The sequence below is a fragment of the Sphingomonas sp. BL-S-28 genome (assembly GCF_055521515.1).
The window spans coordinates 1,989,516-2,082,338 of record NZ_CM145483.1 but is presented as its reverse complement, the minus strand read 5'-3'; the positions used below and the strand labels follow the sequence as shown (position 1 = coordinate 2,082,338).

Sequence of the window (92,823 nt, the reverse complement as noted above, 5' to 3'; positions counted from 1 at the left end):
GGAAGCACTAGCTCCAACCTCTCTGACTTGCGTTTCGCTGCAAGTTTCAACGCCCTCGCCCAATTGTCGCGACAACTTTGCCAGAGAAATTGGCGGGTTAAGACTTTTGCCCACTTGTCCGGGTGAACTGACGGGGGGATGCTGCCCGGGAGCAATTCATCGAAATTGAACATCTCACTGTGGCCAAGGTCGAAAAGTGCGCTCAGCACTTGAGAAAAAGTGGGCGAGCACGAGCCGTGCTACGGGCACTGCAAATGAAAGCGTCAAAAATATGCAAAAGCGGCTTTGAAGTATTTGCGGCGCCGTCTTGGGGTGAAGTATGCTCGTCCTCGAAGGAACCGGGGAGTCTGACGCGCCGTTCGCGGGTCACGGTAACCTTCCCGACTTTGCAGAACATCAACGTGTGGCTCTGCTTCGACTAATTCTCGTACGACGGAAGCTCTTCGGCCGCGACGCTGTGACTTTCTTTCTCGCAGGGTGCGAGACCGAATGGATGAATAGATCTCGTCTCGGAAGGACTCGTCGGCTTCGCGCCCCCATCGCGACGCTCGGCCAGATGGCGAGCAGCTTCTTCGACCATCGTGATCCCGCGATGGTCAAATGGGTGGGTACTCGTAAGCTCTAACCCCTAACATTGGGCGAGGTCGGTGGAATGTGCCGGTTTCGCCAGTCCTCTGTCGATTGCAGATCCGGCCCGCATGGCGGCTTTGCTAGGTGCTCTCCCCGAAACCGGACAGGCTCCTTACGGGCCGCGCCGGCGAAATGCTTTCCCTTCCGCAGCTTGCCGCAAAGGCAGAAGCGCTGTGGCAGGGTGGGCATGTCGGCGGCCTGTCGATCGACCATCCCGGCGATGCTGACGCGACGGTATCGGTCTATGCCCTGCGCGACCAGTGGGGTACGCCCTCGCCGCGCTTGATCCTGTCCGCCCATGATGGTCTCCTGCTCTACCGCGCGCCGGCACCAGGCGGCGCACGCGTGACGCAGGAGGTGATGATCCAGCTCCATCTCGGCACTTTCGCGGAGACGGGCTTGCGCTGGCTCTACTTCGTTTCGGGAACGCTAGGCACCGCTATGGTCGGCACCGGTCTCGTCCTGTGGACCGTCAAACGCCGACCGCGCCTCCCCGACCCCACGTGCCCCCATTTCGGCGTTCGTCTGGTGGAGCGGCTCAACATAGGCATGCTGGTCGGCCCCATCGCCGGGATCGCCGGCTACTTCCTCGCCAATCGCCTGCTGCCATTGGATCTCGCTTCGCGCGGCGAATGGGAGATCGATTGCCTGTTTCTGGTATGGGCCAGCGTCCTCGCATGGACGCTGGCGCGGCCGGCAGCACGGGCCTGGATCGAGACACTGGCAGCGTCTGCCGCGCTTTACGCGCTGGTTCCCCTCGTCAATGAGCTCACCACGTCACGCGGACTGATGCCGAGCCTGATCGCGGGCGACCCGGTCTTTGCCGGCTTCGATCTGATGATGCTGGCTTCCTCAGGTCTGCTGGCCTTTGCGGCATGGCGCCTCGCAAACCGTAAGGCGAAGGGTTCCCCACGCCAATCGCGCGCTGGCACGGAGAGCATGACATGATCCATCACTTTGCCGTCTTCATCCTCTGTCTCGGCGGCTTTGTTCTGCTGCTGATGGCCATGGCTCGTCACCAGCAGGACTGGCTACGACGCAAATTGAAACTGCCTTTCTCCCGCCGTCTGCGCTGGAGCGGCTTTGGCCTGCTCGCTTTCGCCTTCCTGCACGCCGGATCACGGTTGGGCTGGGGCTACGGCGCTGTCGTCTGGTTCGGCTGGCTGACGCTTGCGAGCCTTGTTGTCGTCACCGGGCAGACCAATCGCGAGTGGATCATGCGTAAGGTGCGGCCATGAAAACGCTCGCATCCATGCGCTGGTCTACGACCGCCAGAGTGCTGGCGGGGACGCTGGGCGCCTACGCGCTGACATCGTTGCTGACCGTTGCCGCCGCACGTCTGATGGTGCGCCTTGGCGTCGATGCAGTAGAGGCCGTCACCGGAGCGACACTGGCCAGTTTCGCCATTTTCGCTGCAGTTTCGATGGCGGTGTTCCATGTCCCCAGCGCTGCGCGAGCATGGTTCTGGCTGTTCGTTTTCGGCGGGCTGTGTGGTCTCGCAATTCTTGCCCTACCCGCCGGACGACTGCCATGACCACTTCTCTCGCCGCACGTCAGCGTCCGATTATCCATCCCGAGCCATTGGTGCCCGAACCGGCCGTTTCGTCCCTTCGCTATGCCGACCAACCCGCGTCGCTCGGCACGCGGCTGATCGGGCTTGGCGGAACGGGTGGGGTTGGCCTCGCGATCCTCGCCGGACTGCTCCTGACGTGGCAGACCTACACTGCCCCGCCGCCGCAGGCGACACTCACGGCCTTCAACGTCGCCCCGCCTGCCGCGCCGCCGGAACCGTTCCGGGAGGTCCCGCCGGGTCCGGAACAGATGAAAAAGGAAAAGCCCGTTTCGCAGCCGGATCGGCCCGAGATCGAAACGCCGAAGATCGTCCTGCCAAGCGCGAACATCGTGACGGCAGCACCGCCTGCGCCAGTCGCCCCGCCCGATCCCGGCCCCCCAATCAAGGAGACCACCGCGCCCGTCAGCAAACCCGCGCCACCGGCCCCGCAGATGTCGAGTGGCAAGCCGACTTGGCAGGGCTTGGTCCTTGCCGCGCTCGACAAAGTGAAGCGCTATCCGCGCGATGCCCATTTTGCTCGCCAGCAGGGCGTGCCCTATATTCGCTTCACGATGGACCGACTGGGCAAGGTGCTGACCGTCACCTTGGAGCGCTCGTCCGGTTTCCGCTCGCTCGATCAGGAAGCGCTCTCCCTACCCAAACGCGCACAACCCCTGCCCAGGCCTCCTGAGGACGTGAAGGGTGAGGCCATCGAACTGGTGGTGCCGGTCGAGTTTTTCATGCGTTAACAGCCGCGCCATGCCGCAGCCAGACGGTTTGATCTGCTTCCCCGAAGCGTGCCTCTCGCCTCGCGACAGGGTCAAACTATTCAGGTTATACTAAAGTGATCGACATCATCCTGCTGCCGGCGTTTTCACGAATTGTATTTTCGCAACAACGCTTCCCAATCCACATGGAACGGAAAGTCACCAATCTCCATAGCAATCTCGCGGCGCTCTCAAGCCGATCTACGAGGGCTAACTAGCGAAGATCAGTCGCGCTCTCCACTCGCCTCGACGGACGCATTGCCATCTGATCGCCCTGCGTCTGCGAGCATCCGGGCGAAAAGTTGGATTTCTTCCAGCGAGTAGGCGGCGAGGTTAGCCCTGACGATCCGTTCAAGGCTGCTTCGAACCTCCTCGCTCGCGTTTCGGCCCAAGTCCGTCAAACTAAGCTCCGCTCGCCGGCGGTCCGTCTTTCCGGGGGTACTCACAACCAAGCCAGCCGATGTAAGCCGGTTCAGTTCGAAAGTTACCAGACTGCGGCCGATACGAATAAGCGAGGCCAGGTCCTGGGGATAGGTGATGCCGCGATCGATTGCGCTCAGAATGTAGTACCCCCTTGGGCCCAGATCATATCGAGCTGTAACCTCGGCATTCGCGTCGCCGATCGGGCGCCCGGCAAATACCAGTCCTTCGATGATCGGCGCGATTTCGGCCCACCCAATGGTGTCGCCGGACCGTGGCCTACGCCGGGTATCGGCCTCCTGCGGAGAAAACGCGCGCTTTAGAAGCTCTTCGCGTGGCGTACCTTTCACAAACCGAAACCCTTGCTGACCGACCAGGCCAGCAAGGTAGCAAGTGCAGCGGCAATGACAAAGGCAACCGGGTGCCCCGGCTTCATGTGCGGCTGCGAATTGTCGATCGATGGGTCTCGTCCGCTGACCATCGGACCGACCAGGTTGCGGCGGCGAACGACGAGATAGAAGGCTATGGCAACGACATGCAACGCTACGAGCGCCAGCAGCAGATTGAAGCTGAAAGCGTGAACTTCCGCCGCCAGACGACCTTGATCAAAGGTGACGAGAAAAGACAGTGGGCCCGATTCCAGGCCATCGACATCGGTCGCGAAAAGGCCGGTGCCGATCTGAACCGCCAGCAACAGCAGCATGACGATCACGCTGTACCCGCCAAGCGGATTGTGGCCCGGGCGTGCACTTCCCGTCCCCTGCACATAGGCGACTGCCGAGCGCGGTGAGGCGAAAAGCGCTGGCAGGCGCGCCGTGCTGGCACCGACGAAGCCCCATATCAGCCGGAACGCCAGCAGACCAAGCAAAGTCAGGCCGGACAGATAGTGCCAGTCCATGTGCCGGTTTTCCGCGCTCCACCAGGAGAACGCGAACAACAGTACCAGCAGCCAGTGAAACAGCCGCGTGGGCAGATCCCAGACGCGGACGCCTGTTCCGGCGCTCATTTCGCCGCCCTTTTCGCAAAGGAATTGCAGACACCGCCGCCATTGACCGGCCCGCCGGACAGCATCTGGCAGGTACCGCAGCCGCTCGCAGTCGCCGTGAAGAACGCGCAGTCTCCGCAATGCCGCGCAGGATCGGTCGAAGCCTCAACATAACCGAGCGACTTGCGGCGGCTCTTTTGCGTGAAGGGCAGCGAAGCCGGATCGTAGCAAGCCGGTGCGGCACTCTGGGCAAAAGCATCGCAGCCAAGGAACAAGCCCACGGATGCCGCGCCGGCCGCCGCGACGGCCTGCCCAAGTAGCTGTCTGCGAGACGCGATCATTGCGCGTGCTCCTTGGCCGCGCTCTGGATCACTTCGATGGGATAGCCCTCTGGATCCTGAAGCTGGAGGACAGAGTACCCTTGCGCAACCCGGCGCACCGCTTCGTGCGGGAAGCCCCCGGCATCGAGGCGGGCAACCAGCGCATCCATGTCGCTGACACGCAGCACGATGCGGTCAAAGGCATTGCCATGCGTCAGTTGGGCGGAACTGGCCGGAGCGCTGTCGTGGACCAGTATCAGCCCGGCTTCCATCGGGTCCTTCGAGAAGCGAAGCATGTATTCGCGCCGCGTGCCGTGATCGAGCGTCATGCCCACCTCAAGACCGAAAGCCGCCTTGTAGAAGGCAAGCTCCTTGTCGATGGCGGCGGCATTGAGAACCGTGCCCACCATTCGGGCCGAAGCCGGCGCTTGCTGGGCATAGGAAGCCTCAGCCCCGAACGCCGAAAGGAGCGCGGCGGCGACAATCGCGATGGACAAACAGCGCCTCATGCGACCAGCTCCCCGATCGATTTCGAGGTTTCCATGCTCTTCGCGCCCCATTTGTCGACGGGCACACCCATGACTTGCTGCAGGGTAAGGCCCACGCGGCTGACCGGGGTGCCAAGGCCATCGACGTAGATGCCGGTCTTGATCCGCCCGCCGCCGCTGCCCGCCGTCATCATCGGAATGTTGTCGATCGTGTGGAACTTGGCGAATTCGGTTTCCGAATGGGCAAAGACCAGCGTGTTATCGAGCAGGGTGCGCGATCCTTCCTGCACTTTGTCGAGCGCGCCGACGAAGTAGGTCCACGCCTCGAAAATGCGGTTCAGGAAATAGGTCGCTTCAGGCTGATAGCCGAGGCGGTTGTCCAGCGCTTCCTCGTGCGTCAGTTGGTGGTGCGTGATGGTGCTGCCGATCCGCGTGAGCGAAGACGCACCGTTGTTGAACATCATGTTGAACACCCGCGTCTGGTCGCAGGCGAGTGCCATGACCAGAAGGTCGGTCATCAGGGCATGGTTCGTCACCACGTTCTCGATCTCTGCGTTGACCGCGCGGTCGGCAACGGGCTTCGGCACCAAACAGGCCTGCAGCGGCTCAGGCTTGGTCAGTTCCACTTCCAACTGGTTCTCAAGCTGGCGTACCGAGGTGAAATACTGATCGAGCTTCTGCCGATCCGCCGCCCCGACTGCGCCTTCCAGCGACTGGCGCTGTTCGGTTACGGCCGAAAGCACGCTGCGGCGCGCCATCACTTCGGGATCGGGCGTGAACTCTCCGCTGTTGGGGTCCTTGAAGCCGGTACCGAACAGGCGCTTGTAAAGCCCGGCCGCCGATCCCTCCGATGGGTTGAGATTGCCGCCGCCCCGCCCGCTCAGCGAATTGCGCGGATCGCCCGAGGCCGACGTTTCCAGGCTGCGAAAGCGAGTGCGCGAACCGATCCGGTCGCCGATGGTGACATCGAAACTTTCGCCGGGCAGCCCGCCCTCTGCCGTGATCGCACGCCCGGTGCGGATCGCCGGACCGCCCGAAACGTGCGGAAGGTTCGGTGCCCCGTCCAGCATCACATTGAAGTTGCCCAGAATATTGATCTTGCTCGCATGCGGCTTGATCACTTCCAGTTCGGGCTTCAGGTCGTATCCCGTGCCGGCATTGTCCGGGAACCAGCGGGTGGGATTGACGCCCAGCCCCCAGAACCACGTGCCGAAGCGAACCGGCATCGGTGCGCCGGTTGCGGCAAGCGCTTCTCCATTGCCATCGAGGAAGATGTCGAGAAGCGGAACGCCCACGGTAATGGCGGCGCCGTTCAGCATGCCCTTCAGGGCGAAGCGGCGGGACATGTCGAATGCCATGATGGTCCTCCTGTCGTTAGCGCCGCGTCGCCACTTGCGTGGCCCCGGCTTTCAGGTCTTCGCGGGGAATTTCGTAGGTCTGGGGCAAAGTCGCGACCGCCTCGACCAGCTTGCGCAGCCGGTAGCCGTCGCCGGCGAAGCGGCCTTCCAACTTCTCAACCAGTTCGCCGTCCTCACTGGGTCTGCCCGTCGCGTATTCCAGCACGCGCGAGGTTACGCACATCGTCGCGTCCTGGCTGGCAGCGATCGTCTTTCCAAGGCCGTCCGCACCTGTGAAGCGCGCATCGTCCATCGCCCCGGAGACGTCGATCGGCGCGTCGTTCTCGCTCGCCCGGAATGAGCCGATGCCGTCGAAGCGTTCGAGCGGCAGCCCGATCGGATCGGTAATCTTGTGGCATCCGGCGCAGACCGGATCGGTCGTATGGGCATCCAGGCGAATGCGGGCCGTGGGCATCGCCTTGTTGGCGGTGTCCTGAACCGCGGTGAAGTTCACGTTGCCCGGCGGATTGGGCACCGGCTGGCACAGCAGCAGTTCGCGTATCGCCCGCCCGCGCAGGGTGGGCGAACTGCGCCCCGAATGGGAATACATCGCCAGGAAACCGGCAAGCCCCAGCAGCCCCGAACGATCCGAATCCGCCGAAAACTCGTAAGGCACCCACCCTTGGGATCGGCCGACAGGCACTCTGTACAGCGCACCAAGCGGCCGGTTCATCCAGGTCTTGCGGGTGGTGAAAAGCTCCCGGTAATCGCCGTCCCCGTCCAGCAATTGGGTGCTGATCGTGCGCAGCATCTGTTCGGGCAGCGCCTGCAACACGTCCTGATTGAAGTAGGGATAGATCACCGGGTCCTTGGCAAGCTCGTCGAACTTCTCGAACAGCAGCATGTCCGAGAAGAATGCCCTCAGCCCCTGCTCGAAGCGCGGAGAGGCGACCATGTGCTGGACGATTGCCGTCAGGCCCGCCTGATCGGTCAGCTTGCCTGCCGCAGCGGCGTCCAGAAGGCTCGCACTGGGCGTCGAATTCCAGAGCATGAAGCTGAGCCGGGCCGCGCGTGACGTGTTATCCAGACGCAACATGGCGGGCCTGATCGGATCGGCCTCTGCGGTCTCCACCACGTAGAGGAACCAGGGCGAAACCAGCATGGAACTCAGCGCCAGTTCCAGACCCTTCGCGAAGGACTTTGTCGGACCGGCTCCCTCTCCCGCGATGCGAACGTAGAGCGAGAGTTCCTGCTCGGTCAGCGAGCGGCGGAAAAGCAGGCGTCCAAGCGGCGCCAGCGTCCGCCGCGCACAATCGGCGTCCGCACGCGCCGGATCGGTCGGCGTGCACGCCACGAACTGGGCGCGGTGATGCTCATCGAAGACCTGCCGCGCAATGTCGCGCGCCATCGCATCGAACTGCTCCAGCCCCGATGGCGAGATCGCCGCGCTGCGTGCACCGGACGCGATCAATTGATGCGCCGGACGAACGATAGGCTCGAACCGCCCCGCCACGCGGATATCGGTTCCGAAGATATCGGCGACGGAATTGCGGTACTGCGCTTCGGTCAACCGGCGCATACCGACGACTTGCGGGCCTTCCAGCAATGTCTGCGAAGCGTTCGCTTCGGCATGAACGCGCGGCACCGGCGATCCCGCCCCGCCGAACCACAAAACACCGGCAAGCGTAGCCGCGGCCATGCCAAGCGGCACGAAGCGAGAGGGTCTCATAGGGCCTGGTTCCTGACGGGACGGGCCGCCGCGGGCACGTCGTTGACGAAGGCCGGCACCGCGCGCAGTTCCATCGCGCTGGAAACGCCCGTGCACTTGCCGGTCTTGGGATCGCGGATGCCGTCCGCATACTTGCGCAGCGTCGCCAGCGTTCCCGCGCAGTCGATCCCGGCCGCCAGCGCCGCGCCCACACCGCCGATCGACGGGCTCTGGATCACATCGAAAACCGGCCGATACCCGCCGACTAGGCCGCGCAGCGATCCGTCCGACTGGAACGTCAGACGCAGCTTCGCATGGCGCAGATCGTAAGCGGTGCGTGTGCCGCGAATGTCGCGGGCCCCGCCCTGCCCCCAAGTCTGCGTCAGCTTGATGTCCTGCGCGTCGGTCGTCAGCACCCCGCCCACGATCCGCCCATGCAGCACGTTGCGATGCCGCGGCGCCTTGTCGGAAATCGTGAAGCTATAGCCGGGCAGGAAATTGCCGTGATTGTCGAGACCGGGCCGATCAGGCGTGTTGCCGTAGATCACCTCGACATCGTCGTCGTTCTCAAGGCTGTCCACACCGCGCAGCAGGATCACCTGCGTCCATTCGCCGGAAGCATGGAACTGGCGCATGCCCGTGAGCAGATCCCCGCCGATGCCGTCCTTGCCGCGCCATTCCAGCGTGCAGCCCATCACCCGGTATTCCTGATTGTCGATCCCGGTCCGGCCGTCGGGCGCCGTGAACGCCTCATGGCTGCAACTTTGGCTGGGGTCATCGCCGTCGAGATCGAGCCCGCCCGCATTCGCGCTCTGCACCGTTTTCAACAGTGGCCGATCGAACTGGTCGGGCTGCGAACAGATGTTGGTGCCGTTCGGCCCGAACACGGTCGCCTGCCAGCGCTTGGTCAATTCGGGTTCGTTTTCCTTGCGTTCCAGCCGCGCGCGCTCGTCAGGCGACAACGACGCGAGATAGGTTTCGCGGATCTTCGGGCTGGTTCCGGTCGGGCAGGCAGCCTTATCCTGAAGCACCGGCGGCACGAAATCCTGAACGACGAAGCCCATCACTCCATTCGCCGGAGCGGCTGGCAGTTTACCGCCCACGGCATCGGCCTGCGCCGGGGCCTGCAGCGACAGCACGGCGCTGCCGCCGGCCAATGCGATGGCCATGCAGCCCACGCCCCCTAAAAGCAGGCCTCGGCGCGTTTTTCGTTTATTCACCTTGCCTCTCCCTCATTATCTTAGGGCCGTAGGATCTTGCCTCCCGGCGGCACGGCATGGGGATCGCTGTCCTCCGCCACGAACACGCGCTTTCCCTGCAATGTCCATTCCGGGCGATCACCAGCGAGAGCCACTTTCCAATCCCTGGATCCGCTGCTCGCCATCGGCGCAGGCAGCGGGTGCCATCGGCAATCGCGCTCACACTTTCCTGTGAACAGGACGCGGCCGTCCTTGTCCGTCAGCGCGTAGGCACCATCGATGAAAGCGGTGGTGACACTGCCCGGCGCATCGACTTTCGGAACCGCCGGCACGTATTTAAGGGTGTTCCAGGTCATGCCGACCGTGCCGTCGAACGCTGTCGACGCCCGGTTTCCCGACTTCCGCGTAAAGACGAGGTGCCAGCCCTTGTAGACCCACTGCGGCCCCTGCGCGCCTTCGATGACAGTCCAGTCGGGAGCCTTGCGAGGATCAATGAAACCATCATCGGCATTCATTCGGGAGCCATCGGGAAATCGGATGTTCGGCGCCATGCCAGCCGGAGCGAGCAACGGTTGCCAATCCTGTTCGCAAGCCTCTGTGCAATACTTGCTCGGATCCGGTGCCCAGCGCAGGACCGTGCGCATGTCCATTCCATAGAGCACTTCGCCCCGGGTATCGGCATAGACGCTGCCCTCATCCGTCCGCTTGGTACGGACCCCTGCCGGCAAGGGCGATCCATCCGCCGCTGCGATCGCAAAATCGGAAGGCTGCGCGGATGCGTTGCTTGGCGCGCCAGCAAGAACGGCACAGAAGGCGGCAAGGATCGCCGCAGATTCCCGTCGCACCTCAACCCTCCGGCGTGCGAAAAGTGTCGTGGCAGCTCTTGCAGGCGCCGCCCAGGTTTCGGGCGCTGATCCTGACGGCGGCGGCATCCTTGGCAGCCACCGCCTTTTGCAAATCATCGGCGGCCTTGGCGAAGGCGTCCTGATTGGCTTTGAATTTTGCCGGCTGCGCCCAGATGTCCGCTTTGGCGCGCGTCTTCACGCCTGGCTGAGGCCCGGAACCTTGCGGGAACCACTCATATTGGCCGCGCGATGCATTGCGGATCTGGCGTACGGACTGGCTGAGCAGCACCCATTGCACGTCGCCGCGCAGGCCATCGTTCACGGCTTTGAAGGCGGCACCGAGTTCCCGGTAATTGTCCACCCGCGATCGGATCGTGTCGGCTGGCGCCGCAATCAGGGGCGCGGCAACCGCAAGCGCCGCCATTGCAGCGCCCATCGGCCAAATGGCTCTCATGGCATTCTCCCGTCCGACTGTTTTGTCGTTGGGAGAAATATTGATTCAATTTTTGAACTAGTCAATCGCTACGCGTCGTATTTTTTTAGAAAGCGGAATTCCCTAGGAGCGCTGTCCCTGGTTGAGCGTGATACCCTGCGGAACCAAACATTGCCTGACGGCCCAGTGAAACCGGCGTTTCAGTGACCGGCGCGAACGCGGCCAGCATATGCTCAGAAATAGTAGCCCATGAGAATGATCAGCGAGGCCTTGATCCTGTCGTCACCGCCCTGACCGGCGCCGGACAAAAATTGCCCCGCCCCCACGTATGGATCGTTCCGACCTATCATCAGATCTGACCAGACACGTATCCGGCTTGTCGCCTTGTCAGACCAGAACGCCCCTAACGTCAGCCGTTCGGTATCCGCGAAACCGGCACCATCCTTCATGAACCGGCCATAGTTCGCGTAAAGGCTGAGGCTGAACGGAAGGCTCCCGGTCTCGATCTTGCGGCCGATTTCACCAAACGCCAACGTGCCCTTCGCCGCGATATTGTACGACGAATCGTAATCGCCCACGGTAATCAGGTCGCTTCGCCCGCCGTTGCGCGGCTCGATGACCTGGCGGGCGGCAAGGACTTTCGCATGCCAAGGACCGCTATCGCCACTCGCGCTTAGCGCATAGGAGCGACGATACCCGTTCTCGCGCGTATCGAAGTTGTGGATCGTCGAGAGCCAGGCAGACCCCGTTAAAGTGAGCGTGCTCTTTCCCGGCAAGTCGAAATGGTACTGCGCGCGCCCAACGAACATGTCCCTTTCGGCATTTCTGGATCCATCAGGAACGTAGCTATCGCCTTTGACGAAGTTGACCGAAAATCGGGCGCTATCATCACTGATGCCGAATGCGCTGGGCGCGGTCGTCGGGAAATAACCGGCATCGAGAGAAAGGTGCGCATCCTTGTGGCTGAAGGTAACGCCGGCGTTGTAGACCTCCTCCATGCCGTAGACGAACCCGAGGCTGTTGAAGAAGGCCGATCCCCACCAGCGCTCGTCGAACGGAACCGATTGAACGCCGACGGTCACTTTCTGCTTATCGTTCAATTTCGCGCCGACATAGGCATAGACGGGGAAACTCACCTCGCCCGGATAATTGTCGTAGCCGTTGGCGCGTCCGTAAATGAAACTGCCTCCATAGAAACGGTACTGTGCCGCCCCGAACACGACGGAGGAATCATAGTCCGCCGTCAGCAGCAGCGTGTCGAAAGACAAATGGCTGGAGGTGCGCCGGGCACCGGTCGCGTCCGTGTCGTTGAAACGCAGATCGTAGCGCGCCCGGATTGCACCGCCGAGTTTGAGCCTCCCCGGTTTCCCTGCCGGTTCGGCAACTGGCAAAACCGCTTCTCCGGTAGCATCCGAGGATGCTTCGGCCGCCACCGGCAGCGCATCGCTGCTTTCGCCGGCGCTGGAGGCAGGGAATTCAAACACCGTGCTGGTGTCGGAGCCCGTCAAACCGGCCGCCTCTGCCGATGGCGTCGCAGCAATGACGGGCGCAAGAGCCACGACTGCTGCGGCGCTTAACATGCGAAATGCTCACGCTGACCGCTGCAGTGGCGGTGTCGCGCAGCGAAGCAACGGCGCGGCGGAATGGCGCCACGCGCGGTCGGGTTCGAGACCATGGGGGATCCTCTCACGTGAACCGGCGATCTTTCCCGATCGCTCTGGCCTGTTTTGCTTTTAACGTTGCGCTTGCGGTGCCGCGCGTTCGCTCGGTTGGGGAGCGATGTGGGAGGCAGGCGGTACTGCCCTCCTCGGTCTGGGACTCGTCATAGGTCGAGCTTCAACCTCCCCGATTTCGCACGGGACACGCAGATGCACATGTAGTCGTTCTGATCGCGCTCATCGTCCGCAAGAACGCTGTCGCGGTGGTCGATCTCACCTTCGAGAACGTTGACCATGCAGGCGCCGCAGATGCCTTCCGAGCAGCCGAACTCGATATTGAAATCGGCTTCCTGAAGAACAGTCAGGATCGATTGGTCCGGCGATATCGTGAAGACCTGACCGGTCGAGCCGACTTCGACCTCGAAACCTTCCGCGGGTTGCGCTGCGCGGTCCGGCGCGGCCGCGAATCGCTCGAAATGGATGTTCAGGCGGGCGCTTCGCGCACCTGCCGATAGAACGGCCTGAAGCATCGGCTCGGGCCCGCAGACATAGACATCGCCGTCGCTGGGGTGTTCCGAAAGCACACTGTCGAAGTCGCAGAACCCGTCGGTATCGTCGCAGTGCAGCCGGTAGGCATCGCCCAGCGCAAGGGATTCGAAAGTCTCGTGCAACGCCGCATCCTTGAGAGAGCGCGTCAGGTAGACGATCCGGACCTTTGCACCGCCTGCCGCGAGGTGACGGCCCATCGCCAGAATTGGCGTAGCGCCGATCCCGCCGCCGAGCAGAAGTATGGGCGCCTGCTCATTTCGGAGCGCAAAGTGATTGCGCGGGCCACCGATCTGCAACTCGGCACCTTCTTCGAGCGCGTGGACCGCCCTCGACCCACCCCGCCCCTCGTCTTCGCGTTTCACGGCGACTGCTACCCAGGTGCCCTCGGGATCCCAATCGCATAGTGAATACTGGCGGATCAGGCCGTCGCCCAAGTGAATGTCGATATGCGCACCGGGCGTCAGGTCGGTGAAACGCTCTCCCAGTGTCTGGAAACGAAATTCGGCGATATCTGGGCTAAGCTGGGTCTTGCGGCTCAGCCTTGCGGTGATGGACATGGTCAGATTTCCTTGCGGCTGCGCCAGGCTTCGAAGCGAAGGCGCGCTTTGACGCCGATCCCGACGAACGGGCGCGGCGGGTTCTGGACGGGAATGCCGGACACGGCCTGCATGTCGTCCAGCAGGTCGCTCTCGATACCGCTGGCCATCTCAGCGAGCAGGCGGCCGGAGATGGTTCCGCGTGCAACCCCTACGCCATTGTCGGTGTTGGAACTCCAAACGCGCGGCGCCATTTCGCCGAAGTAGCTCACCCGATTGCGGGCCAGAGCCGTGACTCCGCCCCAGGTGCTTTCAAACGGGATTTCAGCCAGCTGGGGCCAACGCCGCGCAAGCGCGATACGATGGCTTGCGCGCACTCGGTCGAGCGCGGCATCCGTCGCGGCATAAGAACCGACGTAGTCGTACTGGTTGCGAACGAAAAGGCGGCGATCCTGCGTCATGCGGATCGTCGTGCCGCCGATGTCGGCGGGGGTCAGGCCCCAGTCGAGACGCCCACCGAAAGCCCGAAGCTGCGCATCGTCGAGGGGACGGGTGATGGACGCAAAAGTTGCGACCGGAACTATCCGGCGGCGCATCCAGCCCAGTTCGGAGGTATAGGCGCTGGTCCCTGCTATGATCCCGCCGACCTGAACGGTCATCGGGATGCCCTGACGGCGGATCGACAGTTCGAACCCGTCACCTCGGCGTTGATGGCGCTGTACCGGGCAGCCGTCGAGCAGCACGACATTGCTTGGCAGCGTTCGTGCCAATCCCCGCACGAGACGGGCCGGATTCATGAGAATGCAACCCGGCGTGAAGATCGCTCCCTGATAGTGGCTGGTGCCTGCGATTTCGGCAACATCCTTACGATCCAGCATGCGATAGGGCTGGCCGATGCTGTCGAGAATGCGCGCAAAATTCTCCATCCCGGCCATGCCGGTCTCGCCGATTGCAGCTTGCAGCTTGCCGGCCTTGGACCAATTGCACGCGATCCCGTGCTCCGTGACCAGCCTATCAAGATCCGCGATGGCGGCCGTGTTCAGCCGCACAACCCTGTTCATGCGGGTGGTGTCCTGGCCGTCCAGATCGAACTTGTGCGGCAGATCGATGACGAAACCGGCATTGCGTCCCGAACTACCCCATCCAACGGGCTTGGCATCCAGGAGCAGGATGGTCTGATCGGGATGAAGTTCCGCAAGCCGGCGCGCCGCGGCAAGACCGGTGAGGCCCGCTCCGATCACCGCCCATTCCGCTGTCGGCGGCGGCGGCAAAGTGCCCATCACCGACAGTTCGGAGGGCGATACCCACCCGCCGGGCGTGTCCGGAAGCGGCAAGCGCCGCACGGTGACTGCTGAAGACATCGGATTCTCTCACGAAATTTCCTGTCAAAAGAGGCCGTTCGGACAAGTCGTTCAATGCGGCAAAAACTCACACTTGATTGAGCTCAGCTCATGTGTATTTGCCGCGAAAAATAGAAGATCCCGGAGAGATGCCATGTCACGTCGGACTTACGACATGCCGACCTTGACCACGCTGACGACGTTCGAGGCTGCAGCCCGCCTGCTGAGTTTCAAGAATGCCGCAGTCGAACTCAACGTCACCCCAGGCGCTGTCAGCCATCAGGTGAAGCAGCTCGAGAGCGAACTCGGCATGGCGTTGTTCAATCGCAGACACCGGGGGGTCGAGCTGACCCGGGAAGGCGGGCGGCTCTTCGCGACATTGGCAGAAAGCTTCGGCGCGATCTCTCGCCAATTGCGGGAACTTCGGCAGCTGCAGGGGGAACGCAGGGTGAGGATCGGCACGACGTCGGCGGTTGCCAGCCTGTGGACGTCGTCCAGTCTCGCGGCCTTCTGGCACGCCCACCCCGACATCACCATCGATCAGATGGTCTCGGATGAAGGGTTCGGGATCGCCCCTGATCTCGACATGTACATCCGATACGGCCGTGATCACCGCAGCGATTGGCACCAGCAGCCGCTTTATCGCGACGAGCTCGTACCCGTTGCAACGCCCGAGGTGGCCGCGCGCCTTCATGACGCTTCGCTCGAAACACTGGCCGAACAGCGACTGATCTACCTCGAATCGAATGATCCCAGTTGGACGAGCTGGGACGATTGGTTCGCAGCGCAGGAACATGTCGGCCCCCACTCCAACGGCTTCCGCGTGAACAGCTACCTGATCGGTTTGCACACGGCGATGGATGGCGTGGGCCTGATCCTTGGATGGAAGCGGCTGATCGCACCGTTCCTGAGCAGCGGCCGCCTGCAAGTGATCCGCGGGCACAGCATTCCTGCCCCTCGCCGCTTCCATCTGATCACCCGGCCCGACGATGAATTGTCCGAACCCGCTCGTGAACTGAGGGCCTGGCTTCTCGACACCATGGATGAAATGATCTCATCCGAAGATTAGATTTTCCGACATTGAGCGTTTGACGGCCTGCCTCGATCCTGAACGAGAACTTGGAGAGGCAAGGCAAATACCATGAACGTTATGACCCAACTCAGCGGCGTGCATACCGACATTGCGCGCGCTCAGGGGCTTCCCAACGCGCATTATGTCGACCAGACCGTCTTTGACGAAGAAAAGCGCGCGGTGCTTTTCGGAAACTGGGCTGGTGTCGGCTTCGGCAAGGACGTGCCTGAAGTGGGTGACGCCAAGCCTGTCGATTTTCTGGGAATGCCGCTGCTGCTGGTCCGCGATCGTTCCGGTGCGGTGAACGTTTTCCAGAACACATGCCGTCACCGCGGCATGATCCTGGTGGACGAACCGACCAAGATCCGCGGTGCGATCCGTTGTCCTTATCATTCGTGGTGTTACGGCCTCGACGGCGCCTTGCGCACGACCCCGCACATCGGGGGGCCCGGCCAGAACACGCACGATGAAATCGACGCCAGCGAACTCGGGCTGGTGAAGGTCCCGAGCCATGTCTGGCGCGATGTCGTTTTCGTGAACATCAACGGCAACATGCCCCCCTTCGAGGAAGTTCACGCGGATCTGCTTCAGCGCTGGAGCGCCTTCGAGCAGCCACAGTATCACGGCGGGGAATCTTCGAGTTTCAAGCTTGAGGTGAACACGAACTGGAAGCTGGCGGTCGAAAACTATTGCGAAAGCTATCACCTTCCGTGGGTGCATCCAGCGCTGAACACCTATTCCCGCCTCGAAGACCACCGGAACATCGAGCACCGCCCTGAATACTCCGGCCAGATCACGCTGGTCTATCGTCAGCTCGAAAATGAAAACGGATCCAGGCTCCCCGATTTCCAGGGGCTTCCCGAGTACTGGAACGAGGGTGCGGAATACGTTTCGCTGTTTCCCAACGTGCTGCTCGGTGTGCAGCGCGATCACGTTTTCGCGCTCGTTCTCCAGCCCATCAGCCTCGAAAAGACAGTCGAACACGTCGAACTCTACTACGCGGAAAAGCCGGGTGGCAGCGAAGAACAGGATGAGCTTCGCGCCGAAAACGCGCGGCGCTGGAAGGTCGTCTTCCAGGAGGACATCTTCGTTGTCGAAGGCATGCAGCGCGGGCGTCACGGCCAGCTCTTTGACGGCGGAAGGTTCTCGCCGGCCATGGATGGGCCTACGCACATCTTCCACAAGTGGGTTGCAACGCAGGTCCACAACCAGCGCGTCGCCGAAGGCCGTCTCGAAAGTCGCGTCGAAGGTCAGGACGCATGAGCTACCGCAATTTCCTCGCGGGGCGCTGGGTAGACGGCGATGCTGTGCTGGATGTCGAAGATCCCGCAACCGGTGAGACCATAGCAGAAGCGCCGATCGCCGCCGAAAAGACGCTCACACGCGCTCTGGAAGCCGCGCGCAAAAGTGCCGATCGCGGCGATCTGTCTCAGATGGTTCCGCAAAAGCGAGCGGACCTGATGCGCCGCATCGCCGGTGAAATCCGCAAGATCGCCGATCAAGGCGCCGAGATACTGACCCGAGAAAGCGGCAAGCGCCTTTCGGACGCGAAGGCCGAGTTCGACGAGGCGGCGGCCTATTTCGACTACTACGGCGGCATGGCGGACAAGATGGAGGGCAAGCACATCCCTCTTGGCCCGAACTACGTCGATTACACCGTGCTGGAGCCGGTGGGCGTTTCGGCGCAAATCGTGCCGTGGAACTTCCCGGTTTCGCTTGCTGCCCGCTCGCTGGCGCCAGCACTGGCAACCGGCAATTCGGTGATCGTCAAATCGCCTGAACTCGATCCGCTCGCGTTGACCGTACTCGGGCGTGCGCTAGAAGCTGCAGAAGTGCCGGAAGGCGCCGTTTCCATTCTCAACGGCACCGGTATCGATCTGGGCGCGAAGCTCGTCGCCAGCCCGCAAATCGATCAGATAGTCTTCACCGGCTCAGTGCCGACCGGGCAGGCCATTTTGCGCGCAGCCGCAGACAACGTCACCCCTTCACTCATGGAGTTGGGCGGCAAGTCGGCGGCAATCGCATTCGAGGATACCGATCTCGATACCCTGCTCGAAAGCGTTCGCTGGGGAATCTTTTTCAACGCCGGACAGGTCTGTTCCGCCATGTCCCGTTTGCTGGTGCAGCGCCGTCTTTACGATCGTGCGGTGGAAGCGTGCGCGGCCTTGGCGAACGGCCTTCGGGTCGGACACGGCCTCGACGAAGCCGACCACACGCCGCTGATCTCGGCCCGGCAGCTCGAAACCGTTGCCTCCCTCGTCGCCGCATCTACCCGCGAAGGCGCTAGTGCGGCTGCGGGGGGCGCGCCCCTCGATCGTGCCGGCCACTTCATGGCACCCACCGTCCTGCGCGACGTCAGTCCGACTTCCAAGATTGCGCTCGAAGAAGTCTTCGGACCGGTGCTCTGCATGATTCCCTTCGAAACCGAGGACGAAGCCGTGGCCATCGCGAACGGCACGGATTTCGGTCTCGTTGCAGGAATCTTCACGCATGACCTGTCCCGGGCCCACCGGGTCGCGTCTCGGCTGCGCGCAGGCCAGGTGTTCGTCAACGAATGGTTTGCAGGCGGGATCGCCACCCCGTTCGGCGGCATCGGCAAGTCCGGATTTGGACGCGAAAAGGGCGTCGAAGCCTTGTTCAACTATGTGCGGACGAAGAACGTCGCGATCTCGCTGAAGCGATGAGCGACCCTGATCCGGCCGTCTGGCGCCTGCTGGAACAGCGGGTGACGGAGGCGCATCACCGCGCAGACGTTGCCGAGATGATCGATGCCTACACTGAGGCTGCGGACATCATGGAAGCGCAGGGCCGGGTTGACGCGGCCTGCTTCTATCTGACGCAGGCCTTCGTACTGGCCCTGGAAACAGGCGCCGATGAACTCGTGTCGCTTGACCAGCGTCTGGTCGCACACGGCAGGAATTGAGGAGACAGGACATGAGCGTCAGGATCATTCGGTCCCAGGACGTCGCCTTGAAGCACCGGGGAGGTCCGCCGGGATCCGCCGAAGTAGGGCGCGCGATCGACGGCAGCATTTCTTCCACCATGGGCGCGGGTTTTGGGCGTTTCGATGGGTCCGCCATCGCCTGGACCCTCCTCTATGACGAAGTGATCTATGTGATTTCCGGTAAATTCACCGTCGAGGTGAACGGCGAGATTCACGCCGCCGAGGCGGGGGACGTCATGTGGATCCCAGAGGGCACAAGCGTGATCTACGGCGGGGAAGCAGCGCACATTTTCTATGCCGTGCAGCCCGGCAACTGGGCGGAGCTGCGCAGTACATAGCCACACGCCGAGGGGGGACTTTTTATCCATGACACGGGCGTGCGAGCCCGAGCATAATAATATACGGGAGATGCAACCTTGTCGACGACCGCACTACACGAACCGTCCGTGCTGCTCAGGCCGCCCACGCCGCTGTCGAACCAGCAACGTCGTTTCATCACCAAACTGACCGTCCTGATTTCGGGCGGAATGTTCATCGATGGCTTCATCCTAGGCGGCATCGGCATCGTGATGCCGGCCATCACGGCAGATCTTAATCTCTCTTTGGCCTGGCAGGGCCTGATCGGCGCTTCCGCCTTGATCGGCATTTTCCTGGGCGGTCCGCTGGGCGGCTACCTGGCCGACAAGATCGGCCGCAAGCCGATGTTCACGATCGATCTGGCGATTTTCCTCATCGGCTCGCTTGCGCAGTTCTTCGTCACCGATCCGATGCAGCTATTCATCGTACGCCTGCTGATGGGTGTCGCGATCGGCGCCGATTACGCGGTTGGCTGGCCGATGCTCGCTGAGTTCGCTCCCGCCCGCCTGCGCGGTTTCCTGATGTCCGTGCAGGAAGTGGGTTGGTATGCCGGCTACCTCATCGCTTACGTAATGGGCTGGGCGCTTGTCGTTTCCGATACCGCCCCGTGGAACGTGATCCTGGGCCTGAGCGCCATTCCCACCCTTATTGTCCTGCTGATGCGGCTCGGCACGCCGGAATCCCCGCGCTGGCTGAAAAGTCAGGGGCGCCATGCCGAAGCGGAACAGCTCGCTGCGGAATATATGTGCGAGGAAGGCCGCAAGGACCTCAAGGCGCAGAATTCCTCCAATCCTCTCAGGATGCGCGACCTGTTCTCATCGCACTACATGAAGACCACGATCTTCGTTTCGGTGTTCTGGGTCTGCAACGTGACGCCTTACTTTGCGATCAGCACCTTCGCACCGTTCGTACTGAACCATCTCGGCCTGGGTGACGGGCTTGCCGCAGGTATCGCCCTCAACAGCCTTGCTCTCGTAGGCGTCGTGATCGCCACAATGCTGGTCGAGAAAATGGGCCGCCGAATGCTGGGTATTCCCCCCTTCTTCATTTCGGCGGCGGTATTGGTTGCTGTGACGTTTGCCAGCCAGTCGCCTGTGGTGATCGTCGCCTGCGTTCTCATTTTCGCCTTCGTCAACGCAATCTCGACCACGCTTTGCAGCGTCTATCCCGGGGAAGTGTTCCCGACCGAGATCCGCGGCGCCGGCGTTGGCTTCGCCACCGCTATCTCGCGTATCGGTGCCGCCGCCGGTACCTTCCTGATGCCCATGTCTATCGACCATCTGGGTATTTCCGGAACGATGCTGATCGCGGCAGGAACCTGCCTCTTCGGCGGCGTCGTGTCCTGGCTGCTGGCGCCGGAAACCATGGGGAAACAGCTGAGTGAAACCTCCGCTCCGCACTCGGGCGGCCGCTAGCGTTCCACTTAGAGCAGTTTCCGATCCGACTGCATCGGATCAACTGCTTCAAGCTTTTGGTTTTCCGCGTTTTCCGAGTCATCAGGTGATGCCACCTGATTAGAAAACGCTCTAAAAGACGACGAGAAAGCCGGTCCTTGGCGCGTAAAGCCCAAGGGCCGACTTTTGTCCCGATGCGATGTTGCTGCTGGCTTCCATCAGCGAAAATCGCCAGAGGGCCGAGCTTCCATCAATCCAACGCTGGGCAAGTGAGCGGAAATGACCACGGAAATGCAATTAGTGCCGATTGCAGACGTCCCTGTAGGTCCGCTCAAGCCGTCCTTCGCGGCCAGGCAGTGGTTGATGCTGCTGGGGCTCCTGCTGTGCTGGAGTTCGAGCTTCATCGGAATACGCTTCACCGTCGATTATGCGCCGATTGCCCTGGTCGCATTCTGGCGCAATCTCATCGCCGGCTTGCTGCTACTGCCGTTCGCGCTCTTGATCGGTCCACGCCCACGGCTCCGCGATGTTCTGATTCAAGCAATCTTCGGCATTTTCGCGATGGGCGGCCTCATTCTGGGTTGCGGCATCGCTATCGAGGAAGGCGTTCCGACTGGCATCGTCGCGCTCATGTCCGACATGCTGCCATTGGCGATCGTGCTACTTTCCATTCCGATCCTGGGCCAGATCGTCACGCGCGGCGAATGGGCCGGCATCGGTCTTGCGATTTGCGGTGTATTGGCCGCGTCGGCCGGCTCGCTGCATGTCGGTACGGCTCCCAAGTGGGCCTATGCATTGCCGTTTCTTGGAATGATCTCCATCGCCGTCGTGACGCTGCTGCAACAGCGCTGGCCATCCAGTTTCTTGCCGATCCATCAGAGCGTAGCGATCCAGTCTCTCGCAAGCGCTTTGATCTTCCTGACAGTAACATCGGCGCAAGGGCGCATAACTCCGCCTCTGGAGCCAAATTTCTGGATCGGCATCGCCTGGCTCGTCGCTTTCGCCACGATCGGCGCATACGGCTTGTACTACCTTTGCCTTAAGCACCACTCTTCAACAATAGTGAGCAGCACTCTCTATTTGAGCCCGCCAGCAACGATGATCTGGGGGCGGATTATGTTCGGCGAACCATTGTCGGCAGTAATGGGAATAGGTGTAGCCATTACGATGATCGGCGTAATCATCGCCTCGAAATACAACGGCAGCCACCTGCATTGACCACCGCCATTTGGGCCGAGACCCAGCCCGCGCATCGGCGGCTCAGCGCGGATCGACGGATGGATTGGGCTGGCAGACGGAAGGGCGGGTCTCAGGACTGGCCACGAACACGGGGAACACGCAGATAGCAACGATTGCGATCATCAAGCCCGGAACGGCCTGCCATCCCGTTGCTTCAACAAGGAATTGCGCAACGAAAGGGGCAAGCCCGCCGAATATCGCCGTGGCCGTGGTCGCCCCGAGAGCGAGGCCTGAAAGGCGCCCTTCGCCGGGAAACTGCTCCGCCGTTGCCACCGCACCTACCGCGCTGACGGCGCCGCCCAGCGATGCCAGGAGAAGCGTGCTGGTCAGGATTGCACCGAAGGAACCTGTGCCCATTATCGAGAAGCAAGCCGCAGGCATCACCGCGGCGAGAAGGGCCGCGGCCAGCAATATCTTCCGGCGTCCTGTCCGATCGGAAAGGGCCCCGACAAAGGGTGTCACCAGAATGACCGCGAATGCGGCCCCGGTCGACAGCCATAGCGCTTTACTTTCGGGCATGATCCCCGTGCCAGTCAGAAAGACAGGAACGTAGGTGATGCCGACATAGTAAGTGATCGAGCCCAGCGCAGAAATGGCGAACCCCCGGGCGATCGCGATGCGATTGCGGTTCAGGACCTGCTGCAAGGGGCGGTCGGGCACGGTAGAGGACATGACCTGGCGCTCGAAGTCCGGGGATTCCTCCAATGTAGCGCGCGCCACAAGCACGGCGCCTGCCAGGATGGCCCCGAACAGGAAAGGAATGCGCCAGCCCCATTCGGCGAGAGCGGCAGAGGGCAAGGCATTGACGACAATCGCCGAGATGCCGGCGGCCAGAAGGCCGCCCAGCTCGCTTGCAGCAGCGGCCAAAGAGGTGACAAGGCCCCGTTGGTGGCGTTTCGCGCCTTCCATAAGGTAAGCGACGACGCCCGTATATTCGCCGCCTACGGAGAACGCCATGGTGCACCGTAAAAACAGCAGCAGCCAGCCGGACCAATGCCCGATGCTGGCATAAGTCGGCATTGCGGCGGTGGCGAGCATGGCTGCCGTCATCAGTGCCATCGACAGCAGCATGGTGCGCCGGCGGCCGTGACGATCCCCGATATGACCAAACACCGCCGCCCCGAACGGGCGCATGAGATAGGCAACGGCAAAACCGCCCAGCGTCGTCAACAACGACGCTTGACCGCCCCCAAAGAAGACGCGGGAGAGCACGGTGGCGAGATAAAGATAGAGGGTAAAGTCGTACCACTCGACGATCGTCGAGAAGGCGGCGATCGCCATCGACTTGCGTGACAGCGGCTTATGTTCGCGTGCCGCTGTATCGGTCTCGACCTGCATGGACGGCCCACTCAATTTCGAACGATATGAGGGGCATGATTACCTTCCCCGCGACGCCTGGCAATCGTTCGTAGCTGGGTATCGCGTGGTCGGACCGCAACATCGTGCGGTGTCGCAAGGGCCTGGCCGCTTGCCTGTCGCCGTTATTCCGCGTCGAAAGCGATCGGCAGCGTGCGCGGCCCCCACGCGCCCAGCATGGGCCGCCAGGTGACCTTGCCATCCCGGCGGGGGTTGCGGATGCGTTGGGCGATGAGGTGGATGCCTTCCTCCAACTGGTTGCGGGCAAGATATTGGCCAAGGCAGATATGCGCGCCCCGGCCAAAGCCCACATGCCGTGTGCTGTGTTCCCGCTCGGGATCGAACAGCAGCGGTTCCGGAAACGCAGCCGGGTCGCGGCCGGCCAGCGGCGTCGCCAAGGCGACCAGCTTGCCTTTTTCGAACCGCACGCCCTCATAATCAAAGGACTCGGCAACTTGCCGGAAGGGTGTCGCGATGGTCGAGTGACGCAAGGCTTCTTCCACGACCAGAGTGCAGAATGCCTTGTCCTGTGCGCAGCGGGCGTACATGTCCGGCCGGTCGACAAGCAGGTTCATTATCATGCCAAGCAGGTTCTTCGACGTATCGTAACCCGCGACCAGCAACACCAGCAGCATGAACCGCAGTTCCCTGTCATCCATTCCGCCCGCGTCGCGCGCTGCGATGAGGTCGTCCAGCAGCAGGGCATTTTCGGCCGGGCCGTGTCTTTCCCGGTCCCGGATCAGCCTATCGGCAACATTCCATTTGATGTCGAACGCTTCCAGGATCTTCTCCCGCAGCGAGCGGTCCAGACTGATGGCGGCAACCTGCATTTCCAGCGCCCAGCGCAGGCTCGGGATTACCTCCGTGGAAATGCCGAGCAGCCCGCACATGACGGTGACGGGGAAGTAGGAGGCGAATTCCGTAAAGTCGAAATGTCCCCTGGGCGCCCATTCATCGAGCAGCGCCGTCATGGCGCCCTGAACCAGGGGACGGATGACATTCGCGTTGCGCGGCGTGAACGCAGAGGCCACGCTGGCCCTTAGGCGCTTATGCTCGTCTCCCTGCTTCGACAGGAGCATCTCCGCCATGAAGCGGGCCCACATCGTATCCTGCAGCTCATAGAATTCGACGATGCCGCCCAGGCCCATTTCCAGATGCCGCTCGTCGGCGAACAGATCCTTGTTGGCTTTGCAGCCATGAACCACATAGCCTGCGGCGAAGCGCGCGAGCCAGGGATGTTGCGCGCGGGCCGGTTTCATGAAGCGTTCGGGGTCGGCCCAGAACTCTGGCTGATCGACCGGGAGCACTGGCAGTTCCTCATATGTCACCATATCCGCCTCCCTGTTCGATCGCCCGTCAGAACGCGGCGCCGCCGTTGACGCCCAGAAGCTGGCCGGTGATGTACGATGCCTCCTCGGAGGCGAAGAAGGCGCAGGCCGCGGCCACTTCTTCCGGCCGGCCGAACCGGGGGATGGGGTAGCTTTTCAGGATTTCCTCGAAAGGGATCGGCAGGTCGTTGGCGGCAATGGCGCGGCGTGCCATCGGCGTGTCGATAAAGCTGGGCGCCACGGCGTTGACCGTGATCCCACGCGCGCCCAGTTCGATCGAAAGCGTGCGGGTCAGCGACGTTACCCCACCTTTGGAGGCGCTGTAGTGCGCCATCTTGAAAGCGCCAATCTGCGCGGCGAGCGAGGAGATATTGACGATCCGCCCCCATTCCGCAGCGAACATGTCGGGCAGCACTGCCTGGGTCATCAGGTAGGGGCCTTTGAGGTTCACCTCCATGATGCGATCCCAGTTCGCTTCCTCGATCTCCGTGAAAAGCTGGAAGCCTTCGGTGGCGGCATTGTTGACCAGCACCGTCACAGGTCCAAGTTCCGCATGGACCTGGGCCATTGCCAGGTCGATCGAGGCGCGGTCGGCTACATCGCCGTATACGGGAATGGCCGCGCCGCCCGCGCGGCTGATATCCCGCGCGACGCGGCGCGCTTCGTCGAGATTGATGTCGAGAACGGCCACGCCGGCAACATCGCGCGACAGGCGGTGACAGACAGCTTCGCCAATGCCCGAGCCGCCGCCGGTAACCAGAGCGAAACGGGCACTCCCGCTACCATCTGTCTGCATCCTGTTTTCCCCGCCCTTACCGTTCCCTTTGGGAATCGTTTCCATACGGTTCCGTATGGCATGGCCGTAACTGTTCCACAAGATTGCTCCGTCGCGCGCGAAGTGGTCGGGCCGTCAGGGGGCGATCAGCAAGGCTTCGCATTGAGGAAGGGTCACTTCATCGGCCAGCGGTGCCCCCACACGGAGAAAGGAAAATATCAGCACGGCCCTGCTGCGCGCGCTGTCCGCAGGCGCGCTGGCAGCCAGCAGTACATCGACGATAAAGAGAATGCGGGTTTCATCGGCATGCGCCAGCGCGGCCGCGGCCCGCGCATCGCGTCGTGCCCACAAACGGATCGCCAATTCCATATCGAAGTCCGGCGGATGCCGGTCGAAAGGCAGGCGCATCATGCGATGATAGCGTTCCTGCGGGCACTCTATGGCGTTCAGCCGGTCGATGATCTGCGTGACGACATGCTGGCGCCAATGATCCAGCATGGCCCCATGAAGATCGGACCGATCCCTGAAATGCCAATAGAAACTTCCCTTGGTAACGCCCAGTTTTCGGGCCAGCACTTCCACGCGAACGCCATCGATGCCGTTCTTCGCCAGCATCTTGAGCGCCGCTGCTACCCATGACGCGCGATCCATTACGGGCGATTTCACTCGCGGCCTGGAGGTGCTCGCCATAGGTCTGAAATCTCCCGCAAATGGATCGTGCCATGGCATGCATGCGTCGGCATGCGTCGTGACCGTGCATAGCCGTTGCTTGCTCAGATTCAACGTGGGTCGACGGACCTATCCGAAATTGGGGTCAAAATCGCCAACCAAGGTGTGCCGCACCGGAATGGGAGTGGAAGCCGCTCCCAATTTGCGGGATGGTAAGAGGCCGAGATTCAGGTTGTCCTTGGTGACGAGTGCGAAGCCTGGACCAAAACCAGCGAGCGTTTCCGGCGGATATCGACAAGAGGGAGAATGACCGTGACCGATCTGAACAAGGACGCGATGGCCCTTGGGCGTCGCGACATGCTGCACGCGGCTGGTGCCGCGATCCTCACCGGTGCCGCCGGCGCCCCCTTTGCCGCATCGGCCCAGGCCCAGGCCCAGGCCCAGACCCAGGATAGCGGCGCATCATTGCCCGCCACGGCCAGCCGGGCATCGCTCGGCGGCCGCCTTCAGGGCGTGCAGCATTTCGGGCTGACGGTTCAGAATATGGAGCGAGCCTACGAGTTCTACACCCAGGTGCTGGGCGGTACCGAAGTGTTCCGGCATGGCGACTTTTCGGGCGATGCGGTCCAGAATACATTGCTGGCCGATCAGGAAATCGTCGCCAATGAACTGGGCGTCAACCCGTGCACCATCGGTGTTCCCGACTTGCGCGGCGGTAGACAGCGGCTCGACGTCCGCTTCATCCAGTTCGACAATGTCGTGATCGAGTTGCTGCAATATCGCGATGCCGATCAGCCAATGGGCGGGGCGAAGGCATTTGCCGAACCTGTTCAGCATATGAGCCCCGCCTTCCCGCGGATGATGCACATTTGCTTTTATGTGCGCGACGATGTCGACTTCAATCAGTTCATCACCGACCTGGAGGCGGAGTCCGCCCGGCGCGGCATGACGCAGGTGCGCGCCAATCGCATCATCCGCGTGCGCAGCGAGGCCGAACGCAAGGCCGCGCCCCAAAGCAGCAACACCAACAAGGTGACTGTCGCCCCGTCGGACGGATGGGAACTGATCTACTGCAAGGGGCCGGAGGGCGAGCAGCTCGAATTCGTGAAGGCGCTGGGGCCGGTGAAGCAGCGCTTCGCCAATGCGCTGGCGAGCCGCCAGAAGGCCCGCGCGGCGCTTTGAACCGGACCAGACCGGGGCGGCGCCGCCCGTCCCGGCCCCAGCGCCTCCAAGAATTTCGTCTATTTCCGGCAGGAGGGCGGGCCCAAGCCTATTTCGATGCCAGTAGGGCGTTACCGGATTTCGTGCGTCAGGACACTGCAGCAGCTGAATCGGGTTAGTTCGGCCCGCTGACCTGCGTCAGTACACACCCAGAAACCGGCCATCCGCATCGAAGCGGCAGTTGAAGAATTTGGTGCCTTTGCTTCCGTCGCGGCGGTCGTACCAGCCCTGCACGATATAGCCGCTGCGCTGCTGGATCGGGGCATTGGCCGTGACTTCACTGGGGCGGCGATCGAACCGGGCACTGGCCTCATTGCGACAAATCCGGGAAAGTTCGTCCCCGGCGACGTAGCCGCGCGAAGATGAGCCACCGCGATCATAATCGGCAGCGCGACGATCATTCGGGCCTGCGCCCTTCTGGCAGTCGGCTGGCAGCGTCGGCGTGACCGAACTGTAGCGTCCGTCCATGGTCGCGATGCTCACGCATTGGCGGCGGTCCTTGCTCCACCAATAGGAATAGCTGCGATCGTCGCCCTTCTCACCACCCGCATTGCGATACCCGCGACGTTGCAATTCCGCCTCGGCCTGCCCGGCGCGCGCTCCCACCATATCCTCCAGTCCCGTAGATTGGCCGAAAGAGGGTGACGACGTGAAAGCCATCGCGAGAGCCGCAAAAGCTATGACGCGAGAAAACAGAGGCATACGAGCGTCTCATCTTCGAGAATGGGGCTTACACCTTCTAATTTCGATGAATCTTGAGCGCTATAGGAATCTGCTCCCCGATAGACGCGGAGGTAGAGCGAGAATGCCCCGGCACGCGCCGCTGAAGTGATCCGCCGGCGGGAAACGATGCCGGCCGGCACGCTGCGTGTTCCCTACGACCTGCCGCGCGGCCTGCTTGCGGCTGCGCTGCTGGAACCGGAGGCGATGGACTCGTTCCTTGCCTGGGGTTTCTTTCCCGGCATGCTGGGGAAGCCCAACAATCCGGACCGCTTCGCTGCGATCTCGATTGCCGAAGCGCGACTTGCCTGGATCGTCGCGCGCTCGCCATTCAAGATCGAGGAGATGGCGACTTATCCGATCGGCCGCGAGATATAGGAACGATCCTGCGCGGATGCGGGCTCCGCGCAGGATCGCTTGCTTGATCAGCCTTATCGCGCGACAGTCACACGCAGATACGTCGCGGGGATCACCGTGGTGTCTCCGCCTGCCTGGTTCTGCGCGTCGAACAGCGCCTGCAGTTCATTCTGCAGCGCCTCGCGCCTCCCGTCCTTTCCTGCCGCTTCGAACGCGTTCATGGTCGGGCCGTAATAGTCCCGGAATACCGAGAGGAACGTGCCGGCCGGGCCGGGATAGCGGAACGTGTACGTGGCGCGCTCACACCGGATCCGATCGGGCGCGATGCCGGCGGCGGCGAAGCGTTGTCGCACCACGTCTTCCTGCCCCCAGCTTACCGGACTGACAAAACCCTCGGGAGGAGGCGGCAGGAAGGCTGCGCTGATTTTCAGCACTTGCGCGACCAGCGTCGGATCGCCCGGGATCCAGTTGCCCATCACGATCCGGCCGCCTGGCCGGCAAACCCGAACCATTTCCGCGGCAACGTCGTTCGGGCGCGGTGCAAACATGGCGCCGAACATGCTGACCACCAGATCGAAGCGTGCATTCTCCAGACCGGTCAGCGCACTGGCGTCCCCTTCCACGAAATGCAGGTTGGCAAGCCCCTCATCACGGGCCCGCACATTTCCTGCGGCCACGAGATTGGCGGCGATGTCGACGCCAAGGACCTCGGCGCCCCGGCGGGCCATGGGAACCGCAGTCGTTCCGTCGCCGCAGCCAAGGTCGAGCACCTTCATCCCCGGCGCCGGGGATATCCATTCAACGAGTTCGTCGCCGCTTTCCCGCATGGCTGCGGCAAGGCGCGTAAAATCTCCCTTTTCCCATAATGCCTTGTTGGCATTGACGGGGGGCGTGGCCGGCTTTTCAAACGACGACTGGGCTTTATCCCGCACATCCTGCGCAGTATTGGGCTGCATCCTTACTCTCCATCTGGTAGGCCATCTTGCGGGCCGATTTGCCGAGGATAGTACGCGCCAGTCGGCCATGCTTGACCTTTTCATGGATATTTCATGGAGAAGTGCAGGTTTGTCCAGTGACGCCCATCTTGTCTTCTGCTTTTCCGAATTCGAACTGGATACCGGCAAGTTCGAACTGCGCGCAAAGGGCGAAGCTTGCCATGTAGAGCCGCAAGTTCTGTCGCTGCTGCTACTGCTCGTCAGCAATGCAGAGCGCCTGGTCGGCAAGGATGAGATCGTCGAAAAGGTCTGGGGCGGAAGAGCGGTCTCCGAAGCTGCGGTTGCTTCTCGCGTCAAGGCAGCCCGGCAGGCGCTGGGTGACGACGGAACGCGGCAGGCATTTATCAGGACCGTCCACGGAAAGGGTTTCCGTTTCGTCGGATCGGTCGCACCGGTAACGAAAGCACCGAACGCGGCGGCGCCCCTCCCCCAAACTGCCACGGCGGTTACTACTTCCGAGCGCCCGGCCATCGCCGTCCTGCCCTTCCGCATCGTAGGTCCACCGGGCCCGCTGGCCTTCGTGGCGCAGGCACTTGCGGACGAGCTGATAACCGATCTTTCGCGGCTCCACTGGCTGCTCGTAATCGCGCGGGGATCGACGTTTCGCTTCCAAGGCAGCGATCTGGGCACCGAAGTCGTGGGCCCGGCGCTCGGCGCGCGCTACTGCCTGACCGGGACATTCGAAGAAGCGGGTCGTTCCGTCATCGTCACGACCCGCCTGCTCCGCACCTCGGACGAGGTCGTGTTATGGTCTGAACGCTACACGGCTTCCCCCGGTGAGTTTCGAACCCTGCGCGCCGAAATCGTCGCCAATACGGCTGCCAATCTGGAAACGCGGATAATCCAGCACGAGGTTGCATGTGCCCGCCAGCTGGGTGAAGCGGACCTCGACGCATGGGCCTTCTACCACCTTGGGCTGGACCACATGTTCCGCTTCAATCGATCCGACAATGCGCGTGCGCAGGCATCGTTCGAGAAAGCGGCCAGATTGGATCCGGGCTTCGCCCGCGCCTATGCCGGCCTTTCGTTCACGGCATTTCAGGACAGCTTTCTCCAGTACTCGAAAGACTGGGCGAGAGCCAACGATCTGGCCCATGGCTTTGCCGAGCAAGCCGTCCGATGCGACCCACTCGATCCCTTTGCGCAATTGTGCCTTGGCCGCTCGCTCTGGCTCGCTGCCGCGCCGGTCGAGAGCATCGAAATCCTCTCCGACACCATTGCGCTTTCGCCCAGCTATGCGCAGGCAATCTATTCGCGGGCCTGGGCCGAAATGATACTGGGCCAGGCGGATCGCAGCGATCAGGACGCCGCGCTCGCGTTGCGCCTGAGCCCGCTCGATCCGTTGCGCTACGCCATGCTGGGGGTCCGATCGGTCAGCGCGTTGCTACAAGGCAACTTTGAGGCTGCGGCGGGGTGGGGCGAAAAAGCCGCCCATGCGCCCGGTGCCCACAAGCATATCTCGCTTATCGCAGCTTTGGCCAATCAGGCCGGCGGGAACAGCCAGCGGGCCGCACACTGGGTGCGAAAGGCGCGGGAAGCCGATCCTGACATTTCCGCAGACCGGTTCCTGCAGTCCTTTCCTTTTGCGCCTTCCGAAGGGCGCGAGAATCTCGAGAAGGCGTTGCAGGCGCTCACATGCAGCGGGCTCTGACCGGCCCGGATCGCTGCCCACGGCCCTCGATCATGACGCGCGGGCTTACTGGGCCGCGTTCCTCTCGGCATTGAGCCGCTCGACCAGTTTTTGGATCTCGTCGGGATTGAGAATCCAGGTGCGGGTCTTGCGGCCTTCGCGGAACACCGGCCGCGTCAGCAGGATGCGCGCCTGCTCCTTGGCGAAAGGCTTGAAGAGCGAGAAGTGCATCACGCATTCGAGCATCGATCCGATCACCGGCGTCTTGCCATCCAGATCGATCAGCGTTGCGGGCTGGTCCCAGGGAATGTTCATCATGAGGCGCGCCTATCGCGGGTTATGGCGAATGCAAAGGCCGAATGCATTCACCCGCACTACCGACAGTTCCCGAAACAAGTCATGCACCAGCTACCTCGCTAATCAAACTGGCTGAGAATATCCGAGAGCGCCGGACGCAAACGCTGGATCTCGTCGCGGTGCGCGGCAGACAGTTCTTCCAGGATCCCGAGAGCCTTGTCCGTCAACCGGAGCAAGGCACGGCGACGGTCATTTTCGGCCGTCTCCCGCGTGATCAATCCCACTGCCGCCAGCCGGTCGATCAATCCCGTCGCGCTATGAGGCTTGAGCACCAGTTGCTCGGCGACATGCCCGACGGTCGCCTGATCGGGGTGCGCAGCGCGGATTGCCAGCAAGGCCTGATGCTGCTGCGGCGTTAACCCGACGCGCGCGGCATGCGCCTCGCTGAACGCCAGAAACCGGCGGATCGTGTGCCGGAATTCGGCCAGCGCCGCGTAGTCGGCATCGTCCAATGGGATATCCATCGCCGTCACGGCGGTCTCCAAGGTTGTATTATATCGCGTTGCGATATATCTGCTCCGCCAAGCGCGGCAGCAAGGCGATAGCAGAAGATGTCAGGTACACCCATTCGCTCCGGCGAAAGCCACCCCCTCGGCGACCACAGCGTCGATAGCCGGATGCCGCTGCTGGCCGTGATGGCCACGGTAGTTGGCGCTGGGGGAGCGCTGGGCGCCTGGGTTCTGGTCAAGCTGATCGCCGTGGCCACCAACCTGTTCTGGTTCGCCCGCCTCTCGGCCGATACCGTTTCCATTACCGACGCCTCGGTGGGTTTGATGGTGATCGCGATCCCGGTGATCGGCAGCCTGATCATCGGCCTGATGGCCCGCTTCGGCTCCGACAAAATCCGCGGCCACGGCATTCCGGAAGCCATCGAGACCATTCTTTACGGTGAAAGCCGCCTGTCCCTGAAGGTCGCCATTCTGAAGCCGCTCTCTTCGGCGATTTCGATCGGCAGCGGCGGCCCCTTCGGCGCGGAGGGGCCGATCATCATGACGGGCGGCGCCATCGGCTCCCTCTTCGCCCAGTGCTTTCATCTGAGCGCTGCCGAGCGCAAGACTCTGCTGGTCGCCGGCGCGGCAGCGGGCATGACTGCCATATTCGGCACACCGCTCGCCGCGATCCTGCTGGCCGTGGAAGTCCTGCTATTCGAATGGAAACCCCGCAGTTTCGTGCCGGTCGTGGTGGCGGCGATCATCTCCTATTCCTGCCGCCCGTTTCTGCTTGGCACCGGCCCGATGTTCGCCATGACCGCTCCTCTGCCCGGAACCTCCTGGGATCTGTTTGCCTCGGCCGCGCTTGGCATCGTGGTGGGCATCGAAGCCATGCTGCTCTCAACCTCGCTCTACCGCGTAGAGGACTTGTTCCACAGGTTGCCGCTGCACTGGATGTGGTGGCCGGCGATCGGCGCGATAGCGGTCGGCCTTGGCGGCCTTGTAGACGCCCGCGTGCTGGGCGCCGGTTACGCCAACATCGATGCGCTGCTGAACGGTTCGCTGGCGCTGAAACTGGTCGTTTCGCTGCTCGTCATCAAGGCGCTGGTGTGGTTGATCGCGCTGGGGTCGGGCACATCGGGTGGGGTGCTGGCACCGCTTCTGATCCTGGGCGGCGCGGCGGGCTTCCTGCTGGGGCAGTTCCTGCCGGGAGATCCGTCGTTCTGGGCGATGATCGGCATGGCCGGCATCATGAGCGGCGCAATGCGCGCGCCGCTGACCGGCGCGCTGTTCGCGGTCGAACTCACGGGCCATTTCGAGGCTATTCCCTGCACGATCGCCGCTGCCGCCGGCGCCTATGCCGTCAGCGTACTGTTCATGCGCCGATCGATACTGACCGAAAAGATCGCCCGGCGCGGGCGGCACGTCCTTCAGGAATATACCGTCGATACGCTCGACCTGCTGCAGGCCGGCCAGATCATGACCCATGCCCCGGAAACCCTGCCCGCCTCCATGACGACCGCGCAGGCCGTGGCGTTCTTCGCCGAAGAAGCCCGACACCGCAGTTATCCCGTGGTGGACGCGGATAACCGTCTGGTCGGGATCGTTTCACGTTCGGATGCGCTGCGCTGGCAAACGACAGCAGGCACGCAGGACGTTTCCCTGGGCGAGACGATCTCCGATGCCGACTTGCCAGTGGCTTTTCCCGAAACACCTGCGGGTCGGGTCGCTGACCTTATCGTCGAGACAGGAATCGGCCGGATTCCGATCGTGGACCAAAGCAGCCGTATGGTGGTGGGCCTGCTGTCACGGCAGGATCTCCTCAAAGTTCGCAGCACATCCCGAATGGCGGAAGTTGGACGCTCACGCTTCGCTTGATTCTCCGTCGAAGATCGGAACACCATCCACCGAACTTCGGCCCCCAGTGACCAACCCCAAGTGACCAGCCCCATCGTCAGAACGCCTCAGCCGGACAATAAGACCTGAGGAAATCCGGATGGGATGGCATGCTGGCTGCGATTTGGGAAATCTCGGACCGCATCCGATCGAGATGGCCGCGCAAAGCGGCTTCCGGCATCATTTCGGCAAGGCGGTGGTAGCCGAGGGGATCGAGGCGCTGCCCCAGCAGCACGGAGGTCCAGCTATCGACGCGGAACAGTTCATCCTCCAGCTTGAAGGCACGCGCGTCTTCGCGCCACAGGTCCAGCCGCTCCTTCAGCGAATCCGGAATGTCCATCGTCCGACAGCGGCGCCAGAAGGGGGAATCGTCCCGCTCGGTGACGTGATAGTGTAAAATGATGAAATCGCGGATGGATTCGAATTCCAGGCGCGATTTCTCGTTGAAATGGTCGATCAGCGCTTCGTTGCAACCGTTGAAGGGGAAGTCCTGGATCAGCCGGGTGACGGCCGCCATCATCAGGTGGATGCTGGTCGATTCCAGCGGCTCGATGAAGCCGCCGGCAAGCCCCAGGCCCACGCAATTGCGGAACCAGCTCTTTGTCCGCATGCCCGTCTTGAAACGCAGGAGCCAGGGCTCAATCGTCGGCTCGCCGTCGATCTGTTCCAGCAGCTTTGCCCGCGCTTCGTCGTCCGACATGAACTCGCTGCAGAAGACGAGGCCGTTGCCTTCCCGGTGCTGCAGCGGGATCTTCCAGCGCCAGCCCGCCTCGTGCGCGTAGGCGCCGGTGTAAGGCTGGGGCGGATTTGATGATCGCGACTGGACGGCGACGGCGCTGTTGGTGGTGATCCAGCGCCCCCAATCCTCGAATTCTACACCAAGGGCCTGACCCAGAAGAAGCGAGCGAAAACCGGTGCAATCGACGAAAAGGTCGCCTTCGATCCGCTCTCCGGATTCCAGCGTCAGCGCATCGATGAAGCCGCTTTCGGGATGGAGATCGACATTGCGGATCTTTCCTTCGATCCGCTTCACGCCGGCCGGCTCGGCAATGGCGCGCAGGAAGCGGGCGTAGCGGCTGGCGTCGACATGATAGGCATAGCCCATGTTCGGCGCGGCGCTCAGCGACATGCGGTTGGCCTCTCCCGCCACCCATTCCAGGCAGTATTCGCCAAGTTCGCCGCCAAATCCGCGCGATTGTGCGTGCAGCCAGAAGTGATGGAATTCCGCCATCCAGGACACGCGCGAGCCGATCGTGCCGAAAGGGTGGATGTAGCGATCGCCGGCGCGGCCCCAGTTCCTGAACTCGATCCCCAGCTTGAAGGTCGCCTGCGCGGCGGCCATGAACTCGGCTTCCTTGATCCCCATCAGGTCATGGAAAGTCTTGAAGGTCGGCACGGTGGATTCGCCGACGCCGACGGTCGAGATTTCTTCCGATTCGATCAGGGTTACATCGATCAGCGGCCCCAAATGGCGTACCAGCGCCGTGGCTGTAACCCAGCCGGCGGTGCCGCCGCCAGCGACCACGACGCGTTTCACCACACGGTCCGAAGAAGGATCCTGCTGCATTTCCACTTCCCATGATGGCGGCATCGGGGGCCGCATTGTACGGATAATCGAAAGGTTGTGTCCGGCTGAGCGGACAATTCAAAGGGCTACGGACAGCTCAGGTGGCCCCGGCGGCGGGACGTTCCGGCGCTTCGTCCCCATCCTCGTTCAAATTGCCCAGCGCGCCGCTGGCCCGGGCACGGCGGCCGTAGACCAGTTCGAACAGGGGGGAGGCCATCAGCGTCGTCACCAGCGCCATGACGACGAGCATGGAGAACAGCGCCGGGCCGATGATGCCCTTCTGCAGGCCGATGTTGATGATGATCAGTTCCATCAATCCGCGCGCGTTCATCAAGGCGCCAACGGCAAGCGCGGTCGGATTGTCCTGCCCGGTCAGCCGGGCCGCAGCCCAGCAGGCAACGCCCTTGGCCAGGATGGAGCCGATCAGGATGACCAGCGCAATACCGGCGAGTGCAACGCTGTTCACCAGCGTCAGCTGTGTGTTGAGGCCGGAGAACGTGAAGAACATCGGCACCAAGAGCGCCAGCGTAAAGGGTTCCAGCTGGGATTTCAGTTCACGGCTGAGCAGCCCGCGCGGCATCGCCACGCCCAGCAGAAATCCGCCGAACACCGAATGGAGCCCCGCCGCGTCCATGGCCCAGGCGCTGAGCATGAACAGGGCGACGATGGTTGCGAGCAGCGGCGGTACGATGCGGCCCTCGCGCTCTGCCCAGCGTGCCAGCGGCGCCAGCAGGCGCGGACCGGCCGTGAGCATGAACAGCGCGAACAGTCCGCCGCCCACCACGGCCTTGATCGCCACGACCGGCCCGCCGCCGAAGCTGGCAAGGACGATCGCCAGCACCGTCCAGGCGCCCACATCATCGATCGCCCCGGCCGACAGCGACAGCGAGCCGAGCGGCGTGCGCGCCAGCCCGCGCTCCTGAATGATGCGGGCAAGGACGGGGAAGGCGGTGATCGAGATGGCAGCGCCCATGAACAACGTCGCCTGGAAGGTGCTGACCTGCGGCCCGAACAGGTTCATGCCGAACAGCCAGGGGGTCATCGCCACGGCAGCCAGGAAAGGCGCCGCCATGCCGGAGAGGGACACGGCAAAGGCGCTGCGGGCATTCACGCGGAAATGGTCGGTCCTGAAACCAAGGCCGACGAGAAACATGTAAAGCCCCACGCCCAGTTGGGCACAGACGTAGAGGACGGATTTCGTTTCCTTGGGAAACAGGAAATGCTGGATGTCCGGGGACAGTAGCCCGAGAAGCGAGGGGCCGAGCAGGATGCCGGCGATCATTTCGCCGATGACCTGCGGCTGGTCGAAGAAGCGCTTCATGGCCCAGCCAGCCGCGCGGCATGCGGCGATGATCACGAACATCTGCAAGAAGAACGCGACGCTCAATTCCGCAGGACTCATGCACGTCTCCCAAATACCCCGGCCGTCGCGCTTTGGTTGCGCGGCCATTCGGGCGGGGAAGTGAGCCGGGGTTGACCCGACACGCAAGCAATTTCCTCGGCAGCAGCGTTCTCCGGAACCGAATTTCGGAGGTTGGCGGCGGTATGTTGCCGATGCGCCACAAGTCCCGGAAATGCATCATTGATTGCGATGTCATACCGAGCCGGAAATGCTTGCGCACAGGGTGCCCGCCACCCGCGCGGCCACAGACGCGTGCGAAGGATGAGAACCCCATCAATGCAAGTCCGGCGCACTGACAGTGGTCGCCGTAAGTCCCGGCAGGTTCGATCGCCGCAGCGATCCATGCCGTCCAATGTACCATCAAGGGCCCTCAAGGCCCGAAACCTGATGAATTCAGTTTCGTCACCGGCTACTCCCAATTCAAATTGGTCTGACCAAATTCACGGTGCGGGGCTGCAATTATACGCGCCACCGTATCGCACAAATAACCGATGTTGGAGATGGCGGGATGCGCTTCGACCATGCGCATCCTGCTGATGCGAACCTCGGACGAAGAACGGATATGGCGAACAACCATCTTTTTCGTCTGCTCGGCCCGGTACCGCTGCTGAACAACCGACAATTCCGAATGAACACAAGTCAGCCCGCCGCAAGCGCGGGCCTCAAGCAAACGGGAGAATGGCAAGTGGGCGATATCAAGCGGGTGCTGAAAACAATGCTGCTGGGCTCGGCCATCGTGAGCGCGGCATTCGCTTCGCCTTCTGTCGTTGCCAAGGATCGCACTGCGGCCCAAACCACCGCCGCCCGGCCCGCAATCGACCTGTCGCATGGCTGGCGCTTTCGTTTCGGCGATGAACCCGCGTCAGTTACGGGAAGCGACTTCGACGACCGCGACTGGCAGCAGGTCTCTGTCCCGCACAGCTGGAACCACATCGGCGCCTATACCCTGACACGCGGCGCCGAGACCGATAACCGGCAGGGGGTGGGCTGGTATCGCCTCTGGGTCGATGGACCCAAGGCGAAGCCGGGCGATCGCCAGTATCTGGACTTTGCCGCGGTCAGCAAGCTGGCCGAAGTGTGGGTGAACGGCCGTCACGTCGGCACCCACATGGGCGCGTTCGCCCGCTTCCGCCTTGACGTTAGCGACGCATGGAAGCCGGGCCAGCGCAATCTGGTCGTGGTCAGTGCCGACAACAGCAAGGTGGAGCCCGGCAGTTCCACCGCCGAAGTCATACCGCTGTCCGGCGATTTCTTCGTGCATGGAGGCATCTACCGCGAGGTTTCGCTGCTCCAGCTTCCGGCTGCCTCGATCGACCCGCTCGATTTCGGCGGCCCCGGGGTCTACGCGCACGCCACAAGGATCACGCCGGAAAGCGCAGCCGTCGAAGTCCGCACGAAGCTGCGGAATGCAGGCCCGACGCCTCGAAACCTCACGCTTGCAACCGAGATCCGCGACGCGCGTGGCAAGATCGTGGCCCAAACGGTTCAGCCCGTCATTTTGGCGCCCGGAGCCAGCGAGCAACACGTAGCGCTGGACATTGCCCACCCCCATCGCTGGGACGGCAGGGCCGATCCCTACCTCTACTCGGTCACCTCCATCCTTACGGACGGCAAGACACAGCTAGATCGCGTGACGCAGCCACTGGGTCTTCGCACGTTCCGCTTCGATGCGAATGCCGGCTTTTCCCTAAACGATCGGCATGTGAAACTACGCGGCGTCTCCCGCCATCAGGACGCGCTAGGCTCTGGCTGGGCTCTCACACCGAAACAGCATGCCGAAGACATGGCGCTGATCGAGGAACTTGGCGCAAACACCATTCGCCAGGCCCATTACCAGCATGCCGACGCCTGGTCCGATCTGGCGGACAAAGCGGGCATGGTCGTCTGGGCCGAGCTGCCTTACGTCACCACGCCCAGCGTATCGGGAGGTAAGGGCTCGGACGCTCTGTGGACCAACGCCGAGCAGCAACTGCGCGAACAGATCCGGCAGAACTACAACCATCCCTCGATCCTGATGTGGTCGGTCGGCAATGAAGTGGATTCGGCCAAGGGCTTCGGCCAGAAGGGCGCGCCGCCGCAGCCGCTCGCACTACTCCAGCACCTCAATGCAATTGCAAAAGAGGAGGATCCGGACCGTCCAACGACATTCGCGGACTGCTGCGAGGGCCTCGGCCTTATCCAGACCGCCGGCGAGAAGCTCGCCGGAACGGCGGACCTCATCGGCTACAACCGCTATTACGGGTGGTACTATCCCAACCCGCTGCAGGCACGGGCGGACCTTGGCGACACGCTCGACAAGCTCCACCGCGACCATCCCGCGCTGCCCCTATCGCTGAGCGAATACGGCGCAGGCGGCGCGATCAGCCAGCACAGCGACGACGTGCTGAGCGGCTTCGTCAATTTCGTCGGCCGCCCTCACCCCGAAGAATATCAGGCATGGGTCCACGAACAGACATGGCCGAGCATCGCCAAGCGTGATTTCGTCTTCGCCAGCTGGGTTTGGGCCATGTTCGATTTCTCCAGCGACCTGCGCAACGAAGGCGATGCCGTCGATCTCAACGACAAGGGTCTGGTCACCGCAGACCGCAAGGAGCGCAAGGACGCCTTCTGGTTCTACAAGGTCGCCTGGAGCGATACCCCTGCCCTGCATTTCGCAGGCAAGCGCTATGTCGACCGGGCCTACCCGGTCATGGATGTGAAAGCCTATTCGACTGCCCCGTCCGCGACCCTCACGATCAACGGCAAATCGATCGGCTCGGCGCCTTGCACCGATTTCGTATGCGAATGGAAGAACGTCGTCCTTCGCCCCGGCGCGAACGCGGCAGTGGTCTCAACGACAACGGACGGCAAGACCCTGCGCGACACGGCCACCTGGAACGGCCCTGATCTCGAACGCAATGGCCTGCGGATCAATACCGGCAGCCTTGCCGGGCTGGACCTTGGCACGCGGCATTTCGGCTCGGACACTTTCGTGAAAGGCGGCAAGCCTGTGGTGCTCAACCTCGTGGGCTTCGGCGGCCGCTCGATGGCGCCGATCCGGCAGGTGCAGGCCGCCGACCCGGCGCTGTTCGACTACTGGCGCGATGGCGATGCCTACGCCTACGACATCCCGCTGCCCAACGGCCGGTGGACGGTAACCCTTCATCTGTTCGAACCGCGCAAAACCGCCTCGCCCGATCAGGCGCTTACCGTGAAGGCAAACGGTCAGGCTGTCATCCAGGGCCTCAATATCCTGAAGGAAGCCGGCGCCCCGCTCAAGGAACTGGTCCGCAGCTTCCCGGCCACCGTCGCCGATGGCCGCCTGATCCTCGATTTTTCAAGCGTCTCGGGAAATGCCGCCTTGGCCGGGATCGAGATTTCGCAGTGAACGCCGCAAGCCCGAATTCCTTGGAGAGCAGCATGTTTGACAGGCGCACCTTTCTGGCATCGAGCGCGGCGGCGGCCGCGCTTTCGGCCGGCGGCGTGAGGGCCGCTAATATTCCCGGTGAAATGGTCCAGGTCGATACCCGCACGATTGCCGGCGCGCTGCCGCATGTCTGGGAGGAATGCGTCGGATCGGACCGCGCGGCGATCACCATGCGCGAGGAATGGCGGCAGGACATGCGCTTGGCGGTGACCGAAGCCGGCATCAAGCGCGCCCGGTTCCACGGCATCTTCAACGATGAGCTCGGCGTCTTCGGCAAGAGCATTCTGGAGATGCGCCGGAACGGCGGGCCGAACTGGCTCAATGTCTACCGTGTCTACGACGGCCTGCTCGATGTCGGCGTCTCGCCTTATGTCGAACTCAGTTTCATGCCCGGCAAGCTCGCTTCAGGCAAAACCCAGTTCGGCTTTTACGGCGGCAATATCACGCCGCCGACTTCCGATGCCGAGTATGCCGCCTTCATCAAGTCGTTCACGGCGGCGATGGTGGATCGCTACGGCATCGAAGCCGTACGCAGCTGGCCTTTCGAAGTTTGGAACGAACCCAACCTCTCCTTCTTCTGGACAGCTGACAAGCAGCGCTACTTCGAGATGTACAAGGCCGCCGCGACCGCCATCAAATCGGTCGATCCGCGCATTCAGGTCGGTGGTCCTGCAACCTCGAAGACAGCGTGGATCGGCGATTTCGGGCAATGGTGCGCTGCGAATAACGCCCCGGTCGATTTCTTCGCCACCCATGTCTACGCCGGCGACGATCAAGACGACGTCTTCGGCAAGGGCAGCCCCCGACGCGGCATCAACGACGTCATCCCCGATGCCCTTGCCAATGCCCGGCGCACGATCGATGCCGGTCCCTTCGCGGGCAAGCCGATGTGGCTGTCCGAATGGTCGTCCGACAGCCCGGCGATGATCGCTCACGTCATCGCCAACAGCATGGTGCACTGCGCTGGCATGTCGCAGTGGACCCTCAGCGGCATGTACGAGGAACTCGGCGTCGACGACTACATGCTCAAGGAAGGCTCTATGGGATGGAGCATGATGATCGACGGCATCGCCAAACCCTCGTTCAGCACCTATCGCCTGTTGCATCGCCTCGGGACGCAGCGCCTCGCCGCTCAGGGGCCGGCACTGGCTTCAAAAGACAGGAACGGGCGGATTTCCGTACTCGTCTGGAACCTTGCGGAAGTCGACCAGCCGGGGGGAATCCCGGGCATGACCTCGGAGCGCAAGATCGCAGGTGGGCCCAAGAGGCTGACTCTGCAGCTTGACGGGATCAAGGACCGCAAGACGGCCGAAGTCCGGTTTGTCGATTGGGAACGCGGATCGCCCATGCCGACCTGGCGGGCGATGGGCTCGCCCCGTTATCCCTCGCGCACCCAGATCGCACAGCTGCGCCAGGTTTCTCGGCCGGTGGTGGAAACCCGCCGTCTGAATGCGGACGGCACCCTCACACTCGAACTGCCTCCAGAGGGCCTCGCTCTCGTCGAGCTCGCCTGACCCATGCGCCCCGGCATCAACCCACGAAGGGATGCTGCCGGGGAGCGGCGTTTGCCTCACCAGTTCCACATCGTTCCGTCGTCAAGGCGCGCCACCGGAAGATAGGCCGGCTTGTACGGATACTTCGCCGCCAGCGCCTCGTCGATGTCGACGCCGTGGCCCGGCGTCTCGCCGCAGAACAACTCACCCTTTTCGAAGCGGTAGTCGTGCGGGAACACCGCGTCGGTCTCTTCGGAGTGGCGCATGTATTCCTGGATGCCGAAATTGGGCACCCAGGTATCGAAGTGCAGCGCGGTTCCCATGGTGACGGGCGAGAGGTCGGTGGCGCCATGGCAGCCGGTCCGGATCTGGTAGAGGCCGGCAAGGTCGGCGATCCGGCGCAAGTGCGTCAGACCTCCGGCACCGACTATCGTGGCGCGGATATAGTCGACCAGCTGGTTCTGGATCAGGTCCTTGGCGTCCCAGATCGTGTTGAAGATCTCGCCCACAGCCAGCGGCGTCGTGGTGTGCTGGCGCACCAGCCTGAAGGCTTCCTGGTTTTCGGCAGGTGTGCAGTCCTCCAGCCAGAACAGCTGGAAGGGCTCCAGGGCCTTGCCCAGGCGCGCGGCTTCCATCGGTGTGTAGCGATGATGTCCGTCGTGCAGCAGGTGATGATCGAACCCATATGTTTCGCGAAGCTTTTCGAACAGCTTCGGCACGTAATTCAGCGCCTTGTGCGTATCCCATCCGGTTACCGAAGGCAGCGCCGCGTCGGCAGGCTCGTAGTAGAGCTTGCCCCGGCCGACACCATAGGCATCGCGGATCCCGGGCACGCCGGTCTGGGCGCGGATCGCCTTGTAACCCATGTCGATATACTGGCCCACCGCCTCCACCGTTTCGGCGATGTCGCTGCCGTTGGCATGGCCATAAACCATCACGCCGTCGCGGCTGCGGCCGCCCAGCAGCTGGTAGAGCGGCATGCCCGCCATCTTGGCCTTGATGTCCCACAAGGCCACATCCACCGCCGCGATCGCGCGCATCGTCACCGGGCCGCGCCGCCAGTAGGCGCCGCGATAGAGGTATTGCCAGATATCCTCGATCCGGCGCGGGTCCATGCCGATCAGACAGGGCGCCACGTGATCCTCAAGATAGGCGACCACCGATTTCTCACGCCCGTTGAGCGTGGCATCGCCGATCCCGTAGACGCCCTGGTCGGTCTCGATCTTGAGTGTGACGAAATTGCGGCCCGGACAGCTCACGATCACTTTGGCCGATTGAATTTTCATGTGTCGACTTGATCCCGGCTAGTTTAAAGCACGCTAGATTGCGTTTACCAGTTAGAGAATATTGGTCTTACCACAACGATAAGGTGGAAAGCTATGCCAGGTATCATGGGGGCGAAGCCGCCGCTTGGAGCGGATCCGGCGGCCGACGATGACGGTCGGCTATACCGCCGCGTGGCCAAGGCGATGATCGCCGAACTGCAATCGGGAACTTATGCGGTGGGCGACCGTATGCCGGCGGAGCGCGACATTGCCATCAGCATGGGCGTAAGCCGGCCCGTCGTGCGCGAAGCCATGCTCGCGATGGAAGTACTGGGCCTTGTCGAGGCCCGGCTGGGTGCTGGCACATTCGTGATCCGCCTTCCCGGCGAAGTCGACAACGAACCGGAATTCGCGGTCAGCCCATTCGAACTCGTGGAAGCCAGACTGCTCATCGAGGGGGAAAGCGCGGCTTTGGCGGCGCGCCATATCAGCGATGAGGAACTCCAGCGACTGGAAGAACTCGTCAAAGCCATCCAGCAGGAGAACGCCGAAGAAAATGGCGGCGAGAATGCCGACATGGCCTTCCACATGACGATCGCCAGGGCTGGCCGAAACAGTGCCATTGCCCGGACTGTCGAACAGCTCTGGACACTGCGGTCCACCTCGCCGGAGTGCCGACTGCTGCTTGAGCAAGCCCGGACGGCCAATGTGAAGCCGGTCGTAGAGGAACACCGCGCCATCCTGACCGCGCTGCGACAGCGTGATCCCGTCGCCGCGCGTGGGGCCATGCACGCGCACCTCAATGCCGTGCTTCAGCACCTTCTGTTCGCTGTCGAGGAAGAGGCGGTCGCTGCTGCGCGCCAGTCGGTTGCCGCCACGCGGGAACGGTTCCTGCGCTCCGCTAAGGAAGTGTAGCCGCATTAATTCGGCAAAATGAGGGCCCCAGGCGCGTTGTGCGCCGGGCTCGCCAAAACTTAGGCCGCCCTGCCGCCGTCGAGCAGCAAGGTGCTGCCGGTCATGAACATGGCCATGTCCGATGCGCAGAAAAGAATGGCGCGGGCGATGTCATCAGCGAAGCTGACCCGGCCCAGCCGGCTGGACAGGCTTCAGCTTGTGCGCCACAATATCTCATAAACGAGCGCAATGAAGATCGGTTGCCGGGCACGAAAAGGCAGGCGAACTCTTGCCGAGCGCCACAAATGAGAGGGAAGGAATGGTTGCCAATCGCGTCGTCGTCGTCACGGGCGGAGCGTCAGGTATCGGGCTCGGCGTCTCGCGGCTATTCGCGAGCAAGGGCTACCCGGTGGCGATGCTCGACGTCCAGCAAGAAGCTTTGGAGCGCGAAAGTGAAGCGCTTCGGGCACAGGGCGCGCGTATTGTCGCGCGAAAGGTGGACGTTTCCGATCGGGAGAGTGTGGAAACCGCCTACGCCGCCGTTCGCGAAGAACTGGGCCCGATCGCGATCGTGGTCGCCAATGCCGGCATTTCCGAGAGCATTCGCTTTCAGGACGTGACCGTCGACACCTGGCAGCGCATGATCGACATCAACCTGACCGGCGTTTTCCATACGGTTCAGGCCGCCCTGCCCGACATGGTCGATGCCGGTTGGGGCCGTGTCATCACCATCTCGTCACAGGCGGCGCAGTCCGGGGCATCAGACCGCGCGCACTATTCCGCCGCCAAGGCCGGCGTGATCGGGCTGACCCGTTCCCTTGCCCGCGAATTCGCCGGCCGGGGCATTACCGTCAACACCATCCCCCCTTCGGTCGTCGCCACGCCGATGGCCGAGGCCGGCATTGCAGCCGGAACGTTTCCGCCACTGGAAGTCATTTCCCAGCATATCCCGATCCCGCGTCCCGGTACGCCGGACGATATTGCAGCGGCCTGCGAATATCTCGCTTCGGATGGCGCCAGCTACGTCACCGGCCAGGTACTCGCCGTCAATGGCGGCATGTTCATCGGATAGGGGCGGATCACCGGCGACAACACCCCGGCAAGGCCGATCGCCTCGCCGGGGCCGTCCTCACGCCCGCTGCCGTAACACCGCCGCGCTGACGCGTTTCTCATCGGACAGCGCCTGTTCCATTAGCGTTCAAGCGGCAAAGCTGGTCGATCGCGAGAGCTGATCCCACGCACCCATTTCCGCCTTCATATCGTCCACCTTGCGCTCGACCAGACCCAGCGCATCTTCTCCTAGGAACAGGCGTACCGGCGGGTTTTCGGCAGCGACCAGCGCCAGCAATGCCTGCGCAGCCTTGGCCGGATCGCCGGGTTGATGGCCGCTCTTTGCCTGGCGAGCGGTGCGAAGCGGATCCATCACGGAGTCATAGTCGGCAATACTGCGTGCCGTGCGATCCATCGACCTCCCCGCCCAGTCGGTACGGAACTGTCCGGGGGCGAGCGCTGTTACCCGGATCCCGAAACCCGCCACTTCCTTGCCAAGCGCCTCGGAAATGCCCTCAAGCGCAAACTTGCTCCCGCAATAGAACGATAGGCCCGGCATCGTGATGAAGCCGCCCATCGAGGTGACATTGACGATGTGGCCGCAGCGCCGCTCACGCATGGCTGGCAGTACGGCCTTCATCAAGGCGACCGGGCCAAAGACATTCGCCGCGAACTGGCGCTCAAGATCGTCCATGGAGGATTCTTCCAGCGCGCCTTCGTGGCCATAGCCGGCATTGTTCACCAATACGTCGATCGGCCCGGCCATCTGCTCGGCCTCGTGCACGGCTGCGGGGATCGCCGCGAAGTCCGTAACATCCAGCTTCAACGGAAATGCGCGATCGGCTGCAAGCGCTCCGAATGCCGCGGCATCCTCATCCCGCCGGACGGTGCCTATCACGCGGTGGCCCGCTTCCAGCGCGGCCTCGGCAAACGCCCGCCCCAGACCGGAGCTGACGCCCGTGATCAGGAAGGTTTTGTTGCGGGCATCTGCCATCGTTCACTCCAGACTGTTCGAATCAACTATATCATGATATAGATTTGCCATGACCGATATCAAGCCCCCCTCGCCCCTGAGAGGCGAACCGCTGCGTCACCGCGTCCTCGATGCTGCCGAGCGCCTGATGCGCGAAGGAAAGGCCGATTTCTCGATGCGCGATCTCGCGGCCGAGGCCGGGGTGAGCTTTGCCACGCCGTTCAACCAGTTCGGCAGCAAAGTGGCGATCATGCATGCCCTTTCGGCACGCAGGATCGACACGATGATAGAGCGCTTCCGCCAGGCGCCGCCCCTCGAAGACGTTCGGGACAGAGTCCTGCTTGCCACCAGGACCGCCGCTGCAGTGATGTTGGAGGAGCCGGCTGTAAATCGCGGCGTGATGAGTTGGATCGGCACCGCCGGTCCTTCGCCGGGGCGGGTCTTTGCCCATTCGGCAGCTCTCTGGACGCTGGCTCTAGGCTCCGGCGAAGAACTGCCCATGCAAGGCAAGGAAGAGGCGCTGCGTCTGCTGCCGCGACAGCTTGCCTTCGCGTTTCGCGGCATCCTCTCGTTCTGGACCGCAGGGGAATTGGCGGATGACGCTCTCAGCCGGGAGGCCGAGGATTTGGCCGATGCATTGCTGTCGCGCTTCGTTCGTCAATAAGGCCAGACGCCCTTCCCCGGAACGCGCGTGATGAGCAGGCGATTGCGGTTTCGCACGCCCTCGCTGCTCATCACGCTTGCGGATTGCTTACTTCGCGGCTCCCCCGGATTTACGGAAGCGCGTGCGGAAATCGGCAAGGTCGATCGTGAAATCGTCGGCCTTCATATATTCGGCATCGGACAGTTTAGGCTTTTCCTCGGCCTTGTACCATTTGGCGTAGTCGGGCGCGTCGACGCTGTTGACCTTGTAGTGCGTCGAATAAGTCCGAACTTTCACCTGCGGCACCTTGGCGCCCATGTCGAACGTCATCAGCCGCAGCCAGCCGTCGCCGATCCCCATGCCCGGCTCCAGCTTGGCGCCGGCGTCCTTGGCGGTCTGCGCCCGGTCCTGATAGTCCGCCAGCACCTGATAGACCGGATGGCCGAACCGGTTGGCATCCGTTCGGAAAGCCTGCGCGTGTTCGTGGCCGCAAAGAACCATGAAAATCTGGTCGTTCTGGCTGATGAACTTGTCCCAGATCATCTGCGGGCTGTTGTCTTCAGGGTCGACCGCCGCGTTGTCGATGATCGGGTTCGGCAGGCGGTTGCCGGCAGTATCGAGGAAGTCGTGCATCGACACGATGGTCGGCAGGCCAGGGTAACGCTTGATGATTTCCGCCGCCCATTTCAGCGAGTCATTCGGCGCATCGAACTGGAGGCCGATGTGCAGGAAGCGATAGCCGCCCGCCGTGAAGATCTGGGCACTGTCGGCACCGTCGTCATGACTGGCGACGTACCAGGACTGGCCCTTGAAGTACTTCGACTGGTCCGAAAACACCTTCTTCCAGTTGGACAGCCCGCCCGAATGCAGCATCCCCACATCGGCCGCACTGCGGACCTGCGCGGCGGGCGGATGGTTCGAATCCGTCCACATCGCGTCATAGTCATGATTGCCGGGAACGACCGAGAACGGCACTTTGCCCGCGATCATGTCCCAGCCCTGCCCGACGGTCGGCATTTCGACGGTATGGACCTTTTCCGTCGGCGCAAAGTGAGCGTCCATCATGGGGTTCGGCGCGCGCTTGAAACCGCGTGCGGCGTGGGCCGGATCGATCATCAGCGACTGGTGCTGCCAATTGTCGCCAAGCCCGTCGACGAAAGCGATATCGCCGCCGGCGCTCTTCAGGTTGGCAGCAACGAAAGCCATCTGGTCGAGGAACAGCTTGCTGGCATCGAACGCAAAGCCTGCGCCGGTCTGATGCGTATAGTCGACATAGTTCTGCGTGTCGGGGATCACCGCGATGGTGAAGCTGTCGTCAGCCTTGTCCGCAGCCGAAACGGGCGCGGACGAGAGGGCGACGCCGGTAAGGCAGGTGCAAAGCGCGAGCAGGCGGGAAAGCGTGTTCATGAGTCTATGGCTCCGATGCATGTCAGGAAATGTCAGAACGAGAAGCGCAGCGTCGCGCCGTAAGTCGCCGGATCGCCGAAGAACGCGACGTAAGTCCCCGGCAGGACAGAGCCGTAGTTGAAGTAGTTCGTGGCGTACTTCTTGTCCGTGACGTTGCGACCCCAGACCGAGAGATCCCAGTTATCGTTGAGGCGCACACCCGCGCGCAGATTGAGCAGGCCGTAGCCGCCGGTGCGGGTCAGCGCGGAATCGTCCAGCGAACCGAAGTACTTCGACCGATAGGAGTATTCGGCACTGGCATAGCCGACGAGGCCGGATGCGATCTCATGCTCGTAGGAGCCGTTGATGCCGGCGGTCCACTTCGGCGCGCCCGCGATCGGGCGGCCCGAAAGGTCGCAGGTGGCCTGTCCGGTCGTTTCCACCGGGCATGGGCCTTCGGTATATTCGCGGTACTTGGCATCGTTGTAGGCAACGAAACCGTGGAGCGTGAAACCCTGCACCGGCCGCAGCGTCGCTTCGGCTTCCACGCCCTGCGTCCGGGCACTGCCTGCGTTGGTCAGAAGCTGAACGACCTGACCGCTCACTTCCATCAGCACGTTTGCCTGATAGTTGCGGATATCGGTGCGGAACACGTCGAGATTGACGGTCAGGGCATGGTTCAGGAAATCGCCCTTGATGCCGGCTTCATAGTTGGTCGCCGTCTCCGGCTTCACCTTGAGCGCGTCGGCGCCCAGTCCCGAAGGCGGCAGCGTGGTGTTGAGGCCGCCCGCCTTCTGTCCGCGCGAAACCAGCGCGTAGACCATCACCTCGGGGTTGAAGCGGTAGTCGGTGCTGATCAGGAACGACGGCGCAGTGTTGGAAATCCGCGCATGGATCGGCCCCGCCGCCTGCGATGCGAGCGCGGCAACCGGATCGCCGGTCGCCGTGCTGACCGGCACCGGGCGGGTCACCTCCTCCTGCTTGGTCTCGTATGTCACGCGCAGGCCGCCGGTCACGTTCCACTGCGGCGTCACGTGCCAGTTGACCTGACCGAAGCCGGCAATGCTGTTGGTTTCCGGCGCGGCATGCGTGTCCCAGCGCGTACCGTTGTAGGCAAGCAGAGTGGCCAGTGCGGCCGAGTAAGGCGCATAGGCCCTGATCGTCGCAGTCGGCATGCCCGCCAGCCACGCGGCAGCATCCTGGCCATAGGAGACGTACTGCGTGGTATCGACCTTCTGGTAGAAGTAATAGGCACCCGCCACCGCATCGAAGTTACCCATGCGCGGGAAGGCCAGCCGAACTTCCTGCGTGAACTGGTCGTTCTTGATGTGATAGCCGCCGTACATGACATCGGCGCTGCTGCCTTCGGTGTCCGATGCGCTGTCGTACTGCCAGTAGCGATAGGCGGTGAGCGAGGTCAGCGTGAAGCCGCTGCCGAAGTTCCAGTTGACCTCGGCCGAACCCGCGGCCTGACGGGTGCCGGTGCTGTAGGGGCCCCCGGCCGCGGTGGTCAGGCCGTCCGGATCGATGGCGAGGGTCGCGCCGGTCGCGTCCAGCTTGGTCTTGATCGCGGACGGGGTGAGGCCCCAGCTCGGGATCACGGTGACCGCCCCCGAACTCTGCTGCTCGCGCGCATATTCGCCGACCAGGCGGATACTGAGATCGGCAGAGGGCTTGTAGAGAAGCTGCAGACGGGCGCCGCGCCGCCCCAGATCGCTGACCTTCTCGCCATTGGTGATGTTCCTGACGATACCGCCGCGCGTCGTGTCATAACCCGTCAGGCGGAAGGCGAGATTGTCACTGATCGGACCGGTGACGGTGCCCTGATATTGCTGGTAGTTGAAGCGCCCGTAGGTCACTGCCGCGCGGCCACCCCAATCGAACTGCGGCAGTTCGGTGGTGATGTTGATTGCACCGGCAGTCGTGTTCTTGCCGAACAGCGTACCCTGGGGCCCACGCAGCACTTCGACCTGGGCGATGTCGATCAGGTCGGTGGCCGCCATGCCCGGGCGGCCGAGATAAACGCCGTCGATGAAGACGCCCGCGCTGTTCTCCAGCCCGTCGCTACCGGGGTTGTTGCCGACACCGCGGATCGAGATGCTGGTCTGGTGGCCGTTGGTAACGACGACATTGGTGCTGGGGACGAGCTGGTTGAGGTCCTCCAGCCGGATATGGTCGTTGCGACGCAGATCGTCGCCGCCGATGGCGGTGATGGCGAGCGGAACGTCGCCGATCTTCTCCTTCACCTTGCGCGCGGTGACGACGATATCGCCGCCGGAACCACTGTCGGCCGGAAGGGGCGCCGCAGGCGCCTCCTCGGCGTAAGCCTGGCCCACGCTCAGGGCCAGAAAACTTGAAAACACGGCGAATTTTCCGAACACGACCCGAATCCCCTTTTTACAATTCCGAAATACGGGACGAGCGTGTATCGTTATTCTGTGACAGATTTGTGAGACTGAATCGCGTAATGGGGGAAGCGATGACGAATGAAACGGAAACGCAATCGCGTGGCCGCGGGCGCCCGCGTGACGAGGAAAAGGATGTGGCCATTGCCGAGGCCACATGGCGGATTCTGGCGGAAAAAGGGTACGAAGGGCTCACCTTCGAAGGCGTGGCGGAATTGGCCGGATGCAGCCGCTCCACGCTCTATCGGCGCTTTGCCAACAAGGCCGAACTGGTCGAGGCGATATTGGGCCAGACCTCGCGGCGGATCGAGCCGAAGACCGATGACACCATGACCCCGCGCGAGGTGCTGATCGCGCATTCAAGCGCGCTCTGCACCTACATGGCGGGCGTGCGCGGGCCCGCCATGCTGATGATGTCGGTCAGCGCCGAACACCATCACGATCTCTCCGCCGCGCTGGCGCGGCATGGGGCCAATGAGCAGGCCTTCTACTTACGAGAACTCGAACGCGCGCGACCGGGCACTTGCGAGCAGGTCCGCGACTTTGCCTTCAATACGCTGATCGGCGCGATCATCTTTCATGTCGCCGTATTGCGCACGACACCGACCGAGCGGCAGATCATCCGCCTCGTCGACGGCGCGCTGACATTGCTGGAAATGGAGTCGGGCTGAGAGTCCGTTTGAAAATGCTCGAAACGCGAATTTTGGGGGAGCGGGCGGGCAAATCAGACCGCGTTGTTGCGCGCGATAAGCCCAAGCACTTTCGCTGATGGCTTTGGCGTACGCGCAAACGTCGTGCGATCCAGGCTGTGCAGCCCGAACTGGGGCTTGTAGCCGAAGACCCACTCGAAGTTGTCCACCAGCGACCAGTGAATATAGCCGAGCACCGGCACGCCGTCGTCCATCGCGTGTTTGAGCTCGCTCAGCGCTGCGGGGATCAGCGCCACGCGCTTGCGATCATCGGCGGAGTTTATGCCGTGTTCGGTCACGATCACCGGCACCCCGCTCACCTCATGCGCATATCGCACGGCCCCCGCCAACGATGGCGGATAGACTTCGGCGCCCACGTCGTTGGTCTCGCTGCCTGCCGGCGGAGGCAGGCGCCCCTTCTGGTTCCAGACCGCGCGTTCGTAGTTCTGCACGCCGACAAAGTCGTTACCGCGCGCCGCTTCCAGCCAGGGCCGATAGAGCTTGCCGCGCATGACATCGCGCAGACTGTCACGCCCGGCCGCCTGATCGTCGATGATGGCAAGGCTGACGCCGACAGGAAGATCGCCGCGCACGCTCTTGATCGCCTCGCGGCCCCGCTTGTGACCGGCCAGCAGGTTCGCCTGCACAACCTCGGGATCGGCGACATAGAGCGGATTGCCCGGCAGAAACCGTGCGACTGCGTGTTCCTTTGCAGCGGCTTCCTGCATGGCGCGATCCGCGCCAAGCAGGCGTTGGCCGATATCCCCGGGCAGGACCACGTCAAGCAGCCCGCTCAGGTTGGGCTCATTAAGCGTGGTGGCATAGCCTATGCCGCTTGCAAGGTGCCGGGCAGCCTTTTCACAGTAGCGCCCGAACAGTGCGGGAGCTTCCGCATTCGACCAGCCGCCTTGCGCCGCGAACCATGCCGGCGTGGTGAAATGGTTGAAGGTGACGAAGGGGGTCAGACCTCTCGCCCTGCACCCGTCGATCATCGCCTTGTAATGATCGAGCATCGCAATGGAGAACTGGCCCTTTGCCGGCTCTATCCGCGCCCATTCCAGACTGAAGCGATAAGTGTTGAGCCCCAGGCCCTTCACCAGATCGAGATCGGTACGCCACAGCATGAAGCTGTTGGCCGCGTCGCCCGACGGCTCGGCATAGACCGTCGGCGTCGCATGCTCCATCGCCCAGACGTCGCTGTTGACGTTGTTGCCTTCGACCTGATGCGCCGCCGTTGCCGCGCCCCAGAGAAAGCCGTTTGGGAAAGTTCCGGCCCGCGGCAGGAGCGATGCGGCTTTGGACGCTGACGCGATCATGCTTGCGGCGGTTGCTGCAGCGGCCGTTAACGCGGCGCGACGGTCCATAAAGTTCTCTCCCGTTGTTCGGCCATATCGGCTCTCACAACCATACTAGAACAATATTTCTAATTCTGTCTAGCCGAACAACGGCGCTCTCGGCAGCCACTGGCCAGACTCCTACAATCATTGTCATGGTGGATAGTGGATCATCTCGGCGAGCATCCACTGCGCCTTGGGCAAATCATGGCATCGGCAATTGCACCTCTTACATGCTGATCGCATAAGTCATGAACAGGCACACGCCCACCATCAGCGCCATCGCCAATATGAAGCTTACGTCTGCGATCTGCTCGAATACGTGGAGCCGGCGTTCGGGCACGGACCTGAGCGCGAAATAGGCGAACAGCGTGGAGATCAGAAAAAGGACGGCATCGAGGGAAAGCAGGTCGTCGGCAAACGTCTGCGTGCCCTGAACCGCGATCTTGATCTGCAGGATGCCGATGGCGGTAAGGCAGACGCCCACCATGGCCGCCGCGATCGGGCAGATCATCCGGCATGTACGCTCGTCAAGTTTCGGATCGGGCATCGGCAATTCCCAGTTTCCCGGCAGTCTTGCATACAGTTTTGCATACAAGAGGATCGGCTGGCACTTCAAATCTCGGGAAGATGCAGCCAGATGGCCAGGGCGCTCAGCACCATGTTGACCGCCAACGCCGCCAGGATCAGCCCCATCACCCGCCGCAGCAGATTGGCGCCGCCGGTGCCGATAACGCGGTGGATCGCCGAACTCATCAGCAATGCGCACAGCAGAAGCGTGCAGATCACGGCGAGGGCCAGCAGCGTCACCAGTTGAGCGGAAAAGTGGCCGCGCTGGTTGTCGATCAGCAGAACGATCGTCAGCAGCGATCCCGGCCCGGCGATGATCGGCGTCGCCACCGGATAGATCGCGACGGACAGGTCACCGTCTCCCGTCGTCACCGGTGGTGCATGGCCCCCCAGCACCATCGAGATCGCGAAGACGAAGAGAATGAGGCCGCCGGCGATCTGGAACGACAGCAGCGAAATTCCCATGGCATGGAGGATGATCTGGCCCAGCATCCCGAAACAGGCAAGCAGACCATAGGCTACACCCACGCCGATCAGCGCCACGCGGCGCCGTTCGGCCGCATTCAGACCGGCGGTGGCGCCCAGAAACAGCGGGACATGGCCGATCGGATCCATCACCGCCCACAGCGTGGTCAATTGCGTGATCAGCAGCAGGTAATCCTGAAGCATCGCGCCAGTCCCCTTCGATCCGGTCCTGGCGGACTATACCGCAATCCGGCCGCGGCGCGCGCCCCGCATCTGCCGCTGACCGCGCATGAATGGCCAGGCGAACTTTCAGGCACAAAAAAAGGCGGGACGGCCGCAGCCGCCCCGCCCCATGGGTCCGGGAATCCTGGAGGAGGGATGGACCCCCGGAGGTATCAGTACTTCACGCGGACACTTGCACCGTAGAACTTGTCGTCGATGCGAATGTCATGCGGGAACGAGGGGCGGTCGAAGTAGCTGTAGTACTTCGAACCGTTCACGTTCACGCCGTCCACGCTGACAGTGATGTTCGGGGTTACGTCATAGCCGATCGAGAAATCGAGGCGGCCGTTCGACTTGACCTTGTTGAACTGGCTGGTGAAGTCCGAACCCGTAAGCGTTCCGACACCGAACAACGTTTCGTTGTAGCCCGAGCGCCAGGTGTAAACGATACGCGCGGTGATGCCGTACTTCTCGTAAAGCGCACCGGCGGTGTAGCTGTACTTCGAAACGCCCAGCAGATTCTTGCCTTCCAGCGGGTCGTCCGGAGTGGTGACCTTGCTGTCCGCCAGCGTGAAGGTACCGATCGCGCCCAGACCGTCGAAGCCCTCGGGCAGGAAGTCGAAGAACACCTGGCCGGCGACTTCGACGCCCTTCAGGTTCGAGGAACCGACGTTACGCGGCTGGGTGATCAGGTAGGTGTAGCCATTGATCTCCTGGATAGAGGTCGACGGCGCCACGCGATCCTTCAGCTTGCGATAGTATCCCGCCACGGTGATGTAGCTGGAACGGCCGAAGTAGTATTCGGCCGTCAGGTCGAAATTGTCCGAAATCTGTGCCTTGAGATCGGGGTTGCCGCCCGAACCCGCCAAACGGATGTTCGGATTGCCGACAGGCGAGGCCAGCGTCAGGCCGGGGTTGAGATCCCCGAAGGCCGGGCGCGACATGGTCTTGGCGTACGTACCGCGGAACTGCAGCGACGGCGTCGCACGGAAGCGGATGCTGGCATTCGGCAGCGCGTAAACGTCGGTCGTATCGCGCGTCACCGGGATGAAGACGTTACCCACTTGCGAGGTGCCGTCGATCGTGCGGTTGGTGCGCACGACGCGCAGGCCGACAAGGCCGTCGATGGAGGAAGCGCCCAGATCGACCTGATACTTGCCCTGCATATACGCCGCGAAGGTCTTCTCCTTGGCGTCGTAGTTGCGGGTCGGATCCCAGGCCGGGTCGCCCGCCGGGGCGCCGTAAAACGCGCGCAATTCGTCCGTGTTGTTGAGCAGGTAGTCCGGGTTCGGCGTGTACCAGTGCGATCCGTTGTTGATGTACGGGATCGAGTCAGGCGAGCGCACCAGGAAGTCCGAAGGCAGGCCGGCGACCGAGGAGACCAGCGTGCCGCGATCCGGCCCCGGGAAGGCCGGGCCACCGGCGACGGCGCGGAAGGTGCCGGCACGGTCCGAATAGCGAGCGCCGATCTGAACTTCGCGCAGGAAGTTGCTGTCGATATCGAAGGTGGAGTCCAGCTTGAACGCGTACTGGCGGCTGTTGGACTTGTTGAGGTCCTGGAACAGCGTGTTGGCGAAGACGAAGCCATCCGGCGTGCTGAGCGGATCGCCCTGCATCACGGTGGTGCCGTGGCCATTGTCGTTCACCAGCACGTCCATCGAGGTGCCGTGCTTGGCGATGTCAACGATGATCGCGCGGTTCGCGTTCTTCGACTGGATGTAGCTGCCGTCGAAGACGAGGTGGATGGTGTCGGTGTTCCACTTCACGCCGCCGCCCAGCACATACTGGTCGGTGCTCTGCTTCTTCGCCTGGGTGCTGGTCAGCGCATCGACGCCGTTGAACGTCGCGGACTGGCCGATGCACAGGTTCTCGGGCACATCGTTCGGACCGGGGTTCGGATTGGCGAAACCTGCGCCGTCCACGTAAGCCGAGAAGCAATCACTGCCGGCAACCGCGTTGGTGATCGAATTGCCCGCGAACAGGTCGCCAAAGATGAAGTTGGTGGCGAACTTCGAACGGTATCCGGTGTAAAGGCCGTCAAGATAGACTTCCAGTTCCGGCGTCACCTTCCACTGGAACGCGGCATTGACTTGCGGACGGGTGTTGTGGCCGGTGTCGGTCAGGCCGCCCACGCAAGTCGGCAGCACCATGTCGGCGGCGCCGGCCGGGCCGTGGTTGCTCGAACGCGGATCGCAGTTGAACGAGATCGGACGGCTGAAGTTGTTGCGGCCATAGGACGCATCGACCAGCAGGCCCATTTCGCCGTCGCCCGCATCCCAGCGGTTCGAGATGAGAACGCCGCCGGTATAGCTGGTCTCATCGGACACGGTGCCGTGATAGACGCGGCCGTTGGCGGCAACGGTAAGGCCCTTGTCGAAGTTAAAGGGCTTCTGCAGCTTCATGTCGATGACGCCGGCAACGCCGCCTTCGATCAGGTTGGCGGTGTTGGACTTGTAGACGTCGATCCCGCTGACGGCTTCCGCCGGCAGATCCTGGAACGAGAAGCCGCGGCCCACGCCGGTGAAGATCTCGCGACCGTCCAGGGTCGTCAGGATATCGCCGATGCCGCGAATGATCGGGGACTGGATTTCGTTGTTGAAGCCGTTCTGCACCTGCACGCCGGCGACGCGCTGAAGCGCCGAGGCGACCGAAGTGTCCGGCAGCTTGCCGATATCTTCCGCGACGATCGAATCGACGACGTTGTCCGAATTCTTCTTGATGTTGCGCGCGGCTTCAAGGCTGGCGCGCTGACCGGAGACGACGATCTCGTTGCCGGCATCTTCCGGCGACGGCGAAATGCTTTCCTGCGCATAGGCGGGCGCACAGGCAAGGAATGCCAGCGCCGACGACGACAGGACGAGCGAGCGGGTAAAGTGGTTCATGATCCTCCCTCACAACAACCGGCTCCTTCAGCGAGCCTTGAAAGCGCTCATAACTCCGGCAATGTTGTCCGACAAGACATATTTGTACGATAAATAGGTTGCACGTTAAAATGCCCGATGGTAGCGGCATCCAGGCAACGCCCCCGCGCGGGATCCGCACATTTCCTGCGGCACCCGCGAAGGCATCGGGCAAAACTATGGGGAGGCGAACATATCATCCGCTGAAGACGCCAGCGCCGGCCGCACCATGAAGCTGCGCTCCCGCGCGTGGTTCGATGACCCCACCCATCCGGACATGACCGCGCTCTATCTGGAGCGCTATCTGAACTACGGCCTCTCCATAGAAGAGATGCAATCGGGGCGTCCGATCATCGGGATCGCGCAATCGGGCAGCGACCTTGTGCCCTGCAATCGCCATCACCTGGTACTGGCCGAAAGGATCAAGGCGGGCATTCGCGACGCCGGCGGCATTCCCGTCGAGTTTCCCAGCCACCCGTTGCAGGAAACCGGAAAGCGACCGACGGCCGGCTTGGACCGCAATCTTGCCTATATCAGCCTGGTCGAACTGCTCTACGGCTATCCGCTGGACGGGGTGGTGCTGACGATCGGCTGCGACAAGACCACGCCTTCCGCGCTGATGGCAGCAGCGACCGTGAATATTCCGGCGATCGCGCTGTCGGTCGGACCCATGCTCAACGGCTGGCACGAAGGCAAGCGCACAGGTGCCGGCACGATCGTCTGGAAGGCGCGCGAGATGCTGGCCAAGGGAGAACTGGACTATCAGGGCTTCCTGAAGCTGGTCGCCTCCGGATCGCCCTCCACCGGCTATTGCAATACGATGGGCACGGCCACGACGATGAACTCGCTGGCGGAAACGCTTGGCATGTCGCTGCCGGGTTCTGCCGCGATCCCCGCGCCCTATCGCGATCGCCAGGAATGCGCGTGGGAAACCGGCCGCGCGATCGTGGAGATGGTGGCGGCTGATCGCAAACCCTCCGACATTTTGACCCGTTCGGCCTTCCTCAATGCGATCCGGGTCAATTCCGCGATCGGCGGCTCCACGAATGCGCCGATCCACCTGAACGCCATCGCCCGCCATATCGGCGTCGAACTGACGCTGGAAGACTGGCAGGAGCACGGGGCCAGCGTGCCGCTGCTGGTCAATCTCCAGCCGGCAGGGGAATATCTTGGCGAGGATTACTACCGGGCCGGCGGCGTGCCGGCCGTCATGGCCGAACTGAACAAGGCAGGATTGATCGACGGCAGCGCCCTCACGGCCAATGGCCGCACCGTGGCCGAAAACCTCGTTGGTGCCAGGATCGTCGACGAAGACGTCATCCGCCCCTTCGAGCGGCCACTGAAAGAGGCGGCCGGCCTCACCGTGCTCACCGGCAACCTGTTCGACGGCGCGGTCATGAAACTTTCGGTGATCTCCGAAGAGTTTCGCAGCCGATACCTGTCCAATCCCGAACAACCGGATGTATTCGAAGGCCGCGTCGTCGTTTTCGACGGTCCGGAAGACTACCACCACCGCATCGACAACGCCGACCTCGGCATCGACGAGAATACCATCCTGGTCATCCGCGGCGCCGGCCCGGTCGGCTATCCGGGCGGAGCGGAGGTCGTGAACATGCGCCCGCCCGCTGCCTTGATCCGTGCCGGCGTTCACGCGCTGCCCTGCATCGGCGATGGGCGGCAGTCCGGCACTTCGGGCAGCCCGTCGATCCTCAATGCGTCGCCCGAAGCGGCGGTGGGCGGCGGCCTTGCCCTGCTGCGCACCGGTGACCGGGTCCGGATCGACCTTGCCAACCGCCGCGCCGACATGCTTGTGGACGACGCCGAAGTGGCCCGGCGCCGCGCGGATCTGACCGAGATCGAGCGGGCGGTCACACCGGAATCGCAAACCCCATGGCAGGAGATCCAGCGCGGCCTCGTCGGTCAGTTCGCGACGGGGGCGATCCTGGAAGGCTCCGAAAAGTACCAGCGCATTGCCCAGACGCGCGGCTTGCCGCGCGACAGCCATTGATGCGGTCGAAGATACCCTGCAGGCCAGCCCAGCAGCCTGTAAAGACTGAAGTTTCGAGAGGAGAGACGATGCTCAGGACCATAGCCACCGTTGCCCTGCTGGGCACGGTATCCACGTCCGCGCTGGCAGCGGAAGCGAAGCGCGAACCCTTCGGAAAGATGCCCGACGGCACGGCCGTGGAAGCGATCACGCTCAGCAACGCGAAGGGCATGTCCGTGCGCGTGATGACGCTGGGCGCATCGATCCAGTCGGTGATGATGCCCGGCCGCGACGGCAAAACCGTGGATATCGCCGTCGGCTACGACAATCTGGACGGCTACGCGAAGGACGGCCAGTTCTTCGGCGCCACCGTCGGCCGGGTGGCCAATCGCATTGCCAGGGGCAAGTTCACTTTCGACGGCAAGGACTATTCGGTCCCGATCAACAACGGCCCCAACTCGTTGCACGGCGGCACCAAGGGTTTCGACAAGGTCGTCTGGACCGTGCGTGACGTGAAGCAGGGCCAGAAGGCCAGCGTCACCCTGCGCTATGTCAGCACGGACGGCGACATGGGCTATCCCGGCACGCTGACCACCGATGCGACTTATGCACTGGACGAACAGAACAATCTGACGATCACCTACACGGCCAGCACCGACAAGCCGACCGTGGTGAACATCTCCAACCATGCCTACTGGAACCTGGCAGGGCCCGGTCAGACGGCGATGAACCATGTCCTGACCATCCCCGCCGACCGCTTCACCCCAACCGATGAAACGTCGATTCCGGTGGGGCAACACCAGAACGTCGCGGGAACCGTGTTCGATTTCCGCCAGCCGACCCCCGTCGGCGCGCGCGTGCGCAAAGGCAGCGATGCGCAGATCCGCTATGGACGTGGCTACGATCACAACTGGGTGATCGGCAATGCCGTCACGCCCGACCAGCACCTGATGGCCCGCGTATCCGATCCTGCTTCCGGCCGGGGCTTCGAACTCTGGTCCAACCAGCCGGGACTCCAGTTCTATTCGGGCAATTTCATGGACGGAACGATCATCGGCAAGTCCGGCCAGATCTACCGTCAGGGCGACTCGCTCGTATTCGAACCGCAACTGTTTCCGGACAGCCCGAACCAGCCGCAGTTTCCGTCGGTACGCCTCGATCCGGGCAAGACCTACCGGAATGTCATGACCTACAAGTTCTTCATCGCAGAATAAGGGGAGAAATCCTGTGAAAGCCTTCGCAACCCGCCTGCTGGTTACTGCCGCACTGGGCATCACCGCAATGACCGCCATTCCGGCCGAGGCACGCCCCCAGTGGACGCCGGCAGAGGCAAAGGCATGGTACGCCAAACAGCCCTGGCTGGTCGGCTCCAACTACGCCCCCGCCAACGCGATCAACCAGATGGAGATGTGGCAGGAAGCCACCTGGGATCCCAAGCGGATCGACTACGAGCTGGGTCTTGCCGAGAACATCGGCATGAACACCATGCGCGTGTTCCTGCACGATCAGCTGTGGCAGCAGGATCCCGAAGGCTTCAAGAAGCGGATCGACGAATTCCTGACGATTGCCGCCAAGCACAAGATCAAGCCGCTGTTCGTGCTGTTCGACAGCTGCTGGGATCCCAATCCCGTGCTCGGCCCGCAGCGTCCGCCGATTCCGGGTGTCCACAATTCGGGCTGGGTGCAGGCCCCGGGCTTGCCCGCCTTGCGCGATCCTTCGCAGGAACCGCGCCTGAAGGCCTATGTGCAGGGCGTTATCGGCGCCTTCGCAAAGGACGACCGCATCCTCGGCTGGGATCTCTGGAACGAGCCGGACAATGGCGCCGACCAGTACCGGGGACAGGAAGGCAAGGAACCGTTGGTCCGCGCCCTGCTGGCAAAAACCTTCGACTGGGCCCGCGCCGCAGAGCCGACCCAGCCGCTCACCTCAGGCGTCTGGCAGCATGACGATTGGGCAACGGATGCCAAGCTTTCGCCCATGGAAAAGCTTCAGCTTACCCAGTCGGACGTGATCTCGTTCCACGACTACAACTGGCCGGAGACTTTCCAGGGCCGCGTCAACCAACTGAAGATCTACGGTCGCCCGATCCTCTGCACCGAGTTCATGGCCCGCGGCAACGGCTCGACCTTCGACGGCTCGCTGCCGATCGGCAAGCGCGAGAACGTGGCGATGATCAACTGGGGCTTCGTGGACGGCAAGACCCAGACCCGCCTGCCGTGGGATTCGTGGAAGAAGCCTTACACGATGGACGAGCCGACGATCTGGTTCCACGAGGTGTTCCGCAATGACGGCACGCCGTACCGCCAGGCCGAGGTCGATCTGATCCGCACATTGGCCAAGGCGCCCAAGGGCGTGGTGCCCAAGAAGTAAGGCTGGACAACCCCGCTTTTACTCCGACAAGAGAGGCGTCATGCGTAACCTCACGTTTCCTGTCGCCTTCTGCGCCGCGCTGAGCGGCCTTACTCTTGCGGTTCCCGCCCAGGCCGCCTCGGCCTGGGCGGGAGCATGGGGTTATGCCCCTGCCGACAGCGGATCGGGCGATCCCGAACAGCCGGCCGGCACCTACCGTTATCGCGTCCGCTTGAGCCAGGCCGGTGACGCATTGCAGCTGACGATCAGCAATGCGGAAGGCGCGACGGCGCTTGCCGTATCGACAGTGAGCGTGGCCAGTCCCTCGGGCCCGAGCGGCACCGATGTCGCCGCGGATTCGATCCATGCGGTGAGTTTTTCAGGCAAGCCCGGATTTGCCCTCACCAAGGGGCAGACTTTGCTGAGCGACCCTCTGGCCGCCCCCTTCCGCATCGGGCAGGATGTCATCGTCAGCGTCACGTTCGCAACGCCCACGCGGCCGGGGCAAACCAATCTTGGCCTTGAAATGGCGTTCGCGCCGGCCGGGACAAGCCCGACATTCACGCCGATCAAAGTGCGCCCCTATCTCTCGCTCGTGTCAGTCCGCACTTTGCGGGCCCCCTGTACGGTGGTGGCGTTCGGGGATTCGATCACCGACGGCTTCCTCGGCCTCTCGCCCCTGACGCGCGGTTGGCCGGGCCGTCTGGCGGAACGCATGGCCGCGCTGCCCGCTTCGCAGCGGTGCGGCGTCGTCAACATGGGCATCAGCGGCAATCGCGTCCTGAAGCCGGGCCGCGCGACGCCCGCGCTGGACCGTTTCTGGCGCGATGTCGCCAGTGTTCCGGGCGTTACCCACGTGATCTTCCTGGAAGGGATCAACGACATCGGCAACGGCGCCGAACAGGGCGCCGATGCCCTGACTGCCGACCAGTTGATCCAGGGCTACCGCCAGTTCGTGGCCCGCGCCCATGCGCTGGGCATCAAGGTGATCGGCGGGACCATGACGCCGGCCCTGCACGCCGGGTACATGTCGCCTACCAAGGAACGCACCCGGCAGGCCGTCAACACGGCGATCCGCAGCGGCGGTATCTTCGACGGCGTCGTCGATTTCGAAGCGGCGGTGCGCAATCCGGCCGCGCCCACGGACCTCAGGCCCGAATTCGACCCCGGCGATCATCTGCACCCGAATGATGCGGGCCTGCGTGCAATGGGCGATGCCGTGAACCTGTCGCTGCTGGCCCCGGCGAGATAAAGAGCGGGCGGCAGACGGCAGGCGGTTCCGTCCGCCCGCTCCGCCGGATCCCCCTGACAGGAGGGAGATCCGGCGGGCAGCCGTTACGGCCGCGGCGCCTCTACACGATCGCCGGCGCGCGAGGGCACGGGAAACACCGGCGTGCCGTCCTTGGCCCAATCCATGCGCTGCACGCGCGGCGAACGCGCTGCGGTGCACTTCTGGTCCGCCCCATCGTTCGCGTGATAGACGATCCAGGTCTTCCTGCCGCCATCAGTGGTGAAGAAGCCGTTGTGTCCGGTGGCATAGACATTGTTCTGCGGCGCCTTGGCGAGCACCGGGCGCGGCGACTTGGTCCAGCTTTCCGGCGAAAGCGGATCGCTGCCCGGCTTCGCGTGGAGCAGGCCCAGCGCATAGTCGTCCGACCAGCAGGCGCTGGCCGAATAGGAAAGGAACAGGTCTCCGTTGGGCCCGGGCAGAAACTCCGGCCCCTCAAGGATCTGGCGGCCGCCCTGGCGTTCGAAGGCAAGATCTGGTCGGGCAATCACGGTTTCCCCCGGTCCCAGCGTCCAGGGGTTCGTCATCGGCGCAATCGCCAGCACGCTGTCCGGTCCGTCATAGGCCGAATAGACGAAGTAGCGCTTGCCGCCATGCTCGAAAACGGTGCCGTCCAGCCCGGTCATGCGCGTGTTGATGCGGCCCCGGTCGATCCATTCGCCTTTGAGCGGATCGGCGCTGGCATTCTCCAGCACGAAGACGCCGCGATGGGCGTCGTCGTCATGCCCGGCCTCGGCCGCGGTGTAGTAGACGTACCATTTGCCATCCAGCCGGTGCAGCTCCGGCGCCCAGATCGAGATCGCGTTGAGCCCGGTTGCCGGCGGCGTCCAGATCACATGCTCGGGCGCCTCGGCCAGCTTGCCAAGATCGTCGGTCTGGCGGATCGCGATGCGATCGCCCTTGGTGCCGAGAAAATAGAACGTGGAGCCGTGATGGACGATCCACGGATCGGGTCCGCTGGTGAGCAGCGGATTGGTCAGCGTCGCCGGTGTGCTTGCAGTCTTGGTGCCCGCCGTGGCGCAGCCTGCGAGCGCAAGCGCCAGCGCTGCGGAGGACAAAATCCGGGTATTCATCTTGGCGATCATCAGCGCACCTCCATCTCTGCCCAGGCCCTCGCGAATGCGCGGGCGTTTGCGGCAATTTCTTCTGTCGTCGCACCGGCGCGGTAAAGCGCGGAGCCGAGACCGAAACCGTCCGCGCCCGCCGTGCGCCACGGCCCCATATTGTCCGGCGCGATGCCGCCCACCGCCAGCAGCGGAACCTCCCTCGGCAGCACCGCGCGCTGCGCCTTGACCACGGCCGGTGTCGCCGCCTCGGCGGGGAACAGCTTCAAACCGCTTGCCCCCGCCGCCAGCGCGGCAAAAGCCTCGGTCGGGGTGAAGTAGCCGGGCAGCGAGACCATGTTGCGGCGCGCGCTTTCAGCGATCACGGCCACGTCGGTGTTGGGCGAAACGATCATCGCGCCGCCGGCATCCTGCACTTGTGCCACTTGTGCGGTGGTCAGGACGGTGCCGGCGCCGACGATCGCCGCCTCACCCACGCGGTGCGCCAGCTTCTCGATGCTGTTCAGCGGATCGGGCGAATTCAGCGGCACCTCGATCAGGCGGAAACCGGCTTCGACAAGGACGTCGGCGGCGGCCTCCACCTCATCGGGCCGGATGCCGCGCAAGATGGCGACAAGCGGAAGCGCGGCAAGTGCAGTGGCAAGATCGATCATGAAGCTAAGTCCCAGATGCGGGTGATGCCGGCGACGAAGGACGCATGGCTGTCGACCACGACAGCCTCTCCCCCGGCGATGGCGATGGCGGCGGAATAGAGCCGTGCGAGAAGGCCGTCGGCCAGCAGGTAGACTGTCTGGCCGGGCCGGATGCGGGCGCGGCAGTCGGAACCGATCAACAGCCCGCTGACATAGGCTGCCGCCGCGCCAGCCGGACGTTTGCCGAGCACGGACGCGGCCCGCACGCCGAACAGCGCGGCCAGCAGGTCCCGGTCTCCGCTGGCCTCGACACCGGCGTGGAAATCCGCATCCGCGTCCACCTCTCCGGCCATCTCAGCCCCGATCAGGGCATGGGCCTTGAGCAGGGCGAACAGTTCCCCGGTCATCGCGGTCGTGAAATCGATCAGCGCGCCGCCTTGCATGGTCGCCCACTTGGCGTGCGTGCCCGGTTGGCACAGGAGCGCGTCGCCCGGCGCAAGGCCTGCCGCCACGGCGCCGAGAAGCTGTACTTCCTCCCCCCGCATGACGTCCTGCCGCCCGCCGCTGTCACGGCAGACGCCCGGAACGATGGCGATTCCGTCCGCCACCGGGACCAGCCGCGCGGCAAGGTCCGCGATCGAGGCGGGCGCGGCAACGTAGCCGGCATCCTTCCAGCCCCGATTGGATCCCACCATGCCTGCCAGCAACATCGGCAGGCCGTCGTACCGCCCACGCAGCGACGCTGCGAGTTCGAGAAACCGTCCCGACCGCACCGAAAGGATGCCCAGATCGTCGCGCTCGGTTGCGACGACTTGCCCGTGTTCGATCCGGTAGGCACGGCGGTTGGTGGTTCCCCAGTCAACCGCGATGAAGGCGGCGCCGCTCACCAGAACACCGCGTAGAGAACGCAAAGCACCAGCACGACCGCGATGGCGCCCGCATTGAACCCCGCCGAAGTGGCATAGCGCACGTCGCCGGTAGAGATCGTGTCCCTGTCACGCCGCGCCGGCGTGGCCAGCGATACGACGATGGCCAGCGCCAGGGCCGCAAGAAACACGATGCCCATGCGGTCCATGAAGGGGATGCCGGGGGTCCATACCTTGAAAGCCCAGGAAAGCGCCACGGACGCGATGGCGGCGGCGATGGCGCCCGGCTCGTTGGCGCGGCGCCAGAACAGGCCCAGCAGGAAGATCACGGTGATGCCGGGGGTGAAGAAGCCAGTGAATTCCTGGATGAACTGGAATGCCTGGGCACTGGAACCCACCAGCGGACGGGCAGTAAGGATGGCCAGCACGATCGCCACTGCAGCGGCCACGCGGCCCACCAGCACCAGCTTGCGCTCCTGCGCGCCCCTGGCCTGATCGTCCTCCCGATCGTCCGCCTGATCTGCCGCCTTGCGGAGCTTGTTCCACACGTCGAGCGTGAAGATCGTGGCGATCGAATTGATCTTGGAGGCAGTGGAAGCGACGATCGCGGCCACCAATGCCGCAAAAACAAGGCCAAGCAGCCCGGGCGGCAGCATCCGCATCATCGTGGGATAGGCTTCGTCCGGCTTGGCCAGATCGGGTGCCAGCACGACCGCCGCGATGCCGGGAAGCACGATGATGATCGGCATGATAAGCTTGAGGAACGCCGCGAACAGCATCCCGCGCTGCGCCTCGTCGATGGACTTGGCCGCCAGCGCGCGCTGGATGATGTACTGGTTGAAGCCCCAGTAGGACAAGTTGGCGATCCACATGCCGCCGATCAGCACCGACAGTCCGGGCAGGTCCATGTAGTGGGGATTGCTCTTGTCCAGGATCATTTCGAAGTGATCGGGCGCCCGGGCCATCAGGCGGGAGAAGCCGGCAATAACGCCCTGCCCTTCGCCGATCTGGCCCAGCGTCAGCACCGCGATGACCAGCCCGCCCAGCACCAGCAGCGTGACTTGCACGATGTCCGTCAGCGCCACGGCCTTCAGGCCGCCGCGCAGCTGATAGAGCAGCGCGAAGACGCCCAGCGCGATCAGGGCCACGTTCTGGTCCACGCCCGCCACCTTGGTCACGGCAACGGAGCCCAGCCAGATGATGCTCGTCAGGTTCACGAAGACGTAGAGCACCAGCCAGAACACCGCCATCAAGGTGCGAATGCCCGGGCCGTATCGCCGCTCCAGGAACTGCGGCATCGTGTAGATCTCGTTGCGCAGGAAGATGGGCAGGAAGAACTTGCCCACGATCAGCAGAGTCGCCGCCGCCATCCACTCGTAAGACGCGATGGCCAGCCCGATCGCATAGCCGGACCCAGACATGCCTACGATCTGTTCCGCAGAAATGTTCGCGGCGATCAGCGATGCCCCGATGGCCCACCACGGCAGATTCTTGGATGCGAGGAAATAGTCGGTCGAATTCTTCGGCCCGGCCCCCGCCTTTTCACGGCTTACCCATTGAGCAAGGCCGAAAATTCCGATCGCGTAGATCACGACCACGGCTATGTCGATCGTCGCCAGTTCCATCTTCTCTCCCCGATCCCGGCTATTGAGCGCCGGGCAGCGCAGGTCCGAATCGCGCCGATCCGACCTCGCCCGTTGGCCTATCCATAAAACACCTATTTATAATATCAATCTTGACAATGAGGGTCGAACGCGATCTGCTGGGGCCAACAAAGTACCAAAGGGAGAAGGAATTTGGTTCGGGGCAAATCGCGCTTCGCCGCCACGGCGACGCTTGCGGCGGCATCGGCTGCCGCGATGCTTTCGTTGCTGCAGACGCCTGCCGTAGCGCAGGGCCAGCCAGCGCCAGCAGGCCAGGCGCCACGCGCCGAAGTCGTGCCGGGGGCGCCGGAAACGCCCTACGTCGATCCCGACAAGGCATACCTTTTCGCGCACATGACGAAGGAGCACTACGGCGTGCTCTACTATTCGGTCAGCCGCGACGGCTTGCACTGGCAGCAGATCAACGGCGGCAATCCGGTGTCCGCAGACTACCATGGCCATGCCTCGATCGCGCGCGGGGGTGACGGCCGCTATTACCTGGTCGGCAACAAGAGCGACGACGATCCGTTCATCCGCTTCTGGGTCTCGGACGATCTGGTCAACTGGAAGCCTTACGGCACTTACCGCCCCGACCTGTCGAACATTCCCGGCCTGCCGCATGCGATGCAGCGGATCGGCGCGCCGAAGCTGTTCTTCGACAAGCGATCGAACCAGTTCCTGCTGACCTGGCACACCGCCACCGTTCCCGGCGTGCCCGAAGATCCTGAGCGCTACTGGGCCAGTCAGCGCACGCTCTATGCCCTCTCTCCCGATCTCAAGCGCTTTGAGAAGGCACCGCGCCGCCTGTTCGATTGGGACATGGCGACGATCGATACGTTCATTCAGCCCGAAGCCGATGGCAGCGGCTATTGTGCCGTGATCAAGGACGAACGCTATCCCAGCTATAACTGGACGACCGGGAAGACCGTGCGCATTTCCTGCGCGAAGGACCTGCTTGGCCCCTACCCCCCGCCGGGCCCGCCGATCAGCCCCAACTTCCGCGAAGCGCCGACCGTCATCCGCGCGCCGAATGGAGAGGACTGGCTGATGTACTACGAGCAATATGCCGGAACCAGCTACGGCCTGTCCAAGGCGCCGCGCCTTGCCGGCCCGTGGTTCCAGGTTTCGGGCAACTCGGGCGTTCCCGAATGGAACCGTTACGAGATGCCCGCAGGGCTTCGCCACGGCTCCATGATCGAAATCAGCAAGGCACAATACGATGCGCTGCTGAAGGCGTTTCCGGGCGTGAAATGACCCGCATCGGCCCGGCCCGCCTTGCTCCGCAGGCAGTGCGGCGCAGGGTGGGCCGGGCCGCCACTGCCGCATGAATTCCGTGTAATCGGTCTATAGGAATTATCATATGAATTGACTTGGGCCGCGAAACGCCCTTGTCTGGACTTGCGGCACTCACCTGACCCGCTGTGGCGATCGGGCAGTTCAAGTTAAGGACAGCGTTTTGGTAGCCCCTTCCCCTTTCATCATCGACGAGCCGGCGTCGCAGCTCGGTCGCAACCTTACTTACGGTCTGCTTGATAGCATCGGGCGCGCGATCGTGACGGGCAAGTTTGACAACGCTGTCTTCCCCACCGAAGCGGAACTTGCCAAACAGCACGGCGTCAGCCGCTCGGTCACGCGTGAAGCCGTGAAGATGTTGACGGCGAAGGGACTTCTGAGCGCGCGGCCACGGCAGGGAACCACGATCCAGCCGACCTCTTCGTGGAACCTGTTCGATACCGATGTGCTGCGCTGGATGCTGGAACGGCAGCTTTCAGTGGACCTGCTTCGCCAGTTCAACGAACTGCGCGTCGCGGTCGAGCCCGAGGCTGCCGCGCTGGCGGCACAAGTGGCGGACGAGGACGACATCAAGCGGATCGACGAGGGTCTGCAGCGCATGCAGGCGGCCGAGCGCGGGCTCGATGAAGCGCTGGATGCGGACATCGCGTTTCACGTGGCCGTGCTGCGCGCATCGAAGAACCCTTTCTACATTCAGCTGCGCGACGTGGTGAGCACGGCGCTACGCACCTCCATTCGCTTCACCAACCGCATCAAGGGCCGCACGGCGGATGTGGCGGAGCATGCCAAAGTCCGCGATGCGATCGCCGCGCGCGATCCCCAGGCCGCACGGGTCGCGATGCGCCGCATTATCGGGGACGTGCTCGTCCTGATCGAGGATCGCTCGCCTTTGGAAGAGTGAGCCTGCACTTCCTCAGGAACTCCATGTCCAGTCGGCGGCGGCGGCCCGGCAACTGCCGCCAGCCTGCCCCGCACGGCCGCGCAGGACGCGGCCTGTGCCGGCGCCCGTTGCTTTGCCGCCGCGCAGCGCGAAGCCGCCGTTGACGATCACGTCACTCACCCCGGTCGCCAGTCGTTCGGGCTGATCATAGGTCGCATGGTCGGTGATCGTCGCGGGATCGAACACGACGACATCGGCGAACACGCCCGCCTTCAGCCGGCCGCGGTCGGCAAGCGACAGGTTATCCGCCGGCAGGCTGGTCAGCCGGCGTACGGCTTCCGCCAAGGTCAGGTCCTTGGTATCGCGCACGTAATGCCCCAGCAGGCGCGCGAAGTTGCCATAGGCGCGCGGATGGTGCTTGGAGAGCAGGAACACGCCTTCCGGCGCCGGCGCTTCCTCATCGGAGCCGAAACTCATCCACGGCAGCTTGATGGAGCGGCGGACATTGTCCTCGCTCATCAGGAAATAGGCGACGCCGACCCGCGTGCCGTCCTCGACGACGAGGTCCATCGCCGTCTCTTCCGGGCTCTTGCCGCGCATCCTGGCCACTTCGGCAAGGCTCTTGCCGGTCAGCGGTTTCAGCGCCGGATTCTTGAAGGCCAGCAGGATCGTGCCTTCCGCCCCCGCCCCGGCATAGAGGTTTTCCCAGCTGGCCGGGTGTGCGGTGCGCATTTCGGCGGCGACCTTGGCGCGCGTGGCCGGGTCTTTCAGGCGCGCAGACCATTCCTGATAGCCCCCGGCCTGTACCCACGGAGGCATTGCGGCGTCGAGGCCGGTGGCGCCCGCCGTGTAGTTGTACATGTTGGCGGAAATGCGCGTGCCCCGCGCCCGCGCCGCCTCGATCATGCCCACGACGCTGTCGAACTTGCCCCAGTTGTCGCGGCCGGCCAGCTTGAAGTGATAGATTTCGGCAGGGGCGCCGGAATATTCGGCAATATCGATGGTTTCCTGCACCGCCTGTTCGATGCGGTCGCCCTCGCTGCGCATGTGCACCGTGTAGATGCCGCCGCACTGCGCGGAGACCTTGGCCAGCGCCTTCAACTCATCCGTATGCGCGAACGTCGCCGGCGTGTAGATCAGCGCGTCGGTAAGCCCCAGCGCGCCCTGCTCCATCGCTTCCCGCACAAGGCGCTGCATCGTCGCCATCTGCGCCGCATCGGGCTGCACGTCGTTGGCGCCCAGCACCGCTTCGCGCACCGTGCCCGCACTGACGAACGAGGCGACATTGGGCGCGATCGGCCGCGCCTCAAGCCGCTTGAAGTATTCGCCCAGCGTCGTCCAGTCGACATCGTAATGATAGTCGCCCTGCTGGTCGGTCATGTCCTTCTTCATCGCCGGGCTCAGCGGGCCCATCGAGATTTCGCCCATAACCTCCAGCGTCACGCCCTGCGCCAGATCGGACAGCGCACGGCCATCGATCAGCAGGCTCTGTTCGGGATGGGCGAGCATGTTGATGAAACCGGGCGCCACGGCCTTGCCGCTGGCGTCCAGTTCCGCCTTCGCCCGCCCGTCCACATGCGGCGCCACCGCGACGATGCGGTCACCGCGAATGGCGACGTCGCCCCGGTAGGGTGTGCCGCCCGAACCATCGTAGATCGTGCCGTTCCGGACGATCAGGTCGTACGCTTCCGGCGGCGCAGCACCGATCAGGGCGATCGAAGCCGCGGAAAGGGCGAAAGCCAGCAACGGCCGCTTCATCGGGCGGCCTCCGCTGTGGCAGCTTGCGGCGTGAACAGCAGGTCCTGATAGTCGAAGCTGAAATCGGCGATGGGAGACACCGGCTTCATGGTGATCTGCGAAACCTTCCCTTCCGCATCGAGATTGAAGGTCAGATAGGCCGGCTCGATCGCCGGATCGTCGAACTTCGCGATGAAAGTATCGTATTGGTAATGCGTCAACTTGCCGGTCATCCCCGGCGTCGTCGTGAAATCGACCGAGAGGCCCTTGCCGACCGGCGCCACCTTCAGCGTGCCGTACCAGGGATCGGCGTAGCTGCCGGCATAGCGGGCCACGGGCAGCGATGGACCGACCTTTGCCGGCGCGGCGCCCTTCTGCTGCACTGCCGCCTGCGCGCCGGCGATGCGCGTGCGGCGGAACTCGCCGAAGCGGCTGGGCCAGTCCTGCGCGGGTTGGCCGATATAGTGATCGATCAACTCGTACATCAGGCCCATGCGGGGTTCGAGTTCCTCGCTGTTGACGGTGATGGCAAAGCCCACGTCGCGGTCCGGTATCATCACGACGATCGTGGTGAAACCGAACAGGCCGCCCGAATGCCAGACGAGCTTGGCGCCCTTGTAATCGCGCACTTCCCAGCCCAGCGCATAGGCATCGTAGCCCGGCGTGATGCCGGAAATCGGCGCGGGCATGGGGGAGATCGGGATCGGCGTTACCGGCGTCCACATCTCTTTCGCGGCCGCTTCGCTGAACAGGCGGCCCTTGCCGTCCGGCAGCGCGCCGTGGGCAAGCTGGATCTGCAGCCAGCGTGCCAGATCGTTGGCGCTGGCGGCCAGCAGCCCAGCCGGCGCGCCGGCCTGCCCCAGCCGGTCATGCTCGTCCAGCAGCTTCATCGGCCCGGTGCCGCGCACCAGTTCGCCATAGCGGGCATGCGGATGCGCGCGGTCCGGCGCGGAGAGCTGCACCGCCATGTCGGCCGTCGCATCCGGCAGGCCGGCGGGCTTGAAGACGTTGTCCCGCATGAAGTCTTCGTAGCTTTGCCCGCTCACCGCCTCGATCACCGCGCCCGCGACGATGTAGAGGATGTTGTCATAGGCATAGGCCGAGCGGAAACTGGTGGCCGGCTTGATATAGCGCAACCGCTTGACGATCTCCGCACGCGACAGCTTGCCGCGCGGCACCATCAGCAGATCGCCCGCGCCAAGGCCCAACCCGCTGCGGTGGACCAGCAGATCGCGCACCGTCATTTCGCGCGTGACCCAGGAATCGTACATACGGAAATCGGGCAGGTGATCGATCACCTTGTCGTCCCAGTTCAGCTTGCCCGCATCGACCAGCCGGGCCAGCGCGGCGCTGGTGAAGGCCTTGCCGGTAGAGCCGATCATGAACAGCGTATCGGCGTCCACTTTCTCCGGCGATCCCAACTTGCGCACGCCGAAGCCCTTGGCGAAGACCACCTGCCCATGTTCGACGATCGCCACCGACATGCCCGGCGTGCCGGACTTTTCGCGGATTTCCTCGATCCGGGCGTCCAGGTCCGGCGGCGGCGCGGCGAAGGCCGGTTGGGCGGCGAGCAGCAATCCGCCCAATGCGGCGGCATATCTGAATGTCATTGGGCGATCTCCAAAGGGGCGCCGGGCCGGCGGCGCAGCAGGACCACAAGCAGCAGCGGAACGACGTAAAGAGCGATCAGCGCCCAAGCGAGCGCGGAATAGCCGGAGGCGATCAGGGTCACGAGGCCGACCCGGTCCGCGATCAACATGCAGGGCGCCAGCACCGCCAGCGCCGCGCCGGCACGCAGCCACGGGCCCAGCACGATGCCGGTGCGCGCAATCCGCTCGTTCACCGCATGAACCGCGCCGGTGCCGCTTTCCAGCAGGGCGGTGAAGATCATGAACTGGAACAGGATATGGAAGGCCGGATGCCCGATCCGCGTCAGCATGTAGTCCGAAGGCAGCACCGCATCGGCGATGCCCGGCAGGAAGGCAGTCATCGCCAGAAAGAAGATCAACGCCGGGATCATCGCCAGCGGGCCGGCCAGCAGACCGGCAACCACGGCATCGCTGCCTTTGCGGAAATGGCGCGTTACCGGCAGCACGATCACCGCACCGATGATGTTGTATCCGGCATAGATCACGCCGCCGCTGGCCCAATCGCCGCTCGGCCCGGACGCGTGGGCAAAGGCCGCCCCGATCCGCTCGCCCGTGCCGGACAGGATCAGCACGAAGAACACTGCGTATGTCGCGTAGAGCAGGATCGAGACCCACAGGAAGACCCGCTCCACCCCCCGGTTGCCGAAGGCGACGCAGGCGACGATCGCGAACATCAGGGCCAAGGTGCCCAGGATCGCCGGTACGCCCAGCGTGGCCGCTGCGATGGCGCCCGCCGCCGCGCCGAACACGGCAAGGATCAGCACGATGAACACCGCATACGTGATCTCGAACAGCACCCAGCCGCGGCTCAGCAGTGCTTCAAAGAAATGGCGATAATCCCGCGCGCCGATCGCATGGGCCAAGCGGAACGTGGCGGCCGCAACCAGCGACCAGATCGCCATCGCCAATGCCATCGCCGCCAGCCCGCCCCATGGCCCTGCCGGCAGGAAGAACTGCGCGATTTCCCGCCCCGTGGCATAGCCGCCACCGATGATCACCGCCTTGAAGGCCAGCCCGGGCAGGAGGAAGCGGCGAAAGCGATCGGCGGCGCGGCTCACTCCTGCATCTCCATCATTTGCAGGCGTCAAGCAATTGCTCGAAGGTAGCGCCCCCGCGCATCGGATCCGCCGTCGGCAGGCCCAGTGCCTGCGATGTCTCGGTAATGACGCGGGCCGCTTCCGCTTCGGATAGTGTGCCGGTGTTCAGGCTGATCCCGGCGCAGCGGATTGCCGGATTGGTCAGCTTGCCCGCCATGACCGTCTGCTCGATCACTTCGGCTATCGACGGCACCGGATAATGCGCATGACCCAGGATCGCGGTGCGGCCCGGCTCATGGCAGACAATGAAGAGATCGGGCTGGCTGCCCAGCAGCAGCGCCAGCGAGACCGGAGCATAGGCGGGGTGGAACAGCGATCCCTGCCCCTCGATCACGTCGATATGATCGGGCGCGGCGGCGGGGCTGAGCAGTTCGGCGGCACCGGCGGCAAAGTCCGCTACCACGGCATCGAGCGCGAGCCCCTCGCCCGCGATCATGATACCGGTCTGGCCGCTGGCGCGGAAGCTGGCGTCCAGACCGCGTGCGGCAAGGCCCCGTGCGATGGCGAGCGCGGTGTACTTCTTGCCCAGCGCGCAATCGGTGCCGACGGTCAGAATGCGGCGCCCCGGACGCTTGTGTCCGCTGGCGATCGGCAGGCCGGGCGGGGGCGTACGCAGATCGTGCAGGTTCCGCCCCAGCCGCGCCGCCGCATCGCGCAGCGCGGGAATATCGGCCATCCGGGCGTGCATCCCGGCCACGAGGTCCAGCCCCGCCTCCAGCGCGTCCAGCAGTGCCGGCATCCAGCTATCGGGGATCACCCCGCCCTGGTTGGCGACGCCGATCACCATCGCCCGCGCCCCGCGCGCCGCCGCCTCTTGCGGCGTGAGCGGCGTAAGCCCTGTGCTGACGGTGGCGGTGGGCAAGGCATACTCACCGATGCAGCGCTCGCCCGCCCAGTCGCGCAGACCGAACGCGGTCTTGGCGAACCCGGCGATGGTCGTATCGCCCAGGAACAGGAGGTAAGGCGAGGGAAGCGCGTGCGTCAGCCCGGCACTCCCCTCGCGGCCCCCCACGGACATTGCGGAATTCACCATGGAACTTCGATCTCACATCGTGGCGTCAAGGGTGAGGCCGAAGCTGCGCGGACGGATCACGCCCACGCCGGCCGCACCATTGGGATAGCCGCCGGTATAGTCCGCGCTGATCAGGCCATGGCTGTTGCCAAGGTTCTTGGCATAGGCGGTGACCGAGAAGCGGCCGAAATCGACACCGGCGCGCAAGTCGATCACGTCATAGGCGCGCAGGCTGATCTGGCGGCCGAAGGTGGCAAGGTAGGCCGGGTTGTAGTTGCCGCTCTGCTGGCTGAGCGTGCGGATCGATCCGCCCACGAAGGCCGAAGTACTGGTGCCCATCGCCCATTCGTAATCGCCGTTTAGGCTCACGTTCCACTTGGGAACGAAGGGCAGCGCATCGCCCTTGCTGCCGCCGACCAGCAGCGGATCGGTATCGGCGGTAAGACGGGCATGCGTATAGGCGCCGTTCAGCGAGAAGGTCAGCCCGCGTACCGGGCGCATGCTGGCGGTGAATTCGAAGCCGTCGCTCTTGGCCGAACCGCCATTGGTGTTGACGCCATAATCGTTGATCACGGCCAGCAACTGGATGTCCTTCCAGTCGATGTGGAAGGCGGCAATGTCGATGGCGAAAGTCCGGTCCGCCGTTTCCGCCTTCACGCCCAGTTCGTAGCTGATCAGCGAGTCCGAATCGTAAGTGGACGGCGTGCCGGCAGGGGCACCCGGCGGGATCAGGTTGGGGCCGCCGGGGCGGAAGCCCTTGGCGACGCGGCCGTAGATCGATGCGCTCTTGCTCAGCTTGAACTTGGGCGCGGCCGACCAGGTGAACACGCCCTCCTTCGACTTGGCGCTGAGGGCATCGGCCGCCAGCAGACCCTCGCCGCCTTGCGAGGCGCTCTGGTCGTTGTGGCTGTAGCGTCCGCCGAACGTGAAGTCGAAACGATCGCCCAGATGCAGCGTCCCGTTCGCGAAGCCGGCAAATTCCTCATACTTGGAACGCAGGAAGATGTCCGCCAGCAGCGGGAAGCCGGCCATCGGCGTCGTGGTGCCGACGTCGTAGGCCTGCAGCAGTTGCAGGATCGCGCCCTTTTCGTGGTTGTAATAGCCGCCGACCATCCATTCGAACATGCCTTCGCCCTTCGACGACAGGCGCAGTTCCTGAGTCACGCGCTTTACATTGGTGTTCTGTTCCAACCCGATGTCGGCGGCAGCAGTGCCCGATACCGGATCGTAGAGGCCCAGCAGCGTGCCGTACTGCACCGTGTAATCGTCGCGCAGGTGCTCCTTAAGCGTGCTGTAGCTGGTGGTCGAAAGCAGGTCCGCGAAGCCAAGATCGGCGCTGATCGTGCCGTTGTAGAGCCGGTAGGCGATATTGGTGAATTCGGGCACGAATTGCGACTGAGTGAGCCCGCCGTAGAGCGGCTTCATTCGCGCCGGATCCGCTTCCACCACGCTGGCCGCGTCGCTGTCCAGATTCTGGAGGATCGCGGTCAGGCGCACCGAAAAGCCATCGTTCGGCTTGAACAGTGCCGAAACGCGGCCGCCATAGCTCTTCGAATCGTTGATGTTCTTCGCCAGATCGGAACCGCCAGTGCCGATGGAATCGATGAAGCCGCCATAGCTGCGATAGAAGCCGGAGGCGCGGATCGCCAGATTGTTCGAGACGGGCACGTTGATCAGGGCCGATCCCATGTAGGACGCCTTGCCGCCGTCGGTGCTTTCCACGCTGCCCCGAGCGCGCGCGGCGAAGCCGTCTGTCTGCGGCTCGGTGGTGACGAACTTCATCACGCCGCCCAGCGAGCTGGCGCCGTAGAGCGTGCCTTGCGGACCGCGCAGAACCTCGATCCGCGCGACGTCGAAAGTATCGAGTTCGCCGGACAGGATGGCGGAGTTCACCAGCCCGCTGGAAGAACCGAACGGCGTTTCGTCAACATAGGTGGCGACCGTGGCGGTGGCGCCGCCGGTGTTGATGCCGCGCAGCACCACGCGCGCCTTACCGGGGTTGCTCTGCGAAACCTGCAGGCCGGGGATCAGCTTGAGATAGTCTTGGAACGTCACCGCCCCATTGCGATCCAGCGCGTCACCGGTGACGACGGAGACGGCCTGCGGCACGTCCACCAGGTTCTGCGCGCGCTTCTGCGCGGTGACGATGATTTCGCCGGGATCGTCCGTTGCACCGGTCGCTTCCTCGGCATGGGCGACACTTGCAGCGAACAGCGCCGCAGCGCTGCATGACATCGACAGAACGAGCCGAACGGTTTTCATTGCCTGTGTTCCCCCTAGAACCCTGATGCCCTGCCCGGCCGTGCCGGTGCAAATGATCTCAATCAGAAAATTATTGTCTCATTCAGAAAATTGTCAAACAGATTCGATAAAGCGGTTCCCCCGCCGATCGATCGCTGCCAGCAGCAGCGCCGCCGCTGCCGCAAGGGCCGCCAGCAGCAGAAAATAGAGCGCGTGCGGCATGCCACTCCACAATGTGCCGACCAGGCCGGCGAACAGGCTTCCGGCGAATGTCGCCAGGTACCAGGCGGCAACCGTAGTGGCACCCAGCCCTTCCGGCGCCAGGCGGGCGAAGAGGCCCAGCCCGGTCGGCAGGATGAACAGTTCACCAAGCGTCAGGATGACGAAGAACAGCGCCAGCCACAGCCAATAGGCCGTGCCGCCCATGGCCGCGATTCCGGCCAGCAGCAGATAAGCGCCGCCCACGATCAGTGCGCCAGCGGCCATGCGACGGACGGGACGCTCACTGCCACCCGCCTGCGCGCGGCGGCGCCAGAAGGCGAGCAGCGAAGGCGTCATCGCCATGACCAGCAGCGGGTTGAGCGACTGAAACCAGGTCATCGGGATGATCCAACTGCCTAACCGCCGGTCCACGCCGCTGTCGGCCCAGAGCGCGACGGTATTGCCCACTTGCTCGTAAGCGCCGCGAAACACAGTGACGGACAGCGCAACGCAAAGGAGCAGCAGCAAGGTGCCGCGCGGAAACCGGGCGCGCGGCAGCGCGTGGCGTTCGACCACGGGATGCCGCGCCTGTTCGGGCAAGTGGCGCTGCCCCCAGAGGTAGATGCACAGGCCCAGCACCATGCCGATCCCGGCCGCGCCGAAACCCCAGTGCCAGCCGTAAAGCTCGCCCAGCGTGCCGCAGATCAGTGGCGCCAGAAAGCCGCCTATGTTCACGCCGACGTAATACACGTTGTAGGCCCATCCCACGCGCGGATCGCCCGGCTCGTACAGATCGTCGATCTGGCTTGGCAGGCTGGGCAGGAACAGCCCGTTGCCCAATGCGATGGTGGTGAGCGCAAGGTAGAACAGCGGCTCGAATGCCATCATGAAATGGCCGAGCGCCATGATCGAGCCGCCGATGACGATGGCCCGCCGCTTGCCAAGGTAGCGGTCCGCCACCACCCCGCCGACGATCGGGGTGAAGTAGGCGCAGGCGGTGTAGATCCCGTAGATCAGCGAGGCCTTTTCCTGCCCCAGCAGCAGTTCGCGGGTCATGTAATAGACCAGCAGCGCACGCATGCCGTAGTAGGAGAACTGTTCCCACATATTGGTGAGGAACAGCACGGTCAGCCCGCGCGGCTGGCCGAACCATGTGCGCGTCTTTGCCCCCGGCCCTGATACCGCCCCCGTTCCCGCCCCCGTCATGCCCGACCGGAGCCCCAGACGTCTTCGGAGGCGAAAAGCGTGCCGTCAGCATAAGTCACCGAGGGCCTGCGGTCCTGCTCCAGGAACGTCGGCCCGTCGAGATCGACGAGATCGGCAATCTGGCCCAGCACGAAGCCGGGCGCCGTCGCCAGACTGGTGCCGACCATGGTGCCGACCATCACGCCAAGGCCAAGGCGGCGCGCTTCCGCCGCCATCAGCAGCCCTTCGGTAAGCCCGCCGCACTTGTCGAGCTTGATGTTGACGACATCGAAGCGGCCTTTTGCGCCGGCCACGTCCGCAAGGCAGATCAGGCTCTCGTCCCCGGCGATGGGCACGGGCGAGACGAAGTCCTCCAGTTCCGCCTCGGCACCACGCGGCAGCGGCTGTTCCAGCAGCGCCACGCCGTGCTCGACAAGACCGGCGACCAAAGCCTCCAGATCGCCGCGCGCAAAGCCCTGATTACCATCCACGCCCAGCCAGACATCCGGACGCGCAGCGCGGATTGCAGCGACGCGGGCCAGATCGAGTTCGACTTCGCCGGTCAGCTTGACCTTGATCGAGCGGGCGCCGACATAGCTCTTCGCCTTGGCGGCCATCGCCTCTGGCGTATCGGCACTGACCGTGAAAGTGGTGACGATCGGGCCGGGCGCTTCCTCCAGCCCCGCCAGTGCCCAGACCGGTTTTCCAGCGCGGGCCGCTTCCAGATCCCAGAGCGCGGCATCCACCGCGTTGCGCGCGCCGCCGGGCGGCAGGATCGCGCGCAATTCCTCGCGGCTTGGCCCGGCTTCTATCGCCGCCCGCGCGCCCTCGATCTGGCCGCGCATGTGGGCCAGATCGTCGCCGAGGTAATAAACTCCGGCAGCCTCCCCGTGGCCGCGATACGTGCCGTCGTCGAGCGTGACGACAAGAACGTCCGCCGTCTCGAAAACATAACCCGCAATGCGGAACGGCTCGGCCAGCCGCAGCGTATCGGTTTCGACGTGAAGCTGCAGCATCAGTACATCACCGAGGGTACGAGGAGGTGGAAGACCAGCGCGACGTAGAGCGGAACCAGCGCGGCCAGGACGACCAGCACGCTCCAGGTCTTGGCCGGCCAGCGGCGGCCATCGCGCCACGTTAGCACAGCATTCCAGACCGCAGCGGCAACCATGCCGAAGAAGGCGATTGCGCTGGCGCCCTTCAGGAACCACAGGATGCCGTCGCTGGCGGCGCTCAGCACCGAAAGGTCGGAGAAGGCGCTGATGATGAAGGCCGTCCAGCCGCCGACCGCAGCCAGCGTCAGCAAGGCGCCCAGCCGCGTGGCGCGGTAGGCCATGCGGGCCTTGCCCGCCACCTTCAGCGGCGCGGCGAAGCGCCAGCGCGTGAAGGCGGTAACCGGCCACGACAGGAAGGTCAGCAGCAAGATTGCAAGGCTGGCGTAGATTGCCGGCATCAGCCAGGCGGAGGACCGCCATGCGGATACCCGATCGAACACGGTGAAGGGCGCAACCAGATCGAAGCTCCACCGCACGACCTTGCCGTCCACCACTTGCGCGGCAAGGCGATCGTGACCGCCGCGTTCATGCCAGACGAAGGGTTCGACCTCCTCCCACTTCTCAAGCCCGCCGCCGGCGGTCTTCAGCGAAGGCACCAGCAGGCCGCCGTCCTTGTCCACGCCGACTTCGGTCTGGCCAAAGAGGTTCAGCACGTCGACGAAGTTGGAATGACCGCGGCGGCTGCTGTCCCACAGTCCGGAAATCAATCTGGCGTGCTCTGCGGCGGTCTTCGCATCGACCTTTGCGGCCTTGGCGGCCGGGGCCGCCGGGAAATAGCGATCGGCGAAATCCTGGAACAGTTGCAGGCGCACGGTATGCGCGCCGCCTTCCTTGCCGGCACTGTTGAACGAGACGTAGAAGCCCACGCCCTCCTTCATGAACAAGTGCAGCGAGGTGTGGAAATTGTTGGTGTCGCCCAGATGGCCGATCACTTCGCGGCCGTTGATATTGGTTTCGAAGAAGCCCAGTTGCATACGGTTCAGCGGCGGCACCAGCGAGACGGGATTGACCTTGTCCAGCGGGCTGTTGTGCATCATCGCCGCCGTTTCCGGCTTCAGCAGGCCCCGGCCGTTCTGCAGGTGCGCGATCATGAACTTGGCCATGTCCAGCCCGGAAGCGGACAGCGAGCCGGCCGGTGCCGGGATCACGACCTCGAACGGTTCAGCATCCTTCGAGGCACGCGGATAGCCGGTCGCCACCAGCGGCTTCAGGCTGGCCGGCAGCGGCTGGCGGAAGCTGGCCGTCTTCATGTCGAGCGGTTTGAAGACATGGGCTTCGACATAATCGTCGAACGCCATGCCTGACGTGCGCTCGACCACGTAACCGGCCAGTGAAGTGGCCCAGTTGGAATAGGCGGGCGTGGTGCCGGCGTCGAAGATCCGCGTCGGCGTCCAGCGCTTCAGGTAGGCGCCCAGCGGGATCAGGCCGTCCTGCTTGTCGGTGATGAGGTCCTTCATCGCCTCTTCGAAGCCCGCCGTGTGCGTCATGATCTGGCGCATGGTGACCGGCTTGCCATTGCGGGGCGGGATCTTGAAATCGAGGTAGGTGTTGATGTCCGCGTCGAGATCGATCTTGCCCGCTTCCACCTGCTGCATCACTGCAGTCCAGGTCACCAGCTTGGAAACCGAGCCCGGACGGAACAGCGTGGTGGCGGGATCGACCGGCTTGCGATGGGCGATATCGGCAAAGCCGTAACCGCGCGCAGAGATGACCTGACCGTCCTTGACAACGGTCACAACGGCACCTGCAAGGTCATTGCTGCGCAGGGCGAAGGGCATGTAGCCATCGAGCCAGGCGTCGACATCGGCGGCGTTCAGATCGCGCGCGCCGGTCGGGCCGGCAGGGGGCATCACGATCGGTGCGGACGGCAATGCGGCCGATGTGGCGCCGTCCGTCGGCAGGGCCGGCTTGCCGACAGGCAGCCCGCTTTTCGTCTCAGGCACTTGCGCCGTCACCATCGCGCCGCCGGCGGCAAGCGCGGCGATCAGCCCTGCTGCGAGAATTCCCTTCGTACGTCCCCGGTTCATTGGCCCCACCCTTTTCGTATCCCCGTTGCGCGCGACGCGATGCGTCGATACAGTTGGGGAAAGTTTCTCCAATCGGGTGATTGTTATCCTGATTGGAAAATTCGTCAATGGGCTGAAAGGAATCCAGTTTGCCCGATACGCCGTCGACGCTTGGAACCCTGCTGCGCGGGTTGCGGGCACGGGAAGGTTGGACGCTGAAGGAAATGAGCGCGCGGAGCGGAATCCCCGTCTCCACCCTCTCCAAGGTAGAGCATGACAGGCTTACGCTGACCTACGACAAGCTTCAGCTGCTGGGCCAGCGGCTGGGCATGCGCATGTCCGAACTCTTTGCCGAGGAAGGCGAGGATACCGCCCAGCCCGTCACCGCGCGGCGCAGTATTGGCGACATCGCGCAGTCCGTTCGAGTCGAAACCGCGAACTACGATTATTACTACCTCTGCACGGAACTGCGGCGAAAGCGGATGATCCCGGTGATCACCAAGATCCGCGCGCGTTCGGCGCAGCAGTTCGGCGAACTGGTGCGCCATTCGGGCGAGGAATTCATCTACGTGCTGAGCGGCAGCATCGTCGTGGAGACCGAATTCTACGATCCGATCACGCTGGAGGCCGGCCAGTCGCTCTACATCGATTCGAGCATGGGCCACGCCTATTTGGCGGCGGAAGGGTGTGAGGAGGCCGAAGTGCTGGGCGTGATGTCCAGTTCCGACGACACCCTGATGGAAGCCATGCTGCATATCCACGAGGAACAGCGGCAAAACGCGGCGAACGAGGATGCCCCTCCCGCCCGTCCCTCCCGCACCAAGAAGGTGAAATGATGCGCGCTGCAAATGCCCTGTTCGCGACCCTGCTGTTCGCCTCTGCCACCGTTTCCGGCACCGCTTCCGCAGCTCCGGCGAACACCGCCGCCAAGCCGTCTGCCAATTATGCCGCCAGGGTGGCCAAGGTTCTGCGGGCGACGCCGCTGATCGACGGCCATAACGACTGGCCGGAAATGCTGCGCGAAACCGAAGGCGACAAGCGCTGGACCATGGACTTGCGCGACCTTTCGGCCAGCCCGGCGCATTACAACACCGACGTCGTTCGCCTGCGCAAGGGCATGGTGGGCGGCCAGTTCTGGTCGGTCTGGGTCTCGCCGGACTTGCCGGGAGACCGGCAGGTGCTGGAAACGCTGGAGCAGATCGACCTCGTCCGCTCCATCGTCGCGCGCTATCCGGAGACTTTCGCGCTGGCCCGCACCGCGGAAGACGTGCGCAAGGCCCATGCGGCGGGGCGCATCGCTTCTATGATCGGGGTTGAAGGCGGCGGCCAGATCGACGACAGCCTCTCCGTCCTGCGCAGCTATGCCGCGCTCGGCGCCGGGTATCTGACGCTGACCCACTCCCGCAATATCGCCTGGGCCGATTCCGCCACCGACAATCCGGAACACAACGGGCTGACGCCGTTCGGCAAGGAAGTCGTGCTGGAACTCAACCGGCTCGGCATGCTGGTGGACGTCAGCCACGTGAGCGAGGCGGTCATGCGCGATGCCATCGCCACGTCGAAAGCGCCGGTGTTCTTCTCGCACTCCAGCGCGCGCGCCATCAACGACCATCCGCGCAATGTCTCCGACGATGTGCTGCGCCTGATCGCCGCGCATGACGGCGTGGTCATGGTCAACTATGCCTCGCTCTACGTTTCGGACGCCTATCGCCACTGGTCTGCGGATGCGGCGGCGGAGAAGATCCGCCTCAATTCGCCGCCCTACGGCGGGCTCGACATCGGCCAGCCGGACAAGGCGGCGGCCGATTATGCGGCATGGCTGAAGGCCCACCCGAAGCCGCCGGTCGCGCTGGGCGAAGTGGCCGATCATATCGAGCACATCGTCAAGATCGCCGGCGTCGACCATGTCGGCATCGGTTCGGACTATGACGGGGTGGGCAACGAACTGCCGGTCGGGCTTGGGGATGTTTCGACGTATCCGGCCCTATTGGCGGAACTGATGCGCCGGGGCTGGAGCGATGCCGATATCGCCAAGCTGGCCGGGGGCAATGTGCTGCGGGTGATGGAAGCCGCCGAAAAAGTCGCAGGCGAGGCCCGCAGGCCCGGATAGAGCGGCGGGACGATCCAAAGCCTTGCCCGACATTGACCGGGAAAGCCGTTTTCGCCCAGTGTCGCCCCTGTAGTTTGCAGCCTGAAGGGGGCGGGATTGGACCGTTGGCAATCCATGAAGATCTTTGTGCGGGTGGCCGAAACAGCCAGCTTTGCGGAAACCGCACGGCAGATGCGCCTCAGCCCGCCTGCGGTGACAAGGGCGATCTCCTTCCTGGAAGACGAGATCGGCGTCAGGCTGCTCACCCGCACGACCCGTTCGGTAAAGATGACCGAGGCGGGACAGCGCTACTTCGAAGATTGCCGCCGCATCCTGGCCGACATTGCCGATGCCGAAGCCTCGGCAGCGGGATCGCACGGCAACCCTGCCGGGATGCTGACCGTCACCGGGCCGGTCATGTTCGGGCGGATGCATGTGCTGCCAGTGCTGCTGGAATATCTCGACCGCTTTCCCAACGTGACCGGCCAGACCCTGTTCGTCGATCGGCCGGTGAACATCATCGAGGAAGGCATTGATGTCGCGATCAGGATCGGCAACCTCCCGCCTTCAGGCCTCAGCGCCACGCGGGTCGGCTGGGTTCGCAGGACGATCTGCGGATCGCCGGCCTATTTCGAAAAGCACGGCGTGCCCCGTTCGCCCGGCGATCTTGCCGATCACCGGGTGATCATGCCGACCGGCGCCTGGGTGTCCCCCGAATGGCACTTCGGCCCGGACGGCGGAACCAGCGTCACCGTGCATCCGCGCCTGCTGTGCAATACGAACGAAGCGGCCATTTCAGCAGCCGAGCAAGGATGGGGGATTACCCGCGTACTGTCCTACCAGGTCGGCCCGGCGCTGGCGGACGGCCGGCTGCAATCGGTCCTGGATGATCACGAGGAAAGCCCCATTCCCGTTCACGTCGTTCATGCCGAGGGGCGACACGCCACCGCAAAAGTGCGGGCTTTCGTCGATCTCGCCGCCGAACGCCTGCGCGCCAACAGCCTGCTGCAGTGACGAATTATTCCTGCAGCAGGAATAATGACTTCCAAATCAAGTGAATTAACGCGAACACGCGTAGGAATTACATCTTCCACCAGAGGCTGACGCAGATGGCGCGGCGGCACTGAACAGGGTGGAAGACATGACCAAGCAACTGATCCTTTCCCTGATGCTGGCGACTGCCGGCATCGCCGCACCGGCCAGCGCGATGGCGGCCCCCACGCATGACAGCGCGGCCACCAGCACCGCGCCGGTAACCGTCCACTACCGCAGCGCGACGATCGACGGCGTGAAGCTGGCCTATCGCGAAGCCGGCCCGGCCGACGGCCCGGTCGTGCTGTTGCTGCACGGCTTTCCCACCAGTTCGCACATGTTCCGCAACCTGATCCCGCTTCTGGCCGATCGCTACCATGTGATCGCGCCCGATTATCCCGGCTTCGGCCAAAGCGATGCGCCCGATCACAAGCAGTTCGTTTACAGCTTCGGCCATTATGCCGACATGGTAGATACGCTGATGGGACAGATCGGTGCGCAGCGCTATGCCATGTACGTCATGGATTACGGCGCCCCTGTCGGCTACCGACTGGCGATCAAGCATCCGGAACGGGTGAGCGGGCTCATCGTCCAGAACGGCAATGCCTATGACGAAGGGCTCGGCGCCTTCTGGGACCCGATCAAGGCTTACTGGAAAAGCGGATCGGCGAAGGACCGCGAGGCGCAGGCCTGGCTGGTGACGCAGAAAGCCACCATATTCCAATACACCGACGGCGTCAGCGATCTGTCGCGCATCAGCCCGGACAACTGGGTTCAGGACCAGGCCCTGCTCGATCGGCCGGGGAACGAGGATATCCAACTGGACCTGTTCTACGATTATCGCACCAATGTGCCGCTCTACCCGCAGTTCCAGCAGTTCTTCCGCGAGCGCAAGCCGCCGACGCTGATCGTCTGGGGCAAGAACGACAAGATCTTCCCCGAGCCGGGCGCCCACCCCTACTTGCGCGATCTGCCCGAAGCCGAACTCCATATCCTGGACACCGGGCATTTCGCTCTCGAGGACAAGCTGGACGAGATGGCGCCGCTCATTCGAGACTTCCTCGATCGCAAAGTCGCGCCGCGTTGACCGACTGATCGGGAGGCCGCGCCACGGCCTCCCCTATCGGACCCAATATCGGACCCAATATCGGAGATGCATCATGTCTTATGGATTTCTGGATATCGCCATGACGCCCAGCGTCCGCGCGGCTCAGGCGGAGATGGGCGCGGACCGGCAATGGGCCCATTTCGAGGGCGATCGCGAGTTCGATCGCTTCACCCCGAACGAAGCCGCCTTCATTTCGGCGCGCGACAGTTTCTACATCGGTTCGGTTTCGGAAGACGGTTGGCCCTACGTCCAGCACCGCGGCGGCCCGGCGGGGTTCCTCAAGGTGGTGGATGACCGCACGCTGGCCTTCGCGGACTATCGCGGCAATCGCCAGTACATCAGCACGGGCAATTTCGCCGCCAACGACCGGGCCTGCCTGATCCTGATGGACTATCCCCGGCGCATGCGGCTCAAGATCTATGCCCATGTCGAGAAGCTTTCGATGGACGCGGATCCGGCACTGACCGAACGCGTTCTGGACGCCGGCTACAAAGCGCGACCCGAACGGATCTTCCGTTTGCGGCTGAAGGCGTTCGACTGGAATTGCCCGCAGCACATCACCCCGCGCTTCACCGAACGGGAGATCGAACAGGCGGTTCGCCCGCTGCATGAGCGTGTGGCGGAACTGGAAGCGGAAAATGCTGCCTTGCGCGGTCAACTCCGCGAGTGAAACGGAGGAGCGCGGTTTCATCCGAGGGCGCTTGCACACGGTCCTGCGGTCGATCATGAGGGCGCATGCACTGCCAACAAGCGCCCTCTTCATGAGCCGTCGGCACAATGATCGCAGCCGCATGACGCTTCATGCCGTGGCCGCGCGCGCCGGCGTTTCCGCGATGACGGTATCCAACGTGATCAATCGCACCGGGCGCGCCAGCGCGGACACCCGCCAGCGGGTTCTCTCCGCCATCGAGGAACTGGGCTATGTGCCCAACCAGTCGGCCCGCCGGCTGATGGGCGCCGGGGTCGCCTGCGTGGGACTGATCTGCGCCGATGTCGACAGTGTGTTCGTGGAAATGACGCTGGCCGCCGTGGCGGTCGTCGCGGCGGAGTGCGGGGTTCAATTGCAGATCCGATCGGCCGAGAAGCTGTCGGCAGAGGCCACGATCGACCTCGCCCGCGATCTCGTGGCCAAGGGTGCGCAGGCCCTGCTTCTGCTTCCCCCTTACGCAGAGGTTCTGGGAAGCGACCCCGATGCGGCCTCGCTCGGCGTGCCGATCGCGGCCATCGCCACCGCCCATGCCCTGCCCCATATCGCCACCATCCGGATCGACAACCGCTCTGCCGCCAAGGCCGTGACCAAGCGCGTCATAGCCCATGGCCGGCGCCGGATTGGGGTTCTGACCGGGCCGCTGGGCCATTCCGACAGTGTCGCCCGCGTGGAGGGCTATCGCGATGCCTTGCGCGAAAGCGGCCTGCCTATCGATCCGGCGCTGTGCATCGAATGCGATTTCACCTTCCAGTCCGGCCTGGCCGCGGCCGAGCACCTGCTGGACCTCGAGAACAGACCCGATGCAATCATCGCCGGCAACGACGACATGGCCGCGGCGGTGTTATGGATCGCCCATCGCAGCGGCCTTGCCTTGCCCGGCGATCTTTCGGTGACGGGCTTCGACGATACCGTGCTGGCCACGCGCGTCTGGCCGCCGCTGACCACCGTGCGCCAACCGGTTCGCGCGATGGCGGCAGCCGCGATGGAATTTCTGGCAGGCGCGGTGCGGCACCCGCAGCAGGCAGCGGAGCCGCTCGACACGGTGCTTGCCTTCGAAGTGGTAGAGCGTGGATCGATATAAATTTCGGCCTTGTGGTTTAACGATAAATCACCCAGTCGTGCGCCAACGAAATTGGGAGCGAATGAGTGGAGCAAGCTGCAAGGCTGGACGCGGCGGGCGCGCCGATGGCGCGAAACGCCACGAATCAGGGCGCGACCAACGACAGAACGGCAAGCGGGAAACAGCATTTCGAAGTTCTGGACGGCCTGCGCGGAACGGCCGCCATGCTGGTGGTGCTGTTCCACATCCAGGGCATCACCGTATCCTGGGAAGGGGCGCGGATCATCCTGCACCACGCGATCCTGGCGGTGGACTTCTTCTTCATGCTGTCCGGCTTCGTGATCGGCTATGCCTATGACGACCGTTGGGACCGGATGACCGCGAAACAGTTCATGACGCTGCGGCTGATCCGGCTGCATCCGCTGGTCATTCTGGGCACGGTACTGGGCTTCATCAGCTATCTGATCGACCCCTTTGCCGGCACCGCGCAGAACGTCCCTCTTCGCGAGTTGCTGGTTGCGCTGTCGCTGGGGCTGCTGCTGCTGCCCTCACCGATGCTGCCCAATCGCTGGGGAGACACGCATCCGTTCAACGGGCCGTGCTGGAGCCTCTTGCAGGAATACATCGGCAATCTGGCCTATGCCTTCGCGCTGCGCCACATGCGCGCACGCACACTGGGGATAGTGGCAGTGCTGAGCGGCGCCCTGCTGGTGGTCTGCACGGCCATGCTGGACAGCATCGATCAGGGGTCTGCCTGGCCGTCACTCTGGATGGCGCCGGTCCGCCTGTGCTTTCCCTTCGTGACCGGACTGTGGCTCTACCGCGTCCGCGATAGCCTGCCCTCGATCCGGCTGGGATGGGTGCCGCTGTCCGTGCTGCTGATCGGCATTGCCGCATTCCCGACGCTGAAGCCCATCGGCGGCATCCCGCTGAACGGCCTTTACGAAGCGTTTTGCGTGGTGCTGCTGTTCCCGTTGATCGTTCACGCCGGCAGCCATTCCAGCGCCAGCCCCGGAATGATGGGCCTTTGCAAAGCCAGCGGGCGCATCTCCTACCCGATCTACATCACCCACTTCCCGTTTCTCTACATCTGGATGAACTACGTCGCCAACGAGAAGCCCTCTCCCGCGCGGATGGCGGCCATCGGCGTCGCGCTGGTGCCGTTCCTCATTCTGGTCGCCTGGGCAGCGTACAAGTTCTGGGATGAACCCATCCGCAGCCGCCTGCGCGCCACTTTTCTGAAGCGCACCTAACCCGCAGCCTCCTTCGCATCCTTTCCCCCACAAAACCGATCAGGGATATCCGATGACATCGAAACGCACATTCCGCCGCAAGGCGCTCACCGGCGCCGCGCTGGCGGCAACGCTGGCCGCGTCCGGCACGGCCATGGCGCAGAGCAAGGCCGCATCCGGCGCGCCGCTCAGCGATGACGTGGTCCGCGCCCGCGCCGATGCGCTGATTGCCCAGATGACGCCGGAGGAAAAGGCCGGCCAGATCACCCAGTACTTCAACTTCTCCGACTCTCCCGAAGAATCGAAGCGCGTGATCGACGAGATGGCGGCAAGCCGTGCGGGTTCGCTGCTGTTCGTGCACGATCCCGCCGAACTCGACCGGCTGCAGCACATCGCCGTCGAGAAGACCCGGCTCAAGATTCCGCTGCTGTTCGGCTACGACGTCATTCACGGCCTGCGCACGATCATGCCGGTACCGATCGCCGTTGCCGCCAGCTGGGACCCGGGCGTTGCGCAGCAGGCACAGACCGTCGCCGCGCGCGAAGCGCGCGCCGTCGGCATCCACTGGGCCTTCGCTCCCAACCTGGACATCGCGCGCGATCCGCGCTGGGGCCGCCTGATCGAAGGCGCGGGTGAGGATCCCTACCTCGGCAGCGCGATGGCAGCAGCGCAAGTGCGCGGTTTCCAGGGCGCCTACATCGGGAGCCCCGGCCACATCATTTCCGGTCCCAAGCACTTCGCCGGATACGGCGCCTCTATCGGCGGCCGCGATTACGACGAGGTGAACCTTTCGGACAGCGAACTCTGGAACGTCTACCTGAAGCCCTTCAAGGCCGCCGTCGACGCCGGTGCCGGCAACATCATGAGCGCCTACATGGGCGTGAACGGCGTGCCGGCGACGGGCAATCGCTGGCTGCTCACCGATGTCCTGCGCAAGGCCTGGGGCTTCAAGGGCTTCGTCGTCACCGACGCCGGCGCCGCGCATGACCTGCTGACCCACGGCTTCGCCGCCAGCAACGAGGATGCAGGCGTGCGTGCGCTAACTGCCGGCGTGGACATGGAAATGGCGCCGCCGTTCGGCATTTCTGCGTTCAAGACCCTTCCGCAGTCGCTGGCGGCGGGGAAGATCTCCACCGCGCAACTCGACGATGCGGTGCGCCATGTCCTCGAAGCGAAGATCCGCATGGGCCTTTTCGAAAAGCCCTATGTCGACCTGAAGGAAGCCAAGCGCGTACTGGCCGATCCCAAGCACCGCGAGGTTGCCCGCATGGCGGCCGAACGCACTGCCGTTCTGCTGCGCAACGAAGGCGGCACGCTGCCGCTCAGCCGCGGCGCGCTCAAGTCGATCGCGGTGATCGGCCCGCTGGCCGATTCTGCGCGCGATACGGTCGGGCCCTGGGTGTTCGATCAGGACGACAAGGAAACCGTCACCGTGCTTGCCGGCATCAAGGCCGAAGCCGGCAGCGGCGTGAAGGTTTCCTATTCGCCCGGCGTAACGATGCCGGCGCGCGTCAACAAATCGATCTTCCAGTCCGACGCGCAATTCGCGGCAGGCAAGGCCCAGAACGTCGATGATACGCCTGAAATCCAGCGCGCGGTGGCGCTTGCCAAGGACGCCGACGTGGCCGTGCTGGTGCTGGGCGAAGGCCAGATCATGGTGGGCGAGAATGCCTCGCGCTCCTCGCTCGATCTGCCGGGACGCCAGCAGGAACTGCTCGATGCGGTGATCGCCACGGGCAAGCCGGTTGTCGTCCTGCTGATGAGCGCGCGTCCGTTGGACCTCAAGGGCAGCAAGCCCGCCGCACTGATGGACATCTGGTATCCCGGCACGCAGGGCGGAACGGCGGTGGCCAACCTGCTGTTCGGCAAAGTCTCGCCAGGCGGCAAGCTGCCCTACAACTGGCCGCGCAACATCGGCCAGCTTCCCCTGCCTTACGCGCACCTGACCACGCATCAGCCCAAGACGGTGGAGGAGCGTTACTGGAACGAATCCAATACGCCGCTCTATCCCTTCGGCTACGGCCTCAGCTATTCCACCTTCGCGTTCTCCAACCTCAAGGTAGAGAAGGCCCGCGTGGCGCGGGGCGAAGCGGTGCCGGTCTCGGTCGATGTCCGCAACACCGGCACTCGCCGGGCGGACGAAGTGGCGCAGCTATACATCCACCAGCGTTACGGCACGGCCGCCCGCCCGGTACGGGAATTGAAGGGCTTCGAACGCGTGACGCTGGAGCCGGGCGAGACCCGGACCGTACGCTTCACGCTGCGCCCGGAAGACCTGACCTACTGGGCGGCATCGACGCGCAGCTTCGTGCAGGATGCCAGCACGTTCGATATCTATGCCGGCGACAGCTCCACCGCGTCGCTTGCCAGCTCGTTCGAGGTGACCGACTGACGCTTGCGCTGCCGTTTTCCGGATGATGCACCAGGCATCATCCGGATATACGCCCGGCGGCGCCTGCTCAGGCGTTTGCCGGGACCGCGCTCAGGACGCTTTCGATGTAATCGCGGATGGCCGCATCCTGCGCATTGGCGAAGAAGTAGTCCCTGAAGCGATCACCCGCGATCGCCGCCTTCAGCAGGTCCTGATCCACGGACTTGAGCACTGTGACCATGTCCTTGCAGGTCACATCCTTAAGGCCCTTCAGAATACCGCGGTTCTTGGCCATGATCTGCGCGCGCTCCTTCGGATAGCCGAGCCCGCGCTCACCGTCGAACAGCTTGGCATAGACGTCCTGCAGGTTCAGTTCCGCGGCCCAGCCGAAACCCTTCGCATAGGGCATTGAAATCGCGTTGCCATCGTTGATCTGCGCGAACAGGAAGGCATCCGTGGGATCGATCACGAGCCCGCAGAATACGCCCGGCATGGCATTGCAGGCCAGCATCGAACCCATGCCCGTGCCGCAGCCCGTAACCACGAAATCGGCCGCGCCGGAATTCAGCAGAATGCCGGTCAGCAGCCCGTTCATGACATACGTGAGCGAGGCCTTATCCTCGGGCGTGTACATGCCATAATGGAAGACCTGATGGCCCAGCGGCTCTGCCACGGCGGTCAGCGCTGAATGGATGGTCTCGCTCTTCGCGGCCTGGCTGTTCTCGATCACAAGTGCAATTTTCATCTGGCATTCCTCTCAAGCCCTGATCGCCAGCCTTTTGACACCGGTTACCACGATCCACAATAGGGACGCCGTCGCAATGGCGGCAAAAATCCATGAGTGGATCCGCAGGACGGCCGAAATGGCGCGAAACGTCCACGAAATGCGCGGCGGATGCGGAATCCGAATAGCGCCAAAGGGGTCGAGAACTACCGCATGCGCCAGCCCCGCCGGCAACACTAAAACACGTGATTTGCAATTTAAAAAGCATCTCGGCCATCTGCGCGCAATTGCACCGAAGCTTTGCGGCGCGGTGCTTTTTGATTGTTTATCGCAGGATTGCATTTGTGCCATAGGCCGCGCCGCAATGGTTTGCGAATCGCCATATCTGCACCTTTTGCGAAAGGTCCTGATCGCCTCTTGCCTGATGGTGTGCATGGGGCTGGTCGGGCTCGGCTGGTCGGCACCTGCCTCTGCAGAGGTTCTGCGGATCGGAAGCTCGCTCTGCCATTCGGTCAGCCGGACCGTGGCCGAGGACAGCGGCAAAGATCCCGCGTTCGCCTGCAGCGGCGAGCCGGTGGGCTACCAGAAGGGCACGCTCTGGCTTCACGCGCAGTTGGCGCCGGGAACGGACGGGCACGACGATCTCTCCCTGATCGTCCACAGTTCGCGGTTCGATCGCCTGCTCGTCACATTCTCCTACGCCGATGGCGCGATGGAACGGCAGGAGGTGCGCAGCGGCGATTTCGGCACGCACTGGCGGGCTGGCGGGCAACTCGCGTTCCGGGCACCGCACCGCGACGCGGCGCTGACCGGCGTGACCATGCGGTTCGACCGCGTGGCAAGCGCACGCCTGCTACGGATGAGGCTGGTCGGGCGGGGCGAGGAAAGCACGCAGACCACGGGACTGGCCACCTCCATCGGTGCGGCGCTCGTGCTGCTGCTGGCGGGCGCAATCTACAATGCCTCGCTGGCGCTTGCCGTGCGCCGACAATTCTCGGCCTGGCAGGCGGCATGGGCCGCGTGCATGTTCGCATGGGGCGCATGCTGGTCGCAGCTCCATCTGTTCTTCTTTCCCGCCATGGCGGGCGCCGTTTCCGCGCAGATCTGCACCGGCCTTTCCTGCCTTGCCATCTCGCTCGCCACGCTGAGCGCCGTCACCGCGCTTGAGGAAGGCTACGTCAGCCGCTGGTTGAGGCGCGCCACGCTCTGGCTGACGGCCTGCGTCTTCGCGCTCGGCATTCCGCTTTCGCTGATGCGCTACGGGCCGATCGACGTGCTCGGCAGCGCGCTGAACATCCTGGTTCTCGCCAATCTGGTGGCCGTGGCATTGTGCATGGGGCAGGCCTGGCGGCGCGGAAGCAGCGACGCGCGCAGCTTCGCGGGCGCGTGGGCGGTGCCGATGATCGTCCTGGCATCTACCAGTTTCTTCGATGCCGATTCCATGTTCTGGGGCGGTGGGTCGCAGGTCCTCGTGCTGTTCGCGGCAGCGTGGCAGACGCTGTGGCTTTCCGTTGCGTCTTCGCGCTCGCATGGCCGCCTGCGGGTGGAACGCGACATGGCGCGCCAGGCCGAGGCGCAGGCACATGAACTGGCACGCCGCGATGCCCTGACGGGGCTGCCCAATCGGCGCGGTTTCATCGAACGGGTCGGCGCTGTCCTTAATGCGCAGAGCAACGGTCAGGTCGTGGCCCTGCTGCTGATCGACGTGGACTGGTTCAAGTCGATCAACGACGCTTTCGGCCACGAAGCGGGCGATGTGGTGCTCGCGGCGATTGCCCGCTGCATTGCGCCTTACGAAAGCCCGTCCTGCACCGTGGCCCGGCTTGGCGGCGAAGAATTTGCAATGATGGTCGCCGGGCTGGAGGGCTTCGAACTGATGCGCTTTGCCGATTCCCTGCGTCAGCAGGTAAGCGGCTATGCGCACGGCGATGTCATAGACAACCGCCAGGTCACGATCAGCATTGGGATCGCGAAAACCGGAACGCGCGCCGATTTCCGCGCGCTCTATCGTCTGGCCGACGAAGCGCTTTACGAAGCCAAGCGCGGCGGACGCAATCAGATTGCGATCCGCCTGCTGGACGCACCCGAACCTTGCGCCGACGATCTCGACCAGGATGCGCTGGGCGACTGATCGGCGGGGC

82 protein-coding genes are annotated in these 92,823 nt (G+C 63.6%); 36 read left to right on the top strand and 46 right to left on the bottom strand.

Annotation, left to right across the window (positions count from 1 at the left end):
• Window positions 1-762: 762 nt before the first annotated feature.
• From ACZ1JC_RS08740 to ACZ1JC_RS08725, 4 genes are read left to right on the top strand one after another with little or no spacing between them, the layout of a single operon-like run.
• On the top strand, window positions 763-1,578 hold the full coding sequence (locus tag ACZ1JC_RS08740) for a PepSY domain-containing protein (protein ID WP_465139938.1): 816 nt from the start codon (window positions 763-765) through the stop codon (window positions 1,576-1,578).
• Window positions 1,575-1,868: a DUF3325 domain-containing protein gene (locus ACZ1JC_RS08735; RefSeq protein WP_465139939.1), complete on the top strand. Its 294-nt coding sequence runs from the start codon at window positions 1,575-1,577 to the stop codon at window positions 1,866-1,868. The genes ACZ1JC_RS08740 and ACZ1JC_RS08735 overlap by 4 nt, the downstream gene beginning before the upstream one ends.
• Entirely contained in the window at window positions 1,865-2,164 is a 300-nt protein-coding gene (locus ACZ1JC_RS08730; protein ID WP_465139940.1) for a hypothetical protein, read from the top strand. The genes ACZ1JC_RS08735 and ACZ1JC_RS08730 overlap by 4 nt, the downstream gene beginning before the upstream one ends.
• Window positions 2,161-2,931, top strand: coding sequence for an energy transducer TonB family protein (locus ACZ1JC_RS08725; protein WP_465139941.1), 771 nt, complete (start codon window positions 2,161-2,163; stop codon window positions 2,929-2,931). Before ACZ1JC_RS08730 ends, ACZ1JC_RS08725 begins: the two co-directional genes overlap by 4 nt.
• A 242-nt stretch (window positions 2,932-3,173) precedes the next feature.
• On the opposite strand, the gene ACZ1JC_RS08720 is transcribed toward ACZ1JC_RS08725, so the two are convergent.
• The 12 genes from ACZ1JC_RS08720 to ACZ1JC_RS08665 all read right to left on the bottom strand — a co-directional run bounded on the left by ACZ1JC_RS08720 (window position 3,174) and on the right by ACZ1JC_RS08665 (window position 14,788).
• Window positions 3,174-3,719 carry a MarR family winged helix-turn-helix transcriptional regulator gene (locus tag ACZ1JC_RS08720; protein WP_465139942.1) on the bottom strand — a complete coding sequence of 182 codons (546 nt, stop codon included), beginning with the start codon at window positions 3,717-3,719 and terminating at the stop codon, window positions 3,174-3,176.
• Window positions 3,716-4,375, bottom strand: coding sequence for a cytochrome b/b6 domain-containing protein (locus ACZ1JC_RS08715; RefSeq protein ID WP_465139943.1), 660 nt, complete (start codon window positions 4,373-4,375; stop codon window positions 3,716-3,718). The genes ACZ1JC_RS08720 and ACZ1JC_RS08715 overlap by 4 nt, the downstream gene beginning before the upstream one ends.
• Window positions 4,372-4,695: a high-potential iron-sulfur protein gene (locus ACZ1JC_RS08710; protein ID WP_465139944.1), complete on the bottom strand. Its 324-nt coding sequence runs from the start codon at window positions 4,693-4,695 to the stop codon at window positions 4,372-4,374. Before ACZ1JC_RS08710 ends, ACZ1JC_RS08715 begins: the two co-directional genes overlap by 4 nt.
• Entirely contained in the window at window positions 4,692-5,183 is a 492-nt protein-coding gene (locus tag ACZ1JC_RS08705) for a VOC family protein (RefSeq protein ID WP_465139945.1), read from the bottom strand. Before ACZ1JC_RS08705 ends, ACZ1JC_RS08710 begins: the two co-directional genes overlap by 4 nt.
• Entirely contained in the window at window positions 5,180-6,520 is a 1,341-nt protein-coding gene (locus tag ACZ1JC_RS08700) for a DUF1552 domain-containing protein (protein WP_465139946.1), read from the bottom strand. Before ACZ1JC_RS08700 ends, ACZ1JC_RS08705 begins: the two co-directional genes overlap by 4 nt.
• 16 nt (window positions 6,521-6,536) lie before the next feature.
• Window positions 6,537-8,228, bottom strand: a complete 1,692-nt coding sequence (locus ACZ1JC_RS08695; RefSeq protein ID WP_465139947.1) for a DUF1588 domain-containing protein — start codon at window positions 8,226-8,228, stop codon at window positions 6,537-6,539.
• Entirely contained in the window at window positions 8,225-9,376 is a 1,152-nt protein-coding gene (locus tag ACZ1JC_RS08690) for a hypothetical protein (protein WP_465139948.1), read from the bottom strand. Before ACZ1JC_RS08690 ends, ACZ1JC_RS08695 begins: the two co-directional genes overlap by 4 nt.
• Window positions 9,377-9,447: 71 nt before the next feature.
• On the bottom strand, window positions 9,448-10,050 hold the full coding sequence (locus tag ACZ1JC_RS08685) for a hypothetical protein (protein WP_465139949.1): 603 nt from the start codon (window positions 10,048-10,050) through the stop codon (window positions 9,448-9,450).
• A 202-nt stretch (window positions 10,051-10,252) separates the two neighbouring features.
• Complete coding sequence (locus ACZ1JC_RS08680; protein WP_465148486.1) at window positions 10,253-10,675, bottom strand: c-type cytochrome; 423 nt, start codon at window positions 10,673-10,675, stop codon at window positions 10,253-10,255.
• A gap of 242 nt (window positions 10,676-10,917) precedes the next feature.
• A complete protein-coding gene (locus tag ACZ1JC_RS08675; protein ID WP_465139951.1) occupies window positions 10,918-12,264 on the bottom strand; it encodes a hypothetical protein in 1,347 nt (448 codons plus the stop codon).
• Between the two features lie 242 nt (window positions 12,265-12,506).
• Entirely contained in the window at window positions 12,507-13,448 is a 942-nt protein-coding gene (locus ACZ1JC_RS08670) for a PDR/VanB family oxidoreductase (protein WP_465139952.1), read from the bottom strand.
• A gap of 2 nt (window positions 13,449-13,450) precedes the next feature.
• Entirely contained in the window at window positions 13,451-14,788 is a 1,338-nt protein-coding gene (locus ACZ1JC_RS08665) for an NAD(P)/FAD-dependent oxidoreductase (RefSeq protein WP_465139953.1), read from the bottom strand.
• Window positions 14,789-14,942: 154 nt separating this feature from the next.
• Here ACZ1JC_RS08665 and ACZ1JC_RS08660 point away from each other — a divergent pair, with 154 nt between their 5' ends.
• From ACZ1JC_RS08660 to ACZ1JC_RS08630, 7 genes are all read left to right on the top strand, one after another.
• Window positions 14,943-15,836: a LysR substrate-binding domain-containing protein gene (locus tag ACZ1JC_RS08660; RefSeq protein ID WP_465139954.1), complete on the top strand. Its 894-nt coding sequence runs from the start codon at window positions 14,943-14,945 to the stop codon at window positions 15,834-15,836.
• A gap of 72 nt (window positions 15,837-15,908) precedes the next feature.
• Complete coding sequence (locus ACZ1JC_RS08655; RefSeq protein ID WP_465139955.1) at window positions 15,909-17,102, top strand: aromatic ring-hydroxylating oxygenase subunit alpha; 1,194 nt, start codon at window positions 15,909-15,911, stop codon at window positions 17,100-17,102.
• Window positions 17,099-18,523, top strand: coding sequence for an aldehyde dehydrogenase family protein (locus tag ACZ1JC_RS08650; protein ID WP_465140261.1), 1,425 nt, complete (start codon window positions 17,099-17,101; stop codon window positions 18,521-18,523). Before ACZ1JC_RS08655 ends, ACZ1JC_RS08650 begins: the two co-directional genes overlap by 4 nt.
• Entirely contained in the window at window positions 18,520-18,762 is a 243-nt protein-coding gene (locus ACZ1JC_RS08645) for a hypothetical protein (RefSeq protein WP_465139956.1), read from the top strand. The genes ACZ1JC_RS08650 and ACZ1JC_RS08645 overlap by 4 nt, the downstream gene beginning before the upstream one ends.
• Window positions 18,763-18,773: 11 nt before the next feature.
• Window positions 18,774-19,121, top strand: a complete 348-nt coding sequence (locus ACZ1JC_RS08640) for a cupin domain-containing protein (RefSeq protein ID WP_465139957.1) — start codon at window positions 18,774-18,776, stop codon at window positions 19,119-19,121.
• A 78-nt stretch (window positions 19,122-19,199) separates the two neighbouring features.
• Window positions 19,200-20,555, top strand: coding sequence for an MFS transporter (locus ACZ1JC_RS08635; RefSeq protein ID WP_465139958.1), 1,356 nt, complete (start codon window positions 19,200-19,202; stop codon window positions 20,553-20,555).
• A 258-nt stretch (window positions 20,556-20,813) separates the two neighbouring features.
• Window positions 20,814-21,752, top strand: a complete 939-nt coding sequence (locus ACZ1JC_RS08630; protein WP_465139959.1) for a DMT family transporter — start codon at window positions 20,814-20,816, stop codon at window positions 21,750-21,752.
• A 42-nt stretch (window positions 21,753-21,794) separates the two neighbouring features.
• Here the strand turns inward: ACZ1JC_RS08630 and ACZ1JC_RS08625 are convergent, their stop codons facing one another.
• From ACZ1JC_RS08625 to ACZ1JC_RS08610, 4 genes are all read right to left on the bottom strand, one after another.
• Window positions 21,795-23,111, bottom strand: coding sequence for an MFS transporter (locus ACZ1JC_RS08625; RefSeq protein ID WP_465139960.1), 1,317 nt, complete (start codon window positions 23,109-23,111; stop codon window positions 21,795-21,797).
• 143 nt (window positions 23,112-23,254) lie between these two features.
• Entirely contained in the window at window positions 23,255-24,460 is a 1,206-nt protein-coding gene (locus tag ACZ1JC_RS08620; RefSeq protein WP_465139961.1) for a cytochrome P450, read from the bottom strand.
• A 25-nt stretch (window positions 24,461-24,485) separates the two neighbouring features.
• The gene (locus ACZ1JC_RS08615; RefSeq protein ID WP_465139962.1) at window positions 24,486-25,253 is read right to left on the bottom strand and encodes an SDR family NAD(P)-dependent oxidoreductase; all 768 of its coding nucleotides are present in this window, start codon (window positions 25,251-25,253) and stop codon (window positions 24,486-24,488) included.
• A 114-nt stretch (window positions 25,254-25,367) separates the two neighbouring features.
• Entirely contained in the window at window positions 25,368-25,883 is a 516-nt protein-coding gene (locus ACZ1JC_RS08610) for a TetR/AcrR family transcriptional regulator (RefSeq protein ID WP_465169068.1), read from the bottom strand.
• Between the two features lie 324 nt (window positions 25,884-26,207).
• Between ACZ1JC_RS08610 and ACZ1JC_RS08605 the strand changes: the two genes are divergently transcribed.
• Complete coding sequence (locus ACZ1JC_RS08605; RefSeq protein ID WP_465139963.1) at window positions 26,208-27,083, top strand: VOC family protein; 876 nt, start codon at window positions 26,208-26,210, stop codon at window positions 27,081-27,083.
• A 177-nt stretch (window positions 27,084-27,260) separates the two neighbouring features.
• On the opposite strand, the gene ACZ1JC_RS08600 is transcribed toward ACZ1JC_RS08605, so the two are convergent.
• Window positions 27,261-27,731, bottom strand: a complete 471-nt coding sequence (locus tag ACZ1JC_RS08600; protein ID WP_465139964.1) for a hypothetical protein — start codon at window positions 27,729-27,731, stop codon at window positions 27,261-27,263.
• 240 nt (window positions 27,732-27,971) lie between these two features.
• Here ACZ1JC_RS08600 and ACZ1JC_RS08595 point away from each other — a divergent pair, with 240 nt between their 5' ends.
• On the top strand, window positions 27,972-28,220 hold the full coding sequence (locus ACZ1JC_RS08595; protein ID WP_465139965.1) for a hypothetical protein: 249 nt from the start codon (window positions 27,972-27,974) through the stop codon (window positions 28,218-28,220).
• A gap of 53 nt (window positions 28,221-28,273) precedes the next feature.
• On the opposite strand, the gene ACZ1JC_RS08590 is transcribed toward ACZ1JC_RS08595, so the two are convergent.
• Window positions 28,274-29,224 carry a class I SAM-dependent methyltransferase gene (locus tag ACZ1JC_RS08590; protein WP_465148487.1) on the bottom strand — a complete coding sequence of 317 codons (951 nt, stop codon included), beginning with the start codon at window positions 29,222-29,224 and terminating at the stop codon, window positions 28,274-28,276.
• A gap of 40 nt (window positions 29,225-29,264) precedes the next feature.
• Between ACZ1JC_RS08590 and ACZ1JC_RS08585 the strand changes: the two genes are divergently transcribed.
• A complete protein-coding gene (locus tag ACZ1JC_RS08585) occupies window positions 29,265-30,845 on the top strand; it encodes a winged helix-turn-helix domain-containing tetratricopeptide repeat protein (RefSeq protein ID WP_465148488.1) in 1,581 nt (526 codons plus the stop codon).
• 45 nt (window positions 30,846-30,890) lie between these two features.
• Here the strand turns inward: ACZ1JC_RS08585 and ACZ1JC_RS08580 are convergent, their stop codons facing one another.
• Both ACZ1JC_RS08580 and ACZ1JC_RS08575 read right to left on the bottom strand, forming a co-directional pair.
• Window positions 30,891-31,142: a hypothetical protein gene (locus ACZ1JC_RS08580; protein ID WP_465139967.1), complete on the bottom strand. Its 252-nt coding sequence runs from the start codon at window positions 31,140-31,142 to the stop codon at window positions 30,891-30,893.
• 98 nt (window positions 31,143-31,240) lie between these two features.
• On the bottom strand, window positions 31,241-31,645 hold the full coding sequence (locus ACZ1JC_RS08575; RefSeq protein WP_465140264.1) for a MarR family winged helix-turn-helix transcriptional regulator: 405 nt from the start codon (window positions 31,643-31,645) through the stop codon (window positions 31,241-31,243).
• A gap of 87 nt (window positions 31,646-31,732) precedes the next feature.
• Here ACZ1JC_RS08575 and ACZ1JC_RS08570 point away from each other — a divergent pair, with 87 nt between their 5' ends.
• Window positions 31,733-33,490 (top strand): chloride channel protein, encoded by a 1,758-nt coding sequence (locus ACZ1JC_RS08570; protein ID WP_465139968.1) that lies wholly within the window; start codon window positions 31,733-31,735, stop codon window positions 33,488-33,490.
• 76 nt (window positions 33,491-33,566) lie between these two features.
• Here the strand turns inward: ACZ1JC_RS08570 and ACZ1JC_RS08565 are convergent, their stop codons facing one another.
• The 3 genes from ACZ1JC_RS08565 to ACZ1JC_RS08555 form a co-directional block, all read right to left on the bottom strand.
• Window positions 33,567-35,075 (bottom strand): tryptophan halogenase family protein, encoded by a 1,509-nt coding sequence (locus tag ACZ1JC_RS08565; RefSeq protein WP_465139969.1) that lies wholly within the window; start codon window positions 35,073-35,075, stop codon window positions 33,567-33,569.
• Between the two features lie 97 nt (window positions 35,076-35,172).
• Window positions 35,173-36,477: a cation:proton antiporter gene (locus ACZ1JC_RS08560; protein ID WP_465139970.1), complete on the bottom strand. Its 1,305-nt coding sequence runs from the start codon at window positions 36,475-36,477 to the stop codon at window positions 35,173-35,175.
• Between the two features lie 409 nt (window positions 36,478-36,886).
• Window positions 36,887-37,162, bottom strand: coding sequence for a hypothetical protein (locus tag ACZ1JC_RS08555; protein WP_465139971.1), 276 nt, complete (start codon window positions 37,160-37,162; stop codon window positions 36,887-36,889).
• Here ACZ1JC_RS08555 and ACZ1JC_RS08550 point away from each other — a divergent pair, their 5' ends adjacent.
• Together ACZ1JC_RS08550 and ACZ1JC_RS08545 are read left to right on the top strand one after the other, a co-directional pair.
• Window positions 37,163-39,844: a glycoside hydrolase family 2 TIM barrel-domain containing protein gene (locus tag ACZ1JC_RS08550; RefSeq protein ID WP_465139739.1), complete on the top strand. Its 2,682-nt coding sequence runs from the start codon at window positions 37,163-37,165 to the stop codon at window positions 39,842-39,844.
• Between the two features lie 32 nt (window positions 39,845-39,876).
• A complete protein-coding gene (locus tag ACZ1JC_RS08545; protein ID WP_465139740.1) occupies window positions 39,877-41,397 on the top strand; it encodes a GH39 family glycosyl hydrolase in 1,521 nt (506 codons plus the stop codon).
• A 56-nt stretch (window positions 41,398-41,453) separates the two neighbouring features.
• On the opposite strand, the gene manD is transcribed toward ACZ1JC_RS08545, so the two are convergent.
• The gene (gene manD / locus ACZ1JC_RS08540; RefSeq protein ID WP_465139741.1) at window positions 41,454-42,662 is read right to left on the bottom strand and encodes a D-mannonate dehydratase ManD; all 1,209 of its coding nucleotides are present in this window, start codon (window positions 42,660-42,662) and stop codon (window positions 41,454-41,456) included.
• Between the two features lie 93 nt (window positions 42,663-42,755).
• Between manD and ACZ1JC_RS08535 the strand changes: the two genes are divergently transcribed.
• Window positions 42,756-43,556, top strand: a complete 801-nt coding sequence (locus ACZ1JC_RS08535; protein WP_465139972.1) for a FadR/GntR family transcriptional regulator — start codon at window positions 42,756-42,758, stop codon at window positions 43,554-43,556.
• Window positions 43,557-43,615: 59 nt separating this feature from the next.
• Here the strand turns inward: ACZ1JC_RS08535 and ACZ1JC_RS08530 are convergent, their stop codons facing one another.
• Window positions 43,616-43,732: an SDR family oxidoreductase gene (locus ACZ1JC_RS08530; RefSeq protein ID WP_465169067.1), complete on the bottom strand. Its 117-nt coding sequence runs from the start codon at window positions 43,730-43,732 to the stop codon at window positions 43,616-43,618.
• Between the two features lie 122 nt (window positions 43,733-43,854).
• Here ACZ1JC_RS08530 and ACZ1JC_RS08525 point away from each other — a divergent pair, with 122 nt between their 5' ends.
• Window positions 43,855-44,607 (top strand): SDR family NAD(P)-dependent oxidoreductase, encoded by a 753-nt coding sequence (locus ACZ1JC_RS08525; protein WP_465139973.1) that lies wholly within the window; start codon window positions 43,855-43,857, stop codon window positions 44,605-44,607.
• Between the two features lie 126 nt (window positions 44,608-44,733).
• On the opposite strand, the gene ACZ1JC_RS08520 is transcribed toward ACZ1JC_RS08525, so the two are convergent.
• Complete coding sequence (locus tag ACZ1JC_RS08520) at window positions 44,734-45,579, bottom strand: oxidoreductase (protein ID WP_465139974.1); 846 nt, start codon at window positions 45,577-45,579, stop codon at window positions 44,734-44,736.
• Window positions 45,580-45,628: 49 nt separating this feature from the next.
• Between ACZ1JC_RS08520 and ACZ1JC_RS08515 the strand changes: the two genes are divergently transcribed.
• Window positions 45,629-46,222 (top strand): TetR/AcrR family transcriptional regulator, encoded by a 594-nt coding sequence (locus ACZ1JC_RS08515; RefSeq protein ID WP_465139975.1) that lies wholly within the window; start codon window positions 45,629-45,631, stop codon window positions 46,220-46,222.
• 87 nt (window positions 46,223-46,309) lie between these two features.
• On the opposite strand, the gene ACZ1JC_RS08510 is transcribed toward ACZ1JC_RS08515, so the two are convergent.
• Complete coding sequence (locus ACZ1JC_RS08510) at window positions 46,310-47,608, bottom strand: metallophosphoesterase family protein (RefSeq protein ID WP_465139976.1); 1,299 nt, start codon at window positions 47,606-47,608, stop codon at window positions 46,310-46,312.
• Between the two features lie 32 nt (window positions 47,609-47,640).
• Window positions 47,641-49,968, bottom strand: a complete 2,328-nt coding sequence (locus ACZ1JC_RS08505) for a TonB-dependent receptor (protein WP_465139977.1) — start codon at window positions 49,966-49,968, stop codon at window positions 47,641-47,643.
• A gap of 98 nt (window positions 49,969-50,066) precedes the next feature.
• Between ACZ1JC_RS08505 and ACZ1JC_RS08500 the strand changes: the two genes are divergently transcribed.
• Complete coding sequence (locus ACZ1JC_RS08500) at window positions 50,067-50,663, top strand: TetR/AcrR family transcriptional regulator (RefSeq protein WP_465139978.1); 597 nt, start codon at window positions 50,067-50,069, stop codon at window positions 50,661-50,663.
• Between the two features lie 53 nt (window positions 50,664-50,716).
• Here ACZ1JC_RS08500 and ACZ1JC_RS08495 read toward each other — a convergent pair whose 3' ends face one another.
• The 4 genes from ACZ1JC_RS08495 to ACZ1JC_RS08480 all read right to left on the bottom strand — a co-directional run bounded on the left by ACZ1JC_RS08495 (window position 50,717) and on the right by ACZ1JC_RS08480 (window position 56,154).
• Window positions 50,717-52,045, bottom strand: coding sequence for a glycoside hydrolase family 1 protein (locus ACZ1JC_RS08495; protein WP_465139979.1), 1,329 nt, complete (start codon window positions 52,043-52,045; stop codon window positions 50,717-50,719).
• A gap of 199 nt (window positions 52,046-52,244) precedes the next feature.
• Window positions 52,245-52,565, bottom strand: a complete 321-nt coding sequence (locus tag ACZ1JC_RS08490; protein WP_465139980.1) for a hypothetical protein — start codon at window positions 52,563-52,565, stop codon at window positions 52,245-52,247.
• A 65-nt stretch (window positions 52,566-52,630) separates the two neighbouring features.
• Window positions 52,631-53,254, bottom strand: coding sequence for a MarC family protein (locus ACZ1JC_RS08485; protein WP_465139981.1), 624 nt, complete (start codon window positions 53,252-53,254; stop codon window positions 52,631-52,633).
• A gap of 191 nt (window positions 53,255-53,445) precedes the next feature.
• Window positions 53,446-56,154, bottom strand: a complete 2,709-nt coding sequence (locus ACZ1JC_RS08480) for a TonB-dependent receptor (RefSeq protein ID WP_465139982.1) — start codon at window positions 56,152-56,154, stop codon at window positions 53,446-53,448.
• 247 nt (window positions 56,155-56,401) lie between these two features.
• Here ACZ1JC_RS08480 and ACZ1JC_RS08475 point away from each other — a divergent pair, with 247 nt between their 5' ends.
• The 4 genes from ACZ1JC_RS08475 (at window position 56,402) to ACZ1JC_RS08460 (ending at window position 61,760) form a co-directional block, all read left to right on the top strand.
• Window positions 56,402-58,180 carry an IlvD/Edd family dehydratase gene (locus ACZ1JC_RS08475; RefSeq protein WP_465139983.1) on the top strand — a complete coding sequence of 593 codons (1,779 nt, stop codon included), beginning with the start codon at window positions 56,402-56,404 and terminating at the stop codon, window positions 58,178-58,180.
• Between the two features lie 68 nt (window positions 58,181-58,248).
• Window positions 58,249-59,373: an aldose epimerase family protein gene (locus ACZ1JC_RS08470; RefSeq protein ID WP_465139984.1), complete on the top strand. Its 1,125-nt coding sequence runs from the start codon at window positions 58,249-58,251 to the stop codon at window positions 59,371-59,373.
• Window positions 59,374-59,440: 67 nt separating this feature from the next.
• Entirely contained in the window at window positions 59,441-60,529 is a 1,089-nt protein-coding gene (locus tag ACZ1JC_RS08465) for a cellulase family glycosylhydrolase (RefSeq protein ID WP_465140266.1), read from the top strand.
• Between the two features lie 40 nt (window positions 60,530-60,569).
• Window positions 60,570-61,760 (top strand): SGNH/GDSL hydrolase family protein, encoded by a 1,191-nt coding sequence (locus tag ACZ1JC_RS08460; RefSeq protein WP_465139985.1) that lies wholly within the window; start codon window positions 60,570-60,572, stop codon window positions 61,758-61,760.
• Between the two features lie 83 nt (window positions 61,761-61,843).
• On the opposite strand, the gene ACZ1JC_RS08455 is transcribed toward ACZ1JC_RS08460, so the two are convergent.
• Genes ACZ1JC_RS08455 through ACZ1JC_RS08440 form a run of 4 tightly spaced genes read right to left on the bottom strand, consistent with a single transcriptional unit; the run spans window position 61,844 to window position 65,983 of the window.
• On the bottom strand, window positions 61,844-62,881 hold the full coding sequence (locus ACZ1JC_RS08455) for a glycoside hydrolase family 43 protein (protein WP_465139986.1): 1,038 nt from the start codon (window positions 62,879-62,881) through the stop codon (window positions 61,844-61,846).
• Window positions 62,881-63,513, bottom strand: a complete 633-nt coding sequence (locus tag ACZ1JC_RS08450; RefSeq protein WP_465139987.1) for a 2-dehydro-3-deoxy-6-phosphogalactonate aldolase — start codon at window positions 63,511-63,513, stop codon at window positions 62,881-62,883. Before ACZ1JC_RS08450 ends, ACZ1JC_RS08455 begins: the two co-directional genes overlap by 1 nt.
• Window positions 63,510-64,379, bottom strand: a complete 870-nt coding sequence (locus ACZ1JC_RS08445) for a 2-dehydro-3-deoxygalactonokinase (RefSeq protein WP_465139988.1) — start codon at window positions 64,377-64,379, stop codon at window positions 63,510-63,512. Before ACZ1JC_RS08445 ends, ACZ1JC_RS08450 begins: the two co-directional genes overlap by 4 nt.
• Window positions 64,376-65,983: a sodium/sugar symporter gene (locus ACZ1JC_RS08440; protein ID WP_465139989.1), complete on the bottom strand. Its 1,608-nt coding sequence runs from the start codon at window positions 65,981-65,983 to the stop codon at window positions 64,376-64,378. The genes ACZ1JC_RS08445 and ACZ1JC_RS08440 overlap by 4 nt, the downstream gene beginning before the upstream one ends.
• 171 nt (window positions 65,984-66,154) lie before the next feature.
• Between ACZ1JC_RS08440 and ACZ1JC_RS08435 the strand changes: the two genes are divergently transcribed.
• Both ACZ1JC_RS08435 and ACZ1JC_RS08430 read left to right on the top strand, forming a co-directional pair.
• Window positions 66,155-67,255 carry a family 43 glycosylhydrolase gene (locus tag ACZ1JC_RS08435; RefSeq protein ID WP_465139990.1) on the top strand — a complete coding sequence of 367 codons (1,101 nt, stop codon included), beginning with the start codon at window positions 66,155-66,157 and terminating at the stop codon, window positions 67,253-67,255.
• 202 nt (window positions 67,256-67,457) lie between these two features.
• On the top strand, window positions 67,458-68,195 hold the full coding sequence (locus ACZ1JC_RS08430) for a FadR/GntR family transcriptional regulator (protein WP_465139991.1): 738 nt from the start codon (window positions 67,458-67,460) through the stop codon (window positions 68,193-68,195).
• A 12-nt stretch (window positions 68,196-68,207) separates the two neighbouring features.
• Here the strand turns inward: ACZ1JC_RS08430 and ACZ1JC_RS08425 are convergent, their stop codons facing one another.
• The 8 genes from ACZ1JC_RS08425 to ACZ1JC_RS08390 form a co-directional block, all read right to left on the bottom strand.
• The gene (locus ACZ1JC_RS08425) at window positions 68,208-69,932 is read right to left on the bottom strand and encodes an N-acyl-D-amino-acid deacylase family protein (protein WP_465139992.1); all 1,725 of its coding nucleotides are present in this window, start codon (window positions 69,930-69,932) and stop codon (window positions 68,208-68,210) included.
• Window positions 69,929-71,521, bottom strand: a complete 1,593-nt coding sequence (locus ACZ1JC_RS08420) for a serine hydrolase (protein WP_465139993.1) — start codon at window positions 71,519-71,521, stop codon at window positions 69,929-69,931. Before ACZ1JC_RS08420 ends, ACZ1JC_RS08425 begins: the two co-directional genes overlap by 4 nt.
• Window positions 71,518-72,618, bottom strand: coding sequence for a YkvI family membrane protein (locus ACZ1JC_RS08415; protein ID WP_465139994.1), 1,101 nt, complete (start codon window positions 72,616-72,618; stop codon window positions 71,518-71,520). Before ACZ1JC_RS08415 ends, ACZ1JC_RS08420 begins: the two co-directional genes overlap by 4 nt.
• A gap of 13 nt (window positions 72,619-72,631) precedes the next feature.
• Window positions 72,632-73,675 carry a DUF1611 domain-containing protein gene (locus tag ACZ1JC_RS08410; protein WP_465139995.1) on the bottom strand — a complete coding sequence of 348 codons (1,044 nt, stop codon included), beginning with the start codon at window positions 73,673-73,675 and terminating at the stop codon, window positions 72,632-72,634.
• Between the two features lie 27 nt (window positions 73,676-73,702).
• The gene (locus tag ACZ1JC_RS08405; protein WP_465139996.1) at window positions 73,703-75,931 is read right to left on the bottom strand and encodes a TonB-dependent receptor; all 2,229 of its coding nucleotides are present in this window, start codon (window positions 75,929-75,931) and stop codon (window positions 73,703-73,705) included.
• Window positions 75,932-76,024: 93 nt separating this feature from the next.
• Window positions 76,025-77,317 carry a peptide MFS transporter gene (locus ACZ1JC_RS08400; protein WP_465139997.1) on the bottom strand — a complete coding sequence of 431 codons (1,293 nt, stop codon included), beginning with the start codon at window positions 77,315-77,317 and terminating at the stop codon, window positions 76,025-76,027.
• Entirely contained in the window at window positions 77,314-78,312 is a 999-nt protein-coding gene (locus ACZ1JC_RS08395; RefSeq protein ID WP_465139998.1) for a dipeptide epimerase, read from the bottom strand. Before ACZ1JC_RS08395 ends, ACZ1JC_RS08400 begins: the two co-directional genes overlap by 4 nt.
• Window positions 78,312-80,378: a serine hydrolase domain-containing protein gene (locus ACZ1JC_RS08390; protein WP_465139999.1), complete on the bottom strand. Its 2,067-nt coding sequence runs from the start codon at window positions 80,376-80,378 to the stop codon at window positions 78,312-78,314. Before ACZ1JC_RS08390 ends, ACZ1JC_RS08395 begins: the two co-directional genes overlap by 1 nt.
• A gap of 128 nt (window positions 80,379-80,506) precedes the next feature.
• Between ACZ1JC_RS08390 and ACZ1JC_RS08385 the strand changes: the two genes are divergently transcribed.
• The 8 genes from ACZ1JC_RS08385 to bglX all read left to right on the top strand — a co-directional run bounded on the left by ACZ1JC_RS08385 (window position 80,507) and on the right by bglX (window position 89,979).
• Window positions 80,507-81,193, top strand: a complete 687-nt coding sequence (locus ACZ1JC_RS08385) for a helix-turn-helix domain-containing protein (protein ID WP_465140000.1) — start codon at window positions 80,507-80,509, stop codon at window positions 81,191-81,193.
• Window positions 81,193-82,467, top strand: coding sequence for a dipeptidase (locus tag ACZ1JC_RS08380; protein ID WP_465140267.1), 1,275 nt, complete (start codon window positions 81,193-81,195; stop codon window positions 82,465-82,467). Before ACZ1JC_RS08385 ends, ACZ1JC_RS08380 begins: the two co-directional genes overlap by 1 nt.
• 114 nt (window positions 82,468-82,581) lie before the next feature.
• Window positions 82,582-83,460, top strand: a complete 879-nt coding sequence (locus ACZ1JC_RS08375) for a LysR family transcriptional regulator (RefSeq protein WP_465140001.1) — start codon at window positions 82,582-82,584, stop codon at window positions 83,458-83,460.
• Window positions 83,461-83,587: 127 nt separating this feature from the next.
• Complete coding sequence (locus tag ACZ1JC_RS08370) at window positions 83,588-84,565, top strand: alpha/beta fold hydrolase (protein WP_465140002.1); 978 nt, start codon at window positions 83,588-83,590, stop codon at window positions 84,563-84,565.
• Window positions 84,566-84,638: 73 nt separating this feature from the next.
• Window positions 84,639-85,256, top strand: coding sequence for a pyridoxamine 5'-phosphate oxidase family protein (locus ACZ1JC_RS08365; RefSeq protein ID WP_465140003.1), 618 nt, complete (start codon window positions 84,639-84,641; stop codon window positions 85,254-85,256).
• Between the two features lie 91 nt (window positions 85,257-85,347).
• Window positions 85,348-86,376 carry a LacI family DNA-binding transcriptional regulator gene (locus ACZ1JC_RS08360; RefSeq protein WP_465140004.1) on the top strand — a complete coding sequence of 343 codons (1,029 nt, stop codon included), beginning with the start codon at window positions 85,348-85,350 and terminating at the stop codon, window positions 86,374-86,376.
• 65 nt (window positions 86,377-86,441) lie between these two features.
• A complete protein-coding gene (locus tag ACZ1JC_RS08355; RefSeq protein ID WP_465140005.1) occupies window positions 86,442-87,608 on the top strand; it encodes an acyltransferase family protein in 1,167 nt (388 codons plus the stop codon).
• A 52-nt stretch (window positions 87,609-87,660) separates the two neighbouring features.
• Complete coding sequence (gene bglX / locus ACZ1JC_RS08350) at window positions 87,661-89,979, top strand: beta-glucosidase BglX (RefSeq protein WP_465140006.1); 2,319 nt, start codon at window positions 87,661-87,663, stop codon at window positions 89,977-89,979.
• A gap of 67 nt (window positions 89,980-90,046) precedes the next feature.
• On the opposite strand, the gene ACZ1JC_RS08345 is transcribed toward bglX, so the two are convergent.
• Window positions 90,047-90,703, bottom strand: a complete 657-nt coding sequence (locus tag ACZ1JC_RS08345; protein ID WP_465140007.1) for an RpiB/LacA/LacB family sugar-phosphate isomerase — start codon at window positions 90,701-90,703, stop codon at window positions 90,047-90,049.
• A 12-nt stretch (window positions 90,704-90,715) separates the two neighbouring features.
• The gene (locus ACZ1JC_RS08340; RefSeq protein WP_465140008.1) at window positions 90,716-91,033 is read right to left on the bottom strand and encodes a hypothetical protein; all 318 of its coding nucleotides are present in this window, start codon (window positions 91,031-91,033) and stop codon (window positions 90,716-90,718) included.
• An 82-nt stretch (window positions 91,034-91,115) separates the two neighbouring features.
• On the opposite strand from ACZ1JC_RS08340, the gene ACZ1JC_RS08335 reads away from it, so the two are divergent.
• Window positions 91,116-92,813, top strand: coding sequence for a GGDEF domain-containing protein (locus ACZ1JC_RS08335; RefSeq protein WP_465140009.1), 1,698 nt, complete (start codon window positions 91,116-91,118; stop codon window positions 92,811-92,813).
• The last annotated feature ends 10 nt before the right edge of the window (window positions 92,814-92,823 follow it).

Coding starts and splice junctions, on each gene's coding strand:
- ACZ1JC_RS08740 (WP_465139938.1), top strand. CDS start 763: ATGCTTTCCCTTCCGCAGCTTGCCGCAAAGGCAGAAGCGCTGTGGCAG.
- ACZ1JC_RS08735 (WP_465139939.1), top strand. CDS start 1,575: ATGATCCATCACTTTGCCGTCTTCATCCTCTGTCTCGGCGGCTTTGTT.
- ACZ1JC_RS08730 (WP_465139940.1), top strand. CDS start 1,865: ATGAAAACGCTCGCATCCATGCGCTGGTCTACGACCGCCAGAGTGCTG.
- ACZ1JC_RS08725 (WP_465139941.1), top strand. CDS start 2,161: ATGACCACTTCTCTCGCCGCACGTCAGCGTCCGATTATCCATCCCGAG.
- ACZ1JC_RS08715 (WP_465139943.1), bottom strand. CDS start 4,375: ATGAGCGCCGGAACAGGCGTCCGCGTCTGGGATCTGCCCACGCGGCTG.
- ACZ1JC_RS08710 (WP_465139944.1), bottom strand. CDS start 4,695: ATGATCGCGTCTCGCAGACAGCTACTTGGGCAGGCCGTCGCGGCGGCC.
- ACZ1JC_RS08705 (WP_465139945.1), bottom strand. CDS start 5,183: ATGAGGCGCTGTTTGTCCATCGCGATTGTCGCCGCCGCGCTCCTTTCG.
- ACZ1JC_RS08700 (WP_465139946.1), bottom strand. CDS start 6,520: ATGGCATTCGACATGTCCCGCCGCTTCGCCCTGAAGGGCATGCTGAAC.
- ACZ1JC_RS08695 (WP_465139947.1), bottom strand. CDS start 8,228: ATGAGACCCTCTCGCTTCGTGCCGCTTGGCATGGCCGCGGCTACGCTT.
- ACZ1JC_RS08690 (WP_465139948.1), bottom strand. CDS start 9,376: ATGGCCATCGCATTGGCCGGCGGCAGCGCCGTGCTGTCGCTGCAGGCC.
- ACZ1JC_RS08685 (WP_465139949.1), bottom strand. CDS start 10,050: ATGCGCACGGTCCTGCGCTGGGCACCGGATCCGAGCAAGTATTGCACA.
- ACZ1JC_RS08680 (WP_465148486.1), bottom strand. CDS start 10,675: ATGGCGGCGCTTGCGGTTGCCGCGCCCCTGATTGCGGCGCCAGCCGAC.
- ACZ1JC_RS08675 (WP_465139951.1), bottom strand. CDS start 12,264: ATGTTAAGCGCCGCAGCAGTCGTGGCTCTTGCGCCCGTCATTGCTGCG.
- ACZ1JC_RS08670 (WP_465139952.1), bottom strand. CDS start 13,448: ATGTCCATCACCGCAAGGCTGAGCCGCAAGACCCAGCTTAGCCCAGAT.
- ACZ1JC_RS08665 (WP_465139953.1), bottom strand. CDS start 14,788: ATGTCTTCAGCAGTCACCGTGCGGCGCTTGCCGCTTCCGGACACGCCC.
- ACZ1JC_RS08660 (WP_465139954.1), top strand. CDS start 14,943: ATGCCGACCTTGACCACGCTGACGACGTTCGAGGCTGCAGCCCGCCTG.
- ACZ1JC_RS08655 (WP_465139955.1), top strand. CDS start 15,909: ATGAACGTTATGACCCAACTCAGCGGCGTGCATACCGACATTGCGCGC.
- ACZ1JC_RS08650 (WP_465140261.1), top strand. CDS start 17,099: ATGAGCTACCGCAATTTCCTCGCGGGGCGCTGGGTAGACGGCGATGCT.
- ACZ1JC_RS08645 (WP_465139956.1), top strand. CDS start 18,520: ATGAGCGACCCTGATCCGGCCGTCTGGCGCCTGCTGGAACAGCGGGTG.
- ACZ1JC_RS08640 (WP_465139957.1), top strand. CDS start 18,774: ATGAGCGTCAGGATCATTCGGTCCCAGGACGTCGCCTTGAAGCACCGG.
- ACZ1JC_RS08630 (WP_465139959.1), top strand. CDS start 20,814: ATGACCACGGAAATGCAATTAGTGCCGATTGCAGACGTCCCTGTAGGT.
- ACZ1JC_RS08625 (WP_465139960.1), bottom strand. CDS start 23,111: ATGCAGGTCGAGACCGATACAGCGGCACGCGAACATAAGCCGCTGTCA.
- ACZ1JC_RS08620 (WP_465139961.1), bottom strand. CDS start 24,460: ATGGTGACATATGAGGAACTGCCAGTGCTCCCGGTCGATCAGCCAGAG.
- ACZ1JC_RS08615 (WP_465139962.1), bottom strand. CDS start 25,253: ATGCAGACAGATGGTAGCGGGAGTGCCCGTTTCGCTCTGGTTACCGGC.
- ACZ1JC_RS08610 (WP_465169068.1), bottom strand. CDS start 25,883: ATGGATCGCGCGTCATGGGTAGCAGCGGCGCTCAAGATGCTGGCGAAG.
- ACZ1JC_RS08605 (WP_465139963.1), top strand. CDS start 26,208: ATGACCGTGACCGATCTGAACAAGGACGCGATGGCCCTTGGGCGTCGC.
- ACZ1JC_RS08600 (WP_465139964.1), bottom strand. CDS start 27,731: ATGGTGGGAGCGCGCGCCGGGCAGGCCGAGGCGGAATTGCAACGTCGC.
- ACZ1JC_RS08595 (WP_465139965.1), top strand. CDS start 27,972: ATGCCGGCCGGCACGCTGCGTGTTCCCTACGACCTGCCGCGCGGCCTG.
- ACZ1JC_RS08590 (WP_465148487.1), bottom strand. CDS start 29,224: ATGGCCGACTGGCGCGTACTATCCTCGGCAAATCGGCCCGCAAGATGG.
- ACZ1JC_RS08580 (WP_465139967.1), bottom strand. CDS start 31,142: ATGATGAACATTCCCTGGGACCAGCCCGCAACGCTGATCGATCTGGAT.
- ACZ1JC_RS08575 (WP_465140264.1), bottom strand. CDS start 31,645: ATGGATATCCCATTGGACGATGCCGACTACGCGGCGCTGGCCGAATTC.
- ACZ1JC_RS08570 (WP_465139968.1), top strand. CDS start 31,733: ATGTCAGGTACACCCATTCGCTCCGGCGAAAGCCACCCCCTCGGCGAC.
- ACZ1JC_RS08565 (WP_465139969.1), bottom strand. CDS start 35,075: ATGCAGCAGGATCCTTCTTCGGACCGTGTGGTGAAACGCGTCGTGGTC.
- ACZ1JC_RS08560 (WP_465139970.1), bottom strand. CDS start 36,477: ATGAGTCCTGCGGAATTGAGCGTCGCGTTCTTCTTGCAGATGTTCGTG.
- ACZ1JC_RS08545 (WP_465139740.1), top strand. CDS start 39,877: ATGTTTGACAGGCGCACCTTTCTGGCATCGAGCGCGGCGGCGGCCGCG.
- manD (WP_465139741.1), bottom strand. CDS start 42,662: ATGAAAATTCAATCGGCCAAAGTGATCGTGAGCTGTCCGGGCCGCAAT.
- ACZ1JC_RS08535 (WP_465139972.1), top strand. CDS start 42,756: ATGCCAGGTATCATGGGGGCGAAGCCGCCGCTTGGAGCGGATCCGGCG.
- ACZ1JC_RS08525 (WP_465139973.1), top strand. CDS start 43,855: ATGGTTGCCAATCGCGTCGTCGTCGTCACGGGCGGAGCGTCAGGTATC.
- ACZ1JC_RS08520 (WP_465139974.1), bottom strand. CDS start 45,579: ATGGCAGATGCCCGCAACAAAACCTTCCTGATCACGGGCGTCAGCTCC.
- ACZ1JC_RS08515 (WP_465139975.1), top strand. CDS start 45,629: ATGACCGATATCAAGCCCCCCTCGCCCCTGAGAGGCGAACCGCTGCGT.
- ACZ1JC_RS08510 (WP_465139976.1), bottom strand. CDS start 47,608: ATGAACACGCTTTCCCGCCTGCTCGCGCTTTGCACCTGCCTTACCGGC.
- ACZ1JC_RS08500 (WP_465139978.1), top strand. CDS start 50,067: ATGACGAATGAAACGGAAACGCAATCGCGTGGCCGCGGGCGCCCGCGT.
- ACZ1JC_RS08495 (WP_465139979.1), bottom strand. CDS start 52,045: ATGGACCGTCGCGCCGCGTTAACGGCCGCTGCAGCAACCGCCGCAAGC.
- ACZ1JC_RS08490 (WP_465139980.1), bottom strand. CDS start 52,565: ATGCCCGATCCGAAACTTGACGAGCGTACATGCCGGATGATCTGCCCG.
- ACZ1JC_RS08485 (WP_465139981.1), bottom strand. CDS start 53,254: ATGCTTCAGGATTACCTGCTGCTGATCACGCAATTGACCACGCTGTGG.
- ACZ1JC_RS08480 (WP_465139982.1), bottom strand. CDS start 56,154: ATGAACCACTTTACCCGCTCGCTCGTCCTGTCGTCGTCGGCGCTGGCA.
- ACZ1JC_RS08475 (WP_465139983.1), top strand. CDS start 56,402: ATGAAGCTGCGCTCCCGCGCGTGGTTCGATGACCCCACCCATCCGGAC.
- ACZ1JC_RS08470 (WP_465139984.1), top strand. CDS start 58,249: ATGCTCAGGACCATAGCCACCGTTGCCCTGCTGGGCACGGTATCCACG.
- ACZ1JC_RS08465 (WP_465140266.1), top strand. CDS start 59,441: ATGACCGCCATTCCGGCCGAGGCACGCCCCCAGTGGACGCCGGCAGAG.
- ACZ1JC_RS08460 (WP_465139985.1), top strand. CDS start 60,570: ATGCGTAACCTCACGTTTCCTGTCGCCTTCTGCGCCGCGCTGAGCGGC.
- ACZ1JC_RS08455 (WP_465139986.1), bottom strand. CDS start 62,881: ATGATCGCCAAGATGAATACCCGGATTTTGTCCTCCGCAGCGCTGGCG.
- ACZ1JC_RS08450 (WP_465139987.1), bottom strand. CDS start 63,513: ATGATCGATCTTGCCACTGCACTTGCCGCGCTTCCGCTTGTCGCCATC.
- ACZ1JC_RS08440 (WP_465139989.1), bottom strand. CDS start 65,983: ATGGAACTGGCGACGATCGACATAGCCGTGGTCGTGATCTACGCGATC.
- ACZ1JC_RS08425 (WP_465139992.1), bottom strand. CDS start 69,932: ATGAAGCGGCCGTTGCTGGCTTTCGCCCTTTCCGCGGCTTCGATCGCC.
- ACZ1JC_RS08420 (WP_465139993.1), bottom strand. CDS start 71,521: ATGACATTCAGATATGCCGCCGCATTGGGCGGATTGCTGCTCGCCGCC.
- ACZ1JC_RS08410 (WP_465139995.1), bottom strand. CDS start 73,675: ATGTCCGTGGGGGGCCGCGAGGGGAGTGCCGGGCTGACGCACGCGCTT.
- ACZ1JC_RS08405 (WP_465139996.1), bottom strand. CDS start 75,931: ATGAAAACCGTTCGGCTCGTTCTGTCGATGTCATGCAGCGCTGCGGCG.
- ACZ1JC_RS08400 (WP_465139997.1), bottom strand. CDS start 77,317: ATGACGGGGGCGGGAACGGGGGCGGTATCAGGGCCGGGGGCAAAGACG.
- ACZ1JC_RS08395 (WP_465139998.1), bottom strand. CDS start 78,312: ATGCTGCAGCTTCACGTCGAAACCGATACGCTGCGGCTGGCCGAGCCG.
- ACZ1JC_RS08390 (WP_465139999.1), bottom strand. CDS start 80,378: ATGAACCGGGGACGTACGAAGGGAATTCTCGCAGCAGGGCTGATCGCC.
- ACZ1JC_RS08380 (WP_465140267.1), top strand. CDS start 81,193: ATGCGCGCTGCAAATGCCCTGTTCGCGACCCTGCTGTTCGCCTCTGCC.
- ACZ1JC_RS08375 (WP_465140001.1), top strand. CDS start 82,582: ATGAAGATCTTTGTGCGGGTGGCCGAAACAGCCAGCTTTGCGGAAACC.
- ACZ1JC_RS08370 (WP_465140002.1), top strand. CDS start 83,588: ATGACCAAGCAACTGATCCTTTCCCTGATGCTGGCGACTGCCGGCATC.
- ACZ1JC_RS08365 (WP_465140003.1), top strand. CDS start 84,639: ATGTCTTATGGATTTCTGGATATCGCCATGACGCCCAGCGTCCGCGCG.
- ACZ1JC_RS08360 (WP_465140004.1), top strand. CDS start 85,348: ATGAGCCGTCGGCACAATGATCGCAGCCGCATGACGCTTCATGCCGTG.
- bglX (WP_465140006.1), top strand. CDS start 87,661: ATGACATCGAAACGCACATTCCGCCGCAAGGCGCTCACCGGCGCCGCG.
- ACZ1JC_RS08345 (WP_465140007.1), bottom strand. CDS start 90,703: ATGAAAATTGCACTTGTGATCGAGAACAGCCAGGCCGCGAAGAGCGAG.
- ACZ1JC_RS08340 (WP_465140008.1), bottom strand. CDS start 91,033: ATGGCACAAATGCAATCCTGCGATAAACAATCAAAAAGCACCGCGCCG.
- ACZ1JC_RS08335 (WP_465140009.1), top strand. CDS start 91,116: ATGGGGCTGGTCGGGCTCGGCTGGTCGGCACCTGCCTCTGCAGAGGTT.